The sequence below is a fragment of the Gordonia amicalis NBRC 100051 = JCM 11271 genome, assembly GCF_000332995.1.
GTDB classification, from domain to species: domain Bacteria; phylum Actinomycetota; class Actinomycetes; order Mycobacteriales; family Mycobacteriaceae; genus Gordonia; species Gordonia amicalis.
Map to the genome: position 1 here is coordinate 1 of NZ_BANS01000026.1, position 110,161 is coordinate 110,161.

Consider the following 110,161-nt stretch of genomic DNA (forward strand, 5'->3'; position numbering starts at 1 on the left):
CCTCGAAGGGTTAGTACAGGCTCGACCAGTACGACCAGAACCGCACCGCGATGAGCACGACGACCAGCGTCACGGCGAGCGCCAGGATGAGGGCGTGACTGCGCGCCACCGCGAGCGCGACACCCGACCGCGAGGTCAGTCCGCTCGCGTGGGCGTTGCGCACGCTGACGAAGACGAAGATCGGCAGCGTCACCGCCCACACCACCATGCAGTACGGGCACAGCGCGCCGATCGAGTACAGGCTCGAGTAGATCAGCCAGCAGATGAAGGCCATCGCCGCGGTCACGCCCACCTGCAGACCGGCCCAGTACCAGCCCGCCAGGCGTGCGCCCGCGAAGATCGCCACACCGGTGGTGATCACCACCGCGAACCCGGCGATACCGAGCAGCGGGTTCGGGAATCCGAACAGCGCGGCCTGCGGCTTGGCCATCACCGAACCGCAGCTCAGCACCGGATTGAAGTTGCACGTCGGCACGTAGTCGGGGTCGGCGGCGAGTTCGAAGCGCTCGACCGTCAGCACGAACGACGCCACGAACCCGATCACCCCGCCGATGCTGAGCACCCAGGCGGCGATCCGCGTCCACGAACGGACGGCCTCGGCCAGGAGTGCCTGGTCGTCGTCGGGATCGATCCCGGTGCTGGTGGTTGTCGTATCGACTGGGGCGCTCTCACTCACCCATCCAGGATGACACCGTCCGGGTGGTCCTCGGTTCCCGATGTGCACGGAATCGTGACGACTCCGCATACGGCGCAAACAGTGGAGGGTGATTCGCCCGCCGTGAGTGTGATGACGCGCGCGATCCACCAAATGTCGCCAGCGTCACTCGACGATGCGTGGTGCCGGATTCACCACCGGGGATGGGAACACAACCGTGCAATTGTGGGATTACATCGGCGACAATGCTCGCTCCCTCACGTTCTTGACCTATCAGCACGCGTCACTGTCGTTTCAGACCGTGCTGGTCGGCACCCTGGTCGCCATCGCAGTCGCCGCGCTGGTCTACCGGCTTCCGCTGGCGTCCGCACTCACTCTCACGTCTAGTCGTGTGGCACTGACGATTCCGTCGCTGGCCCTGCTCGCACTGTTGATCGTCCCGTTCGGACTCGGTGTGACACCGTCCTTCCTGATGCTCGCGTTCTTCGCGATGCTGCCGGTGATCGGCAACGCGGTGGTCGGCTTACGCTCGGTTCCGTCCTCGGTCGTCGAATCCGCCCGCGGCATCGGCCTTACGCGCTGGCGCATCCTGCTGACGGTCGAGTTGCCGATCGCGTGGCCGGTGATCCTGACCGGAATCCGCGTGTCCACGCAGATGATCGTCGGCGTCGCGGCGATCGTCGCCTACGTCCTCGGCCCGGGTCTCGAATCGCTCATCTTCAACGGTCTCGCCCGACTCGGCGGCGCCAACGCCCTCGAATCTGCGCTGGCCGGAACCATTCTCATCGTCATCATCGCGCTCGTCTTCGATGCTCTCCTGGTACTACTCGGCCGACTCACCATCTCCAAGGGACTCTCATGACCGACTCCACCACCGCCCCGTCGTCGAAATCCCCGGCCCGCCAACCGTCGTCCGGCGCGACGGACCGCGTCGTCACGGGCTTATCGATCCGGCTCGAAGGCGTCGTCAAGCGTTATCGGGGCCAGACCAAGCCCGCGGTCGCCCGACTCGACCTGGAGATCGAAGCCGGTGACATCGTCGCCTTCGTCGGCCCGTCGGGCTGCGGCAAGACCACGACCCTCAAGATGATCAACCGGCTCATCGAGCCCACCGAGGGACGTATCTACATCGGCGGCCGAGATGTGACCGCGGAGAACCCGGATCGGTTGCGGCAGTCCATCGGTTACGTGATCCAGTCCGGCGGACTCTTCCCGCACTGGTCGGTGAGCAAGAACATCGGCACCATCCCGCGAATCCTCAAGTGGGACAATAAGCGTATCGCCGAGCGGACCGAATACCTGATGGACCTGGTCGGACTCGACGCCGCGACGTTCGCCGACCGTCTGCCCAAGGACATGTCCGGTGGCCAGCAGCAGCGTGTCGGCGTGGCACGGGCCCTCGCCGCCGACCCGCCCGTCCTGCTGATGGACGAGCCGTTCGGCGCCGTCGACCCCATCACGCGAGCACGCCTGCAGGACAAGCTGATCGCCATCCAGCACGAACTCGGCAAGACGATCGTCATCGTCACCCACGACTTCGAAGAGGCCACCAAACTCGGCGACAAGGTCCTGATCCTCTCCGAGGGCGGGCACATCGAACAGTTCGCCCCGCCGGAAGAGATCCTCGCCAACCCCGCCAGCCCGTTCGTCGAGGAATTCGTCGGTTCGGGTGCGACACTGGCCCACCTGACCCTCACCCGCGTACGCGACGTCGAGATCAAACAGGTGGTCACCGCGCGTGTCGGCGAACCGTCCGGCGGTGTCGTCAACCGGGCCAGAGCGGCCGGTGAGGATTGGCTGGTCGTCGTCGACGAACACGGGCGCCCACGCGCCTGGCCCTCCGTCGACGAGGTCGCCGCCAAACCCGAGGTGTCCGATTATCTCGACCCGCGGCTGCCGGTCGTCGCACAGTCCTCGACGCTCAACGACGCACTCGACTCGATGCTCGCGACCAGCCAGGGCGGCGTCCTCGTCACCGACGGCCGGGGCGCGGTGATCGGCGCACTGAACATCGCGTCGGTGATGGAGGCGATCCGCGGGCAACTCGCGGATGTCCGCGACGACGACCACCTCGGCTACCTCGACCACACCGAGGGGTCCGCACCCGTCGAGACCCCGGTCGTCGCAGCCGACGACGAGTCGTCGCCCGCCGGCGCCGAGGCAGTCGCGGCACCCGAGCCGAGCGCCGAACGATGACCGCGGTCGCCGACGAATCCGCTAGGGTCACCGCTGCCGCCGAAGAGACTGTTCAGCCACCCCGGGGCGGTTTCCGACGACGGCTCGCGAAGGTCCCCGTCGACGTCTGGTTCGAACCGCTGGTCATCATCGTCATCGGCGTCGGATTCGTGATCTGGTATCAGCGCACGACATTCACCGAGACCGAGAGTGCATCGATGTCGTGGCCGGCATTGCGGTCGACGATCCTCGATCACATTGAGCTCACGCTCGTGGCGACCGTGATCGTCGTGTGTATCGCCATCCCGCTCGGGATCGCCCTGACTCGCCCATCTCTGAAGTGGCTCAACCCGATTGCGATCAACATCGCCAACATCGGGCAGGCGGTTCCGGCGATCGGCCTGCTCGTGCTGTTCACGTTCTGGCTCGGCACCGGATTAAACACGGCGGTCGTCGGTCTCGTCGTCTACGCGGTGCTGCCGATCCTGCAGAACACGATCGTCGGTCTGCGACAGGTCGATCAGCGGACGGTCGAGGCGGCACGCGGAATCGGATTGTCCGGAGTGCGCACACTCTTCCAGGTCGAGTTACCACTCGCGGTCCCCGTCATCTTGAACGGTGTGCGCACGGCGCTGGTCATCCTGGTCTGCACCGCGACGCTGAGTACGTTCATCGGCGCGACGAGCCTCGGCACGCTCATCACGACCGGTATCACCCTGTTCCTACCGAAACTGCTCGTCGCCGGCGCGGTCCTCGTCGCGCTGCTGGCGATGACGATCGACTGGCTCGGGCGACTCGTCGAACTGGCCGCGACACCGCGGGGGGTCTCATGAGAAAGACTGCCCTGGCCTCTGTCACGGCGATGCTCATGATCGTGGTCGCCGGTTGTGGTCTGGTCAGCTCGTCGGGCACCTTCCGCGAGGCGTTCCTGGCCGACGGGTCGACGCCCTTGGCGGGCACCGAGATCCGGGTGACGTCGAAGAACTTCAGCGAGTCCGTTCTGCTGGGCAAGATCACCGCGACCTACCTCGGGGCGGCGGGTGCTGCTGTCGAAGACCTGACGAACGCACCGGGTTCCATGTCGTCGCGCCAGGCACTCCTCAACGGCGACGCCGACATCCTGTGGGAGTACACGGGAACCGCCTGGCAGACCTACCTCGGCGAGACCGAGACCATCTCCGACCCGAACGAGCTGTGGCAACGCGTCCGCGACGCCGATCGCGCCAATGGAGCCGAATGGCTTCCGCCGGCCGCCTTCAACAACACCTACGCATTCGCGGCGTCGGCGCCGACGGCGAAACGTCTCGACGTGACGACGATGTCGGACATCGCGAAACTGCCGGTGTCGGAGCGGACGTTCTGCGTCAACGACGAGTTCCTGAGTCGTGCCGACGGTTTGATCCCGATGCTGAAGGCATATGACATCCCGCTGGGGCAGCCCGACGGTGTGCCGAAGGACAACGTCACGACCATGGACTCCGGTGTCGTGTACACCTCGACGGCACGCAGTACACCCTGCAACTTCGGCATGGTGTACTCCACCGATGGCCGGATCAAGAACCTCGATCTCACGGTACTCACCGACGACCGGAAGTTCTTCCTGCCGTACAGCGGTTGCGTGGTCTTGAGCACGAGACTCAACAAGGAAGCCCCCCAGATCGCCGAACTGATGGCACCGGTGTCGGCGAAGCTCACCGACGCGGTGATGCAGGAACTCAACGGCCGCATCGACGTCGACGGCGAGGACCCCGCCGACGTCGCCTACGACTGGCTGAAGGCGGAGGGGTTCATCGCCTAGAACACCCCCGCCCCCTGAGGTGCGAGGAACCCCCCTGCTCCCAGCGGTGCGACCCCTCTCCCCCGAGGTGCGAGGCCCCTTCGCTCCCTTTCAGGCGCTACGAACCCCTGCGCCCTGAGGTGCGAGGAGCGCAAGCGACGAGCCTCGAAGGGCTGGCGACCCGAACACCTAACCCGCCGACCACAACGGCGAGGGCTCAGTACCGCCGTAGGAAACCCTGGCGTTCCAACGGCATCGGGGTCAGCGGCGCCTCGGGATGCAGTGCGGCTGCGGCGGCGAAGTTCGTGCGATTGCAGGCGATGGTCGAAGTCGTGGGTGACGCTGGTGATGACGAGTTCGTCGGCCACGGTGACCCGGGCCAGGGGCCGTAGTCCGTCGACGAGACATCGTGCCCGGCGGACTCGACCGCTTCGTCGACGAAGTCGTGCCGGTGCTGCAGGACCGGGCGTGCACCGGACGGAGTATGAAGGGACGACGCTGCGGGACAACCTGGGACTGGAGCCGTTGCCCTGACACGCGTCGGGCCGACACCCGCTGCACTGACGTCGGGACGGTCGGCTTGTGTACGCTTCATCGACACATGTTGGGCGCGGTCTCACGAGCGACCAGGGGGAAACATGACGATGAAGGCAGATCTCGACATCCTGCACGGGTTGTCGAGCACCCTCGAGGGACTGTCGCAGGAGTCCGGTTCGCTGTCGGTGACGGGGGTTCCGTTGACGCAGCTGCTGCCCTTCGGGATCGGTCAGCAGGGTTCGCTGGCGTCGGTCGTCGAGGCAACCGGGATCGCGAGGGACGTGCATACCACGATGTGCGCTGCCGTCACCGAACGTCTGCACGAGGTGAGCAAGGCGATGAACGCCGTGGCCATCCAGTTCGCGCACTCCGATGACGACGCGGCCGTCGGCCTCGCGGACGCATACGAGCGAGCCACCGGCGACTGGAAGGCTCCGGCCCGTTGACTCCGACCCGAGGTCAGCTGGAATCCTTCGACCCGGAGCCCTTGCAGGCAATCGCCCGCGGTCTCTGTGACCTCGGAACCCAGCAACCGCCGACCGTCAAGTGCAACAGTCACTCTCGGATATCCGCGGATCGATGAAGATCGAGTTCGAAGGCATCGCGAACAGCACCACCAACCCGAGCGAGCGACGCTTCAACGAGATCCTGCGCTGGATGTACGAGGAGTTCATGCGCAACGCCCACTCCGACCGGGTCGCGGCGATGAAGCGCAACAACGACTATGCCGACGGCATGGCAGAACTGGCCGCGAACCCGAAGCACTGGTGGCACTGGTTCGCCGACTTCGGCTGCGGCACCGATGCCCGCAACACGGCCTTCGCGTCCTGGTTCGAACGCGTCGCCACGGGCAGACCCTGGGACCACAAGCCGTTCATCCGCAAGGAATGGGGTGTCGCCGAGGGCGATTACGACGGCGACCTCAACTTCGAGGAGCCCGGGACCGGCCGATCCGTCTACTACGACATGTGGTCGAACATGCACTACGGCTACGTCGGACGCGCAGCCGGCTTCGACGGGCAGACGCTCCTAGACGCGCAGAATCTCCCGGTCCCCGGGGTCGGCGGCACGAGCCGCGGCGACGACATCGCCACATCCTGGGGTGTCGAGATGTGGGAACGGTACGGCGACGACATGACCGAGGACGAGTTCGCGACCGGGGTCACCGAGATGATCGACCAGATGGCACGGGAGAAGTCCGTCGCCCCGGACACCACACCCGACATCAACCTGAAGTACGGCACCCCGTGACGTGGCTCCGGCGGCTCGGCCCCGTCTGGTGTCTCGCGCTGAGCGTCGCCGCAGCTTTCGCGGCGGTGTGGATCCAGGGCCGGCTGTACGCCGCTTGCGAACCCCAGACCGGCCCCGGCCCGGCCGACGGCCCATATGTGTGGTTCTTCGTCATCCCGGCGACCGCAGTGGTCGCACTCGCGGCGTCGAGCGCCGGTTACATCCTGACGATGCTTGCCCGAACCCCGGTCTCCTATCTCGCACCCGCCGTCGCACTCGTGGCGGCGTGCCTGGTCGTCTGGGGAGCGGTCGCGTGGAACTACGACCCCGACACCATGACCGAGATCTGGTGTAACGGAGGCAAGCCCGACTGGTGGCCGTCCTGGCTGCCGCTCTGAGGAACGGCAGATTTCGCTCCACCACCGAAACATGGGGTAGCTCCGCCACCGAAACATGGCGGTTTCTGCCCCTCAGGCATAGGCGGTATTCCTCCCCACGTTTTTCCACGCGGCATCGCGTCAGGCAACCGACCGTCCTGGGCTATCCCAGGAGGGTCTTATTCGTGCCGGCCAACGCGGCACAGCACGCCACGGCAACAAGAGGGATGAGGCAGAACGCGCTGAGCGCGTGCGGATGTCGGAGCCGCTGAAACCGGCTGCTACCAGCGAGTTTACCGTTGCTCCCCCACCAGGACTCGAACCTGGAATGCCTGAACCAAAATCAGAAGTGTTGCCGATTACACCATGGGGGAATACTGCGCTGACGATTGTGCCACAGCGCTCCGGCGACGACGTGACGCCACCGGTCGACTTCGTCTCGACTCCTGGACTTCGATCGAAGTCCAGGAGTCGAGACGAAGTCTGTCAGTCGAGTCAGTCCTTCGGGCCGCCGGCGACGTAGACGACCTGACCCGAGACGAAGCCCGCACCCTCGCTGATGAAGAACGACGCGGTGTGGGCGATGTCCTCGGGGACGCCGACGCGGTTCACCGGGATCTGGGCGGCCGAGGCCTTCTTGAAGTCCTCGAACGGGACACCGATGCGCTCGGCGGTGGCGGCGGTCATCTCGGTCTCGATGAAACCGGGGGCGATGGCGTTGGCGGTGACGCCGAACTTGCCGAGCTCGATGGCCAGGGTCTTGGTGAAGCCCTGCATGCCGGCCTTGGCGGCCGAGTAGTTGACCTGACCGCGGTTGCCGAGAGCCGAGGTGCTCGACAGGTTCACGACACGGCCCCAGCCGGCGTCGACCATGTACTTCTGCGCGGCCTTGGTGACGTTGAAAGCACCGCGCAGGTGGACGGCCATGACCGCGTCCCAGTCGTCGACGGTCATCTTGAACAGCAGGTTGTCGCGGGTGATGCCGGCGTTGTTGACGACGACGGTCGGCGCACCGAGCTCATTCGCGACCTTCTCGACGGCGGCCTGCACCGACGCCTCGTCGGCGACGTTCGCGCCGACGGCCAGCGCCTTGCCGCCCTTGTCGGTGATGGCCTTCACGGTGTCGGCGCAGGCATCGGCGTCGAGGTCCAGGACGGCGACGGCCAGGCCGTCGTCGGCGAGTCGCTTGGCCACGGCAGCACCGATGCCCCGTGCCGCGCCGGTGACGATCGCGGTCTTCTGCGTGCTCATTCATACCTCCGTTGGTCGGTGTGCGCACCGGGACGCCCGGCGCACGTATGTCGTCCGCTCCCCGCCTGCGCATCGACACCGAGCGCCGGGGGCGCCGGTCGATCGCTCGGGTGAGACGGTCCCTTGTGTTCTATCAGGTGCGGTCGGAGGACGTGTGGTGCATCACGTCGGAGCCCGTATCCACCGAAAATCGGTGCGGCGCGTTATTGCACGGTTCTACCGGTGCGTAGGATCGCACCCGACGTGAACACCGATGAAGGAAGAGGGTGGGCATTCGATGTCGGGAACGTCGTCATCTGTGGCCGTGATCGTGCTGGCCGCGGGTGCCGGTACCCGCATGAAGTCCAAGACCCCCAAAATCCTCCACACGATCGGCGGCCGATCCCTCCTCGGCCACGCCCTGCACGGCACATCGGACCTCGACCCCGATCATCTCGTCGTGGTGGTCAGCCATGAACGGGAACGGGTCTCCGCCGCCGTCGCCGACCTCGCCGGCCAACTGGGTCGTGAGATCGCGATCGCCGAGCAGGACCTGCCGCGCGGCACCGGCGACGCCGCCCGCGTCGGTTTGACCGGTCTTCCCGCCGACTTCGACGGCACGGTCGTCGTCACCGCCGCCGACGTCCCGCTCCTCGACGCTGACACCCTGCGCGGTCTCATCGCCACCCACACCGCCGACGGCGGTGCCGCGGTCACACTGACCAGCTTCATCGCCGACGACCCGACCGGTTACGGACGCATCATTCGCGCCGACGACGACTCGGTCCGCGCGATCGTCGAGCACAAGGACGCGACCGCCGAGCAGCGCGCGATCACCGAGGTCAACGCGGGTGTCTACGCGGTCGATGCCGCCGCGCTGCGGGACGCGCTCTCGAAGCTGTCCACCGACAACGTCCAGGGCGAGTTCTACCTCACCGACATCGTGGAGATCGCCCGCGACGCCGGTCAGGCGGTCCGCGGTTTCACCGTCGCCGATCCCGTCCTCGTCGCCGGCTGCAACGACCGCGCCCAGCTCGCCGACCTCGGGGCCGAGCTCAACCGCCGCATCGTCCGCCGCCACCAGATCGACGGTGTCACCGTCGTCGACCCGGCGACCACCTGGATCGACGTCGACGTGACGATCGAGGCGGATGCGCGGATCGAACCCGGCACACAGCTGTACGGCCGCACCCACATCGCCGCCGACGCGGTCGTCGGGCCCGACACCACACTGACCGACGTGACGGTCGGCGAAGGCGCGCACGTCATCCGCACCCATGGCAGCGACGCCGTCATCGGCGGCGACGCCTCCGTCGGTCCGTTCGCCTACCTGCGACCGGGCACCGTGCTCGGCGTCGCGGGCAAGATCGGCACCTTCGTCGAGACGAAGAACGCCACGATCGGCGACGGCTCGAAGGTCCCGCACCTCACCTATGTCGGCGACGCGACCATCGGCGAACACTCCAACATCGGGGCGTCGAGCGTCTTCGTCAACTACGACGGCGTGAACAAGCACCGCACCGTGATCGGCGACCACTGCCGCACCGGTTCGGACAACATGTTCGTCGCCCCGGTGACCATCGGCGACGGGGCATACACCGGCGCCGGAACCGTCGTGCGGCAAAATGTACCGCCGGGAGCCCTCGCGGTCTCGGCGGGAGCACAGCGTGTCATCGAGGACTGGGTCGTCACCAAGCGGCCCGACACCGCGGCGGCGCGCGCGGCCATCGAGGCGCACGACAAGGACCTCGGGTCCGCCTGAGGCGGTCCCGACCACGGTCTGCCGTACGCGGCAGGCAGCCCAGAAGATCGACATCGAAACGGACAGAAGAGTTTTCATGACCTGGACCACCGACAACCAGAAGAACCTGATGCTGTTCTCTGGTCGTGCCCATCCCGAACTGGCTGAAGCAGTCGCCACCGAACTGGGCATCAAGGTGACCCCACAGACTGCACGCGACTTCGCCAACGGCGAGCTGTTCGTCCGTTTCGAGGAGTCCGTGCGCGGCTCGGACGCCTTCGTGCTGCAGAGCTGCCCCTACCCCCTGAACCAGTGGGTCATGGAAGCGCTGATCATGATCGACGCGCTCAAGCGCGGTTCGGCCAAGCGCATCAGCGTGATCCTGCCGTTCTACCCCTACGCCCGCCAGGACAAGAAGCACCGCGGACGCGAGCCCATCTCGGCCCGCCTGATCGCCGATCTGCTCAAGACCGCGGGTGCCGACCGCATCATCACCGTCGACCTGCACACCGACCAGATCCAGGGATTCTTCGACGGCCCGGTCGACCACATGCACGCCCTCGGCCAGCTCGCCGGCTACGTCTGCGACAACTACGGGACCGACAACATCACCGTCGTGTCGCCGGACTCCGGTCGTGTGCGCGTCGCCGAGAAGTGGGCCGACGCCCTCAACGGCGCTCCCCTGGCGTTCATCCACAAGACCCGGGACCCGTTGGTCCCCAACCAGGTCAAGTCCAACCGCGTGGTCGGTGAGGTCGAGGGACGCACCTGCGTCCTGATCGACGACATGATCGACACCGGCGGCACCATCGCCGGGGCGGTCCGCGTCCTCAAGGACGCCGGTGCAGGCGACGTCATCATCGCCACCACCCACGGCGTCTTCTCCGATCCCGCTGCCGAGCGCCTGGCCGGATGCGGCGCCAAGGAGGTCATCGCGACCGACACGCTGCCCATCCCGGACGACAAGCGCTTCGAGAACCTCACCGTCCTGTCGATCGCCCCGCTGCTCGCACAGACGATCCGCGAGGTCTTCGAAAACGGTTCGGTCACAAGCCTCTTCGACGGCATCGCCTAGTCTTTTCAGTCCCTCTCAACGCCGCGCCCGGATGTTCTCACGAACATCCGGGCGCGGCGTTTTCGTCGGTCAGCGGAGGGCGGTGATGAGTTCGTCGACGGTGTGGGCGGATTCCAGCGGGTGGCGCAGGCGGCCGTGGCCGTGGACGGTGTAGGTGTTGCGGCGACCGTTCTTCTCGCGGGTGAGGTAGCCGTCGGCGACGAGGTCGGCGACCACGACCTGTACGGCACGTTCGGTGATGCCGACGGCAGTGGCGAGTTCACGCATGGTGAGGTCGCCGTCGCGGGACAGGCACAGCAGCACGTGGGCGTGGTTGGTCAAAAACGTCCAGTTCCGCGTTGTGGGGGTCCGCCGAGGTGTCGTGGCGTCGGGGGTGGGCATATTCGCACGATAGACCATGGTCATTTCCGGTATCCAGCTTCGTACGTTGTGGGTGGCACCGGACAGCCGTCAGCTGCGTGGCGCGGGGCACGACGCAGCTGACGATCCGGAGGGTGGCTTGTGTGCTTGCCAGGTCCGGCTCACCGGGCCCGGTCAGTGGTGGCGGGCGTGTCGGGGATCTCCTGACGGTCGATGTTGCCGGTCGCCGTCGAGGCGGTGCACGTAGCGGCGTCGACGGTGTGACCGGGGTCGTCGGCGGCGGCCGCGGAGGCGCGAGTGCGCACCCAGCTGGCGGTGACGGCGACAGCGAGGATGGCGATGACCACGGCCAGCGAGAACGTGGTGGGAATCTTGTAGATCTCGAGAAGCAGCATCTTGATGCCGACCCAGACCAGCACCACGGCCAGGCCGAGTTTGAGATAGATGAAGCGATGCATCAGGTCGGCGAGCATGAAGTACATCGCGCGCAAACCGAGGATGGCGAAAGCGTTTGAGGTGAACACGAGGAATGGTTCGCTGGTGACAGCGAAGATGGCAGGGATGGAGTCCACGGCGAACACGATGTCGGTGGTCTCCACCAGTACCAACACCGCCAGCAGCGGGGTGGCCAGGACGCGGCCGTGTTCTCTGACCCAGAACTTCTGGCCTCGGTAGCCGTCGGTGACCGGGACGAGGCGTCGGAATCCGCGGAGAACCAGGGAGCTGTCGGGGTCGATGGTCTCGTCGCGGTGCCGGGCCATTTTGATGCCGCTGGCGACGAGGAAGGCGCCGAACACATACAGGATCCAGGCAAAGCCGGCGATGAGAATGGAACCGGCGGCGATGAAGATGCCCCGGAAGACCAGCGCGCCGAGCACGCCGTAGAACAGCACCCGGTGCTGGTATTCCCGGGGCACGGCGAAGTAGGAAAAGATGACCGCGAAGACGAACACGTTGTCCACCGCGAGGGATTTCTCGATGACGTAGCCGGCGAAGTACTGGGCGGCGAACTCCGAGCCCCAGCCCCACCAGATCAGCCCGCCGAAGCCGACTGCGAGGGAGACCCATACCGCCGACCATGCCGCGGCCTCGCGCACGCCTACGACGTGGGCTTTGCGGTGGGCAAACAGGTCCACCGCCAGCATGACCACGATGACGGCCAGCACCACCGGCCACATCCACCACGGAACCGACATGATTGGTCCTTTCTCTTCGCTCGTGCACGGTGGCCGTGGCAACGCTGCCGAGCAGGATTTCCCGCGGAATCTGAGTCGAGGTCGCCCTGCGACACCTGAACCACGAGTACGTTCCCCCTAAATATTTCCTGAACTACAGTTCGCGTGTCAATATTGACGAATACTTTTTCGCCAGTTATTTTTCTGGTGTCGGCACGGCGCCGACGACCGACCCAGAAAAGTCGAGGAGAAGTTCGATGCGCGTACACGATGTGATGGTTCGCCCGGTGGTCACGGTCTCCACCGACACCCCGGTACGCAGGGCGGCGGTGACGCTGACCGAACGCGGATTTGCGGCGTTGCCGGTGCTCGATCATCAGCAGCGGCTGGCCGGGGTCCTCACCAGCGGTGACGGTGCTTCGTGCCGGCAAATCGGGACCCGATGTGACCGTGTCCGAGGTGGTGCGGATGCTGTTGGGTCACGGGGTGCGCTCGCTGCCGGTCCTCGACGCAGAAGGCCAGGTGCAGGGCATGTTCAGCCGAGGGGACGCGCTGCGGCTGATGCTGCGCCCCGACGAGACCATCTCCGCCGCCGCTCAGGTCCGCCTCGACGACTACTTCGGTCCGCGGCGCTGGTTCGCGCTCGCCCGCGACGGCGCGGTCACCGTCACCGGCACCACCGTCGGTGAGTCCGAACGCCGTATCGCCGTCGCCCTGGTCCGCACCGTGCCCGGCGTGCGCGAGGTCACCCTCGCCACCAGATCATCCTGCGGCTAAGTGCCGGTCATCCGCCGGGTCTCCGACGGCGCGACCCCGTACTTGCGCCGGTAGGCGGCGGCGAACCGGCCGGTGTGCATGACGCCCCAACGGGTCGCGATGTCGGTGACGGTCGAGGTTCCGCCGCAGGTCATCAGGTAATTGTGGATGCACTCGAGCCGGACGTCGAGCACGTACTCCATGGGACTCATCCCGACGCATTCGCGGAAGCTCTGCTGCAGGCGCCGCGCGCTGACCGTCCCGATCTCCGCCAGCTCACCCACGGTCCAGGGCCGGGCCGGGTCGGCGTGGATGGCGTCGATGACGCGCTTGACCATACGAGGACGGGTACCGGCCATCGGTTCGTCGGTGTCGGGTAGCGCCGCCAGCACCAGGGCGGTGGTGAGCATGCCGCCCAGCTGTTCGGCCATCCGCGGGTTGCGCAACAGGATTCCCTCGCACTGCGCGACCTGCTGACGCGCCGACCTCAGCAGCCCGAGCCATTCCGCGCCGGCGCCGGTGCGCAGATCGAGCTGGCGGGTCAGTGACCTGCCGGGGCGGCCGGCGATCCGGTCGATCTCACGCTGCAGGTAGTCGCGCTCGACCTTGAAGCCGATGATCTCGCAGCTCTTGCTCCAGTTGGTGATGACCGTCGGGGTGTCTGGCGGGTTCAGTGTCGCCTGACCGGGTTCGGAGACGATCTCCCGCCCATCGGAGACCGACGCGATGCTGCCGGACAGCGGAATGTTGATGGCCCAGGCCCCCGGATGGTCGGTGTCGATCGACACATCCGCGCCGAAACCAATCCGCGCGAGCACCGTCGCAGCGATCGGCGTCGACTCCAGGCGATAGCGGGAGGCATCGTCGCGGGACAGCGGCCGCAGCTCATGGGGGAAATAGGCATCCGCGACGACCTCGTGGACCTCGTCCCAGTCCGCGATACCCGAACCCACGACGCGACGTGGCGTAGGCGCTTCCTGCGACGCCGGCACCCCCGCGCGGTGTGCCCCCGAAAGGGGCGGCTCTGCCCTCACACGGTCCAGCGTAACTATGACTGCCATCACTTCCGGTGATCGGAAGCGATCCAGATCGCACGGTTGCGCACATCGGATCGACCCTTCGCAATGCGGATCGACGGGATGTGATCGCGGTCATACGTTGGGTCGCACCGCCAGACCAGACACTGTTCGAGCACGAAGGAGCCGATCCCCATGGACCAACGCACGATGCGCAACATCTTCGGCCAGTTCGCCACCGGCGTCACCGTCATCACCTGCGCGAACGACGAGGGCACGCCGCACGGCGCGACGGTCACCGCGTTCACCCCGATCTCGATCGAACCCCGCCTGTGCCAGGTGACTCTCACCCGCAAGTCCAAGGCGTGCGGCTTCCTCGACGACGCCCCGTTCGCGGTGAACATCCTGAAATCGGATCAGCTCGACACCGCCATGCACTTCGCCGGCAAGCCGCAGGACCCCGGTCCCGAATGGAACAACCAGTGGCTGGTTCCCGCCCTCGCCGACACGGCCGCCACCTTGATCTGCTCGCCCTGGGCGTCCTACGACGGGGGCGACCACATCATCTACATCGGCGAGATCGTCGACGCCCGCGTGGACACCGAGGCCGAACCGCTTCTCTTCTACCGCAGCAAGTTCCACGAGCTCGGCGACACCTCCGGGGCGGCCGCCTACTGCGGTAGTCTCGACGACCCGCACAGCCGGTGGTTCGACGCGACCGCCCGCTTCCACCCGACCTGCGTACCGGTCGGCGCACCCGCCTGACCCCACCCCATCCCGGCTGTCAACGACATCGACCGTCACACAACACAAGTGAGGACCATCATGACCGCAACCGACATCGCCCCCGACACCGAGACGACCAACAACGTGGACCGGTCGAAGGTGAACGTCGCCGCCGACTCCGAGGCCAACCGCACCGAGAACTTCGCCACTAGGCCCATGACCGGCGACGAGTACATCGAGTCACTGCGTGACGACCGCGAGATCTGGCTCAACGGCGAGCGGGTGAAGGACGTGACGACCCACGAGGCCTTCCGCAACCCCATCCGGATGACCGCGCGCCTCTACGACGCCATGCACGACCCGGCGACCAAGGACAAGGTCACCGCACCCACCGACACCGGCAACGGCGGCGTGACCATGCCGTTCTTCCGCGCACCGAAATCGGCCGACGACCTGCGCGCCGACCGCGACGCCATCGCCACCTGGGCGCGGATGACCTACGGCTGGATGGGCCGCAGCCCCGACTACAAGGCCAGCTTCCTCGGCACCCTGCACGCCAACTCCGAGCTGTACGCGCCGTTCCAGGCCAACGCCGAGCGCTGGTACAAGGAGTCGCAGGAGAAGGTCCTGTACTGGAACCACGCCATCATCAACCCGCCGGTCGACCGCCAGCTCCCGCCGGACGAGGTCGGTGACGTGTTCATGAAGGTGGAGAAGGAGACCGACGCCGGCCTCATCGTCTCCGGCGCCAAGGTCGTCGCGACCGGTTCGGCCATCACCAACTACAACTTCATCTCCCATTACGGTCTGCCGATCAAGAAGAAGCAGTTCGCCCTGATCTGCACCGTCCCGATGGACGCCCCGGGGGTGAAGCTGATCTGCCGCTCCTCCTATACCCAGCAGGCCGCGGTCATGGGCACCCCGTTCGACTACCCGCTGTCGAGCCGCATGGACGAGAACGACACCATCTTCGTCTTCGACAAGGTGCTCGTCCCGTGGGAGAACGTCTTCATGTACGGCGACGGCGACAAGATCAACGCCTTCTTCCCGCAGTCCGGCTTCCTGCCTCGCTTCACCCTCCAGGGTTGCACCCGTCTCGCGGTCAAGCTCGACTTCATCGCCGGCCTGCTCCTCAAGGCCCTCGACTGCACCGGCGCCGGCGGGTTCCGCGGCGTGCAGACCCGCGTCGGTGAGGTCATCGGATGGCGAAACCTGTTCTGGTCGTTGAGCGATGCCATGGTCAACAACCCCGAGCCGTGGATCGGTGACACCGTCATCCCGAAGCTCGAGTACGGCCTGACCTACCGCATGTTCGCCCAGCAGGGTTATCCCCGCGTGAAGGAGATCATCGAGCAGGACGTCGCCTCCGGTCTGATCTACCTGCCGTCGAGCTCGGCGGACTTCAAGAGCCCCGACGTCCGCCCGTACCTCGACAAGTACGTCCGCGGCTCCGACGGCATCCTCGCCGTCGATCGCGTGAAGGTCATGAAGGCGCTGTGGGATTCGATCGGCAGCGAGTTCGGCGGCCGCCACGAGCTCTACGAGCGCAACTACGCCGGGAACCACGAGGGCGTCAAGGCCGAACTCCTCATGTTCGCCGACGCACGCGGCACCGTCGGGGAGATGAAGGGTCTCGCCGAGCAGTGCATGTCCGAGTACGACCTCGACGGCTGGACCGTGCCGGACCTCATCGGCAACGACGACGTCAGCTACTTCGCCAACCGCTGAACCTCCCTCTCGCACAGCCCATACAAACGAGGAGACATCATGACCACCATCGAACGGCCGACTGCCGTCGACAACCCGGCCGCCGTCGAATCACCGACCGCGGCCGGCTCCGGAAGCGCCGCGACCGCGGCCTTCGCGGGCCATCGGTTCACCGCCGACACCTCACCGGAACGTCTGTCGGCCATCGCATCCGAGGCCTTCGCCGGTTTCAGCGCACTGATCGACAAATACGAGATCACCTACGACGAGTACCGGGTCCTCAAGCAGTGGCTCATCGACGTCGGCGAGGGCGGTGAGTGGCCGCTTCTGCTCGACGTGTTCGTCGAACACGACATCGAAGAAGTCAACTCGCGGAAGTTCAAGGGCACCAAGGGAAGTATCGAAGGCCCCTACTACCTCCCCGATTCCCCGCTGTTGCCCGCCCGTTGCACCCTTCCGATGCGCAGCAGTGACGCCCGCGAGACACCGCTGGTGATGCACGGTCAGGTCACCGACCTCGACGGCAACCCGATGGCGGGTGCCACGATCGAGATCTGGCACGCCGACGCCGAGGGCTACTACTCGGGATTCGCACCGCATATCCCGGACTGGAACCTGCGCGGCACGGTCGTGACCGATGGTCACGGTCGCTACGAGATCACCACGATCCAGCCCGCGCCGTATCAGATCCCGACCGACGGACCGACCGGCAAGTTCATCGAGGCCGCCGGATGGCACCCGTGGCGTCCGGCTCATCTGCATCTGCGGGTGTCGGCCAAGGGGCGGCATCCGATCGTCACCCAGCTGTACTTCGCGGGTGGTGACTGGCTCGACAGCGACGTCGCCTCGGCGACCAAGCCGGAGCTGCTCCTCGACCCGAAACCCGATGCGGACGGACGGAACGTCGTGCAGTATGACTTCGCACTCGATCCCGAGTAGCGAGCACGCCCGCAGAACGGGTTCGCGAGCGGTCCGGGTTCTCCCCCTCTGGAGCCCGGGCCGCTTTCGGCTGGGTACGGTGTATTTCGTGGACGCGACGATCTATCACAACCCGAAGTGCTCGACCTCGCGCAAAGCGCTGCAGGCCCTCCGCGACGCCGGCATCGAGCCGGCTGTCGTCAAGTACCTCGACGAGCCCTACACGCGCGAACAGCTCGTAGCGCTGTTCGCCGACGCCGGGGTCACCCCCGCGCAGGCCGTACGCAAACGCGAGACTCTCTACAAAGAGCTCGACCTCGCGTCGGCCACCGATGATCAGATCCTCGACGCGATGGTCGAACACCCCATCCTCGTCGAGCGGCCGATCGTCGTGACCGACAAGGGAACCCGCATCCCCCGGCCGATCGAGAAGCTCGACGAGATTCTCTGAAGGGGCGTCGGTCCCGAACGGATCGGGACTTTGGTCAGCGATTCGTACATCTTTGTGCCAGAACGCGATTCAGCTGTTCCAGGCACCCTCGATCGCGAGTAGCGTGGCTCACGACGCCGGCCGTCGACCGTTGATCCCTCTCCCTTTGGAGGTGCCGTGAGCGACCACGAAGCAAAGATGATCATCCTGTCCACCGAGAACCTGGACGAGTCGATCACCTTCTACACCGAGACCCTGGGCATGTCGCTGAAGTTCCGCGACGGCGCCCACTTCGCCGCACTCGACGCCGGCGCGGTCACGCTCGCCCTCGCCACCTCCGTCGACCACCCCATCCCGGGCAAGGTCGTCGTCGGAATCAAGACCGCCGACGTCGACGCCGCCGCGAAGGCGATCGAGGCCGGCGGCGGCGCCATCGTGAAGGGCCCCTACGACGACGCGCACGAACGCCGTGCCGTGGTGTACGACAACCAGGGCAACGGCCTGGTCTTCTACAGCCCGCTGGCCAGGTAGTCCCGGTTCGGCGCGGGTAACGGCTTCTGCACCGCGGGCAGGGCGAGCGCGGCAACGCCTCGCACCAGCCCCTTCGTCATGTCGAAGTAGTCGAAGTAGTCGCGCCACACCGCGATCCGGCCTTCGCGGATCTCGAAGCGGCCGCACACCCAGAACTGCAGATGCAGCCGCCCGAAACGCAGCTCGTCGACACGCTCGGTGAGCACGACACCCGCATCGTCGGAGCTCACGTTGACCATGCGGTAGTTGAAGCCGATCCACGATTTCTTCGCGACGCCGCCCAGCACCCCGGCGACCTTCCGCTTGCCGTGGATGGTCGGCAGCGACACGTTGGTGTAGGCGATGTCGTCGTCGACGCACGCCAGCGCACCTGCGGTGTCGTTACGGACGAACGCGTCGAGGAATGCCGTCACGATCTCGATCGGGGTTTGTGAGGTCATGGCAGCCAAGTATGCCCTGCCACCGGCCGCCGAGGCGCCGTGATGTGACATCCCGGCAGGTCATCGACTATCCTGACCGACGTTGTCTCGGCGAGGGTGATCCAGTCACCGTGATCGGCGCGACCATCGCAGTCTCCTCGGGTGCCCGCATGCGGCCCGGTGGGTGTCCGCGGTCGGAATCCGTGCCCGTTGCTCGTCGCGACGGACGAACGACCGCAACCACTGATCAGAGGAGATCATCATGGCAACTCAGGCCTCCAAGCTGTCCGTCAGCACCCGCACCGAAAAGGGCAAGGGCGCCGCTCGTCGCGCTCGTCGTGAGGGCAAGGTTCCCGCCGTGCTCTACGGCCACGGCACCGACCCGCAGCACCTGCACCTCCCGGCCCGCGACTTCGCCGCGATCCTGCGTAACAACGGCCTCAACGCCATCATCGATCTCGACATCGAGGGCTCCAGCCAGCTCGCGCTCACCAAGCAGGTCGACGTTCACCCGATCCGCAACTACATCGAGCACGCCGACCTGCTCATCGTTCGCCGCGGTGAGAAGGTGACCGTCGAGGTCGCCATCGTCGTCGAGGGTGACGCGGCGCCGGGCACCCTGGTCGTCCAGGACGCCAGCGTCGTCGAGGTCGAGGCCGACGCCCTGTCGATCCCCGAGCAGATCGTCGTCAACGTCGAGGATGCCGAGGCAGGCACCTCGATCCACGCCTCCGATCTGGACCTGCCGGAGGGCGTCACCCTGACCGCCGATCCGGAGACCCTGATCGTCGCCGTGAACGAGGCCCAGGCCGTCGCCACCGAGTCCGAGGCCACCGAAGGTGCCGAGGAAGAGGCTGCTGCCGAGGCTCCCGCGGAGTCGGAGTAATCCGACCCCGAGACTGCTCGACTCGAGTGGTGAAACTGCCCCAGTGGTGAAATTGATTGTCGGACTCGGTAATCCCGGGTCCAAGTACGAGAAGACGAGGCACAACGTCGGCGCGATGGTCGCCGACGCCCTCGTCGACTCGGCAGGCGAGCGCTGGAAGGTTCACAAGAAGTCCGGTGCTGAGGTCGCCGAGGTACGCCTCGGCGGCCAGTCTGTTCTCGTGGCCAAGTCACGCGTCTACATGAACGAGTCCGGCCGGCAGATCGGTCCGCTGGCCAAGTTCTATTCGGTCACGCCGGCCGACCTCATCGTCGTGCATGACGAACTCGACATCGATTTCGGCGCGGTGCGTCTCAAACGCGGCGGTGGCGAAGGCGGCCACAACGGGCTGCGTTCGATCAGCCAGGTGATGGGCACCCGCGACTACCTGCGCGTACGCATGGGCATCGGCCGTCCACCCGGCCGGCAGGACCCCGCCGACTTCGTGCTGAAGCCGTTCCCGTCCGCGGACCGGGCCGAGGTCGAGCTGATGATCCGCAACGGATGCGACGCCGTCGAACTGCTCGTCTCCCAGGATCTGGAGAGCGCACAGAACACCGTGCACGCCTGGTAGGCGTGCACGGTGTTCCCCTGCTCCCTGAGGAGGCCCGGAGCCTGCGAAGGGACAGTCCCCCTGCTCCCTGAGGAGGCCCGGAGCCTGCGAAGGGCCGTCTCGAAGGGTCACGCGTTCTCCTTGCGGAACACCGAAGTGCCCCACCAGGTTCCGAGGCCCGCCAGGATGAGCGCCGCGAAGACCCCCCATCCCACCTGAGCGCTTGCGAGGTCGCCGCCGAACGTGTCGCGCACGGCGTCGACGATCCAGCGGAACGGCATGAAATCGCTCAGTCCCTGCAACCATTCCGGTCCGAGCGTCATCGGCAGCAGGATTCCCGACAACAACAGCACCGGCATCATCACCATGTTGATGAGCGGGGCCATCACGTCCTCGCTCTTGGTGGTCAGTGCCAGGGCATTCGACGCCGCGGCGCACGCACCACCGATGAGCAGTGTGATGAGGATGCCGAGGATCACGCCGATCATCGATCCGCGCATGCCCATGGCGAATCCGAGAGTGACCAGGATCAGGGCCTGCACCAGCAACTGCAGCATGTCGCGCATCAGGCGACCGGTGAGCAGTGCGGTCCGGCTCGCCGGAGTCACCCGCTCTGCCTCGATGACCCCCTCGCGCCATTCCCCGATCAGGCTGAAGCCGGCGAACAGCGCCCCGAACAGTCCCAGCTGCACGAGCAGACCCGGCACCAGGAAGGTGTACGGATTGTCGGCGCCACCGGGGAACTGGGCGACCAGCGGTTTGAGCAACGGCCCGAACAACAGCAGATACAGGATCGGCTGCATGACACCGATCAGGACCAGGCGGGATTACGCAGGTTCATCCGGATCTGACGCCGGAACACGATGGTGCTGTCACGGACGAAACTGTTCATCGGGCGACCTCCTGCTCGGTGCGGCGGGTTGCGTCGTCGGAAACGGTTGCGGGAGAGACTGCATCGGGGTCGACCCCGGGCACGTCACCGACGGGATCGCCGGCGGTCTCCGCGTCGCGCAGGGACCTGCCCGTGAGGGTGAGGAAGACGTCGTCGAGGGTCGGGCGGATGACCTCGATGGAATCGAGCGAGATTCCCGACGCGTCGAGGTCACGGAGCAGTCCGGGCACGGCCCGGCCCGCGCGCGGCACCCGGCCGCGAACGTGGCGGCCGGCCACCTCGATCCTTCCGTCGCCGTCACCCCCGGTGACCGACGCGAGTTTCTCTGCGGCCGTGGTGACCGCCGCCGCGTCGGCGACCTCGAGCGACACCAGATCGCCGGAGACCTGGGCCTTGAGGTTGTCGGGGGTGTCGGCGGCGACGATCCGTCCGTTGTCGATGATGAGGATCCGGTCCGAGAGTTCGTCCGCCTCGTCGAGATAGTGCGTCGTGAGGAACACCGTCGCGCCGCGCTCGCTGCGCAGCCTGCGGATGTGCTCCCACAGGTTGGCCCGGGCCTGCGGGTCGAGGCCCGTCGTCGGCTCATCGAGGAAGACCAGCGACGGTTCGTGGACGAGGCCCATCACGATGTCGAGGCGCCGCTTCTGCCCCCCGGACATGTTCTTGGGCATCCGTTCCCACAGGCCGTCGAGCTGCAGTTCCGAGAACAACGCCTGGCCTCGCCGGGTCGCCTCGGCTCTCGACAACCCGTACAGCATCCCGTGGTCGACGATCTCGTCGCCCGCCTGCGCCTGGCTGAACGTGCCACCGGCCTGGGACACGTACCCGATACTGCGACGCACCGAAACCGGATCTTCGACGACGTCGTAGCCGTTGACCGTCGCGGTGCCCGCGGTGGGCCGCAGCAGTGTCGTCAGCATCCTCAGTGTGGTCGTCTTGCCCGCTCCGTTGGGCCCGAGGAAGCCGACCACCTCCCCCTCGGCCACGTCGAGGTCGACGCCGTCGACGGCTCGTACCTCGCGCTTCTTCTTTCCTTTCCCGGTATGGAACACCTGGACCAAACCGCGCGCATGAATCATGCGGACTCTCCTTCTCCCACTTGGCTGCCTGTCGTGCCGGACGCGCACCTCGTCGTGTGCTGATCGTCGTATCGAGCGGCCGATTTCCGACGCTGACGTGAGGTATCGACCGATCTGCGCCTCAGTTTTCATCGCAATGAGGACACATTCGGTCCTCTTCGGCGGTGGAGATCGGAATCGGCCGGTAACGATGTGCGAAGGGGAGGTGGTACTTCCCAGTAAGTGACCCGGTGAGTACCGTCGTATGGCGGGTCACATATTCGGAAGGAAGACCATGGCAGTCATCGCGGACACCTCAGGGATCAACAACATCGGCATGCTCGGTATCGGCGCCTATCGCCCCGAGCGTGTGGTCACCAACGACGAGATCTGCGAGCACATCGACTCCTCCGACGAGTGGATCTACACCCGTACCGGCATCAAGACCCGCCGCTTCGCCCGCCGCGACGAGAGCGTCATGGAGATGTCCGTCAACGCCGGACGCAAGGCGATCGCGAACGCCCTCCTGCACGGCTCCGACATCGACGCCGTCATCCTCGCCACCAACACGCATCTGCTCCTGACCCCGGCCGGGGCAACCAAGGTCGCCACCGAACTCGGCTGCAACGGCGTCCCCGCCTTCGACGTCACCGTCGGCTGTGCCGGCTTCGGCTACGGCATGGCCCTCGCGTCGGACATGATCCGCGGCGGCAGCGCCACCAACGTGCTGGTCATCGGCGCCGAGCAGCTGTCGATCGCCCTGGACATGACCGACCGCACCAACTGCTTCATCTTCGGCGACGGCGCCGGCGCCGTGGTCGTCGGCCCGACCGAGGAACAGGAACTCGGACCGGTCGTCTGGGGTTCGGACGGCTCGCAGTTCAACGCCATCCGCCAGGACTTCGACTGGGTGACCTTCCTCGACGGTGACCGCGTCCAGCGCCCCTACCTCCGCATGGAGGGCACCGCGGTGTTCCGCTGGGCCGCCTTCGAGATGGGCAAGGTCGCCGTCCGCGCCCTCGAGGCCGCGAAGATCGGCTCCGAGGACCTCGACGTCTTCGTCCCGCACCAGGCCAACGCACGCATCAACGAGCTGCTTGCCAAGAACCTCAAGCTGCGCGAGGACGCCGTCGTCGCCAACGACATCGAGTACACCGGCAACACCTCCGCCGCCTCGATCCCGCTCGCCATGGAAGACCTCCTCTCCACCGGCAAGGCGCAGCCGGGCCAGACCGCCCTCCTCCTCGGCTACGGTGCCGGACTCTCGTACGCCTCGCAGGTCGTCAAGCTTCCGCCGGTGCCGTTCGAGTAGGTCGCCCCTCTTCCAGATGCGGCAGTTGGTCCCGGATTCCGGAACCAACTGCCGCATCTGTTCTCAGGCAGCGAGCGCCTGACGTACGCGTTCGACGACGTACCCCGGACGTTCCGTGAGATCCGCCCAGGTGTAGTTGAGGACCGTCCAGCCCAGCGCGATGAGGTCGTTGCGACGACGCCGGTCGCGCTGGAAGGTCTCGGCATCGCGATGGAATGCCATGCCGTCGATCTCGACGGCGAGCATCCTGTCCGGGAACGCCACATCGACGAAGTAGCCGCCGACCGGGTGATTGCAGACCCAGCCCTCCACCCCGCCGTCGCGGAGAAGATCGACGGCCAGTCGTTCGGCCGCGGACCGGGCTCCTGTCTCGACCCCCGCCATCAACGGCGCGATCTCGGCAGAGTCCGCCTTCCCCCGCCGTCGCGCCGCTGCGGTCCGCAGCTGTTCCATCGACACGCGGCGGAGCAACAGCGCGGCGTCGAGGACACTGCTGTCGCTCTCGACGGAAGCCTCCAGCACAGACAGCGGCAACGAAGTGACGAGTAGATGGTCGCGGGTGACCGTCTCGGCGTCTACGAGCGGCCGGTACCGCACCCGCACCCCGTCGACCGGCGATCCGTGCCGGGATCGTGGCGCGGTCACCGTGAACTTCTTCGGCGGGTCGTCGACGATTCCGTGCCACCACGCAGCCCCGAGCCCGGACAGAGCGGCGTCGATGCCGACTGCAGCGACTGCGAGCCGGGCGCGGGTCCGCGGCGTCACCGGATGATCGGCCAGGGTGTACACCCCTCGCGATTGCGGCGTCCACAGACCGGACCCGACTCGCCTATGGACCCCCGACTTGGTCAGCCCGAACTCCACGGCGTCGGCGAATGTCACGACCCCGTCCCGAGCGAGCGCATGTTGACGAAGGCGGGATGGTGTCTGCACGCCTCTTGGACGCATCCAACCCGTCGCCGGGTTCCCAGCATATGAGATTGCGGCAACCAGTCCCGGATAGCGGCACCATCTGCCGCATCGTCATCGGAGGCGCCAGTTTGGTGGCCCCCGACCAGCCGAGTAGCCTCGAATCTCGTGAGTTCTGACGTCGCAACCGAGGTCAAGCGTCGACGTACCTTCGCGATCATCTCCCATCCGGACGCCGGCAAGTCGACGATGACCGAGGCGTTGGCCTTGCATGCGCGCATGATCAGCGAGGCGGGTGCGATCCACGGCAAGGCGGGACGCAAGTCCACCGTCTCCGACTGGATGGAGATGGAGAAGGCCCGTGGCATCTCGGTCAGCTCCACCGCGCTGCAGTTCAACTATGCCGCCGAGCACAGCGACGCGAACATTCCGAGCGTGATCAACCTGGTCGACACCCCCGGTCACGCCGACTTCTCCGAGGACACCTACCGCGTGCTGACGGCGGTCGATGCGGCGGTGATGCTCATCGACGCCGCCAAGGGCCTCGAACCGCAGACCCTGAAGCTCTTCCAGGTGTGTCGCCACCGCGGTATCCCGGTGATCACCGTCATCAACAAGTGGGACCGTCCCGGCCAGACCCCGCTGGAGCTGATCGACGAGATCACCGAGCGCATCGGCCTCACCCCGACCCCGCTGTTCTTCCCGGTCGGCATCGCCGGCGACTTCCGCGGTCTGCTCGACCGTCGCACCGGCGAGTATGTGCACTTCACGCGCACGGCCGGCGGGGCGAAGATCGCCCCCGAGGAGATCATGAGCGCCGACGACGCCGCGGCGCGCGAAGGCGACGAATGGACCGCCGCCGTCGAGGAGAGCGAACTGCTCTCCGAGATGGGTCAGGACCACGACCAGGAGCTGTTCCTCGCCGGCCAGACCTCGCCGATGATCTTCGCCTCGGCGATGCTGAACTTCGGGGTGCGGCAACTGCTCGAGGTGCTCGTCGAGCTCGCTCCGCCGCCGGCCGGTCGCCTCGACATCGAGGGCAACGAGCGCCCGGTGACCGACCCCTTCAGCGCCGTCGTCTTCAAGGTGCAGGCCGGCATGGACTCGAGCCACCGAGATCGGTTGGCGTACATGCGGATCGTGTCCGGCGAGTTCGAACGCGGCATGGTCGTCACGCACGCGCAGACCGGAAAACCGTTCGCCACCAAGTACGCCCAGGCCGTGTTCGGCCGGGATCGCTCCACGGTCGACACCGCATATCCGGGCGACGTGGTCGGACTGGTGAACGCGACCGCACTGGCCCCAGGCGACACCCTCTTCGACGGCCCGAGGGTCCAGTTCCCGCCGATCCCCTCGTTCGCACCCGAACACTTCTCGACGCTGCGCGCGACGACGGCCGACAAGTACAAGCAGTTCCGCAAGGCGATGGACCAACTCGACAGCGAGGGCGTCGTGCAGGTGCTGCGCAACGACACCCGCGGCGACATGTCGCCGGTCCTCGCCGCGGTGGGCCCCATGCAGTTCGAGGTCGTGACCGCGCGGATGAAGGCCGAGTTCAACGTCGACACCATCATCGAGCCGCTCGGGTACACGCTGGCCCGACGCACCGACGCCGAGAGTGCACCCGAGCTCGACCGCCAGCGCGGCGTCGAGGTGTTCACGCGCACCGACGGCGCGATCCTGGCGCTCTTCAGCGACAAGTGGCGCCTGCAGTACATCGAGAAGGAACATCCCGACCTGACGCTGCAACCCCTTGTCGCCGCGGTGGATTGACCCGATGAGGCGTCACCTCGTACGCACCCGTGGTGTCGGGGCGCTGATCGTGGTGTCCGCGACGGCGCTCCTGATCTCGGGCTGCGCCGGCGGTCTGCCGCCGGCCGCGACGTCGACGAGCGTCGCACCCACCCCGACCGCACGGCCGATCGATCCCGCGAAATGCGCCGAGAAACCGCTACAGGGCAATGTCGACCGCGGCGGCCACGGCCTCGACTTCCGTTCCGGCGACATCCGGATCGCGATCACCGAACAGGCAGCCACGACGGCCGGTCTCCCGGCAGCCGGCAACCGCGAGACCTCCGAGGAAGCGACCACCTGCTACGAGTTCGCGCGGTGGGGTCCGGCGCGGCCCGATGTCCCGCCGGATTCGCTGTTGTTCGTGTTCAAGGGAACCGGGACCGACGGCGCCCAGATCGAGTTCCCCGTCAGCGAATTGACCGGTGGCACCGTCCCGCCCGCCGGTGGCGGACCACGCCCCACCGCCGGCCCCCTGACCACACCGATCAATGCCCAGATCGGGGTCTCGGTCGACGGTGTCTACCACCAGTCCTCGGCGTGCCGGCTCAGCATCAGCGGGATGTCGGGCAAACTCGCCGCGGGTTCGTTCACGTGCCCGGAGGCCTCCCGCGTCGACGCCAATCCGTTCGCGCCCGACGACGACGTCGCCTACGACACCGACGAGTCGTCGACGAGCCGGAGACCCGACGCCGGCACCCCGTCGACAGTCGTCCTGTCCGGACGGTTCCAGGTCACTCCGTAGGGGTTTCGGCTCACGCACCCACGATCCGCGCGACCACCGCCGGGTCGACGTCGTCGATGGCGGCGGGGTCGAAAGACGGGTTGCGGTCCTTGTCCACCAGCACCGCGCGCACTCCCTCGAGGAAGTCGTTGGTCGCCGTGATCTGTTGCGCCGCATGCAGTTCCCGGTCGAAGCACTCGTCGATCCCCGACTGCGCGCCGGCGTTGATCATCGCGGCCGTCACCCACAGGCTGGTGGGTGAGGCCTTCTCCAGCAGGCCGATCATCTCCGCGGCCCAGTCGTCGCCGATCGCACCGCGCAGGCCGCCGACGATCGCGTTGACGTTGTCGTCGGCGAAGTACTCCCCGATCTTGCGCAGCGGGACGTCGCTGGTCTCGGTGGTCCCCGACGACGCCAGCGCATCGGCAAGGGGATCGCCGGAACGGATCGATTCGGCGACTCCGGCCAGATCGGCCGACGCGACGAAATGCGTTGCCAGGCCGACGGCCACCGCGTCGATCCCGCGGATACGGGCCCCGGTGAGGCCCAGCCACATGCCGACGCCCTCGGGCAACCGCGGGAGGAAGTAGGTGGAGCCGATGTCGGGGAAGAATCCGATCGCGGTCTCGGGCATCGCGATCATCGCCTTCTCGGTCACCACCCGGATCTCGCCGTGGACGCTGATGCCGAGGCCGCCGCCCATGGCCGCGCCGTCGATCAGGCTGACATAGGGCTTGGGGTAGTCGGCGACCATCTGGTCGAGGCGGTACTCGCTGTTGAAGTAGCGCGTGATCGCCGTGGTGTCCCCGTCGAGCGAATAATCGCGTATCGCACGGATGTCACCGCCCGCGCAGAACGCGCGGTCGCCGGCCGAGGTGACGAGCACCGTCTCGATCGAGTCGTCGTCACCCCACTCGCCGAGCGTGGCGTACATGTCGTCGATCATGGTCTGGTCCAGCGCGTTCAGGGCTTTCGGCCGGTCGAGGACGATCTCACCGACGCCGTTGGACACCGAGGTGCGAATGAAGGACATGCCCTCAACCGTAGCGGTGCCGGAGGTCCGGGTTCATCGCACCGGAATGAGACCGGGAGAAAACGCGTTGGCAGACCCGAGGACATCTACTACGGTGAATTCCGCAGTTGCCGGCGACACGAGGAGTGATCCCACCCGATGAAGAACTGAAGTGGCCCCCGCCGACGCGCGATGTCGATGAGACACCCGTCGGTGAATCCGAACCACTTCAGGAGTTCTCGTGTCCACTGCCCTGCCCTCTTCTGCGCAGTCCCCGTCTTCTCCGGGATCGTCGATCGTGTTGTCCGACGTCTCGTTCAGCTGGCCCGACGGCACCGTCGTCTTCGATCACCTCAACCTCACGCTGGGTGCGTCGACGTATTCGTTGATCGGCGCCAACGGTGCGGGTAAATCGACGTTGCTCGGCTTGATCGCGCAGCGCCTGCGCCCGGCATCGGGCAGTGTCAGCATCGCCGGCACCGGGCCCGCACCGGAGGTCGGGATCGTTCCGCAGGACCCGCAGTCGGACCCGGGATCGACCGTGTCCGCAGCGCTCGGGATCGACGGCATCCGCGACGCGATCCGTCGCATCGAGGGCGGGTCTGTCGACCCCGCCGACTTCGATGCCGTCGGCGACGACTGGGACGTCGACGAACGGGCGATCGGACTCCTCGAACAGATGCGTCTGCCCGCCGATCTCGATCGGCGGGTCGGCGCCCTGTCCGGTGGCGAGGCGACGCTGTTGTCGATCGTCGCCGCGCTCATGCGCCGACCGTCGGTACTGCTCCTCGACGAACCGACGAACAACCTCGACACCGGCTCGCGAACAAGGCTTTTCGATGCCATCGACACCTTCGCCGGCACGGTGGTCGTGGTGAGTCACGATCTCGAACTGCTCGAGCGCGTCGACGCGACACTCGAGTTGTACCGGGGGCGGGTCCGCGTGTTCGGTGGTCCGTACTCGCACCACCGCGACATCGTGGACGCCGAGCAGGAGGCCGCCGAGGCCGCGGTCGCCAACGCGGCCGGCGATCTGCGAAGACAGCGCCGTGAGCTGGTCGACGCCCGGATCAAGCTCGATCGCCGCGCCCGCACCGCGGCGACCGCCGAACGGGAGAAGCGGGTGCCGAAGATCATCGCGCACAAGCGCCGAAGCGAGGCCCAGGTGTCGGCCGGGAAGCTGCGCAACACCCATCGTGACGACGTCGCGGCGGCCGCTTCCCGTCTGGACGGGGCACGCGAGGAGATCCGGGACGATCGCACCGCCGGGATCGTGGTGCCGGAGGTCGAACTGGCGCCACGCACCCAGGTCGTCACCGATGATCGGTTGCGGATCGATGGTCCGGAACGGATCGCGCTCGTGGGGCCCAACGGATGCGGGAAGTCGACGCTGATCGCGGACCTCATCGCACGCGAGGCCATCGCGGTGCCGTATGCGTATGTGCCGCAGCAGATCGTCTTCGACGACCCGTCGCTGTCGGTCGCCGGCCTGGTGTCCGCGCATCACCCGGACAACGGCACTCAGGAGGTGCGTTCGCATCTGGCGCGGTTCCTGTTCCGCGGCGCCCGCGCCGACCGTGCGCTCGAGGAGCTCTCCGGCGGTGAGCGGTTGCGCGTCGGCCTCGCCGACGCGCTGCTCGGGGACCCGATCCCGAGGCTGCTGATCCTCGACGAACCGACCAACAACCTTGACCTCGACACGGTCACCCAGCTGGTCGGCGCGCTCGAGAGGTGGAATGGCGCGCTGCTCGTCGTCTCGCACGATGCCGGGTTCCTGGAGCGGGTCGGGATCGATCGTCGCGTCGCGGTGGGTGGGTCATCGTCAGCGCAAACCTTCGATCCATAGGTAGTTCCTCACGGCGCCTGAGCCGCCCCCACTTTGAGCGTCACCGGCCTCTCGTGATCGGATGACTGTTACGCACCGCAACAGCCATCGGGTGCGCCGCGACGATGACAGCCCAGGAGGTCGGATGACCACGATCGAGGTGACCGGTCGGCTCCAGCAGCAGGCCTGGGCCGACAAGGTGCTCCCGCCGGTCGAAGAAGTGCGGCCGGGGCTGTGGTCGATCCCGGTGCCGATGGGTCCCAACCCGTTGCGGTACGTCCTGGTCTACGCCCTCGCGCTGCCCGACGGCGGTCTCGCGCTCATCGACGTGGGCTGGCCGTCGGACGAGTCGTGGCAGGCGCTCGTCGACGGCATCCGGGGCACCGGCCACGACGTCACCGACGTGCGCTCGGCGGCCATCACGCACTTCCATCCCGACCACTTCGGCCTCGTCCCGAGGCTGCTCGAGCACACCGACGCCGAGCTGCTGATGCACCGCGACGATGCCTGCCACCTGCGCTATCACTCCGACGACGAGGTCGAACGTCAGCTCGACGAGGCCCGGTGGGAGTTGCGCGTGCTGGGTGCCCCGGCCGACGTCGCCGGACTCGGACTCGTCGACTTCGTCCGGCTACCCGACGGCCGGACCGTCGACCGAGAGCTGACCGCGGACGCCCCCCTCGACATCCCCGGCTGGAACCTGCGCGCCATCTGGACGCCCGGTCACACCCCGGGCCACCTCTGTTTCGCCGACGACGACGCGGGAGTCATCTTCACCGGCGACCACCTGCTGCCGCGGATCAGCCCCAACGTCTCGACCAGCCCGATGCAGACCCAGAGCCCACTCGCGGACTACCTCGTCTCCCTGGCGAACACCGAGCGGATGCGAGACCACGAGGCCCTGCCCTCCCACGAATACCGGTTCCGCGGTCTGGGTGCCCGGGTCACCGGGTTGCTGTCTCATCACGAGGAACGGCTCACCGAGATCACCGAGGCGGTCGCCGCGCGTCCCGAGTCCACCGCGTGGGAGATCACCCAGGCCGTCCGCTGGTCCCGGCCGTTCAGCGACCTCAACCTCACGATGAAACGCCTCGCGCTGCGCGAGACCGACGCTCACCTGCTGGTCCTGAGTGAGCGTGGAATCCTGTCATCGACGCCCGCCCCGACCGAGGCCGACCTCGCCGACGACGCGATCGAGCCCGTCCGGTGGTCGCTGGCGACGGTGTCCGAAGACCACACGAGCAGTTCGCCTTCCGCAATTCACTACACAGAGGAGAATCCCCAATGAGCGCCGTGCTCACCGAGTTCGCCGACGGCGTCGCCGTCATCACGATCAACCGTCCCGAGGCGAAGAACGCCGTCAACCTCGAGGTGTCCGAGGGCATCGCCGCGGCCATCGACGAACTCGAGTCGCGCGACGACCTCACCATCGGCATCCTCACCGGCGCCGGCGGTACGTTCTGCGCGGGCATGGACCTCAAGGCGTTCACGCGCGGCGAGCAGGTCTCGCTGAAGGGCCGCGGATTCGGTGGCCTCACCGAGGCCCCGCCGAGCAAGCCGCTGATCGCCGCGGTCGAGGGCTGGGCCCTCGCCGGTGGTTGCGAGCTCGCGCTGTCCGCCGACCTCGTCGTCGCCGCCGAGAACTCCAAGTTCGGCATCCCGGAGGTCAAGCGCGGTCTCGCCGCAGCCGCCGGCGGCCTCCTGCGCCTGCCCAAGATCCTCCCGTACCAGGTCGCGATGGAGCTCGCCCTGACCGGTGACCCGCTCACCGCCGAGCGCGCCCACCATTTCGGACTGGTCAACAAGGTCACCAAGCCCGGCGAGGCCCTCGACGGTGCGCGCGAACTCGCCGCGAAGATCGCCGCCAACGGACCGCTTGCGGTGCGTGCAACCAAGCAGGTCACCTCGATGGCCATCAAGTACACCGACACCGACCTGATCAAGAAGCAGTGGGAGTACCTCACCCCGGTCTTCACGTCCGAGGACGCACAGGAGGGTGCCAAGGCGTTCGCCGAGAAGCGCGCACCCCAGTGGCGGGGCCGCTGATCATCACAGTGGAAGGGCCGCTGATCGCGGGAAAGGCCGATCACTAGAGTGACTGAGGTGGACCTGCACCTCGTGACCTACTTCGTCGCAGTCGTCGACCACGGTGGGATCACGAAGGCCGCCCAGTCGCTCTACATCTCGCAGCCCTCGTTGTCGCAGGCCATCCGGACGCTCGAGAAGCGTCTGGGTGTGACCCTTTTCGACCGGACCGGACGGCGCCTCGAACTCACCGAGGCCGGACGCAAGCTCGACGACGCGGCGAGGCGCATCCTCGCCGACGTCGAGCGTGCGAAGCAGAAGGTCGACGCGGTGCGCGAACTGCAGGCCGGGCGTGTCGACGTGGTGACGTATGCGGCATTCAGCATCGATCCCCTCGTCGACGTCGTCCGCCTGTTCCGGGAGCGCTTCCCGAGTCTCGCGGTGCGAGTCCTCGCCGCCGACGGTCCGGCGGGTGTGCTCTCCGCATTGCGATCCGGCGCTGCCGAGATCGGCGTCATCGACTCATCCGCCGAACACGCGACGTTCTCCGCCATCCCGATGACGGAGCAGGAACTGGTGGTGGCCGCACCCGACGCGCTGGCCGCAGGACTCCCGGACACCGTGTCGCGCAGTGCCATCCGCTCGGTGCCGCTGGTCATCGACCACAGCGACCAGCACACCGCGACCCTGTTCGCCGACCTCATCGACGACGCCGCGCGCAACGTCGTCGTCGACTGTCCGCTGCCGGCGGCGATCTGGAATCTCGTCGAACGCGGCACGGCCGCAACGGTTGTGCCGCGCATCGTCGCCGACAAACAGCTCGCCGGTGTCCGGCAGCTCGCGCTCGATCCGCCGCTGACACGGCCGTGGGGACTCGTCCTGCGCTCGGGACTCCTCTCGCCGGCGGCCCTCGCCTTCATCTCCGCGGCCCGGGCCCACTCCGGCCTGAGCCCGGAGCCGACCGAGACCCGGGACTGGTAGGCCACCATGGAATTACGCCAGGTCGAATACTTCCTCGCCGTGGTCGAGAACCAGGGCATCGGCGGTGCCGCCACCGCGCTGGGCGTCGCGCAGCCGACGGTCTCGCAGGCATTGCGCGCCCTCGAACGCGAACTCGGCGTGCAGCTGTTCCACCGCATCGGTCGTGGCATGGTCCCGTCGGCGGCCGGCCGCACGATGGTCGGTCCGGCGCGCCAGATCATCCGCGACGTCGACGCCGTGGGCGATCTCCTCGCGGCCGAGGAGGATGAACTCACCGGTCATCTCGACCTGCTCGCCTCACCGGCGACGGCGGTCGGTCCGGTCGTCGACCTCATCGCCCGCTTCCGCGCCGCCTATCCGCGAGTGTCGGTGCGGCTCGGCGAATTACGCGATGAGACGCGGGCGGCGTCGTCCATCGAGGACGGTCACTGCGAATTCGCCGTCGCCCACCTGCCCATCGCCGGCGACGCGCTCGAGGTCATCGTTCTCGGTGAGCAGGAGTACGTCCTCGTCTATCCCGAGGACGCCGTGGTTCCCGACGGACCGATCCCACTGGGAAATCTCCCCGCGGTGCCGATGGTGTTCGTCCCGCGCGGGCACTCGGTGGCCGACGAACTCGAGGAGGCCATCCGCGTCGGCGGGGTCCGGCCACCACTCGCCGTGCTCTCCGAGCATCGGGAGGAACGACTCCCGATGGTGCTGGCCGGTATCGGCGGCACCCTGCTGGAACGTTCGATGGCCGAGACGGCCGCGGACCGCGTCGTCATCCGGGAGACCGAACCGCGTTTCGTCCGGCCGTTCGCGATCGCCTTCGACCCCGCGTCCCTGTCGCCCGTGGGTCAGGCCTTCGTCGAACTCGTTCGCGCGCAGGTCGATCCGCCGGCCGAGTAGCGCCGAGACCAACTCACCAGGCCCTTCGAGGCTCGTCGCTATCGCTCCTCACACCTCAGGGAGCAGTGGCGTGCCGTGCCCGTTCCTTCGGATCAGGGAGCGCGGCGCCCCACCCCGCCGGCCGAGTAGCCTCAACCGCAACGCAGCGCGGCGCCCCCACCCGCCGGCCGAGTAGCGTCGACCGAGCGGAGCGAGGACGCCGCGTATCGAGGTCGCTCAGGAGACCCGCTCGAAGATCGCGGCCAGTCCCTGACCGCCGCCGATACACATCGTCTCGAGACCGTAGCGGGCCTCCCGGCGCTGCAGTTCACGGGCCAGCGAGGCCAGCATGCGGCCACCGGTCGCGCCGACCGGGTGGCCCAGCGAGATGCCCGAACCGTGCACGTTGGTGCGGTCGAAGTCGCCTCCGGAACCGAAACGGCCGAAACCCCATTCACGGGTCACGGCGAGCGCCTGGGCGGCGAAGGCCTCGTTGAGTTCGATGAGGTCGATGTCGGCCAGGGTCAGACCGGTCTTGGCCAGTGCCTTCTCGGTGGCCGGCACCGGTCCGATGCCCATGGTGCGCGGCGGCACACCCGCGAGACCCCATGAGACGAGCTTGACGAGCGGACGCAGGCCGAGCTTCTCGGCGACCTCGCTGGTCGTCACGATCGCCATCGACGCCGCGTCGTTCTGGCCGCTGGCGTTGCCCGCGGTCACGGTGGCCTCGGGGTCGGACTTGCCCATGATCGGCTTCAGCTTGGCCAGGGACTCGACGGAGACGTCGGGGCGCGGATGCTCGTCGGTGTCGATGATCTGATCGCCGGCACGGCCCGGGACGGTGACCGGGATGATCTCCTCGGCCAGCACACCGTCCTTCTGTGCACGCACTGCGCGCGTGTGGGATTCGACCGCGAGCTCGTCTTGCTCGGCGCGCGAGATCTCGTACTCCTTGCGGAGATTCTCGGCGGTCTCGATCATCCCGCCGGGCACCGGGTAGTGCTTACCACCCGCGGTCGAGCGAGCGCGGACGAGGCTGTCGTGCATGGCGATTCCGGTACGCGCGCCGCCCCAGCGCATGTCGACGGAGTAGAACGAGGCGTTGCTCATCGACTCGGTGCCACCGGCGACGACGAGGTCGTTGTCGCCCGAGGACACCTGGTAGGCGGCCTGGATGACGGCCTGCAGGCCCGAGCCACATCGGCGATCGATGTGCATGCCGCCCACCGTGATCGGGAGCCCGGCGTCGAGGGCGACGACGCGGCCGATGGCCGGGGCCTCGCTGTTGCCGTTGCAGTGCCCGAGGATCACGTCCTCGACCTTCTCCGCGTCCAGGCCGGTGCGCTCGAGCAGACCCTTGAGCGCGGTCACGCCCAGGTCGACCGCCGTGAGGCTCTTGAACATCCCGCCGTACCGGCCGATCGGGGTACGTACCGGCTCACAGATGACGACGTCTCGCATGGTTGACCTTTCGCAGAATCTCGGGTGGAAGAGTGTGGGTGAGAACAGCTCTCACATGAAGCGGCCGCCGGTCACCTCGAGCACGGTGCCGGTCATGTACGACGACATGTCCGAGGCGAGGAACAGGGCGACGCTCGCGACCTCGCCGACCTCACCGGCACGGTGCATGGGGATCTCCGACATCTTCTGATCCCAGGCCTTCTGCGGCATCGCCTCGGTCATCGCCGAGCGGATCAGGCCGGGCTGGATCGCGTTGACCCGCACGCCGTGGTGCGCCATCTCCTTGGCGGCGGCCTTCGTCATGCCGACGATGCCGGCCTTCGCGGCGGAGTAGTTGGTCTGGCCGACCATGCCGACCTTGCCCGACAGCGAGGAGATGTTCACGATCGCACCGCGCTTGGCCTCGCGCATGATCGCGGCTGCCTTGCGGGTGCCGTTCCAGGTGCCCTTGAGGTGCACCGAGATCACCAGGTCGAAGTCCTCTTCGGTCATGGTGCGCATCGTGGCGTCGCGGGTGATTCCGGCGTTGTTGACCAGGACGTCGAGCGAACCGAAGCCGTCGACCGCCTCGGCGAGCAGAGCGTCGACCTCGTCGCCGTTCACCACGTTGCACTTCACCGCACGGGCGACGTCGCGACCACCGAGCTTCTCGGCGGCCGCCTGGGCGGCGTCGAGGTTGAGGTCACCCAGGACCACCTTGGCGCCCGCGTCCACGAAGGACCGGGCGATCTCGAAGCCGATGCCCTGGGCACCGCCGGTCACGACGGCGGTGCGCCCCTCGAGCAGCGGCTGGGCGGTGGTGGATGACATCTTCGGTCCTTCCCATGGGGTTCTGGTGCAAACGCCGACGGCGTGAGGCGCCGGGTTATGGCAGTAATCTAACCCGCATTTCCGGCGCCGAACGCCTCCGTTTCATACGCAACGGCTATCGGAGCGATCCCGCTTTCGTATTGGACCCCTCACCGTGGACGCGCAAGAGTGGCAGCATGACCGGAGTGATGCAACCAGCAACCGCGACCTCCCAGGTGAGCGCGGAAGACTTCGCCGACATCCTGGCGGCGACCCGAGAGTTCGTTCGGGAGGTCGTCGTACCGCGCGAGCAGGAGATCCTGGACACCGACGCGATTCCCGAGGACATCCGCCAAACCGCCAAGGACATGGGTCTTTTCGGATACGCGATCCCCCAGGAGTGGGGCGGACTCGGACTCGACCTGACCCAGGACGTCGAACTGGCGATGGAACTCGGTTACACCTCCCTCGCGCTGCGGTCGATGTTCGGCACCAACAACGGCATCGCCGGTCAGGTGCTGGTGAACTTCGGCACCGACGAGCAGAAGGCTGCCTGGCTGGAGAAGATCGCCTCCGGTGAGGTCGTCGCGTCGTTCGCGCTGACCGAACCGGGCGCCGGGTCGGATCCCGCCGGCCTGCGCACCAAGGCCGTCCGCGACGGCGACGACTGGGTCATCAGCGGCGAGAAGCGCTTCATCACCAATGCTCCGCTGGCCGACCTGTTCGTGGTGTTCGCGCGCACCCGCCCGGCCGACGAGAACGGCACCGGCATCGCGGTGTTCCTCGTCCCGGCCGACTCCGCCGGTCTGACCGTCGGTGCGAAGGACCGCAAGGTGGGTCAGGAGGGCGCCTGGACCGCCGATGTGCACTTCGACGGCGTTCGCGTCCCGAACTCGGCCCTCGTCGGCGGTAGCGAAGACGTCGGTTACAAGGCCGCGATGATGTCCCTCGCCCGCGGTCGCGTGCACATCGCCGCACTGTCGGTCGGTACCGCTCAGCGCGCACTCGACGAGTCGATCGCCTGGGCGGCCACCTCCACGCAGGGTGGTGAACCGATCGGTGAGTTCCAATTGGTGCAGGCCATGCTCGCCGATCAGCAGACGGGCGTGATGGCCGGACGCGCCCTGGTCCGCGACGCCGCCCGTGCCTGGGTCGACAACACCGACCGTCGTCTCGCGCCCTCGGCTGCGAAGCTCTACTGCACCGAGATGGTGGGCAAGGTCGCCGACCTCGCCGTCCAGATCCACGGCGGCAGCGGCTACATGCGCGACGTCCCGGTGGAACGCATCTACCGCGAGGTCCGTCTGCTCCGACTGTACGAGGGCACCAGCGAGATCCAGCGCCTCATCATCGGCCGCAACCTCTACAAGCAGGGCGCCAAGAACGCCCAGCGCTGAGCTCACGACGACAAGGGCCCGTCCTCACCTCGGTGGGGACGGGCCCTTCTTCGGAGCAGGTCAGGAGTGTGTCAGACGCTCCCGCAGGGCGACCTTCTGGATCTTCCCGGCCGCCGAGGTCGGCAACTCGTCGACGACGAAGACGTCGCGGATCTTCTTGTAGGGCAACACCTGTTCGGCGACGAACGCGGCGACCGCGTCCTCGTCGATGTCGTGACCGGCCTTGGCGACGAGGAACGCCACCGGCTCCTGGCCGACGGGCCCGGCCTCACGACCGACCACCGCGGCGGCCGCGACATCGGTGTGGGTCACCAGGATCTCCTCGAGCTCCCGCGGATACACGTTGTAGCCCTTGTAGATCAGCATGTCCTTGGCGCGGTCGCAGATGTAGATGTAGCCGTCGGCGTCGCGGTAGGCGATGTCGCCGGTGTCGAGCCACCCGTCGACGAACTGTTCCGCGGTCTGGTCGGGATGACCGAGGTAACCGTCGGTGACCTGCGGCCCGCGAACCCAGAGCTGTCCCCTCTCCCCCGCCGGCAGGACGACGGCCGGGTCACCGGCGGCGCGGATCTCGACCTCGGTGTCGAAGGCCGGCAGTCCGACGCTGCCGAGCCGGTACTGGCCCTCGGCCGTGAGCGGTGCCGAGGACACCAGGCAAGTCGCCTCGGTGAGTCCGTAGCCTTCGACGATCGCCGCTGCGGGGAAAGCCTTCTCGAGTTCTCCGAGCGTCACGAGATCGATCGGAGCGGCGCCCGACGAGACCACCCGCACCGACGTCAGGTCACGCGACTCGACGTCGGGGTGGACTGCCAGCGCATGCCACATCGCCGGGCTGCCGGTCACATACGACGCCCGGTACCGCTCGATCAGGGCGAGCATCCGTCCGGGTTCGAACCGTCCGGCGAACACATGGGTTGCGCCGCAGAGCAACAGGAACGACATGTTGATCAGCGCGTGCGCGTGGAACAGCGGCGACACGACGACGGTCGCGGCATCGCCCGGAACCACTCCACGGTCGGAACCCTCGCGCGGTGTCAACCGCAGCAGACCGTCGTCGCCGACCTCGACCGCGTGCCCCGCACGCCAACCGATCATCTGCGTGACGTTGCCCAGGACGTTGCGGTGCAGCACCCGAACGCCCTTCGAAACGCCCGTCGTCCCACCGGTGAACGCCACATGTGCGACGTCGTCGGAGGACACGGAGACGGCGGGGGCTTCCGAGTGCCCGGCGGTGAACTCCTCGAACGAGATCGCCCGCACGCCAACCGCATCCTCGACGGACCCGTCCACGACCACCACGGTGGTCAACGATGAATCGACGGCCGCCGACAGCAGTCGACCGGACTGCTCGACCTGCGTGAAGGCCGCCACCGCGCCGGTCTCGACGATCTGCCGGTGCAGGCCGGGCACCGGCTGCAACGGATTGACGAGCGTGACGGTGGCACCGGCTCGCAGCGAACCGTAGTAGGCGACAACGAATTCGATGCTGTTGGTGAGATAGATCAGCACCACGTCGCGTTCGGCGACGCCCGCCGACCGAAGGGCCGACGCCACCGCCGCCGAGCGCGCGTCGAGTTCGGCGTAGGTCAGCGTCGTGTCTCCGTCGACGACCGCCGCGCGGTCGCCGTACAGCGCTGCCATACTTGCCGGCAGCACCGCCATGCTCGTGTCCGGATAAGTGAGCGTCGTCGGCGACACGCCGCTCATCGCGGTGCCATGCGGATCGCACCGTCGAGGCGGATGGTCTCGCCGTTGAGGTAGGCGTTCTCCAGGATGTTCGCCGCGAGCTGTCCGAACTCGTCGGGACGACCGAGGCGCGACGGGTTGGGGATGCTGGCCGCGAGCGAGGCCCGCACGTCATCGCGCAGGCGAGCGAGCAGCGGGGTGTCCATGGTGCCGGGCGCGATGGTGTTGACGCGGATCAGCTTGCTGGCCAGGTCGCGTGCGGCCACGAGGGTCATGCCGACGATGCCCGCCTTGGAGGCCGAGTAGTTGATCTGGCCGATCTGCCCCTCGAAGGCCGCGACGGAGGCCGTCATGATGATGGCGCCACGCTCGCCGTCGATGGGTTCGAGGCGCGCGATGCGCTCGGCACCCAGCGACAATGCGTGGAACGACCCGACGAGGTTCAGCTTGATGACGAACTCGAAGTCCTCCGCCGACCCGGCCTTGCCGTCCTTGTCGAGGATCCGCATGCGCCGGCCCGCGCCGGCGCAGTGCACGAGTCCGCGCAGGCCGCCGCGCTCGTCGGCGACATCGAGAGCGGCCGCGAACTGTTCGGCATCGGTGATGTCGGCGGCGGCGAAGTTCGCCGCCGAACCCAGGCCGTCGGCGACGGCCTGTCCGTCGGAGGTGGGCAGATCGATCAGGGTGACCAGGCCGCCGGCGTCGATGACGCGCTTGGCGGTGGCGAGCCCCAGGCCGGAGGCGCCACCGGTGATCGCGACGGAGAGTCCCTTGAGTTCCATTGTGCTGATGTGCCTTTCAATGCTGTCTGGCGTCGGGTGAGGTCGGGATCAGAGGAGTTCCAGGATGGTGGTGTTGGCCATGCCGCCGGCCTCACACATCGACTGCAGGCCGTAGCGGATCCCGTTGTCGCGCATGTGGTGCACGAGGCGGGTCATCAGGATCGCGCCCGAACCGCCGAGCGGGTGGCCGACGGCGATCGCGCCGCCGAGCGGGTTGAGCCGTTCGATGTCCGCGCCGGTCTCGGCCTGCCAGGCCAGCGGCACGGGCGCGAAGGCCTCGTTGATCTCGAAGGCGCCGATGTCGTCGATCGACAGACCGGAACGCTTGAGCGCCTTGGCGGTCGACGGGATCGGGCCGGTCAGCATGACGACCGGGTCGTCGGCCGCGACCACCGCGGTGTGGATGCGCGCGATCGGGTTCAGGCCATGCGATTTCGCCGTTTCCGACGACATGATCAGGAGTGCACCCGAGCCGTCGGAGATCTGCGAGGAGTTGCCGGCGTGGATGACGCCGTCCTCGGCGAACGCGGGCTTGAGCTTGCCGAGCGACTCCAGGGTGCCCCCGCGGCGGATGCCCTCGTCACCTTCGAGCACACCGGAGATGGGAGCCAGCTGACCGTCGAACGCACCGCGGTCGACGGCGGCGGCCGCGAGTTCGTGTGAGCGCAGAGAATATTCGTCGACGCGCGTGCGGTCGAATCCCCACTTCGCGGCGATCGTCTCCGCGCCGAGACCCTGGCTGAACTTGTCGATGCCGTAGCGGTCGAGGACGGTGGCGGGCTGGTGTTCGCCGTTGGGGGCCGAGCTGCCCATCGCGACCCGGCTCATCGACTCCACACCACCGGCGATGACGACATCCTGCTGGCCCGAGATGACCGCGGCGGCAGCCATGCTGACGGCCTGCTGGCTCGACCCGCAGGCGCGGGTGACGGTGGTGCCGGGTACGGACTCCGGCCACCCGGCCGCGAGGATCGCGGTGCGGGCGATGTTGCCGGCCTGCTCCGACGACTGGCTGACACAACCCCACACGACGTCGTCGACGATCGCGGGATCGACGCCGGTCCGCTCGACGAGAGCCTCGAGGACGTGGGCGGACAGGTCGGCCGGATGTATTCCGGACAGGGCTCCGCGGCGGCGTCCGATCGGGGCGCGAACGGCGTCGACGATCACTGCATCGCGCATGAGGTCTCCTAAAGATGTCGGGCAGTGGATGAGGGAGTTTCAGTTGTGGAACCGAGGACGTCCGTGAGCGGAAATCACCCGTCCTGTCGAGCCGACCACGAAGGGGTCTGGCGGACAAGTCGATTCCCGCTCACGGACGATGAGGTGCTGCCTATGAAAGAAGCGTCGCCTCAGGCGGTGAGCACAGCATGCGGACGCAGGCGTGTGCGGTCGCGCGCCGGGTTGGCGAAGATCAGCGCCAGCACGGCGCAGACCGATGCGACCAGTCCGAGGACCTGGAACGCAAGCGGGAACACCGTGGCGGCGAAGCCATAGCCGACCGACAGGATCAGGACACACACCATCGGGGTGCTGACCGACGGCAGCAGGAACAGCAGGACACCGGAGATCAGGACGCCCACCGACGGGACGACGATGCGGAGCATCCGCGGCGACCCACCCTTGGTGATCATCCGGTCACTGGTGATCGAGATGAGCAGCATCAATACGAGACCGACGATCGACGGGAAGGCGAACATCGAACCGGACTGCAGCTGGCTGTAGCCCAGGCCGTCCTCGAAGTACGACGGCAGCCAGGTGAGCACCACCGAGACCAGGGCGTAGACGCTCATGACCAGCAATGCACCGGTGATGAAGGTCGGTGCGAGGAAGATCTTCACCCACGGGGTGGCCGGCTCGGCGTCGGCCGGCGAGGTCTCGCCCGTCGCCGTCTCGTCGACCTTCTTGGTCTTGCCGCCGGCGATGTAGGGGCCCGGGCGCCAGGTCGACAGCCACACGACGGCCCAGACCGCACCGGCGGCGGCGAGCACGAACAGCGCCCAGCGCCAGCCGAAGCTGACGGTGATGACCGTCAGGAGCGGGGCGATCGCGATCTTGGCGATCGATGCGGCACCGGCCAGCAGAGCGCCGGGCAGCGCCCGACGCGCCGGCGGATGCCATGCGTACGCGGCGGTGTGCAACAGCGCCGACGTGGGTCCTTCGGACAGGCCCAGCAGGAGCCGGCTGATGAGCAGGACCGCGAAACCGGCCACCGCGATCAGCGGCAGCATCGCCGCCGCCCAGCACAGGCCGAGGAGGACCAGCGACCAGCGCAACGTCATCCAGCGGTTGAGCAGGCCGGCGAAGAAGCCGCCGATGGTGAAGGTGAGGAAGAACAGGCTTCCGACGAGTCCGATCTGGGACGCGCTGAGACCCAGTTCTTCACGCAGCGGCTTGGCGATGATGCCCAGTACGGCCTTGTCGGCGTAGTTGATCACATACAGGCTGACCAGCAGGGATGTGAGTCCCCATGCGGTGAGCCGGGATTCGCCGAGCGGGCCGACGCCGCCGAATCGTCCTGGCGTCACCTCGAAATCGGTGGTGTCGGGCGCAGTGGGGGCTGCCGCGGGATCTTTGCCGGAGCCTGATCCGGAGGCGGTCGTGACCGTCATGGGGAAACCTCTTTCAGGCGAATGGTCTGAGAGTAGATGGACCGGGAATTCAGTGGGGCGGATCACATCTGCGTTCGATTGAAACTGTCGTCAATGTGAGGCACAACGTTCGCTCGGCGAACGGTCCGACTACAGCTGCCTATGTGTCGAGGGCCACAGCGCTGCGAACAGGCACCATTGGCTGGCCCTATCCGAGAGTTAGGCACGGAACAATCTGCCGCGGCCGTTCCATGACGACCATTGGCTCGCGCTATCGCACCCTTAGCGCATCGCGTCTACTTCCAGCGGTCACGGGACGGCATGCTTGGGTACGTTGCGTCTCACATCCGCCAGCCGGTGCGACCTGCACCGCTTACTCATGGGAGAGAACCCACCACCATGGCCCGCCTCGCGCAGACCCTGGGCCTCACCGAGATCCAGACGGAGATCGTCGCCAACGTGCGCTCCTTCGTCGACAAACAGATCATCCCCAATGCGCAGGAACTCGAGCATGCGGACGAATACCCGCAGGCCATCGTCGACGGCATGGGCGAGATGGGGCTGTTCGGCCTGATGATCCCCGAGGAGTACGGCGGCCTCGGTGAATCGCTGCTGACGTACGCCCTCTGCGTCGAGGAACTGGCACGTGGCTGGATGAGCGTCTCGGGCGTCATCAACACCCACTTCATCGTCGCCTACATGCTGCGTCAGCACGGCACCGACGAGCAGAAGCAGCGGTTCCTCCCGCGAATGGCCACCGGCGAGGTCCGGGGTGCGTTCTCCATGTCCGAACCCGAACTCGGCTCCGACGTCGCGGCGATCAAGACGACCGCCAAGCGCGACGGTGACGACAGCTACGTCATCAACGGACAGAAGATGTGGCTGACCAACGGCGGATCGTCGACTCTGGTTGCGGCACTTGTCCGTACCGAGGAGGGCGAGGAGCGCCCGCACAAGAACCTGACCACCTTCCTGGTCGAGAAGCCGGCCGGCTTCGGTGAGGTGGTCCCGGGCGTGACCATCCCCCGCAAGCTGGACAAGATGGGCTACAAGGGAATCGACACCACCGAGCTCGTCTTCGACGGCTACCGCGCACCGGCCACCGACATCCTGGGCGGGGTGCCGGGCAAGGGTTTCGCGCACATGATGGACGGCGTCGAGGTCGGTCGCGTCAACGTGTCCGCGCGTGCGTGCGGAATCGCCCAGCGCGCCTTCGAACTCGGCGTCAAGTACGCCCAGCAGCGCTCCACGTTCGGCAAGCCGATCGCCGAACATCAGGCGATCGCCTTCTCGCTGGCCGAGATGGCGACCAAGGTCGAGGCCGCGCACCTGATGATGGTCAACGCCGCCCGGCTGAAGGACTCCGGGGAACGCAACGACGTCGCCGCGGGTATGGCCAAATACCTGTGCAGCGAGTACTGCGCCGAGGTCACCCAGGCGTCCTTCCGCATCCACGGTGGCTACGGCTACTCCAAGGAGTTCGAGATCGAACGCCTGATGCGTGATGCGCCCTTCCTGCTCATCGGCGAGGGCACCAGCGAGATCCAGAAGCAGATCATCTCCAGGGGACTCCTGCGCGAGTACCGCGAGCAGTAACCAATCCTCCACTTCCCCAACACTTTAGGAATCACCATGCAGCGTCGCATCTTCACCGAGGACCACGAGGCCTTCCGCAAGACGATCCGGGACTTCATCACCAAGGAAGTCGTACCCGTCTACCACGACTGGGAGAAGCAGGGCCATCCGCCGCGCGAGTTCTACAATCGGCTCGGCGATCTCGGCGTCCTGGGCATCGAGGCCCCCGAGGAGTTCGGCGGCGGTGGCGTCACCGACTTCACCTACTCCCTGGTGATCGCGGAGGAGACCTCCGCGGCGGGCGTCACCTTCGGCAGCTACTCGGTGCACTCGAACCTGATCCTCCCCTACCTGATGGAGTACGGGACGCAGGAGCAGAAGGAGCGTTGGATCCCCGGATTCTGTTCCGGCGAGATCATGTTCGCGATCGCGATGACCGAACCCGGCACCGGCTCGGACCTCGCGAACATCGCGACCACCGCGAAGCTGTCCGAGGACGGCTCGCATTACGTGCTCGACGGCGCCAAGACCTTCATCACCGGTGGCGCGCTCGCCGACCGCATCCTCGTCGTCGCCCGTACCACCCCCTTCGATCCCGAGAACCGTCGTGCGGGACTGTCGATCCTGGTGGTCGACACCAAGTCCGAGGGATTCTCGGTCGGCCGCAAGATCGAGAAGATCGGACTGAAGGCCTCCGACACCGCCGAACTGTCCTTCGACTCGGTGAAGGTGCCGGTCGAGGACCTCCTCGGCGAAGAGGGCGCGGGCTTCAAGTACCTGAGCCACAACCTCGCCCAGGAACGCCTCACCATCGCGATCGGGGCGTCGGCCACCGCCGCCGCGGCCGTGCAGCACGCGATCGCCTACACGAAGGAACGCGACGTCTTCGGCAAACCGGTCGCGGCCTTCCAGAACACCAAGTTCGTGCTCGCCGAGTGCTCGGCCGAGGTCGAGGCGATCCGCGCGATCGTCGACCGCGCTCTCGAGCTGCACAACGCGGGCGAGCTGACCGTCCCCGACGCCGCCCGCGCCAAGCTGTTCGCCACCGAGACCGCCGGCCGGGTCATCGACAACTGCCTTCAGCTGCACGGCGGTTACGGCTACGTCCTCGAGTACCCGATCGCCCGCCTGTACGCCGACACCCGCGTCTCGCGCATCTACGGCGGCACCAGCGAGGTCATGAAGACGATCATCGCCAAGGATCTGGGGCTCTAGCAGGTCCGGCTTCCAGATCACGTTGCGTTTTGTCCCGCCAAACGGGACAGGACGCAACGTGATCCGGCGGGTGCCGTAACGCCGGACCCGCCGAGTGCGAAATCAGTGCCGAGAAGCAGCACCGAGAACGCACTCCGTGCACACGCGTGATCTGCTTGCCTTAATATTCGCTGAGCAAAGCAGCGGGGTCGGGACGTGGGAAAGTGCGGGATCAGTTGGTGCGGGAGTATCGGCGCGGGGTGCGCGCCCTGGCAGCGGTCTTGATCACCGCTTTTGTGACAGCACTGGTGGCCGCGACGGCATCCCCCGCGCAGGCTGCGCCCGTGCGCTACACCGGCGGCCCATACATCGCGATGGGCGATTCGCGGGCCTCGGGCGGATTCTTCACGCCGACACCCGAGTACTTCGACGGTTGTAAGCGGTCGGCGCTCAACTATCCGAAATACGTGGCGGCGATGACGCTGCCACGGCGTTTCGTCGACACCTCGTGCGCCGGGGCGCAGTCGGCGCACCTCTATCGCGCCGCACAGCACACCTCGCGCGGGGCGAAGGCGGTCCAGCTGAACCTGGTCCCCCGCGACGCCCAGCTCATCACCGTCAGCATCGGTGGCAACGACATGCAGTGGGCCGCGATCCTCGCGCAGTGCGCGATCCGCCAGCCCCTCACGGATCGACGCTGCCGGCACAACCCGCGGCACGAGAACGAGGTGCGGTGGCGCGTCCAGCTCATGGAGAACCGTGTCACCCCGGCGCTGCGGGCGATCCGCCAGAAGGCTCCCCGCGCGCAGATCATCGTCGTCGGACTCGGCGGATTCATCGGAAACAGCGGATGCTGGCCGCTGATCCCCCTCAGCGACCCCGACGCCCGGTGGATGCGTCAGGTGTTCCACCGCGCCAACGATGCGCTCCTGCGCGCGACGACCAAGGTCGGCGGCGCTTTCGTCGACGCCAACCGCGGGTCGCTCGGTCACGACCCGTGCAATCTGATCAATCCCTGGTACGAGAGCGCACTGTCGAATCGGATCGCGCTCCCCTACCACGTCAACCAGGCGGGAGCGCTCGCGATCGCCATGATGATCAACGGCGCGATCCGCCGGTAACCCTCCCGGACCCGGTCACTAACCTGGTCGGCGTGGCTCATCTTCTCGGCGCGGAAACCCTGGCTCTGGAATACCCGACGACCAAGGTCTTCGACTCGGTGTCCCTCGGCGTCAACGAGGGCGACCGTATCGGCATCGTCGGCCGCAACGGCGACGGCAAGTCGAGCCTGCTCGCCATGCTCGCCGGCCGCAAACAGCCCGATTCCGGTCGCGTCACGGTGCGTGGCGGAGTGCGTGTCGGTGTGCTCGACCAGGCCGACCGCTTCGACGACGACGAGACCGTCGGGCACGCCGTCGTCGGCGACCGGCCCGAACACGAATGGGCCGGGGACCCGCGCGTCCGGGATGTGATCGGCGGACTGCTCGGCGACGTGGAATGGACGGCCCCCACGGCTTCGCTGTCCGGTGGTCAGCGCCGCCGGGTGTCGCTGGCCCGGCTCCTCGCCGGCGAATACGACGTCCTCGCGCTCGACGAGCCGACCAACCACCTCGACGTCGAGGCCATCACCTGGCTCGCCGATCACCTCAAGCGCCGCTGGCCCGCCAACGCCGGCGGGCTGCTGGTCGTCACCCACGACCGGTGGTTCCTCGACGAGGTCTGCACCGTGACCTGGGAGGTCCACGATCGGATCGTGGAACCGTTCGAGGGCGGTTACGCCGCCTACATCCTGCAGCGCGTCGAGCGTGACCGGCAGGCCGCAACCATCGAGGCGCGCCGTCAGAACCTGGCCCGCAAGGAGCTCGCCTGGCTGCGCCGCGGTGCGCCCGCCCGCACCTCCAAACCCAAGTTCCGCATCGACGCGGCCAACGCCCTCATCGCCGACGTCCCGCCGGTCCGCGACACCGTCGCCCTGAAGTCGCTGGCCACCGCCCGCCTCGGCAAGGACGTCGTCGACCTGATCGACGTGTCGGTCTCCTACGGCGACCGCGACGTCCTCGACGGGGTCGAATGGCGCCTGGCCCCCGGCGAACGCACCGGCATCCTCGGTGTCAACGGCGCGGGCAAGTCGACCCTGCTCGGGCTCATCGCCGGCACCGTCGAGGCGACCGGCGGAAAGGTCAAGCGCGGCAAGACCGTCAAGGTCGCCACCCTCACCCAGCGGCTCGACGACCTCGACCGCTACCTCGACGACCCGGTGCGCGTGGTCATCTCACAACTGCAGACCACGTACACGTTCGGTGCGGGATCGAAGGCCCAGGAGCTCTCCCCGTCGCAGCTGCTCGAACGCCTCGGTTTCGACAGCGCCCAGCTCTCGACCCCGGTGCGCGACCTGTCCGGTGGTCAGAAGCGGCGTCTGCAACTACTGCTCATCCTGCTCGACGCCCCGAACGTGCTGATCCTCGACGAGCCGACCAACGACCTCGACACCGACATGCTCGCCGCCCTCGAGGATCTCCTGGACTCCTGGCCCGGCACCCTCATCGTCGTCTCACACGACCGGTATTTCCTCGAGCGCGTCACCGACCAGCAGTTCGCCGTGATGAACGGCAACCTCCGTCACCTGCCCGGCGGCGTGGACGAGTTCCTGAAACTTCGTGCGGCACAACAGAAGGCGACGGCTTCGGCGACCTCGTCGGGTTCCCGGGGGTCGTCGACCGCGACCACCGCCACGATCAGCGGCGCCGAACTGCGGGCGGCGAACAAGGAGCTGGCATCGCTGGAACGCCGGATCGACAAGCTGCACAGCAAGATCGACGATGCACGCACTTCTCTCGCCGACCACGACCAGGCCGACTACCAGGGCCTGACCGCCGAGACCGAACGGATCCGCGAGATGGAGTCCGAGCTCGCCGAACTCGAGGAACGCTGGATGGAGCTCGGCGAAACCATCGAGTGACTACCGCCCGAACGCCTCTCGGACGGCGGTCATGACGTCGGGCAGTGAGCCGTCGACGACGCTGCTGTGGTCGGCGCGCACGTAGGTCTTCAGGTCGACGTCAGTGCCGTCGCGGCTCATCGCCGACCGCAGTGAACGGCTCAGTGGATACGGCAGCACCGGGTCGAGGAGTCCGTGCGCGATGGTCACCTTCGCCGGGTAGCCGGAGGCCGGAACCTCGGCGTAGGCCCGCAGGGCGTCGCGGAACTTCTGGTCCTTCGTGAACGACGATGCGACAAGCGATCCCGGCGACACCGACCGCAGCGCGTCGACGACATCACCGTTGCAGCGGGCGCGCGACCGGTCCAGGAACCGCTTGCCGCTGTCGGTGAGGAAGTCCCCGACCCCGAGTTCGGGCTGCGAATGGTCCAGGCCTGCCAGGGTGTAGAGGAACGGGGCGCTCAGAACGTTGAGGGTGCCGAGTCCGGGTACGCGCGGTCCGAAGAGACCGAACAGGTTCTCCAGCGACGACACCGGAGCGATCGCGACCGCCCCCTTGACCGGCAATTCCGGAGCGTACGACGGTGCGCGGTGCGCCGCGTGCAGTGCCGCGTGTCCGCCCTGGGAGTGCCCGACCGACACCCAGGAGCCACCGAGGGCCGCGTCGACCGACCTGGCCGCGCGGATCATGTCGACGACCGAGTACGCCGCGGCCGCGCCGCCGAGATAGTCGGTCTCCCCAGCGGATCCGAGTCCGGCGTAGTCGGTGGCCGTCACCGCGTAGCCGGCTTCCAGCGCGGCCCGCACGGGTGCTTCGACCCCGTCACCCAACCGATGCTTCGTGGGTGCGCACTCGTCGGCGATGCCGACGGTCCCATGCGCCCAGGACACCACCGGCCATCCGCCGGGCGGCGGTGTGCCGCGCGGGACCCAGTAGACGCCGCTCGCCATCGCCGGGCGTCCACGCTGGTCCCGCGTGGCGTAGGTCAGCCGGGTACCGGCGGCCGCGGCCGACGGTAGCTGGTCGTCGGGAACGTCGCGGGTGGTGAACACGAATCCGTTGTCGGGGGCCGCGGCTGTCGACGGCGGCGTCGACGTGAGCGACCCGATGCCGACGAGCACGGCGACGGCGGATGTCAGCACGGCGGTCAGTGGTCTGCGGAGCACCCGCACAACTGTAGTGACCTCCGAGAAATGCGAGGTCAGCGCAACGCGATGGCCTCAGTCGGTGCCCAGGATGCGGGTTCCCGGTGCAGGACCGCTCGCGGTGCGGACCACGCGGGCGACACCGGCTCCCGACAGTTCGGCGGCCACGTTCACCGCGGACTGCTCGTCCGCGCACAGGAACGCACACGTCGGACCCGACCCCGACACGATCCCCTTGAGGGCTCCCGCATCCACCCCGGCCCGGAGGGTGCGGCGCAGCGTCGGCTGCAGGCTGAGGGCGGCGGGCTGGAGATCGTTGTGCAGCAACGGCGCCACCGCGCGGGGGCTACCCGACGCGAGCGCCTGCATGAGATCGTCGGGGCGACGCAGGAAGTCGCTGTCGTCATCGGTCTCGTCGGAACGACTCTCCCGCAGTCGGTCCAGTTCCCGGTACACCGCCGGCGTCGACAGGCCTTCTCGCGCAAGGGCGAGCACCCAGTGGAACTCGCCTCGGGAGAGCACCTGCATCAGCTGCTCACCGCGTCCGGTGCCCAGCGCGGTGTTGCCGTGGAGCGCGAACGGGACGTCGCTCCCGAGGTCGGCGGCGATCTCGGCGAGGTCGTCACGCGAGATGTCGAGCTTCCACAGATGCGCGAGCGCCACGAGCGCTCCGGCGGCGTCGGCGCTGCCGCCGGCCATGCCGCCGGCGACCGGGATCGTCTTCTCGATCTCGATGGCGACGTGTGCCGAACGGTCCGCCCACTCGGCCAGCGCTTGCGCCGCGCGGGCCGCGAGATTGGAGGCATCGGCGGGTACCGAACCGGCGCCCTCACCGCGCACGGCGACGGTCAGCTCGTGGGCGCGCGCGACCCGGACGTCGTCGTGCAGCGAGAGCGCCTGGAAGACGGTGACCAGATCGTGGTACCCGTCAGCCCGGCGCGGGCCCACACCCAGGTGGAGGTTCACCTTCGACGGGGCACGCGCGGTGACGGAATCGGTTACCACCGACAGCGACGTTCGCGACACAGTGATTCAGACTAGTCGGCCGCTTCGCAGATGCGCTCAGGGCCGCCACCCGCGGCGCGACAGTTCGCCCACGTGGTCGACGACGAGTACCGCCCCCGCGTCGCGTAACTCGGCTTCGGCGAAACCACCGGACCGGACCGCGACGCACTCGGCGGGGAGCCGATGCGCGGACGCGACGTCCCACACCGTGTCTCCGACGACGACCGCCCGGCCACCCCCCGCCTGCGTCAGGGCGACCTCCAGGATGTCGGGTGCCGGCTTCGAATCGTCCGCGTCGTCCGACGAGGTGACCGCGGCCAGATCGTCGTGACCGAACCCCAGCACTTTCAGTGCGGCGTCGGTGAATTCGGCCTTGCCCGACGATGCGAGCGCCACCCGGTATCCCGCGTCGAGCAGACCTCGGACGAAGTCGACGGCCCCGGGCAACGGCCGCAGGTCGGGCACCAGTTCGCGGTAGTGACCCTCCCAGTCGTCGCGGAGGGTGTCGCCCAGCGACTCCTCGACCTCGTCGCCGCAGATCTCGCCGACGAGCCGGTCGCCGCCCATTCCGATGGCACGGTGGACCTTCCACCACTGCGGGGTGAGGTCGTGCGCGGTGAAGGCCCGCATCCAGGCGAGTGCGTGGAGATAGGTCGAGTCGATCAGGGTCCCGTCGACGTCGAGCAAAACGGTGTCGACTGGAGCTCCGGCGTCTGCGTCGGGCATCTGCACCTTCTTTCCTGGTCGGTTGACGCGTGGTGAGGCGGTCCGTTTACCCGCACGGCTCGCGGGCTACACCGAAGCGACCGATCCCGGCCCACGAAAGACGTGCAGAGGAGTTCTGATGACACCCCGATTCGGGTACACCTTGATGACCGAGCAGGCCGGCCCCAAGGATCTGGTCCGCTACGCCATCGGCGCCGAGGGCGCCAGCTTCGACTTCGAGGTGTGCAGCGACCATTACTTCCCGTGGCTGTCCGCCCAGGGCCACGCCCCCTACGCGTGGTCGGTCCTGGGTGCGGTGGCACACGCGACCGAGCGCGTCGAGCTGATGACCTATGTGACCTGCCCGACGATCCGCTATCACCCGGCCGTCATTGCGCAGAAGGCCGCGACCCTGCAGATCCTCGCCGACGGTCGCTTCACCCTCGGACTGGGTTCGGGGGAGAACCTCAACGAGCACGTCGTCGGCATGGGCTGGCCTGCGGTCGCCGATCGCCAGGACATGCTCGCCGAGGCCATCGAGATCATCCGCACATTGCACACCGGCGAACTCGTCGACTTCCGCGGCGAGTTCTTCCAGGTCGACGCCGCGCGCGTCTGGGACCTCCCCGACCAGCCGGTGCCGATCGGCGTCGCCGTGGCCGGCGAGTCCGGTATCGACACGTTCGGCCCGCTGGCCGATCATCTGATCGCCGTGGAACCCGACCCGGACCTGATCTCGGCGTGGAACGCCCAGGCCGCCACCTCGACGATCGACGGCAAGGGCACCCGCGCCATCGGTCAGATCCCGATCAGCTGGGGCCCCGACCGCGATGCCGCCGTCGAACGTGCCCACGACCAGTTCCGCTGGTTCGCAGGCGGCTGGGATGTCAACGCCGATCTCCGGACCACCGCGGGCTTCGCCGCCGCGACCCAGTACGTCACCCCGGACGATGTCGCGGGCAACATCCCGTGCGGCCCCGACCTCGACCAGATCGTCGAGGCCGTGAAACCGTTCTGGAAGGCCGGATTCACCGACATCGCGCTCGTGCAGATCGGCGGCGAGACGCAGGACGAATTCCTGCGCGACGCCGCACCGGAGCTCCTGGAGAGACTACGGGCGGCGTCGAGCTGAGAATGTCGCACTGAAATCCCGGGCGGCCCAGCGGTTCCGATCAGACGGTGCGGGCCAGCCGCACGAAGTCGTCGACGTCGAGTTTCTCGCCACGGATACCCGGGTCGATGCCGGCGGCGCGCAACCGTCGTTCGGCCTCCGCCGGGGAACCCGCCCAGCCGGCCAGTGCCGACCGCATCGTCTTGCGGCGCTGGGCGAATGCTGCGTCGATCACCGCGAACACCGCCTGCCGGAACTCCGGGTCGGTGGGGTGGTCGTCGGTGCGCTCGATGCGCACGAGACCGGACTCGACCTTGGGTTCGGGCCAGAACACGTTGCGCCCCACCGCACCTGCGCGACTCACCCGGCCGTGATACCGGGCCTTCACACTCGGCACACCGTAGGTGCGGCTACCGGGCGGGGCGGCGAGCCGGTCGGCCACCTCTGCCTGGACCATCACCAGGGCGGTCGTGATCTCGGGGAACAGCCCGAGCAGATGCAGCAGTACCGGAACCGACACGTTGTACGGGAGATTGGCGACGAGCGCGGTCGGCACGACGGGCAGGTCGTCACGGGTGACCTGCAGTGCGTCGGCGAGTACGACGTCGAAGTTACTGCTCCGCGCCGGTGCGTACTCGGCGACCGTCTGCGGAATCCGTTGTGCAAGAACCGGATCGATCTCGATGGCAACGACCCGGCCGGCGGTCCCGAGCAGCGCGAGGGTCAGCGACCCCAGGCCGGGCCCGACCTCCAGGACCACGTCGTCGGCGCCGATCCCGGAAGCCGCGACGATGCGTCGGACGGTGTTGGCGTCGTGGACGAAGTTCTGTCCGAGCGTTTTGGTCGGCCGGACACCGACTTCGGCGGCGAGTTCGCGGATCTGCGCGGGTCCGAGGAGCCGCGGTGCGTCGCCTGGCGGGTCGTCGATCAGCGCAGGCCCAACTTGGACGTGCACGAGGGCCATGCGCCCCAGCCCTGGACGGCCTGGGTCTTCTTGGCGATCGCGATCTGCTCTTCGCGGGTGGCGAGGTCTGCGCGCGGCGCGTACTCGAGTCCGCCCCATCGTTCCCACGTGTTCTGGTCGAACTGCACGCCGCCGTAGAAACCGTTGCCGGTGTTGATGGCCCAGTTGCCGGTGGCCTCGCACTGGGCGAGGGCGTCCCACACCGAGCCCGGCGGCACGAACGGCGCGCCCGGCTTGGTGCCGATGCGGACGGTGGCGGCGACCGGCTCGGTGAGCACGTCACTCGTCAGCTTGTCGCGCTTGACCACCTTGCCGTTCACGGTGGTGACCTTATACGTCACGCGCGCCTCACCGGGAGTGCCCTTCTTCTCGACGACCTTGCGGTCACGGACGAGTGTCGGGTCTTCCTTCTTGATCTCCGGCGGGGCGACCGGCTCGTTGATGGTGACGTCCTCGGTCTTGATGCGCGTGACGATGACCTTCAGGTCGGGGGTCACCTCGGTGTCGGCAGCGGGGACGACCTTGTCCTCGGGCCCGAGGGGCGTTCCGAGGGCCTCGAGCAGTTCGCCGACGGTGTGGGCCGCGACCGTCGGCCGCTTCTTGGCCGGACCGTCGACGAGGTTCACCGGCTTGGGGAGCGCGACATCGATCTCGCCGCCGTCGACCGGCAGCTTGTCGGTGCCGAAGTCCGCCTGCTCGGCGGCATGGGTCAGTCCGCGTTCGGAGAGGAGCTGGTCCACGGTCGAGGCGTTGGTGATGACCGTCTCGCGCTTGCCCTCGACGTCGAGGGTCAGCTTCTTCAGACGGTTCACCGTGATGGTCTGTCGCTCGCCGAAACCGGAGTCGAGCGACGGGCTCACCTTGTCACCCCCGGCCGGTGCGAGGCCCTCGGATTCGAGCAGGCTCTCCACGGACATCGCCATCGTGGACACCTGACGGGTCTTGCCGTCGACATCGATGGTCACGGTCTTGTGCATCGCGACACCCATGACACCGCCGGCGGCGACGGTCGCGCAGACGGCTCCGACGGCCAGGCGGGCACGCAGGGAATCGGACCCGTTGATCTTCGAGAAGACCGACTTGGGTGACACTGAAGGAGGCAGAGAAGGCAAGGCACAACAATCTGGTCGGCAACAGGGCGCCGCCGCGACCAGAAGACCCATCCGCACTCCGGGATGCGTACGCACCTCGTCGTGAACCGCTGGTAGCCGGATGTAATCGCTCTGGCCGAGCGGGATCACAGTACGATAACGAACCGGCCAGATTATGGCAAAGGGATGTTGTAGGCGCGCCGCGCATTGGCGCCTAACAATCGCGCCATCTGCTCCTCGGACACCCCCCTGACCTCGGCGATCGCCCGTGCGGTGTACGGCAGGCAGTACGACTGATTCGGCTGGCCACGGTACGGATGCGGGGTCAGGAAAGGGGCGTCGGTCTCCACCAGGATCTGTTCGTCGGGCACCAGCTCCGCCGCGACCCGCAACTCCTCGGCATTGGCGAAGCTCACAGTTCCGGCAAAACTGAGGAAGTACCCACGGTCGACACACTCGCGGGCAACATTCCGGTCACCGGAGAAGCAATGCATGATCACGGTCTCCGGGGCGTCCTCGGCGGCCAGGATGTCGAGCAGATCCCGGTCGGCCTCGCGGTTGTGGATCATCAGCGGCTTGCCGACCCGCCTGGCGAGATCGATGTGCCAGCGGAACGTCTCGTGCTGCACCGCCGGCGACGCGCAGTCGTCGGACTTGCCGGGCCAGTAGTAGTCGAGGCCCGTCTCACCCACTGCGACGACCCGCGGATGACGGATCATCCGCTCGAGTTCGGCGGCCGTGTCGTCGTCGAGATCGCCCGCGTGCATCGGATGCAGCGCGACGGCCGCGTAGACCCGGTCGTCCCATTCAGCTGCCGCGACCGCCCAGCGGGCATCGACCATGTCGTCGGCGACGGTCACCACCTGATCGACCCCGACCGCCTGCGCACGGTCGAGGATGGCGTGTACCGACTCGGCGTCCCGTCCACCGCAGGCCGCCAGGTGGGTGTGGGCGTCCACGAGACCCGGCAGCGGAGCCGGATCGGGCGGCGGCTCGCGCCGACGACGCTTCTTGGCCGCCTTGTTGCTCAGGGTCTCCGACCCGGCGTTCCCGAGGGTCTCCGACCCGGCAGCGTCGCTCATGGCAAACACCCTGACACAGACCGGCGACACCACGCGCCCGGCTACAGCGCTACTGTGCCCTCGATCACGGTCGCGGTGTCGCCACCCACCCAGATGTCGTCACCGTCGTCGTGGATGTGGACGCGGCCGGCCCGTCCGATGGCCGCACCCTGCGCGGCGACATAACTCTCCGGCGCCTGTCCGGTCGCCCGGAGCCAGCTCGCGATCCCCGCGTTGAGGCTGCCGGTCACCGGATCCTCGGGTACACCGATACCCGGGACGAACGCCCGGACCTCGGCGAAGACATCTCCCGATCCGTAGAGCCCGAGCAGGCCGACCTTGTGGTCGCCGAGCGCGGGGATATCGGGACGGACCTCGAGCACCCGCTCCCCCGATCCCACCTGGATCACCATCCACTCCGGGCCGTTGTCGACCCACTCCGCGGCGCGAACCTCATCCCGGTCGACGCCGAGAGCAGCGATGACCTCTTCGACGACGCCGGGATCCACCGGACCCGACCGGCGCAACGGCGGTGCCGCGAAGGAGAGTCGCGGACCCGACCGCCGGATCCGGACCAGCCCGACGCCGCATTCCTGCACGACGTCCTCCCCCTTCGGTCGCCCGCCCGAGGTCAGCCACGCGTGCGCCGATCCCAGGGTCGGGTGGCCGGCGAACGGCAACTCCCCGTCGGGGGTGAAGATCCGCAGCTTGTAGTCGGTCGCCGGATCGGTGGGCGGCAGCACGAACGTGGTCTCCGACAGGTTGGTCCAGCGGGCGAAGGCGGCCATCCGATCCTCTGCGATGGGAGCGCCGGGACCACCCCCGTCGACGACGACCGCCACGGGGTTGCCCTCGGTACCGGTGGACGAGAACACATCGACCTGAGCGAAACGACGAGTCATCGCGCCATCTTCTCATCGCCGACCAGGAGAGACTGCCCGCCTCCCGGGGGCCGCTGCGCGACCTGGCCAACGAGGCCGGTCATACACTCGGGTTCGCGCTGCAGGCCATCGGAGCACTGGTGGTTGCGACGTTCCGCCGACGCCTGTCCATCGCCGAGACCCTGAACCAGACCGTCTTCATCGGCCGCGTCAGCACCGGACCGTCACTCCTGCTGATGATCCCGGTGGGCGTGTTCATCGCCGTCCCGGTCGGCGAACTCGCCGGACGCATCGGCGCCGGCGGTTACTCGGGCGCGGTCGTCGCGTTCATCATCGTCGGCCAGGCCTCCGCGCTCGTGTCGGCACTGATGATGGCCGGTGTCGCCGGCTCGGCCATCTGCACCGATCTCGGATCGCGCAAGATCCGTGAAGAGGTCGACGCCATGGAGGTCATGGGGCTCAACGTGATCGAGCGCCTCGTCGCACCCCGGCTCCTCGCCGCGATCATCGTCTCGCTGGTGCTGTGCTCGCTCATCACGGTCACCGGCGTCGGAGCCTGCTACCTGTACCACATCTACGTCCAGCACCTGCCCGCCGGCGCGTTCATGGCGACCTTCAGCCAGTACGGCCGGTTCTCGGACTTCGTGATGGCACTCGTGAAGGCGGCCACGTTCGCGTTGCTGTCCACGATCGTGGCCTGCTTCAAGGGATTACACGCACGCGGCGGCCCACGAGGAGTGGCCGACGCGGTGAACGAGGCGGTGACCTTCGGGTCGAAATCCCTTCTCTCCGGCGGAGGAACGCTCGGCATCGTGCTGGCCATGTCACTGGCGGCGGCGATGATGCTCGGCGTCGAGACCTACCGCGGACTGCAGCTGGTCGGCATGACCTCGCTGTCGGGCATGCTCTCGGCGATCGCCAACACCCGCGAACTCGCGCCCGTCGTCGTCGGAATCGCGTTGGCCGCCAAGGTCGGAACCGGATTCACCGCCCAGGTCGGCGCGATGCGCATCTCCGACGAGATCGCCGCGCTCGACTCGATGGCGATCCGGTCGATCCCCTTCCTCGCCACGACCCGCATGATCGCGGCGATGGTGTGCATCCTGCCGATCTACATGATCGGCCTGCTCGCGAGCTACATCGCCACGCGTCTCGTCGTGGTCTGGTTCAACGGCGAATCCTCGGGCGCCTTCGACTACTTCTTCCATCTCGCACTCACGCCGACCGACCTGCTCTACTCCGCGATCAAGGCGATCGTCTTCGCCGGTATCGTCGCGCTGGTCCACTGCTCCTACGGGTACTTCGCCTCCGGCGGACCCGAAGGCGTCGGCCAGGCGGCCGGACGCGCACTCCGCACGTCGATCCTGGCCATCGGGATCTTCGACGTGATCTTCACTTTCGGGTTGTGGGGCCTGGTCCCCGAGATCCCGGGAATGGGGATCTGACGTGTCGACCATGTTGCCGGGCAACCCCGTCTCCCGATTCGGTTACATCCTCCGCGCCCTGATCGCGGGCGCCCTCATCACCGCCTTCGCGGTGTGGATGGTGGCCCGCAGCGCCGGCACCCTCACCAGCGATCCCGAGGTGTTCGCCGAGGTGCCGGTCGAAGCCGGCCTCATCACCACCGGCGCGCCGGTCCGCTATCACGGCGTCACGGTCGGCGAGATCAGCGGCATCGACCCGGGCACCGTCTCGTCACAGGTGAAGATCTCCATCGACGGCGGCGCCATCGACGCGATCCCGTCCACCGTCACCATGCGTGTCCTGCCGCGAACCTTCTTCGGCGACATCTACGTTCAGCTGACCGAACCGGAATCCGCGGCGGGCGCCGCACCGCTCTCCGACGGTGACGAGATCCAGATCGACACGTCGGCCGAGGCCACCAACCTCTACAGCATCTACACCAAACTCGCCGACGTCCTCGCCGAGGTCCAGCCCGAGAAGATGAACATCGCGCTCTCCGCGGTGGCCACCGCGATCGGCGACCGTGGCGGCGACCTCGGCGTGATGATCGACGACTGGTGGCAGGCGTCGCGCACACTCGAGACGACCGTCAACCAGTTCATCGACGCCACACCGAAATTCCGTGCCGTGATGGAGAGTCTCAAACGCTCCACCCCGGCGATCACCGAGACGCTCGCCAACACGACCAGCATCTCCCGCGGCATCCTCGAGAACCAGGACGACCTCGCGTCGTTCTTCACCGCCGCCTCCGGTTTCGCCGGCGCGGTCGACCCGTTCCTCGCCGCCCAGCGCAACAACATCATCACCGTGCTCGACTCCACCGACACCATCCTCTCGACTGTCGCGGAGAACCCGTCGGGTGTCAGCAAGACGCTCGCCGAGGCCAAGAAGTTCGGTGCCGCCGGCGCGATGCTGTTCTCGAGCGGCCGTTTCGACATCACCGCGGTTCCGACGTTCTCGCAGCCGATGCCGTACACGGCCGCCGACTGCCCGACCTACGGTTCGCTGCGCGGCTCGCAGTGCTTCGGCAAGGGAACCGGCATGGGCACCGGACCGGTCCGACCACCGGGCGCGCCCAACCCGAAGGTGCTCTCCCCTCGTGAACCCACCTACACCCCTTCCGGTTTCGTCGGTCCCCCGGTCATCGACGGGACGCGTGAGGCCCCGACGCTGAGCCGCCTGGAGTCCGAACTCGGCGCGACCCCGGCGAAGAGCACGGGACCCAACCCCGCCACCACGCTGATGCTCGGCCCGATGGTTCGCGGCCACGAGGTGAAGATGTCATGACCACTCTCTCGCTGAAGACGATCCTGAAAGCCGGATCGTTCGTCCTCATCGGCATCATCGCCGCGGTGCTCGTGAGCAACACGCTGCGTGTCCCGGTGCACGGTTCCACGACGACCTACCACATCCAGTTCACCGACGCCGAGGGTCTGGTCGAGGGCAACCCGGTGACCATGTCCGGCGTGCGGGTGGGCCGCGTCGAGTCGGTGGCCTTCCAGCCGCAGGACGACGGTTCGGCCCTGGCCGACGTCGCCGTCTCGATCTCCGACGACCATCAGCTGCCGCTGCAGGTTCACGCGGCGATCCGTTACGGGGACATGCTCGGTGCCCGCTACATCGCGCTGACCGACAGCGGTGCGGACGGCACCGCGCGCGACGGCACGAGGATCCCCGTCGAGGGGACGTCACCGCCGGTGAACCTCACCGCCCTGATGAACGGTTTCGAGCCGCTGTTCTCCGCGCTCGACGCCAACCAGGTCAACGGTCTCGCACGTGGCTTCGTCGACACCTTCGAGGGGCGTTCGGGTTCGGTGCAGACGCTGCTCGGCCAGATCGCGTCGATGGGCAACAACCTCTCGGCGAACAGTGCGGTCTTCGCCCGGCTGGTGAGCAACCTCAACGTGCTGATGGGCACCGCGACCGGCACAACCCGCAGCTGAACGAACTCTTCCGCGGACTGTCCGTCCTCACCTCGGCGGTGGTCGGCGACAACGGCCAGCTCGCCACACTCCTCGACAGCGGGGACCGCGCCGTGTCGGCGCTCGCCGACATGATGACCGTCGCGGGCGACGACTTCCAGAAGTCGATGGTCGGACTCGAACAGGTCACGGCCAGTTGGGTTCCGAACACACCGGCCTTCACCGGGTTCCTGGACCGGCTTCCGGTGATGGCCGAGGAGATCAACAAGAGCGGACGATACGGGGGATTCATGATGCTCTACCTCTGCAACTTCACCTTGGGTGCCTTCGGCCTCGACGCCAACATCTTCGGCCCGCTTCATTCCCCGGTCTGCATGTGAGACAAGCCATGTCATCTCCCAGCAAGGTAGGAACCTAAGTCCGTGTTTCTGGTCAGGCTCATCGACGTCTTCGTCGGCATCTTGGAGTTCGTCTTCAAGTCCGACAAGCGCGCACAGGGTGCGTCACCCGCGGTCCTCGGCACGGCGGGCATCATCACCCTGGTCGCGCTGATGCTGATCGCGATCGGCATCCCCCAGCTGAGTTACTTCACCCGCACCAGCCCCTACACCGCAGAACTCGCCAACGCGTCGGGGCTGACGACGGCCGATCCGGTGCTGGTGGCGGGTGTCCCGGCCGGCCGGATCGAGTCGGTCGATCTCGCCGGAGACCGCGTACGCGTGGGTTTCCGGCTCGACAACGGTCAGCCGCTGGGCAACCAGACGCGCGCATCGGTCCGGCTCCGGACCGTGCTGGGCAAGCGTTACCTCGAGATCGTCCCGGCCGGATCGGGAAAGGTCGGTCCCGACAACACGATCCCGCTCGACCGCACCACGGTGCCCTACAGCCTCGACGACATCTCCGGCGCCGCGGTCACCGCCTCGCGTGACATCGACGAAGAGGCCGTGCGCGCGATGTTCGTGACCATGAAGGAGATCATGCCCCGCACCTCGACCCTGGACGCCTCGATGAAGGGCGCGACGGGCGCGATGGCCGCCATCACGGGAACGGGCACGCAGCTCGACCAGCTGCTCGCCATCTCCAAGCGGGTCGCCGAAGTGACCGTGCAGCAGAGTGATTCGATCTCGAGCGCGATGTCCAGCACGCAGGCGATCGTGCAGACCCTCGTCGTCCGGCGCGTCCTGCTGACCCGTCTGACCGACAACCTCCGCGCCGTGCTCGACCAGATGGCCACGACCTTCCCGAAGGTCCCGATGGGTCAGCTGGTCACCAACATCGAGTCGGTGACCAAGACACTGCGGGACAACGTGTCGTCGATCGACCGGATCCTGATGCAGCTGCCGCCGGCCATGCGCACGATCACCGATGCGACCGGCAACGGCAACTGGACCGACGTGGTGTCGCCGAGCGCGGTCATCCCCGACGGGATGCTCTGTGTCCTCGGCGTGATGCAGGGGTGCCGCTGATGACTTTCCGCCAGGTACGTGAGGTCCGCCTGCGCAAGCGCTACGGCGGCAAGATCTTCACCGCGCTGCTCCTCGTGGTCGCGATCATCGTCGGCACGTGGTACGTGTTCGGCCGCGATCCCCACATCCGCACCGTCCACGCCGATTTCGCGTTCGTCAACGGTCTGTACGAGGGATCCAAGGTCACCGTCCTGGGTGTTCCGGTCGGACGTATCGAGAACGTCGAGCCCGCCGGGGACCATGTCAAGGTCACCGTGACCATGCCGGGGGACATCGATCTCCCCGCCGACGTCTCGGCCTACGTGCTCAACCCGTCGGTGATCAGCGACCGTCACCTCGAACTCGGACCGGCCTACACCGGTGGGCCGCAGCTGCCCGACGGCGCGACCATCCCACTCGAGCGCACCCACTCCCCGATCAGCTTCGACCAGCTCCTCGACAGCATCAGCGTGCTGACGAAGATCATGGGTCTCGCCGACGCCGCGCCCGGTGCACCGGCGGACCCCAACGACATGGGTTCCCTCCTGGCCGCCACCGCCAAGTCGTGGGACGGCCGCGGCACCGGTTTCGGGACGACGATGTCCGGGCTCGCCTCGGCGTCGGGGATCTTCGGCGCCCGGACCGAGGACCTGCAGGATCTCATCGACAGTCTCAACACGCTGATGCAGACCTTCCACGCCAAGCAGGTCTCGCTCGACGGCCTCATCGAGTCGATGGGTCTGCTGAGCAGCCAGTGGGCGTCGTCCAACCAGGACATCGCCGGGCCCGTCAACGATCTCAAGGTCGTCTTCGACCAGATCAACGACTTCGTCCTCGCCCACGGCAACGACGTCGGCGTCGTCGCGGAGAACCTGAAGGTCCTCGGCGACACCCTGGTCGACAACAAGGCCGGGCTGGCCGAGTTCATGGACCTCGCGCCGCTGATGATGCAGAACCTGTCGAGCACGATCGGTCCCGACCGCCGTGGCCGCATCCGCCTGAACGTCTCGACCACACTGACCCAGTTCAAGACGCTCAAGCCGCTGTGCGATCAGTTCCCGATGCCGCTGTGCACCGGCGCCGGACTCACCAACCCGATCTCGTTCCCGATCAGCGCGTCCGACCCGCTGGGCATCGTCTCGGCGATCACCGGCGGCAAGCTCCCCCTGAAGGGAGGGAACTGATGACTGTGCGTGCCAAGAAGATCCGGGTCACCACCGCGGCGATCGCGGTGACCGTCGGCCTGTCGAGCTGCTCGGTCGGGCTGCAGGACCTGCCGCTCGGTGCCGGCGGCCGCAACTCCCTTCGACGTGACCGCCGAACTCATCACCGCCGACGGCCTGGTGTCGGGCGCCGACGTCCGGCACGGCCAGCAGATCGTCGGACGGGTCACCGACATGCGCCTGGAGGAACGGCATGCGGAGATCACCATGACGATCGCCGACGGCACCGACCTCCCGGCGAACACGACGCTCAACGTCGAACTGCCGTCGGCGCTCGGAACGCCGTTCGTCCGCCTGTCCGAGCCCGCGGACCCGCAGGGCCGGCTCACCGAGGGGTCGCATCTCAGCCTGTCCGACACCGGTGTCGGACCGCAGATCGAGAGCACACTCGCCGCGCTCGGCAACATCCTCGGCGGCAGTGGCGTCAGCCAGCTCCAGTCGGTGATGTCGAGCCTCAACACCGCCTTCGAGAACCGCTCCGACAAGGTCGGCGACCTGATCGACACGCTGAACCGACTGCTCGCCCGGTCGTCGAGGTACACCGACGACTTCAACGCGGCGATGGCGGCGGCCGCGGATGTCAGCGAGCTCCTCGTCGCGCAGCAGCAGACCGTCGACGACTTCCTCGGTCAGGTCCCGCAGGCGGTGACCGTGCTCGCCGCACAGCGGGATCAGATCGCGAAGCTGATGTCGCAGACCACGCGACTGGCGACCAACGTCGCGGCGATCACGCGCGGCCGTCAGGAGACGCTCGACCACCTCGTCGGCGACGCCGAACAGATGGTGAAGTCCTTGTCCGCGTTCAACACCGAGGTCGGCTCGACCCTGGACAACATGAACGCGTTCATGACGAACTTCGACCGCGCGATTCCGGGCGACTACCTGGTCTTCGACGGTTCGCTCGACATCCCGGGCGGCATCGACAAGATCCTCACCGGCGGTGTTCTGCTCGCCGGTCAGCCCCTCCCGACACCGGACGACCTCCGCAACGTGCTGTCCGGCGGTCTCGCGAACAAGAGGCCGGAGAAGAAGGCCGCGAAGAAGGCGGCGCCGGCGACGAAGACCCCACCCAAGACGACCCCTCAGACACCCAGCCCACGCCCAGGAGCCCCGCGATGACCACCAAGGCGAAGACCCGGCGCCTTCGGATGCCCCGCGTTCGGATGCCACAGGCGCGCACTGGGATGCTGCAGTTCCTGATCTTCCTCGCCCTCTCGGCGATCGTGATCCCCTACGGCATCAACTTCATCGCCGGGCCAGAGGGATTCGGCGACAAGATCGTCCTGACGGCCAGGATGGACGACGCGTTCGGGCTCAGCTCGGGCACGGGCGTCACGCTCCGCGGCGTCGACATCGGCACCGTGCGTTCCGTCGAACTCGATCCGGCCGGTGGCGCCGCGGACATCGAACTGGTCGTGCGCGGGGACACCCGCATCCCCGCCGACTCTTTCATGCAGGTCACGATGGCCTCGATGGCCGGCATCCAGAGCGTCGACATCATCCCGCCCGACAACAATCCCCCGTATCTCGAGTCCGGTGACACGATCGCCGCGCCGGCCGACAAACAGCCCAAGCAGATGGACGCCATCATCGGCGACGCCGCGTCGGTGCTCCGCAGCATCGGCAGCGGCAACCTCACCACGCTGGGCAACGAGTTCTACGCGGCCTTCGACCACGACGAGAAGGCCCTGGCCGGGATCGTGTCGAACGGAACCGCGCTCGCCGGGCTGGTCAACCGCAATGCACCGATCCTGCAGGGACTCTTCGACGAATGGCTACAGGTGCTGTCCGCGATGAACGACACCACCACGGCCTTCGAGGCCGGCATGCGCAGCGCCGCGACATTCACCGACCAGCTCGACGCCAACCAGCCGGTGTTCGTCTACCTGCTCGACAAGTCACCCGAATCGCTGACCCGCACACAGGCGCTGTTCGACAAGTACCGCGGCACCTTCGGCGGTGTGATGGCGAATCTCGCGGTGGTGGAACCGATCATCTCCGACCGCGACCAGTCACTCGCCGTCGGCCTGGAGACGATCCCCCAGGGTCTGCTGGACCTGCGTTCGATCGTGAAGAACGGGCGCGCCGACTTCGCGCTCATCGGCACCCAGGGACCCGTCTGTATGTTCTACGACCAGCCCCGCTACCCGGTCGGCGATCTCAACACCCCGGCACCGAATCTCGCGCGCTTCTGCCCGGCGGGCAACGGCTACGGACAACGCGGCGCGGTGAACGCCCCACGGCCGAACGACCTGGGCACGAGCACCTGGACATCCCCCGGCGGTGTCTCCGGACCACCGGCCGTCGCCGATCCACTACTCATCCCGAACGGCGTGGAGCTGCTGCAGTGGTGGCACGAACTTCTGGAAAGGGCACGAAATGGCAACTGACACAACGACTCGAACCGCAGCGGCGGGAACCGCCGCCGCGGATGCCGACGGGACCGCGGACGTCTCCTCGACCGGAACCGCATCCGCTGCGCGCACTGCTCCCCTGACCCGGAAGCCGGCCGGCCGGGGCACGATCGTCACCGGTGTACTCGCGTCGCTGCTGCTGGGTGCGACCGCCCTCGCCGGGTTCTTCGGTTACCAGTACGCGACAACCGATTCCTCGGCCACCTCGCCCGAGGCGAGCGCCGAGGCGATCGACACCGCCAAGGACTACGCGATCAAACTGTCCAGCTTCGACTACCGCGATCTGAACAAGAATCGGGACGCGATCACCGCGATGTCGACCGACGACTTCGCCGCCAAGTACAGCGAGATGGTCACCGCCCTCAGTCAGATCGTCACCGACGGCAAGGGTGAGTCCACCGCCGAGGTGTCGCACGCGGCCGTCGAGAAGATCGACGGCTCCTCCGCGACGGTGATCCTGTTCGCCGACCAGAAGGCACGCAACGTCGTCTCCCCGGACGGCAAGACCCAGCCGTACCGGATGGTGGTGACGCTCGATCGTTCCGGCGATCGCTGGCTGGTCGACAACGTCGAGACGAAGTGAACCCACACCGATCCGAGGAGTGACCACCATGGCCGCGAGCTACCTACCGTCGATCGAGGACACCGAGCCGGAACTGACGACCCGGCGCACCCGCATCCACATCACCACCCGCAAGCGGCGCGCGACCAGCCTGCGCAAACCAGCGCGCATCCAGGAGGCCATCGACTTCTGGTCGTTCGCCGGCGGTGCCGCGAACGTCGTCATGCAACTGGGCTGGCCCGAGGTCGCCTACGGCGTCATGGAGAGCAAGGTCGAATCCGGCGCGCTGACCAAGCATCCGTGGAAGCGGGCCCGCACCACCGGCCAGTACCTCGCGGTCGCGATCCTCGGCACCGACGAGGAGAAGGCCGCGTTCCGGGAAACGGTCAACTCGGCTCATCGCAACGTGAAGTCCGACGCGAACAGCCCGGTCAAGTACAACGCGTTCAACCGGGAACTCCAGATGTGGGTGGCCGCATGCCTGTTCGTGGGTATCGAGGACATGCACCTACTGCTCCACGGCCAGATGACCGAAGACGAGGCAGAGGAGTTCTACCAGTCGTCCAAGACCCTCGGCACGACGCTGCAGGTACCCGATGACATGTGGCCGGCGACGCGCAAGGACTTCGACCGGTACTGGAACCTCGCGTGCCAGCGCATCGTCATCGACGACACCACCTGCGACTTCCTCAACGATCTCGTCGACCTCAAGATGATCAACCCGCTGATCCGACTGCCGTTCGTGAGTCTCCTGCGCTTTCTCACCATCGGGTCGCTGCCGCCGATCTACCGCGACCAGCTCGGCCTGGAATGGACCGAGGACGACCGTCGGCGCTTCCAGCACCTGTTCACCTTCGTCTCGGTGGTCAACAAGTTCCTGCCCAAGTCGATCCGGTTCGGTGGCAGTCGCATGCTGATGCGGGACCTGCGACGCCGGATGAAACACGACAAGGCGATCATCTGATCTCGCGACGTTCACGTCCGGACCTCGCGCGGGTCCTCGACGAGCCGGTGATCTATCTGATGTGGCCCCGCGCGGCGCTGATGCAGCTGGCCCACGCGGGGGTGGCCCCGACCGAGGTCGAGAGCGGCGTGTACGGGGTCCGCGGCGCGGGCCGCTGGTCGGGAACCGTGAACTACCTGCGGACCGCGGTCGCCGGCGACGAGGACAGCGTGCGTGATCTCGTCCGCGAGGTGAACAAGGACCTCGACTTCGTCGAAGGGGACTACCCGGCGACCCTGCCGCGGTCGACGTCGGACGATCCGGAACACGTCACCGCAGGCGACGTCGCCGCGCAGGTGTTCGCAACCTATTCGATGCCCTGGCGGTACGTCCGACACCTCCCCCGCATCCGCCTGCTGACGTGGGGAATGGCCGGTGAACGGTTAAGGTCGATCTACGGAGTCGAATGGTCCGCCGGCCACGAGCATCGTTTCCGCCGGACGGTGCCCACGGTCCGCCTGCGGCAGGGTCTCTGCCCCGGACCGATCCGACGCCGACACGGCAGACGACAGCGCATACGCCGCGCCACCCGACTCAGGCGGACCGCGGTGACGGACCCCCACACCAACGGACGGAACGACCGATGACCCCCGGACCTCTCCACAGGACCCAGCTGGCCGTCGAGGTGGCCGACTACCTGCGCACGCGCATCATGACCGGTGTCCTGCGGCCGGGCGAGTTCGTCCGGCTCGACGAGACGGCGTCGGCCCTCGGTTGCAGCGTGACGCCTGTGCGCGAGGCACTCGCGACACTCCGCGGCGAGGGACTCGTGAAACAGGCCCTGCACCGGGGATTCATCGTGGAGACGCTGACCCGCGGTGACATCGTCGACATCTTCTGGATGCAGGCCGAACTCTCCGCACGTCTGGCCAGTCATGCCGCCGAGAACCCCGACCTGGCCGAACAGCTGGATGAGCTGGGCGCGATCGTCGACGATCTCGAGACCGCGGTCGAGTCGGGACGCGCCGACCGCGTGCTCTCCGCGGAGTTCGCCTTCCACCGCAAGGTGCACCTCATGGCCGAGAGCAAGAAGCTGGCCTGGTTCCAGTACTCGGCCAGCAAGTACAACCCGCTGCAGCTGTATTCGAACGACCCCGGGTGGGGCCGGGAGGCCGCGACCAGCCACCGGCGACTCATCGAGCTGTTGCGCAAGGGCGACACCGTGGGCATCAAGTCCGAGATCGTCGCGGCGTTCGACGACGCTCGTGACCGCCTGATCGACCAGCTGGAATCCATCGGTTTCTGGGACGACGAGCAGTCGCCCACCGAGGAAGCCCGCACGGCCAGCTCTGCGTGACGCGCGCTATCGCGCTTCGTCGCGCCTTCCCCGACTCGGACGGGTAGCGTTGCGCATCGTGTTGGGATTGCCAGAAGTGATCTCTGTCGCGCTCTTCGATCTCGACGGGGTCCTCACCGAGACCGCGGTGCTCCACCGCAAGGCATGGAAGAGAACCTTTGACGCCTTCCTCGCCGAACGCGCCGGCGGCGTCGATGCCCCCGGGTTCGTGGAGTTCACCGACCAGGACTACCTCGACTATGTCGACGGGCGTCCCCGTGAGGACGGCGTGCGGGCATTCCTCGCCTCGCGCGGGATCACCGATGTGGACCCGGCGACCGTGACCGCGATCGGCAGCCGCAAGAACGACATGTTCCTGGTCAGCCTCGCCGAGGAGGGTGGGCATGCCTATCCCGGCTCGGTGCGGTACCTCACCGCGGCACGTGAGGCGGGCCTCCGCATCGCAGTCGTCACGTCGTCGAAGAATGGAGGACCGGTGCTCGATGCAGCCGACCTGTCGGGATTCGTCGAGGTTCGCGTCGACGGTCTCGAGATCGCCGCGCGTGGACTCAACGGCAAACCGGCTCCCGACTCCTATCTCCTGGGAGCCGAGCTGATGGGCGTCGAGCCGGCCGCTGCCGCGGTTTTCGAGGACGCCATCTCGGGCGTACAGGCCGCTAGCGCAGGCGAGTTCGGCTACGTCGTCGGCATCGACCGCGTCGGCGGAGTCCAGGCCGAGGCGATGCGTGCCGCCGGCGCCGACATCGTCGTCAACGATCTCGACGAATTGCTGCCCGCATGAACCCGGATCAAGGACACGGGTTCGAGATCCACCCGTGGCAGCTGAAGTGGAGCGGCGGAGTCGATCTCGACATGCTCGGCCGCACCGAGACGTTGTTCGCGTTGTCCAACGGGCACATCGGCTTACGCGGAACCTTCGAGGAAGGTGAGCCGGTCGATCACCCGGGCACCTACCTCAACGGCTTCTACGAGTTGCGCGGCCTGCCCTACGCCGAGAGCGGCTACGGCTACCCGGAGTCCGGCCAGACGGTCGTGAACGTGACCGACGGCAAGATCATCCGTTTGCTCGTCGAGGACGAGCCGATGGATCTTCGGTACGGGCGTACCGAAGAGCACGAGCGGACGCTGGACTTCCGTACCGGCACGCTGCGCCGGCACACCCTGTGGACGTCGCCGACGGGCCGCACCGTGCGGATCAAGTCCGAGCGTTTCGTCTCGTTCACCAAGCGCACCATCGCAGCCATCCGCTATGAGGTGGAGCCCGTTGACGAGGACATGAAACTCGTTCTCCAGTCCGATCTGCTGGCCAACGAGCCGGTCCCGGCCCCGGGCAACGACCCGCGTCTCGCGGCCGCGCTCGACGCCCCGCTGGTGTCGGATCTCGCGACCTGCCGCAACTACTGGGGCATGCTGGTCCACCACACCAGGCAGTCGGGTCTGCACATCGCGGCCGGCATGGATCACGAGATCTACTTCCCGGACAAGGCCGACACCTTCATCCGCGCCGACGGCGACCTCGCCCGCCTGACCATCGCGGCGAATGTGCCGAAGGGCAAGAGCCTGACCCTCACCAAGTACATGGGGTACGGCTGGTCGGCCCGACGCTCGGTCCCGGCGTTGCGTGCGCAGGTCGACGCCGCGCTGGCGATGGCGATGGAGACCGGCTGGGACTCCCTCAAGGCCGACCAGGTCCGATACCTCGAGGACTTCTGGCGCGACGCGGACATCGAGCTCGACGGCGATCCCGAACTCCAGCAGGCGGTCCGGTTCGCGCTGTTCCACGTCCTGCAGGCCGGCGCCCGCGGACAGTCACGCGCGATCCCGGCCAAGGGACTCACCGGTCCCGGATACGACGGCCACACCTTCTGGGACACCGAGAGTTTCATCCTCCCGATGCTCACCTACACGGTGCCCGCGGCGGCCGGGGAGGAACTCCGCTGGCGCCATGCCACCATGGACAAGGCCAAGGCCCGCGCCGCGGAACTCGGGCAGCGCGGCGCCATGTTCCCGTGGCGCTCGATCAACGGCGACGAGTGCTCGGGCTACTGGCCCGCGGGCACGGCGGGCGTGCACGTGTCGGCCGACATCGCCAACGCCACCGCCCGGTACCTGCGCGCGACCGGCGACGAACAGTTCGAGACCGAGTGTGGCGTCGAACTTCTCGTCGAAACCGCCCGGCTGTTCGCCGGCCTCGGCCATCACGATGTCAACGGGAAGTTCCGCATCGACGGCGTGACCGGGCCCGACGAGTACACGGCCGTGGTCAACAACAACGTCTTCACCAACCTCGCGGCACAGCAGAACCTGCGCGACGCGGTGGCCGCGGTGCACCGTCGACCCGATCTCGCCGAGCAGTTCGGGGTGACCACAGCCGAAGCGGCGCACTGGGAGTCGTGCGCGGACGACATGTCGATCCCCTACGACGAGGCGCTGGGGGTGCACCAGCAGTGCGAGTCCTTCACGCTTCTCAGCGCGTGGGATTTCGAGTCCTCGGTCGGCCGCTACCCACTGTTGCTGAACTATCCGTACTACGACCTCTACCGCAAACAGGTCGTGAAGCAGGCCGATCTGGTGTACGCGACCTATCTGTTCGGCGACTCGTTCACCGCCGAACAGAAGCTCCGCAACTTCGACTACTACTACCCCATCACCGTGCGCGACTCGTCGCTGTCGGCATGCTGTGAGGCGGTCACCGCCGCCGAGGTCGGTTACCTCGACCTCGCCTACGACCTGCTCGCCGAGTCGGTGTTCACCGATCTGCACGACCTGCACAACAACGTCAACAGCGGCCTGCACATCGCTGCGCTCGCCGGGGCGTGGACGGACTGCGTGGCCGGTTTCGGCGGCATGCGCGACTTCGGCGGGCAGATCACCTTCGCGCCGCGACTGCCGAGGCGGTTGACCTACCTGTCGTTCCGCATGATCGTGCGGGAGTCGAAGATCGTGGTCGCGGTGGACAAGGAGAGCACCACCTACCGGTTGCTGTCGGGTCCGCCGATCGACCTGGCACACCACGGCGAGAAGTTCACGCTCACCTCGGCGCCGGTGACCATGAAGATCCCCGACTTCCACTACCGCGAGCCACCCAAGGCGCCTCCGGGCTGCGAGCCCTACCGACGCGAGATCTGATCGGGCCCGGCGCGTCCACCGCTTGACCTTCACACTGTGTCAAGGACTGCAATGCGGGGGTAGGAGGTGCCGACGATGACAACCGAGCACGCACTCAGCGACCCCACCCGTAGCGCCCTGTCCACCGCGCTGCACTCCCCCGAGGCCTCGACGCGGCTGCGGGCGGCGATGGCGGCGGGTACCGAACCCGACCCGCGCCTCGTCGACGACCTCGTCGCACGCTGCGGCACCGAACCGGATTTCTTCGTCCGGGACATGCTGACCTGGGCGCTGACCAGACTTCCGGCGGCGCTGACGGTACCGCGCCTGATCGGTGAGCTGGTCTCGGCGTTACCGCAGGCGCGTGCCCAGGCGCTGCACACGCTGTCGAAGATCGGCGATCGGACGGCGTGGCCGGCCATCACCGTCGAACTGCTGCACGACGCCGATCCCGACGTCGCACGGGCCGCGTGGCGCGCCGCGGTGGTCCTCGTCCCGGCGGACGAGGAGGTGGGACTCTCGGTCGAGTTGGCCGGTGAACTCGGTCGCCGCGGAATCGAGGTGCAGCGCAGCCTGAGTCGTGCGCTCGCCGCTCTGGGCGAGATATCGCTCGACGCACTCGCCTCGGCTCGTCGACATCGGGATCCACGGGTCCGCGCGCATGCCGCCGCCACCGCGCGGCTCCTCGACGATCCGGACAGCGACTTCGCGTATGAGCTCGAAATGGCCACACGGTTGGCGAACACCGGTGTACCGGTTCATGATTCGGGTCCGCCGTGCTGATCGGCGAGGTGGCGCGGCGTTCGGGTGTGAGCACCCGGATGCTGCGCCACTACGACACCCTCGGCCTCGTGCGGCCGACGGGCCGGACCACAGGTGGTTACCGCGAGTACTCCGACGCCGACATCGAACGCCTCCTCCATGTGGAGAGTCTCCGGTCGCTGGGATTGTCGTTACGCGACGTCGGCCGTGCACTCGACGATCCCGGCTTCGCGCCGGATGCGCTCCTGGAGCGGATGATCCAGGACACGGAGGACCGGATGGCCGCCGACGCCCGGCTACTGGATCGGCTGCGGCAGATCGAGGCCGCCGACGCCGACGACTGGTCGGCGGTACTCGATGTGGTCGGTCTGCTGCGCGCGGTGCATTCCGAGTACGCCGCCCACCGCCAGCGGGCGGCGTTGCGGGCGGGCGACGCCGGACTGTCCGCCGAGGCCCTGACGGACGCGCTGCTGGCCGAATCCGATCCCAACACGGCCGGCGCCCTCCGCTGGGCACTCGCGCAGACATCGGGTGCGCTCGACCAGCTCGCCGCGCGGGTGGCCGACCACGATCCGACGATCCGGCGCCGCGCAATCACCGCCCTCGCCTCGATCGAGGACGCCCGGGCGACCGCCGTGCTGGAGGGGGCGCTGACGGACCCCGATCCCGAGGTCCGGCGCACGGTCGCCCGGGCCCTCGGCCGTCGGGGGGTCGACGCCGCGGTGGACGTCCTCATCGAACTCGTCGCCGCCGGGGACCGCGACGTCGAGGCGGCCGAGACCCTTGCGACGTATGCGGACGACGACCGGATCGTCGGCCTGCTCGTCGATCGTCTCGGCGGCGACCCGGACCCGTCGGTCCGGCTGCGGCTGGTCCAGGCGTTGGCCGAGATCGCCGGCGACGCGGCGTCGAAGGCCTTGACCGACCTGGGGGACGACGCCGACGAGACGGTCGCGCGCACCGCGCGGGCCATCGGATCGTTACGATCCCCCTGAACGGCGCCGACCCGCGATTGGCTGTCACCGGCCGCCGGTCGGTACTCTGTGGAGCACTATGGCACCCGATCTGACCAGCCCTGATCTGTCCGGCACGGCCGAGGACGGCACCTCGTACGGTGCGGGGCGCCCGTACTACCTCACCACCGCGATCGCTTATCCCAACGGCGCACCGCACATCGGGCACGCCTACGAGTACATCTCCGCCGATGCCCTCGCACGGTTCAAGCGCCTCGACGGTTTCGACGTCCGGTTCCTCACCGGCACCGACGTCCACGGCCAGAAGATGCAGCAGACCGCGCTGGCCGAGGGCATCCCCACCGCCGAACTCGCCAACCGGAACTCCGACCGGTTCCAGTCGCTGCAGGAACGCCTCGGCTCCAGCTTCGACCGTTTCATCCGCACCTCCGACGCCGATCACAAGCGGGCGTCGGAAGAGCTGTGGAAGCGGATGAGCGACCGCGGCGACATCTATCTCGACAAGTACTCCGGCTGGTACGACGTCCGTGACGAGACGTTCTACGCCGAGGCCGACACCGAGGTCAACGACGCCGGCGAGCGCGTCGCCTCCGACACCGGTCACGTGGTGACCTGGACCGAGGAGGAGACGTACTTCTTCCGGCTGTCGGCCTACCAGGACAAGCTCCTCGAGCTGTACGAGGCACAGCCCGACTTCATCGGTCCCGACGCGCGGCGCAACGAGGTCATCAGCTTCGTCAAGGGCGGGCTCACCGACCTGTCGGTGTCGCGGACGACCTTCGACTGGGGCGTCCGGGTCCCCGGCCACCCCGAACACGTCATGTACGTGTGGGTCGACGCGCTGACCAACTACCTGACCGGAGTCGGGTTTCCCGACGATCCGGCGACCTTCGAGCGGTTCTGGCCCGCCGACCTGCACATCATCGGCAAGGACATCATCCGGTTCCACTGCGTGTACTGGCCCGCCTTCCTGATGAGCGCGGGCGTCGAGCTGCCCAAGCGGGTCTTCGCGCACGGCTTCCTGTTCAACAAGGGCGAGAAGATGTCCAAGTCGGTCGGCAACGTCGTCGACCCGGAGAACCTGATCGACGAGTTCGGTCTCGACCCGGTGCGCTACTTCTTCCTGCGCGAGGTGTCCTACGGCCAGGACGGGTCGTACTCCGCCGAGGCGATCGTGTCGCGCATCAACGCCGACCTCTCCAACGAGTTCGGCAACCTCGCCCAGCGCACCCTGTCGATGATCGGCAAGTACTTCGACGGTGTGGTGCCGGCGACCGGTGAACTCACCGACACCGACCGCGCGCTGCTCGACCGGGCCGACTCGCTGCTCGAGACCGTCCGCGAGCACTTCGACAACCAGGCCATCCACCTCGGACTCGAGGCGCTGTGGTCGACGCTGGCCGAGACCAATCGGTACATCTCGTCGCAGGAACCGTGGAAGCTCGCGAAGACCGACCTCGACCGCACCGGCACCGTGCTCTATGTGTGCGCCGAGGTGGTCCGCATCGTCGCGGTGCTGAGCCAGCCGGTGATGCCGGAGTCGTCGAACAAGATCCTCGATCTGCTCGCCGTCGGCGACGACCGCCAGTTCAGCGCCGTCACCACCCGGCTGGCACCGGGCGTCGCACTGCCCAAACCGTCGCCGGTGTTCCCGCGGTACGAGAACTGACCCGCCCTCGCCGCACATGGCCGCGTCCGCGCTCGATGCGCTCCGGGCTCTCCATGCCGAGACCCGCACCCGGGGACTCCCACCGCCCGCAGCGCTGATCGGCGACTGGCTGGACACCGACGCGGTGATCGCTCCGACAATCGAGGTCGTCCCGGGCTGCACCCCGCCCGACGACCCCGACCGCTTCTGGTTCGGCTACCTCGGATTCCCCGTGCGCGCCGAGGAGGCGTCGCTGCCGTCGACCGCCGGGGGTCTCACCGACGGCGTCCTCGTCCTGCGGAACGGCGTGTGGTCGACCCTCGGCACCGGCCTCCCCGACTGGGCGTACGCCGTACTCGACGCCCCGCATCCCGGTGAGGGGAAGCCGACGACGACCGACTGGACACCGCCGGCGCGCGAACCGCATCTGGCCGCGATCGATCGCTGTCTCGACGCGATCCGCGCCGGCGAGGTGTATCAGGCATGCGTGTGCACGCGGTTCACCGGCACGTTGTCGGGTCGGCCGGTGGACTTCTTCGCCGACCTCGCCGGTGCCACCACCCCCGCGAAAGCGGCTTTCCTCCAGGGTGATTGGGGTACGGTCGCCAGCCTGTCACCGGAGACCTTCCTGCGGCGCACCGGGAACATCATCAGTTCCTCGCCGATCAAGGGGACCCTGCCTGCGCACGCCGACCCCGACGCCCTGTCCGCCTCCGCGAAGGACATCGCGGAGAACATCATGATCGTCGACCTCGTCCGCAACGACCTGGGACGGATCGCCGTCACCGGCAGCGTCCGGGTGCCCGAACTGCTGTCGGTGGTGCCCGCGCCCGGCGTCTGGCACCTGGTCTCGCGTGTCGAGGCGATCGTGCGGCCCGGCACGGGCACCGCCGAGGTGCTCGACGCCACCTTCCCGCCCGCATCGGTCACCGGTACGCCCAAGCTGCGTGCGATGGAGCTGCTCGCCGACTGGGAGAGCAGCGCCCGGGGCGTCTACTGCGGCGCGATCGGCGTCGCCGGACCCGACCGCGCCCTCGATCTCAACGTCGCGATCCGCACGGTCGAGATCGCTCCGGACGGCGGCATCGCACTCGGTGTCGGTGGCGGAATCACCATTGATTCCGTCCCGGACGACGAGTGGCAGGAGTGTCTCGACAAGGCTGCCAGCATCGTTGCCGGCGACCGGACGCAGACGTTGCAGGATCGCAAATACCGGACTTGATTGGCGATTTGGGTAATATTTCTCCCATGACTTTGTCCATCCGGACGACCACCGATCTCACGGAGCTGGCCCGGGAGATCAATCGCGACCGCGAGGCGATCATGTCGGGTGCGACGCCGCCTCCCCGATTCGCGGATGAAGTGGCCGAGTCCTGGACCCGGGTGAAGGCCGCGGACAATCCCTCCACGCTCGACGACCACCACCGCGGACGGATCGACCGCGACGAGCTCGAAGCCCGCCGGTCCGCGCATCCGCTCCGCCACTCGGTGGACTCTCTCAAGCGGGTGTTCGCCCAGTCGGCCGACGACCCGCTGATGGCACTGGGCATCTTCGACACCGACGGGGTGATGCTGTGGCGTGGCGGCTCGCGCGCGGTGCTGCCCGAGGCGAACCGGCTCGGCCTCGTCGAGGGAAGCCGGTGGGATGAGGATTCCGCGGCGACGACGGCGGTGGGCCTGGCGATCCGCCACCGGCGACCCAGCCGCGTCTTCGGCGCGGAGCACTACAGCCGATCCCTGCACGGGCTGTACTGCACCGCGACGCCGGTCCACGATCCGCGCACGGGTGAGATGGTCGCGGTCGCCGGGCTGGCCGGACCGGCGATGCAGATGCAGCCCGCGGCTTCGGCGTTCACGAACGCCCTGGCGGCACTGAGCGAGCACGAGGTGACTCTCGCCCATCAGCGCACCCTCGCCGACCTCCGTTACCACGGCCGTGCCCAGCTCGCCGGCCTGCACGGGCCCGGTCTACTCATCGACGACGACGGCTGGGTGGCCGAGGGCCGCGGGTGCACGCCGCCGGTCCGGGTCGCCGCGCCGACGGTGGACATGCGTCAGTTCGTGCCCGGACTCGGGATGTGCGTCGTCGAACGACTCGGGATGGGCTGGCTCGTGCGTCCGGCAGGCCCCTCGGGTCCGGTCATCGCCGAACTCGACCTCGACGGCGAGCCGACGATCACGGTCACCGGTGACGACGACCCGTGGCGTACGGTGCTCACCCGGCGCCACGCGCAGATCCTGTTGCTGCTGGCCGACGCGGGCGACCATGGACTCACCTCACAGCAGTTGAGCCAGTTGCTGTTCGGCGACCAGAACCACACCGTGAGCGTGCGTGCCGAGTTGTCGCGCCTGCGCCGGGTGGTCGGCGCGCTCGTCTCGAGCCGGCCCTACCGGCTGGCGCCGCGCGTCGAGCTGCGGGTCAGCTCGGATCAGCTCGACGCCTATCGAGAACCGACTGGTAGACGTCGCGTCGCGAGGCACTCGAACCCTGCGTGACCTCCGCGCAGGCATCCTTGAGCCGCATCCCGCCCGCCACCAGTTTCTCGGCGCGGTCGGCCAGTTCGTCGATGTCGGGTTCGGCGGCCACCGCGCCGGCGATGACGACCGTGATCTCGCCCTTGACGCCGCCGGCCGCCCACCCGGCCAGTTCGGCCAGACCACCGCGGCGGACCTCCTCGTAGGTCTTCGTCATCTCCCGGCACACCGCGCCGCGCCGATCGGGTCCGAGGATCTCGGCCGCCGCGGCGAGCGTGTCCGCCAGCCGGTGCGGCGACTCGAAGAAGACGGCGGTGCGCGGCTGGGCGATCAGCTCGCGCAGCCATTCCGCACGGGCACCCGGCTTGCGTGGCGCGAAGCCCTCGAAACAGAACCGCTCCGACGGCAGCGCCGACACCGCGAGTGCCGTCGTCACCGCCGAGGGTCCCGGCAATGCCGTCACGGGCAGACCCGCCTCGGCGCAGGCCACCACGATCCGGTAGCCGGGGTCGCTGACCGAGGGCATCCCGGCATCGGTGACCAGCAGGACCGTCTCACCGCCGGCGATCGCCTCGACGAGGCCCGGTGTCCGGGCGGCCTCCACCTGGTCGTAGTAGCTGACGACGCGTCCGCCGATCTCGACGCCGAGCGCGGCGGCGAGCGACCGGGTGCGGCGGGTGTCCTCGGCGGCGACGATGTCGGCCGTCTGCAGCGCCGCCCTCAGCCGGGGCGACGCATCGTCCACCTGTCCCATCGGGGTGGCGGCCAGCACCAGCCGTCCGCTCGTCCCGGGCACGGCAGACCGGGGGTGGTCGGTGGACTGTGTGTCGGGCTGGGCGGCATTCATCGTCAGCCAGCTTACGAGGGCCCACTAGGATCGAGCGGGTGACCATGACCGCCGCGCGTGACACCGCCGTGCCCGTCGGTGTCCCGGTCCCCGCGGCGGTCCCGCCTCGTCGTCTGGGACCGGAGGTCCCGGCGGCGCTGTTCGGTGCCCCGGACCGTGGTCGCGGCCTGGTGGTGGGTGTCGTCATCGCTCTCATCGCCGCCCTCACCCGCTTCTGGAACCTGAGTCACCCCACCGACAAGGGCACGCCGGTCTTCGACGAGAAGCACTACGTGCCGCAGGGATGGCAGGTCCTCACCGGCGGCAACTCGATCGAGGACAATCCGGCATACGGGCTCGTGGTGCATCCTCCGGTCGGCAAGTGGATGCTCGCCGCCTCCGAGGCCGCCTTCGGGTACGGTCCGCTCGGCTGGCGGGTCGCGCCGGCGATCTCCGGTGTCCTCATCGTCGTCCTCGTCTACTGCGCGGTGCGCCGGCTCACGCGGTCGACTCTGGTCGGTGCCGTCGCCGGCGTGTTCGCGATCTGTGACGGGGTGCTGTTCGTGCAGTCCCGGATGGGGATGCTCGACATCTTCCAGACCCTGTTCATCGTCGCCGCCTTCGCCGCGCTCCTCGCCGACCGCGACCAGGTCCGCGAGCGGATGTACCGCGTCTACCTCGAGGGCCGGATGGACGACAGCCGGTTCGGTCCACGGCTCGGATTCCGCTGGTACCGCTTCACCGCCGGGGTGATGCTCGGACTCAGCTGCGGAACCAAGTGGTCGGGCGTCTACTACGTCATCTTCTTCACCGTCCTCGCGATCGGCTTCGACGTCGCGGCGCGGCGCGCGTACCACGTGCGGCGACCGTGGGTCGGCACGATCGTCCGTGACGTCGTGCCCGCCGGCGCGAGCCTCGCGGTGATGCCGGTCGTCATCTACTTCCTGACCTACATCCCGTGGTTCAACAGCGAGACCGCGGTCTACCGCTATTCCGAGGGCAATGCGATCGGCACCGGCGGCACCTTCGCCTGGGTGCCGGGGGCGTGGCGGTCGCTCTGGTACTACGAGGCCGGGATTCTCCAGTTCCATGCGGGACTGACCAACTCCGCGGGCAATCACCATCCATGGGAATCAAAGCCGTGGACCTGGCCGATGAGCCTGCGCCCCATGCTCTACGCACTCGAGAACGGCCCCGATCAGTGCGGCGGGGGCGAGTGCGTCCGCGCCCAGATGCTGATCGGACCGCCCGCCCTGTGGTGGCTCGCACTGCCCATGTTGCTGTGGGGTCTGTGGTCGTGGGTCGTCCGCCGCGACTGGCGCTACGCGGCGGTGCTCGTCGGCTACGGTGCGGGCATCCTGCCGTGGTTCCTGTCCCTCGACCGCCAGATGTACTTCTTCTACGCGACCGCCCTGGCCCCGTTCCTCGTCATGGGCCTCGCCTTGTGTTGCGGCGATCTGTTGCGCTCGACGGCGACCACGGCCCGCGCCCGACCCGAGCGCCGGGTGCTGTCGATCATCGTGGTCGCCGTCTACGTGGCACTCGTGGTCACCAACTTCGTGTGGCTGTGGCCGATCCTCACCGCCTCCCCGATCTCGCCGGGACTCTGGCGGCAGCAGATCTGGCTGCCGAGCTGGGGCTGAGCGCGACTACTTCTGGGGCTCGACGCCCTGCTCGGTGTCGGCGTGGTGCGCCTCGCCCAGCGGGTGGGCGACACCCGTACCGACCTGCTCGACGTAGCCCGGATCGATCTTCTCCAGGTGCTTGACGGCGTCGGCGTCGATCGACTCGAGTTCACCGGTGGCGATCGCCACGGCCTGTTCGTGGACGTGCTGATCGACCTGAGCCGACAAGACGTGACGAGACACGATCAGCGGGTCGCGCCGGAGGTCGAGGTAGAGCGACAGGCACATGCCGATCATCACCACGACGAACGGCAAGGCGGCGATGATGGCCATCGTCTTGATGCCGTCGAGTGCGTCGTCACCGCTGATCGCGAGGAGCAACGCCGCCACGACACCGGTGAGCACGCCCCAGAACACCGTCAGCGCGCGCGAGGGATGTTCGACGCCACGCTGGGACAGGGTGCCCATCACGAGCGAGGCCGAGTCGGCTCCGGAGACGAAGAAGATCCCGACGAGCACCATCACCAGTGCCGAGGCGACACCGGTCCACGGCAGGTGAGCCAGTACGTCGAAGAGGGTGTCCTCGCTCGCCGCCGTGGCCGGGTCGAAGTCGAGGACACCGTCGGTCTGCTGCCGGATCGCGGTGCCGCCGAACACGCAGAACCAGACCAGCGACACGGTCGTGGGCACCACCGTGACGCCGATCACGAACTCACGGATCGTCCGGCCCCGGCTGATCTTGGCCAGGAACATGCCGACGAACGGCGTCCACGACACCCACCATGCCCAGTAGAAGATGGTCCAGTCGGCCAGCCACTGCCGGCCCGCGTCGGAGGTCACCGTGGCGTCCGAACGGCCCGCGAAGGTGGTGAGGTCGGTGGCGTAGGCGCCCAGGGTCGTCGGCAGCAGATTGAGGATGAAGATCGTGGGTCCGACGACGAACACGAAGGCCGCGAGCACCACGGCGAGCACCATGTTGATGTTCGACAGCCACTGGATGCCGCGCGCGATACCCGACACCGCGGAGGCCACGAACGCTGCGGTGAGGATCGCGATGACCGCGACCAGCAGGAGCTTGGTCGGTTCGTTGACCCAGCCGACCTTGTCCAGACCGGAACCGATCTGCAAGGCGCCCAAGCCCAATGAGGCGACGGTGCCGAACAGGGTCGCGAAGATGGCCAGGATGTCGATGAGCTTGCCCGCGGGACCGTGCGAGACGCGTGGGCCGAGGAGACGCGTGAACACCGCGCTCATCAGCTGCGTCCGGCCGAGCCGGAAGGTGCTGTAGGCGAGGGCGAGTCCGACGACGGCGTACATCGCCCACGGATGGAAGCCCCAGTGGAACATGGTCGTCGCCATTGCCGTCCGGACATCGCCGGCATCGATCTCCGGTGGCGGACTTGCGAAGTGGTACAGCGGTTCGTAGGCACCGAAGAACATCAGGCCGATTCCCATTCCGGCGCTGAACATCATCGCGATCCAGCTGATGGTACGGAACTGAGGTTTCTCCCCGGTGAGCCCCAACGGGATTCGTCCGTACTTGGAAACCGCCAGATACACCGCGAAGATCACGAATCCGGTTGCGGAGAGGATGAACAGCCAGCCGAGGTTGGTGGTGATCCAGCTCAGGATCTCACCGGTGGTCGAGTTCAGACTGTCCTTGTCCCCGATGCCCCACACGACGAACGCGATGACGAGTGCAGCCGTGATCGAGAAGACCACCGGATCGATCCGTGGGCTCCCGGGCCGACTCCCCCGATCACGCCGGCGCTGGCCATCTCGCGCGCGACGAGTCGTCGCTGTCTGTTCACTTGTCATTACCCCACCAAAGCAACGTCGGCGCGTCTGTTCAAGTCGCGCGCAACGCCCGCTGGACCATCGAGACGATCGTGTCGTCGTCGAGTCCCAGCTCACGGGCGGTCCCGACGTACGTCGACGCGGCCGCGAAACCGGCGTCCTGCGCGTCGTGGCGCCCCGCCTTGACGAAGGAACCCGAGCGTCCGCGCGTCTCGATCACGCCGGCCGCCTCGAGTTCGCGATATGTCTTGGCCACGGTGTTGGGGGCGAGGTCCAGGTGCGCGGCGAGGGCCCGGACGGTCGGCAGGCGCTCACCGGTGAGCAGCGTGCCGTCGGCGATCAGCTCGACGATACGCAGCCGCACCTGCTCGAACGGTGGCCGGTCCGATGCCGGGTCGACGGTCAGATGGGCCAGCAGCGATGTGGTCATTGTCGTCCCCTCACAACAGATCACGCGCCAACGGGCACGACATGCACCGGGGCCCACCGCGACCCGAGCCGAGTTCGCGGCCTTCGATCTCGATCACCTCGATCCCCGAATCACGCAGGCGGCGATTGGTTTCCACGTTCCGGTTGTAGGACACGACGACTCCCGGGGACAACGCGAGCGTGTTGTTGCCGTCATCCCACTGCTCGCGCTCGGCGGTCACCGGGTCGAGACCGGTGTCGATGACGCGGAGTTTGCCGATCCCCATGGCCTCGGCCGCCGCCTCGACGAAAGGCCGTTCCCCCGTCACGTGAACGGCGTCGGTGGCCGCGTCGTGGGACAGGGTGAACGCCGACATGTGGTCGCGGATGTTGGGGTACATCACCACCGCATCGGTGTCGACCATGGTGCAGACGGTGTCGAGATGCATGAACGCCCGCGCCTGCTGGATGGGCACGGCGAGCACGGTGTGGGCGAGATGGTCGTCGAAGAGGCTGCGCGCCAGCGCTTCCGCCCCGGCCGGCGTGGTGCGCTCGCCGACCCCGACGGCGACGACACCCGGCGCGAGGAGCAACACGTCGCCGCCCTCGACCGGCGCGACCTGCGACTCGTAGGCGCGTCGGGCACCGGTGAAACGGGGGTGATGGGCGTAGATCAGATCGGTCAGAGACGTCTCTCGCGCTCGCGCGGGCAGCGCGAGGGAGGTGATCGCGAAGCGCGACCCGATCCAGAACGAACTGTCGCGGGTGAACAGCAGGTTCGGCAGCGGCTCGATGGCGAACTCGGGGCCGTGATGCATCCGGCGGACCAGCGACGACCGTTCCGCCGACGGCGTGATCGGCAGTTCGTCGAACGTCATTCCGGCCATCAGCACGTCGGCCAGTTCCGCGGGCGCGAGTCCCCGCAGGTGCCTCGCGAGATCCTCGGCGAGATGAGATCCCAGACGTCGCGCACTGACCGCGGCCGCGATTCCCTGGATGCGGGCGGCCCCGCTGTGTGCGATCGTCTCGGTCAGCAGGTCGCCGAGCAGGTAGACGTCGACACCGCGATCGCGCAGCACCTCGGCGAAGGCGTCGTGTTCCTCCTGCGCACGGTCGACCCAGGGCAGGCCGTCGAACAAGAGTTGATCGCTGTTGCGCGGGGTGAGGCGCCGCAGTTCGTCACCGGGGCGGTGCAGCATCACCGCGCGCAGGGTGCCGACCTCCGAGTTCGCCCCCAGAGCGTAATCCCACTCGCCCGCGGTGTCCTGCTGCCCCTCACGCGTCATCGCTCAACCGTAACGCCGGACCCTGACCGACGACCGCAGGCGCGGTCTCCCGGGCGAACAGCCACGCGACCAGGGCGATCGCCGCGACCACACCGGTCAGCACGAACGCGGGGCCGAAGCCGACCCGATCCGCCACGAATCCGACGATGACCGGCCCGGTCACCGCACCGAGGTCCGAGGACATGCCGTACGCCGCGAGCGCCGATCCGCCCTGCTGACGATTGCCGAGGACGTCGGCGAGGGCCGCCTGATGAGTCGGCGCGAACAGACCGGAACCGACACCGGCGAGCACCGACAGTGCGAGCGCGATGGGGACGTTGGGCGAGAATCCCAGTGCGATGGTGGCGACGACGGTGATCGTCAGACCCGGCAGCATGATCGGCCGACGGCCGAACCGATCGGACAGGCGACCGGCGATGAGGATCGCGAGGACGTTGCCCGCGGCATAGATCGCCAGCACGATCCCGGCCATACCGGCGCCTGCACCGAGCCCCTCGGTGATGAACAACGGAACCACCGCGACCCGCACACCCATCGACGCCCAGCCCTGCGTGAAGTTCGACGCGAGGATGGCCCGGTAGGCACTGTCGCGCAAGGCCGTCCGGAAGCCGATGAGTCCGGCCGTCGGGCCCTCGGCCTGGTCGGGGGCGATCACCTCGCGCAGCTGGGTGGCCACGACCGCGGACGCGACCAGAAGCGCGACCGCGTACACGACGAACGGCACGCGCAGGCCGAAACCCACCAGGGCCGCGCCGATCAGCGGTCCGGTGATGCTGCCGATCAGGAAACCCGCGGAGAAGAAGCCCGACACCCGCCCGCGAATGTCGCTGGGCGCCATCCGGATCAGCAGGGCCATCGCGGAGATGCTGAACATCGTCGATCCGATGCCGCCCAGGCCGCGGAACACCAGCAACTGCCAATATGTCTGCGCGAAGGCACAAGCCAGTGTGCTCGCGGCGACGATGAGGAGTCCGGTCAGATAGATGCGCCGTTCGCCGAACACCGACACGAGTCGTCCGCCCGTCGGCGCGAACAGCAGCCGCATGACGGCGAAGGCCGACACCACCGCGGTGGCCGCGGTGAACGAGACGTTGAAGGCGCGAGCGAAACTCGGGAGGGCGGGCGCGATGAACCCGTAGCCGAGTGCGATGACGACGTTGGCCGACAGCAGCACCCAGATGCCGCGAGGGATCTGCCTCATGGCATCTCGGGCAGGTCGTCGAGGGCCTTGGCGGTGAGTTCACGGCCGATGTCGATCATCTCGGCGGCCTTGTGGAAGTCCAGGGTCCGCACCGCACGACGGGGCACCCGGATCAGGACGTCGGGCGGATAACCGGCCACCTGATAGCGGGTCAACGCCTCCTGCATGATGTCGAGCGACCGGCTGAGCACCTCGACGCGACCCATCCGGCCGGGCTCGCCGGCGGCGTCCGGTGACAGTGCGCCGGTGTCGACCACGACAGCTCCCTCCTCGTCGGAGGTGGCAGCGGGGGCGATCTCGTCGGCCCCCTCGGTCCCCGCCACGTCACCGGCCTCCGAACCGAAGCGGTCACGGACCGAGCGCACGAACTCGTTGTCGAGGATCGGCGCGACGTTGCGTCGGAGCAGGCCTTTCGTTTTGGACTGCCGGCTGGCACCCGTCTCGGGCCCGCCGTCGGAGCCGATGATCACGCCGATCGTCACATCGCTGGGGACGCCCGAGGTCGGTGCGACGGGCACCGGGTCGAGGATGCCGCCGTCGGCGAGGAGCCGTCCCTTGTGCTCATGCGGGCTGATCACGCCGGGGATCGCGATCGATGCACGCAGGGCGTCGGCGAGATTGCCGCGCTGGAACCACACGGCGCGACCCGCGAACAGGTCGGTCGCGATGGCGGTGAACGGGATCGGCAGATCCTCGATCACGGTGTCGCCGAGGATCTCCCGCACACGGGTGAGAATGCGTTCGGCTCCGATGACGCCGGGTTTGGTGAGTGAGACGTCGAGCAGCCGTACCACGTCGAGCTGCGACAGTCCCGAGATCCAGTCGACGTAGTCGTCGAGTTTGCCCGCACAGTACAGGCCCCCGACCAGCGCGCCCATGGACGATCCGGCGACCGTGACGATCTCGAAGCCACGTGCCTCGAGTTCGGCGATCACCCCGATGTGCGCGTATCCGCGAGCGCCGCCACTTCCCAGAGCAAGCGCCACGCGCGACGGTCGAGCCATGCCGCAACCCTACCGCCGACGGTTTCTCGACTCCCGTTCACTCGGTCATGAGACGACGCGGTCCCGGACCGAGTTTGTTCAGTTCGTCTCCCGGGTTGAGCAGGTGACATTCCCCGAGTGACAAGCATCCGCACCCGACGCAGGAGCCGATCATGTCGCGCATGTTCTCCAGCAGGGAGATGCGATGGTTGATGTCGTCCATCCAGCGTTTCGACGCCGCCTCCCACATCGACTTCGACGGGGACTCGTGGTCACCGAGTTCGGCGAGCACCTCCCCGATCACCGACAACGGGATGCCGGCGACCTGTGAGGCACGGATGAACGCCACCCGCCGCAGCATCGCCCGGTGGTAGCGCCGCTGATTGCCGGCCGTCCGCCGGCTGAAGATCAGTCCCTGTTCCTCATAGAACCGGACCGCCGACGGCGCGATACCCGCGCGCTGCGCGAGCTCCCCGACCGAGAGCTCGAGTCTCTTCAGCGTCATGGGTCGATAGTAGGCAGCTCACCTGGTCAGCCGCGCACCACCAGCACGGGGCACTCGGCCTGGTGCATCACCTTCTGGCTGGTCGAGCCGAGCATCAGTCCGCGGAATCCGCCGCGTCCCCGGCTGCCGACGACGATGAGCTGGGCGTCGGTACCGGCCGCGTCCAGCAGCGCCTTCGCCGGCTCCTCCGGCAGCACGTGCCGCTCCACGCGGACGTCCGGGTAGTCCTGGGCGTATCCGGCCAGTCGCTCCGCGAGCACCTCGACCGCGTCCTGGGTCATCCGCTGGACCTCCTCGGGCCCGATCCCGTAGCCGTGCAGGGCGTCGGCGTCCAGCGGCGTCCAGGTGTGGACGGCCACCAGCGGCGCGTTGCGCAGCGACGCCTGCCGGAACGCCTCGGCGACCGCGACATCGCTGATCGGCGATCCGTCCACACCGACCACGACCGGCCCGGTGTCCGATCCCCCGGCGGCGACGATGGCCACCCGGCCGTGGGCGTGGGCCGCGACGCTGATGCTCACCGAACCGAGGAACAGTCCCTTCACGCTGCCGAGCCGGCGCGTGCCGACCACGATCATCGCAGCGTCCTTGCCCAACTCGAGCAGCACGCGGGCAGCGTCACCGTCGACGATCGAGGTCGCGACGCTGACGTTCGGCGCAACCTCTTTGGCGACGGCGGCGGCGGCATGCACTGCGTCCGACGCGTCTTGACGGATGGCGTCGATGACGTCCTGCGGAATGATCAGTCCGGGAGCGTAGTCGCTGGTGCTCGCGTCATAGGCACCGACGATCTTGAGATCGAGCCGCTCCGCCGCCGCGGCCTTCGCCGCCCACCGCACCGCGCCTTCGGCCGCCTCGGAACCGTCCACACCGACGAGTATCGCGTTCATGTCCCTCGCTCATCTCCTCTGGTCACGACCCCGGCCGGGGCCGGTCGTCAAACTCCGGCCGGGGGCCGGTCCTCACTTCATCCTGCTCCCGCGGACCGCGGGCAGCAATGAGCACTAAGTCCTTCTCACCGGGTATCGAGCGGCGTGTAGCGTGGGAGTCATCATGACCTCCCCGACGCCGAACTCCCCGACACCGAAGAACGGCAACAACGACTTTCGCGCGATCGTGATCCACATCGCCATCACCGTCGCGTTCGGTCTCGGTCTCCTCATCGTCGCACACGCCTCGTCGCAGTCTCTCCAGAACGCACTCTTCGTCGTCGCGCCGGTCGTGGTCCTGATCGGTGCGATCGCCATGCTGGTGCGGACGTACCGGGTCTGGAAAGCCGGTGGCCGATGGCAACTGTGGCAGGGCGGGTCCTGGTTCCTGCTGGTGTTCTTCATCGTGATGCTGTTCAATTCGGCACCCGTGCTGTTCGAGTCGAACACCGAATAGCGCCGGCCCCGGCCGGTACAATTCGAGCTCTCAGACCACCGGGAGCCAAGCGTGTCCTTCGATGCCAGTCACGGCGATTCGCCCGCGCGAGGCTCGGTTGTTCCCGGCTCGGTGGTCGCCGGTCACCGCATCGAACGGGTGCTCCACGAATCCGCGGTGAGCACGACCTGTCGCGCGGTCCCGGTGCAGTCGGGTCCCCCTTCCTCCGGCCCACCCGGACCCGAACCCGTAGTCCTCACCGTGGTCGACCCGGCGCGTTCGGCAGATCCACATTTTCGTGACTGGTTCGCACGTTCCAATGAATTGGCTTCCGGCGCCAGACATCCCGCGATCGCCCGAATCGCCGGCCACGGACTGACCGACGGCCGGCTGTGGGTCGCCACGGCGCCGATACCCGCCACCGACGCCGCCGAACTGATCCGACGCCATCCCGACGGCATCGACATCGACCTGGCGGTGCGCATCATCGGTGCCGTCGGAGACGCCCTCGACGCCGCACATCGCCGCGGGCTGGTCCACGGCGGCCTCACGACCGCCGACATCCTGATCTCGGCCCGCCCGGATTCGGCTTCGTCGGAGATCACCGCCTCCGACATCGCCGGCCCCGGTGCCGTCACCCTGCGCGGTTTCGGCCTGACGCCACCCGCCCACGATGAGGACACCCCGCACCCGGAAACCGATGTCGCCGCAGTCGGCCGAATTCTCGTCGAGCTGCTCACCGGCACCACTTCGGTTGCCAGACACCGTATTACGGGAGCGGTATCCCCCGCTTTCCACTCGGCGCTCGCCCGCGCTCTCGATCCGCAGCCCGATCACCGCTATCGGACCTGCGCGGAGTTCGTCCGGGCCGCCGACCTCGCCCTCCACCTGACTCACACGGACGGGGAGCCACCGACCGAGGTGATCAGCTCACCGCCGCGGGCCTTCCAGCCGGCGTGGAATCCCGATCGGCCGACCGAACTCGTCGCCGGCCACCATCCGACACGTCAGAACAGACCCGACACGCCACCGCGACGCCCGACACTCACGCCACTGGTGGTGGCGCTCGTGGTGGTCGCGATCTGCGTGGGCACGGTGATCGTCCTCGGCGCCCGCAACGCGCCACCACCGTGGCCGCCGGCGGTCGCGCCGATCGCCGACGCCTTTCCGCGACTGCTGCCCGATTCTCCCGACCAGCAGGGCTGGCGGGATGCGGCCTGCGAGGCCGTGTTCCGCGACGGCCTCGACGCCATCACGTGCTCCGACGCCGAGCAGGTGACCTACGTCGTCTGGCACACGGCCACACCCATCGCACGGGACACCGTCACCGCACCGCTCGAGGGGTTTCCGGGTGACGAGATCCAGTGGCGGGACGGTCCCGCGTCGTCGAGCCGGGACAGTCTCGCCGACGGCTGGGTCGTCACCAATTTCGTCGCGCCGGCGCGTGAGCCGTACACGGTGATCACCACATGGCCCGGTCATTCGGGACGTCAGATCCTCGACGCCTGGTGGCGCACCGCACCACTCGGCTGAGCGACAGTCCGCCTCACCGACCCCGGAGCGCGTCGACCCGCTCGGCGACCTGCAGCGCGGTCGACGGCCGGCTTCCGGCCAGGGCAAGACAATTGGCGATCAGCGTGCGCTCGTCCCGATTCAGGTTCTCCGACAGTGCGGGTGGCGTCGACAGTGCAGCTCGGATCGCCAGCAACGGCTGGGTGTCGGGCACCTGGCCGTACACCCCCTCGTCGGTGAGCGCTCGATGCAGACAGGCGCCGAGTGACCAGATGTCCGTCGCGCGGGACGGCACATCGCCCGCCAGGAGCGCCGGGTCCATGTACTGCACCGCACCCGGCTGAGCGAAGCTGGTGATCGGTTCGTCCGCCGCGAGAACCCGGGCGAGCCCGAGATCGGATATCTTCCCGCCGGTCTCGGTCACCATGATGCTCGACGGCGTGATGTTCGCGTGGGCGATGCCGGCTTCGTGCAGGGCGTCGACGCCTCGCGCCGCGTCGGCGACCGCGGCGAGCCGCTCGTCCCGGCTCAGGGGGCGCGCGGGTGTGCCGAGTGATCCGAGCGGGAAGTATTCCATCGCATACATGAACTGGCCCTGGAGAACTGCGTCGTACAGACCGGCCAGGTAGGGCGAGGCGACCGCGGCGAACGCACGCAGTTCGCGCACGCCGCGGCGGTAGGCGTCGTCGCTGCACACACCGCTGAAGACCTTGACCACCACGCGATCGGTCGACAGGCCCAGCCGTGCGGGGGGTACGGCGAGATAGAACGTTCCGTTGCCGCCGACTCCCAGCTTCTGGAGCACGGTGAAATCCGCCAGCTGTTGCGGGATCTCGACAGTGGCCATGTCAGTGCCTCTCTTTCGCGGCAGATCCGGCGTCGGTGGTCTGCGTGGTGTCGGTGGTTTGCGTGGTGTCGGTGGCGTTCGTGGTGGAATCGGCGGATGCCGGAGCCTCGGCGTACAGCGTGGCCATCCGGTCCCCCAGGGCTTCTTCGCTCGTCTCGGTGTTGTCGACGACGGTCACCGGGGTGTCCGAGCCACGCCCGCGGGCGTCGTCGTCGGCGGCGGAGACCGTGAAGGCGCCGTCCTCACCGCGGTGACGCTTCGGTTCGACGAGGGAGACCCGGACCCCGCGGTCGACGACGGGTCTCAGGTCGGCGAGCCACCGGCGACGGGAGCCCGCGGAGACGATCGTGAGAGATCGCGACCCGAACAATGCCAGACCCGCCCCCACCACGGCGGCGGTGCGACCGCTGCGGTTGTCGGCGACCACGCAGGTGATGACGCTGCGGCCGGGTCCCACACCCGCCGAGGCGTTCTCGTCGACGATCGCCACCGGCGCCGCCCGCAGCATCTCACCGAGCTCGCGATCGGCGGCGTCGATGACGATCACGTCGGCGTTGGCGTTTCGGGTCATCGCGTCGAGGTCGGTGGCCGGGTCGGCGCTGAACCGGCACAGAACCGACACCGACCCAGCGCCGGTCAGCGAGGCACCGAGCAGGTTCAGTTTCTCGACGACCGACGCCATGGCCGCGAAGTCGGGCACCACCGGCACACCGACCTCGAGGCGCTTCGCCGGGCTGTCCGTCGCGGTGAGCAGACCCGCCAGCACGACGTCGTAACCCGTTGTGCAATCGAGCAACCGGCGGTGCCGTGCACGCAGGTCGTCGACCGTGCCGCCGGGATCGCGCAGGACCACCAGCACCCGCGGTGCGGTCGCGGCGGCCAGCGCTCGACGCTCGGCCGCGGCGATGTCGTTCGCCACCACCACGTCCGGATACACCAGGCGGAGCAGCGGTTCGGTCAGCACCGTGGTCACCAGCGCCATCACCACGAGCATCGCGAAGAGGTCGTCGCTGAGGACGCCGAGGTCGCGTCCCGCCGAGAGGATCACGAGTTCGGTGAGACCCCGGGTGTTCATGAGTACGGCGATCGCCGCGCTCTGCCGCGTGGGTATCGCGCTGGCCCGCGCACCCGCGTAGGCGCCGAGGAACTTGCCGGCGATCGCGACGACCAGCACGAGACCCAACTGCCAGAGCCCCGACAGCCCGATGCCCGCGAGGTCCACGCTCAGGCCGGTGACGACGAAGAACATCGGCAGCAACAGCAGCACGCTGACCTGTTCGAGCCGTTCCAGGATCTCCCGGTGCAACTGCTCGGCACCGACTTTCGGCATCACCGCGCCGAACATGAACGCACCGAAGATCTGGTGGATGCCGATGACGTCGGTGACCGCCGAGGACAGGAACACCCCGATGAGGATGACCGCCAGGATGTCCGGGCTGAGACGTCCCGCCGAGTCCCGCCACTCGACCAGCTTGGCCAGCAGTGGGCGCACGATGCCGAACATGACCGCCGCGTACACCAGGGTCATCCCGACGATCTTGGCCACCTCCAGCGGATCACCGCCCTCGATGATCGCGATGATGAACGCGAGCAGGGTCCACGCGAGGATGTCGTCGACCGCAGCAGCGGCCAGACTGAAGACCCCGGGGACGGTCCGCATCATCCCGCGGTCGGCGAGGATGCGGGCGAGCACCGGGAAGGCGGTGATCGACATCGCGACGCCCATGAACAGGACCATGCCGAGCCGTTCGATCTCGACTCCGCCGACGGTGTCGTGCGACGGGTACAGCAGAAGTCCCAGCGCCGCACCGAGTCCGAACGGCAGCACGATCGAGCACGCCGAGATGCTCGCCGCCGCACGCTCACGACCTCGCGTCAGTCGCATGTCGAGTTCGAGGCCGACGATGAACATGAACAGCACGAGACCGATCTGCGCGAGCCCACCCAGGAGCGGACGCACCTCTTCGGGGAACAACCACTCGTCGGGGTTTCCCGGCAGGAGACCCAACAGACTCGGCCCCAACGCGATTCCGGCCGCGATCTCACCGACGACGGCCGGCTGGCGCACCGCACGGGCGATCATCCCACCGACGCGGGCGACCGCGATGATGACCGCGACATCCAGGAGAAGGAACGCGACCGTGTGCTTGTCCATGTCAGGTCCTGGCCGTCTCAGATTCGGGCATGGTGCGACTCGAAGATGAAGTGGCGTCCTCCGATACGCACATGCGACCCCGGAACCAGTACATGGGGACGATGCGGGAGCAGGCGCACCTCCCGGTTCCCGCTGCTCGGGTCGGCGACGAACGTGCCGTTCGCCGAACCGAGGTCGACGAGCTGGACAGTCCACTCGACCAGCCGGATCTCGACGTGGCGGCGCGACAGCTGTCCGGTCTCGTCCTGGACGCGAATCGGTTTCGGGCTCCCGGCCCGTCCACCGCCGGATGATCCGGGTTCGCGGCCGATGACCAGGTCCTCGTCGAGCAGGAAGGTGAAGCCGTTGTCGAGTAGGAGCCAGCCGAGCGGCGGGCGCTCACCTTCGACGAGGAAGGTCGTCAGCTGATCCATCCGGATGCCGCAGACCCCGCACAGCCACGACTGCGGGTGGTTGAGATGGCCTCGGGAGCATCGGATTCCGTGCACCTTGGCCCGCGAGGCCTCGATCTTCACGACCTCGGTCGCGGGCCGCTGATGCTCTTCCTTCGGCAACGGGGCCCGCGGTTCGAGATGTTCGGCGAACGGGTCGGGCTGGGCGAACGGCGACTGCTGGACCGCGGGCGCGGCCGGCATCGGCTCCGTGGGGAGTGGCTCACCGGCCCCCGGCTGCCCCACCGGGGTCCCGCCCAGCGGGGTCGAGGTGAACGGCAGGGGCTCCGCCACCGGCGCGGCATGCGCCGGTGGCGACAGTTCGTCGACATCCGGTCGCATCCGCTCGGTCGTCCCCATCTGGTCCGGTTCCTGTTCGGGCTGAGGCTCCGGCTCGGGCTGTGGTTCGGGCTCGGGCTGCGGTGCCGGCTCGGGCTGCGGTTCGGGCTCGGGCTGCGGCGCAGCCGCCTCGGGAGCCGGGATCCGCGACGAGGCGGGAAGCGGATGGAATTCGGTGCCGCGCAAACCCAGCGGCGTGTGCAGCAGAGCCCCGGAGGCGGGGACGACGCCGTCGACGAGGTCGAATCGTTCCTCGCCGACCTCGGCCGGGACGGTCCCCTCCAGGTACAGGCCGAGCCCCTCGAAGGGCCACGGGACGGCCTTGTCGTAGGTCTCGCCGGGAGCGGGCTCGATCCGTTTGCCGTCGGTCTCCCCGTAGACCCTGCCCGACAGGAAGATCGCGATCCCGACGTTGTCGGGTGCGGCGAAGGCGATGTCGATCTGCTCGTCGGCGGTCAGTACGAGTTGCGCGAGCGCGCGGACGAGATGACGGCCGCGCCGGGGCGCGGAATCCGGTACCGAAACCGCTGATTCGATGTCGAGGAGGTCGGTGATGAACGCGGCCGGCACCGTGTCCGCGATCAGACAGAGGAATGCGGGTTTGCGGATCACGATCCCGGCACCGGGGATCAGCGTCACCGTGGGGGTCACGCTCGGGATGTCGCCCGGAATGGTCACAGGAACCGTCCTCCTTGGAATCGCCAGTGCGGGAAGATCACTCGTAGCGGACCGTTGACCGCGACCCACACCAGCAGCCAGGTGGTGACGAACTGGACCGCGAACACGAACGGCGACGGCCGGAGCTCCTCGGGCAGCAGCCCGGTCACGTCGATGACCAGCCACACCACGATGCCCTCGTTGATCGCGGTGAGCAGCCCGAACAGGGTGGGCCAGTCCTTCTCCCAGCGGAACTGCTGCAGGAAGTGGTAGATGAACTCCCAGGCGACACCGAGCACGATGACCGTGAACAACACCGTGAAGGCGACGCGGTAGACGTCGAGGATCGTGGGATCACCCGAGGAGATCAGCCACAGGAACGGCACCAGGACGATGGTCCACAACCCGCCGAGGATGCCGAGCACCAGCACGCGGGTCTGGATCCGTCCCCACAGGGTGGGCAGCATCAGTCGACTCCCTTGTTGTTCATCCACCGCCACCACTGGGCGGTCGACCGCCACGGGGTGAGGCGCTTGCAGAATCCCTGCCGGGCGAGATCGTCGACGATCTCGAGCGCGGCGATCTGCAGACCGAGGAACGTGTCGACACCCGGGAAGTACCCGCCGAGGGTGGCACTGCCCGATGCGTACAGCTTCCCGTCGCCGTTGCGGGTGCCCTTCAGCTCGAAGTCGCGTTCGACGTCCATCCGGCCGACCGGGTTGATCCCTGCGCCCGTGTGGTCGAGAAGGTCTCGCAGCAACCGGTGTTCGCGCACGTCGGCCTCGAGCCCGGTGCAGTCGATGACGTAGTCGGCGTACAGCTCGACGGTGCCGTCCGGCCGGTGTTCCTGTCGGATCGGGGCGTGCGGGTCGACGCGCACGGTCGTCACCACACCCTGGCCGCCCGGTCCCGGCACCAGGCTCTCGGCCTTGCCGACCGCCACCCGGTACCACCCTTCCCGGCGTCCGCGCGCGAGCTGTTCCTGCCAGTCGTCGCGGACCGGGGTGTTGGTGCCACCCATCTGTTTGTAGGCCTCGGCGCGTTCGTGTCCCTCGAGTTTGCGCATGCGCGCCTTGAGCTGTCCACCCCACACCGACTTCGGATAGTTGAAGCCCTGGTAGGCCCACCCGTCTCTGCCCTTGCGCCGCATGAAGATGTGCGGTCCGTGGGGTTTGTCGTAGTAAGTGCGGAACAGATGCACGATCTGCGTCTGGAGGCCGAGCGCATCACGGTCGTCGATCAGGCGTTGCAGTACACGGGATGCGACGATCCCGGCGCCGCGGATGACGACGGTGCCCGGTTTGCGCTGCAGCGACTGGTAGACGTGTTCGTGCGATTCGTAGGCGTTGACGACCTTACTGGCGTCGCGATAGGTCTCGCGGAACGCCTGCAGGTCCGGCAGCAGCTTGATTCCCGGATAGCCGATCGCCACATGCACCCAGCGGCTGCGGAAGGCGACCCGCTTGGTCGGCGAACTCCCTTGCGGCGGTGTGAGGATCGTGAAGTAGCCGCCGCCCGCGCGGCGTCGGATCATGCGAACCTGCCCGCGATGCAGCGACTTCAGATAGCCGATGCGCCGGCACTCCTTCTCCATCGACTCGAACGCCTGCCCCGCCCTCGGGGTGTAGAAGTTCGCGAAGACGGGCTCCACCAGCACATTCCACAGCGGCTTGATCTTCTTGTCGGCCCACGCCTCGCGGACCGCATACGACGGGAACCCCCAGATGTTGTCGGGTGTCGACGCCGAATCCGACCGCAGCCGCTCGCCCCGCGGGATCTGCGACACCCGGGTGAGGTACTCGTAGCTGCGCCACGGCACGTCCTGCGGCCCGAGGACCGCGATCTGGTCGAGCGGAACGCCACAGATCCGCAGATAGTCGACGGTCACGAAGGAACCGATCCCCGAACCCACGGTGACGAACGGGACGTCGACGACCGGGATGCCCGCCGCCTGCACCATGGCGTCGGTCCACACATCGGTCTCGACGAGTTCGGGTGTGAGGTCCCCGAGGCCGCCGGGTCCCGGCCGTGGAGCGCGCGGCGGCGGACCGGGCGCGTACGGGACACGACGGGACATCGCTTTCCTCCGATGAGGTCGGGTGGCACGGATTGTGCGGTAACTCTAACGTGCGAAGCGGTCCGCAACGGCGTGAAACCAGCCGAACGAATTACGTCCGTCTCAGCTGGTCAGCGGGCAAACCGGACCGGGTCGGACCACGGAACGTGACATTGAGTGTTGACAAATAGCGGAGCGTCGAAATACGTTCGACTCATCCGCTGTGGCCATCCGCACATGGCCCGGCCCACCTCGAAGGACGCGACGATGACCAAAGCATTGACGAATCCGCACACCACCGGCGACGCCCCCTCGCGCTACGTTCCCGAACCCGATAAAACGGGCTCCGAGCACGACTACGGCCAGGTGCTCGACGACCTGTCCGCGGCCTCGGTGCACCGCAACTTCGACCCCTACGTCGACATCGACTGGGATGCGCCGCACATGGCGATCACCGCGGACGACCCGCGCTGGATCCTCTCCTACGAGGTCGACCCGATCGGTCGTCACCCCTGGTACCAGCAGCTGCCGGAGAGCAAGCAGATCGAGATCGGCATGTGGCGTCAGGCCAACGTCGCCAAGGTCGGCCTGCAGTTCGAGTCGGTGCTCATCCGTGGCCTGATGCAGTACAGCTTCTCCCTCCCCAACGGCGCACGCGAGTTCCGGTACACCACGCACGAATCCAAGGAGGAGTGCAATCACACCCTGATGTTCCAGGAGTTCGTGAACCGCGTGGGCATGGACGTTCCCGGCGCGAAGATCGGGTACCGGCTGATCTCGCCGCTCGTCCCGCTCGTGTCGACGGTCTTCCCGGTCGTGTTCTTCTTCGGCGTACTCGGCGGCGAGGAACCGATCGACCACATCCAGAAGGACTTCCTGCGGACCCGCGTCCGCCTGCACCCGACGATGGCCGCGGTGATGCAGCTGCACGTCGCCGAAGAGGCGCGCCACATCTCGTTCGCGCACCACTTCATCCGCGAGCAGGTCCCGCAGCGCAACCGCTTCCAGCGTTTCCTGCTGTCACTCATGCTGCCGCTGGCGATGCGCATCCTGTGCGGTGCAATCGTGGTGCCGCCGCGTTCCTTCGCCCGGGAGTTCGACGTCCCCCGTGAGGTCATGAAAGACATCTTCTGGCGGTCCGAGGAGTCGAAGCGCTTCCTGCGCAACGTTTTCGGAGACGTCCGGATGCTCGCCGACCAGAGCGGACTGATGAACCCGGTGTCGCGCCTGCTCTGGCGCGCACTCGGAATCAGCGGTCGCCCTTCGCGTTTCCGCAGCGAGCCGACCTACACGGCAGCCTGACCCTCACCGGCCTGATCCGCCCTCCTCCACACAGGTAGCGAACCGACCCTCATGCCTCACGTCGTCACCCAGGCGTGCTGCGGCGACGCGTCGTGCGTCTACGCATGCCCCGTCAACTGCATCCACCCCACCCCGGAAGAACCCGACTTCGGCATCGCCGAGATGCTCTACATCGACCCGGCGACCTGCGTCGACTGCGGGGCATGCGTCAGCGCCTGCCCGGTCGGTGCCATCGTGCCCGGCCATCGCCTGCCCGACGGCCAGGAACGGTTCGCCGAGGTCAACGCTCTGCAATACCGCGACACCGTCGACGGTGCGGCGCGTTTCCCCGTGGACCCCGCACGACGACTCCCTCTCGCCCCGATCGACCGTCCGCGGCAGCTCGCGGTCGAGCGCCGGGTGTCGATCGGCATCGTCGGCTCCGGACCGTCGGCGATGTACGCCGCCGACGAGCTGCTGCGCCATCCCCAGGTCTCGGTGACGATGTACGAACGCCTCGACCGGCCGTTCGGTCTCGCCCGCTTCGGTGTCGCCCCGGACCACCTGCACACCCGCAAGGTGATGCGCCTGTTCGACGACATCGCGCGCAACCCGAATCTGGAGATCCTGCTCGACACCGAGGTGGGACGCGACATCACGCTCGACGACCTCCGGGCACGTCACTCGGGCGTCATCTGGGCCGTCGGCGCCCCCACCGACAAGACGCTGGACCTGCCGGGGATCGAGCAGGCCGGCGTCACCAGCGCCACGTCGTTCGTCGGCTGGTACAACGGCCATCCGGACTTCACCGACCTCGACGTCGACCTGTCCACCGACCGGGTGGTGGTCATCGGCAACGGCAACGTCGCACTCGACGTCGCACGCATCCTCGTCGCCGACCCCGCCGCACTCGCCGACACGCCCATCTCGCCGGGCGCACTGGCCGCCCTGCGGCGGTCGTCGGTGCGCGAGGTCGTCGTTCTGGGACGGCGCGGACCCGTCCACGCCGCATTCACGTTGCCCGAGCTGATCGGGTTGGTGGATTCCGGTGTCGCGGTGACGGTCGATCCCGCCGATCTCGAGTCGCCTCCGGTGGACGGCGAACTCGACGCGACCACCCGCGCCAAACTCGACATCCTGGCCGAATGCGCCGCTGCCGGTGAACCCGAGGGGCGTCGGATCAGGCTGGCGTTCTTCGGTTCTCCGCTCGAGGTGCGCGGGCAGGACGGACGCGCGAACGGTGTCGTCGTGGGCCGCAACCGGGTGATCGTCGACGACGCGGGCGCGACCGTGATCGAACCCACCGGTGAAAGCGTCACTCTCGAGGCCGGACTCGTGCTGACCTCGGTCGGTTACCGCGGCGTCCCCGTACCGGGCCTGCCCTTCGACGAAGCAAAGGGCGTCATCCCGCATCGCGCCGGCCGGGTGTTCGACGGCGACGAACAGGTACCGGGCACGTACGTGACCGGCTGGATCAAGCGTGGACCGTCGGGCTTCATCGGCACCAACAAGACCGACTCGGCGGAGACCGTGTCCTCGCTGCTCGCAGATCTCGAAGAGGACGCGCTCTCGGATAGATTGATCGACCATGGGGCCCGCGTACCAGCGCACCACCGTGCGCGCCGATCTGTCCGCTCTTCCGGCTGACCTCGCGGCGGCGCTGCGTGACCATGCCGAGTCGCGGCAGCTGACCATCACCGATGACCTGCCCGCGTGGATCACCCGGAGCATCAATCCGCCGTCCACGTCGCTGACCGGCAAGCTTTTCGGGCGGCGCGCCAACCCTGCCGATCCCGACTCTGAGCACCAGACACTCGTCGCACTGCACCCGACGCACCTGCTGGTCGTCGTCTCCGGGGCGAATCGCGGGATCTCGGCGCTGTCGGTGCCGCTCGCCGTCGCGTCGGTCGAGACACCGGAGTCGGCGGACGGGTTCGCGGTGACCGGGTTCGCCGGTCAGGACGGCCGCCCGGGCAGTTATCACCTCGGCGTCGGCGAGCCACACGGCGCGGAGTGCCTTGAAGCGGTGCGTGCGGCGATCGTGGCCGCGAAGAACCGGTGACCGGTCGTTCTCTGCGGTGTCGGTTTCGTCCGATTGAGTGAGACACCCTGAAGCTGGACTCCAGACCTGGGATCGCGGCGAGAGAAGCCCGTATGACGTTGTGCGCGCGCCAGATAGCTGCTGTAGCTGCACACGATTCCGAACGAGGTGTCGCACGTCGCAGTGCGCACGAGTACTCTTGCGCCTCATGTGGGGGGACGAACCACGCGTGACGGGGATGTTCTCGAGGTTTGATTACACCGACGCCGCGCTGACCACCGGGGAACGTTTTCTGAAACTCGTCGAGGGGGTCGACGAGCCGGAGACGCGTCTGCCGGACATGCCGGGCTGGACGCTGGTCGACTGCCTGGGGCACGTTGCCCTAGCGCCGGCCCGGTTTCTCGCGCTCGCGCGCGGCGAGGGCGAATGGTGCCGACAGGCGATCGACGTCCCGGATTTCAACGCGAAACAGATCGCGAACCTGCCGACCCGTGACGTCTCGGTGCTGGCACGCCAGCTGAGAGAGGGTCTCGACATCCTGGTCGACACCGTCTCGCATTTCAATGCACAGGTACCGAAGATGCGGTTCGACGGCGACCGGCTCATCCGGGCCGACGCCGCGCTGGGCATCCTCATCGGCGAGTTCGTGGTGCACGGGCACGACATCGCGCGTGCGGTGGGCGCGCGGTGGTGGGTCGAGCCCGACGTGGTGCTGATGATCATCCGCGGCCGACAGCAGGTGCTGCCGAGCTGGGTGGACCCGACGGCAGCGGCGGGACACGACGGCACCTATGACATCCGATTGCGCGGGTGTTCGGAGCGCTACCTCTACGAGTTCACCGACGGTGAGCTGACCATCAACCCCGACGATCCCCGACGCGCCGAAGTCCACGTCAGCGTCGACCCCGCCGCGGCGCTGCTGATCGGTTACGGCCGGCTCTCCCCCACGTGGGCGGCGCTGACCGGCCGGGCATTCGCATGGGGAAGCAAGCCGTGGCTTGCGCCACGGCTTGCTCAGAAGTTCTTACCCGCCTGATTCAGCGGTTGGTTCGGTTCAGCGGTTGGTCGGCGAACCGGCCGGACGGCTGGCGCGACGTCCGCCCTGCGAACGTCCACCCGCACGATGCTGGTCGCCGGAACGGGGCTAAGCCGCCGAGCGACCCTGTCCTGCCGAACGGGACTGACCGGCGGAGCGGCCGTCGGAGGCACGCTGTCCACCCGACCGGCGCTCGCCCCCGCGGCTCTCGCCGCCCTGACCGCGTGCCCCGCCACGGCTCTCACCGCGGGCGGCGCCATTGCCGCGACCTTCGCCGCGAGCACGCCCCGGGTGTCCGCCGCGGCGACCACCCTGCGAACGACCGCCTTGCGAACGACCACCCTGCGAACGACCACCCTGGCCACCACCACGGGCTGCCTCGGCGGCCGCGCGCTCGGCAGCCGACACGCGGGGGGCCCGCTCGCCGACGAGCTCGTCGACGGCGCCGGCCTTGGCGTCGACCTGCTTCGGGGTGACCTTGATCTTGGCCTTGCGGAGCAGCTGCGAGACCTCCCGACGCTGCTCGGGCAGGCACACGGTGACGACGTCACCGGAGCTGCCGGCGCGCGCGGTGCGGCCCGAACGGTGCAGGTAGGCCTTGTGCTCGGCGGGCGGATCGACGTGGACGACCAGCTCGATGCCGTCGACGTGCACACCGCGGGCGGCGACGTCGGTGGCCACGAGGACGCGCACGTCTCCCTCACCGAAGGCGGCGAGGTTGCGATCGCGCTGGGCCTGACTGAGGTTGCCGTGCAGGTCGACGGCCGGGATGCCCTGTTCGCTCAGCTTCTTGGCGAGCTTCTTGGCCTGATGCTTGGTGCGCATGAACAGGATTCGGCGGCCGGCGCCGGAAGCGAGTTCGGCGACGAGGTCGGCCTTGCCCGCCGACGACACCTCGAACACGTGATGGGTCATGGCGGCGACCGGCGACTCGGCGGAGTCGACCGAATGCAGGACCGGGTTGTCGAGGAAGCGCTTGGCCAGCTTGTCGACGCCGTTGTCGAGGGTTGCCGAGAACAGCATCCGCTGACCCTCCGCCGGGGTGGCGGCGAGGAGCTTGGTGACGACCGGGAGGAAGCCCAGGTCGGCCATGTGATCGGCCTCGTCGATGACGGTGATCTCCACCTCGTCGAGCTTCACGATGCCCTGGCGCATGAGGTCTTCGAGGCGTCCCGGGCAAGCGACGACGATGTCGACGCCGCGGCGGAAGGCCTGTTCCTGGCGGGTCTGCTTGACGCCGCCGAAGACGGTGGTGACGGTGAGGCCGACGGCGGCCGCGAGCGGCTCGACGACAGCCGCGATCTGGGTGGCCAGTTCACGGGTCGGCGCCAGGATGAGGCCGGTGGGGGCACCGACGTAGCGCTTGACCTGCATCTCGGCGAGTCCGGCGACCAGCGGGATGGAGAAGGCGAGGGTCTTGCCCGAGCCGGTCTTGCCGCGGCCGAGGACGTCCTTGCCGTCGAGGGTGTCGGGCAGGGTGTCGGCCTGGATCGGGAAGGCGTCGGCCTTGCCCTGCGATGCCAGAACCTGGACCAGTTTTGTTGGTACGCCGAGGGATTCGAAGGAAACCTGGGGAGCGGTGGTGTCGGCGGGAGTGGTGTCGGCGACCTGGTTTGCAGGTGCCGAGGGGGTCTCGAGGACAGCAGTCATTATGTGAGCAGAGCTCTTCCTGTGCGTGGCACGCGAGCAGGACGACAGTTCACTGCCGATGGTCGGTGCCGATGGCGAACACGCGGGTACGCGGGCTCGTTCGCCGTATGAAGTCAATGGCAGGCGGTGGACATCTGAAGTCCGACCCGGCGACCACCTGAGTGGGCCCCGACCTGCGAGAGAAGCGTTCTACGACGCGTTGATGCAACCCGTCATGGGTGCAACACTGCGATCGACACTACGCGCCGGTAACGAAAGAAGCGAATCGTTGTGACCGAGGTCGCGGCTCAGAACGTCTCGCTCAGCATGACGGCGACGGTGCCGGGTTCCAGCGCGTCGAAGACATGCTCGACGTCACCGGGATAGGAGATGTAATCCCCGGGGCCGAGTTCTTCGGCGGCGTCACTCGGCCCCAGCCGTGCACGCCCGGCGCTGATGACCACGTGTTCAACGACGCCGCGCGCATGCGGCGCGGAAACCCGCGGCTTGCCGGGTTCTGCCCGGATGACATACATGTCGCGTCGGGAGCCGGGCGCGGCGGTCGACAGCAGGGTGGCCGAGTAATCGGCGTCTGCGGCGGGGATGAGGGGCCCCTCCCCGAACCGGATCACCTCGACGGTCGGCGCGGGTGAGTCCAGCAGCGCCGAGAACTGCACGCCGAGTGCCGTGGACAGCGACCACAGCGTCTCGACGCTGGGGTTCCCCTCGCCCGATTCGAGCTGGGACAGGGTCGACTTCCCGATACCCGCACGACGCGCCAGCTCGGTGAGCGACAGTCCGGCACGTGCACGTTCGCGCTTCAGCGACGCGGCGACCAGCGCTTTCGGGTTCACCTGCCGAGATTCGTTCATCAAACCGTCCGATCGTCCATCTTGACGAACACCTGTTGTGTGTTCACTATGATAGTCATGCGTTCGGCATGGAGAACAATCGATTCGGCGACCCTGCGCGCCGTCGTCGTGATGTGCCTGTCGGTACTCGTGATCGGCGCGTCGTACGGGGTCGCGGCCCACAGCGCCGGCCTCGCCCTCTGGCAGATCGTGCTCATCGCAACCGTCGTGCTCGCCGGGTCGTCAGAGTTCGTCTTCGTCGGCGTCCTGGCCGCCGGGGGCGTCCCTGTTGTCGCCGCCCTCGCCGGACTCCTGGTCGTCAACACCCGCAACTTCGGGTACGGGCTCGCGGTGGGCAAACACCTGCGCGGGCTCCCGGAGGCCTTCCTCGGAGCACACCTGATCAACGACGAGACGGCCGCGATGACCACCGCGGAATCCGAGCCGCGGCGCGCCCGTGCGGCATTCCTGCTGTGCGGCTTGGGAATACTCATCTGCTGGCCGGTCGGAGCCGGGCTGGGTGCCCTCCTCGGGAGCAGCGTCGCGAGTCCTGAAGCGCTGGGACTCGACGCCGCATTCCCCGCTCTGCTTGCCGCGCTTGCCATTCCGGCCTTGCGGACGCGCGCCACCTGGGCAGCGGTCGCCGTCGGGGGTGCCGTCGCGGTGGCCTCGACGCCGTTCCTGCCCGCCGGTTTGCCGATCCTGTGCGCACTGGCCGGATTCGCCGCCGTCGAAGCAGCCCGGCGGCTGCGGCCCCCGCCGCTCGAGCCGTGTCGAAACCACAGTGAGGCACCCCGATGATCTCCGAATTCTCCCTCGGCATCGGAATCGCCGTCCTCGCTGTCGGCACCTACCTGATCCGGCTGGCCGGGCCGCTCCTCCGCAACCGTCTCACGGTGTCGGCGACCGCGGAGAAGCTGATGGATCGGGCCCCCGTGGTGTTGCTCGTGGCGGTGGCGCTGACCGGGGCCGTATTCGCCGGTCACGACTTCGCCGGCTGGGCACGGCCCGCGGGCGTGGCCGTCGGCGTCCTCACGGCCGTCCTGCGCGCGCCGATCGCGGTCGTGGTCATCCTCGCCGCCGCGACCGCCGCTGGCCTCCGCGCGCTCGGCCTCCCCTGAGCCGACCTCGTCAGGCATGCGCCTGGGCCGCGTACTCGCGTGCGCGCCGATCGAGAACCACGGCGACCTGGGACGGCGCGTCCTCGCCGATCAGGAGTCTCAGACGGCCTGGTTCCGGGTCGGCGATATGCGCGACGAGACGCTCGGCGACCGCGGCGGGCGAGGTGCCTCCGCCGGTAGCCCCTGGATCATGGGGCCAGGGCACAGCGGCGGTGCCGAGGCGCTCGGCGCGGATGGCGTCGTACACGTTCTTCGGCTGACTGAATCGCATACTGCCCGTGGCCCATTCCGTATCCATGGACCCGATCTCGGCGATGGTGACTCGTACCCCGAACGCTGCCACCTCGTCGGCAAGGGCTTCACTGAAGCCTTCGAGTCCCCACTTGGCGGCGTTGTACAGCCCGAAGAACGGCATCGCGCCCACACCTCCCACCGAGGAGATCTGAACGATGTGCCCAGAACGCTGCTCTCGCATGACGGGCAACGCTGCCTGACTCATCCACAACGGACCGAGTAGGTCTGTGTCGATGATGGCTCGCGCCTCGCCTTCATCGACCTCCTCGATGGCCCCGACCAACCCGTAGCCCGCGTTGTTGACCAGGACATCCAGCCGGCCGCATTCGGCGACAGCCCGTTCCACGGCGACATGGCAGGCCTGCCTGTCGGTTACGTCGACCCGGAGAACAGTCAGTCGAGGGTCAGTGATGGGAAATTCGACCCGTCGCGTGGTGGCGACGACGTTGTGTCCTGCCTCGAGTGCTCGACGCACAAGTGCCAACCCAAGGCCCTGTCCGGCTCCGGTGATCATCCACGTCTGTGTTCTGGTCATGCGCCCATTCAAACACAAACGAGACGCTGCGTCTCGTTTTATAGTGGACCAGTGCCGCATCTACGAACCGTGAAGAAAGTCCATGCCGCAGTGTTGCGGCTTGCGCTGCGCGCCGGACCGACGGCGCTGACCATGGAGGGGATCGCGGCCGAAGCCGGCGTGGGCAAGCAGACCCTGTACCGCAACTGGCCCTCGGTCACGGCGATCGTGTTCGACGCGCTCGCCCACGACAGCACCCCTCCCCCGGAGAGACCCGCAGATACGTCGGTCACGGCTGCACTCAGCGCGGCCGTCGAGGAGATCTCGACCGAACCGCGGCGTTCTCTACTCCGGTCGCTGGCCGCCTCGATCCAGACCGACGATGCGGTGGCGCAAGAATTTCAGGAGCGGCTCCTTGCGCCTCAGCTTGCCCAGATGCGGGAACTCGTCCGTGGCGAGGGCGCGCGAGACCCTGTCCGGGTCACCGAAATGCTTCTCGCCCCGATCTTCTACCGCTGGTTCATGCAGCTGCCTCAGTTCGACGACGCGGCGCTTTCGGAACACGTCCGAGCCGTGATGGCATTCGACCGGCAGCGAGATTGAGGGAGGTGGGTCGGCGGCCGCGCTGAGCGGTCAGGCGGCGACAGCGGCTGCGTTGCGCTCCTTCCATTCCCACACCGCGTAGATCACCTCGGTCGCATACCCGAGCTCGAGCCTCCCGCCACCGACCGGCACCGTCGCATCCGAGGCGACATCAGCATTGGGCCTCCACTGTCCCGGTGCCCGCATCGACGGAGCCACATCGATCGGTGCCCCGTCCGGCCAGTGAAACGAAAACCGTTGCCCGCCATGCGCAGCGATACCAAACTCACCCCGATGCAACGCCCGATGACACGACCCACACAACAAAATAAGATTATCCGGATCCGTCGCCCCACCCGCCGACCACAACACCACATGATGAGCATGCAAATGCCGCGTCCGCTCACACCCCGGCATCTGACAACACCGATCCCGCACAAACAGCGCCTTCACCAGCGCCTTGTTCGGCGCCCGCTTCTTTCGACCCAACCCCAACAACGCCAACCTCCCCGGACGACCAGACACCCTCGCAGACAACACCTCACGCCTCGCCGCACCACACGACGCCTCCCCCACCTCCGCCGCCGACAACGCCGGACCATCATCGAGATGCGCACTCTCCACACCGTCGCCGGCATGGATCAGGATCTCCGCCCCCGGCGCAAGATCGGGCATCGCGATCCCCTCATGCACCATGTCCGCCATCGCCACCACCGCCGGCGCCACATTCGACGGCACATGCCGCCACAAATCCCGCCGATTCGCCGGCCGAACCTCCGAATCGGGCTCACCCGACACCGTCTCGAGCGCACCCGCAGCGTTCCGCGGAACACCCGCCGGCACCGGCAGATCGTCGTCGCTCACCGTGCGGGTGCGTTCATACTCCGCCCGCACCGCCCCCGCCAGAAACCGCGCACCGTCCAGCGGCGTGAACCGCAACGACACCGACAACGTCCCATCGGCATTCCACTTCCACCGCCCCGCCGACTCCCGCGGCGCCACCGGCTCATCCGTCCCGTTCGCCGCATCGATCTGACGCATCGCCCGCACCGCCCGCTCCACCTGCGACGCCGTGCACGACAACGCCAAATTCACCAACTCCTGCTCCCGCACGTCAGTCGCCACCCGCGTCAACGCCCGCACCTTCGAATACGACAGCCGCCCCTGCGCGAACGCCGCACGGATCACCGGCAACCCCCGCAACGCCCGCGCCACCCGCACCTGCTCATGCGCCGTGCGCTGAGTGATCCCCGCTTTCCACGACAACCACTGCGCCAACGATGAAATCCCCGGCCCCGACCACGACCGCCGTTCCTCCAACACCGCCACATGCGCAAAGAACTGGGCCGTCAACGCGGTGATCTGCGCCGCGTACCCGATCACCCGTGCCTCCAGCACCTCATCAGCCAACGACGACGGATCCGCACCATCGAACATCGACGCCACACCCTCACCACGCAACACCGAAACAGACACCCCAACCCCCCGCTGTTCGAACAGATATACGAACAACCTAGCCCCGCCCACCGACAACCCGCAGGTCACCGAGACCCGAGTGTTCCGCGGAACACTACTCAGCGGACGACAGCCGGGTCGGCGCAGCTGTCCGGAACGTCGACCAGTGAGCACGGCACCGGCATCCGCGTCGGCCGGTAATCGGCAGGCACTCCCCCGGCCCGCGTGATCTCCCGGTAAGCGGCGACGCCGTCGGTGGGACGCCGTGTCAGCGACGGGTCTCGCCGGACGTCGACGGTGAACAGACCGAAGCGCGAGTCGAAATCGCCCCACTCGTAGTTGTCGGTGAGACTCCAGTAGTTGTAGGACTTCACGGGGATGCCGTCCTGCTTGGCCCGCTGCAGCCAGTACACCGTGTCACGAAGGTGGTCCGAACGCCGATAACCGTCGGGGCGTCGGCCGGCCGGATCGGTGGCCAGCCCGTTCTCGATCACCCGGATCGGCTTGCCCGGGAACTGCCCCGCCACGTGGCGGAGCACGTAATAGATGCTCTCGGGCGCCTGTGAGCTCTTCCAGAACTCGCCGAGTGCACCGTAGGCCACCGACGCATCGGTAACCGAGAACGAGTAGTAGTGGTCGACGCCGACGAAGTCCAGGGTGTCGCGCATCCGTTGCGGGAAAATCGATTCCAGCCACGGCTGGAGTCCGGCGATCGGATAGTAGGCGAAGTTCGACGACACCTCCGCGCCCGGCTGGACCCGATGGATGTGCCGGTAGACGGCCCGATGCGCCGCGACGATCCCGTCGACCATCCGGCCCAGGTTCTGTGGCGAGACCCCGCCGTACTGGAGTTCGCGCCGAACGTACTCGGTCGGTTCGTTGAACGTGATCCACAGCGGGTCGGCCCAGGCATACCGGTCGACGACCCGGGAGGCGAACGCCACCATGTCGTCGGCCATTCCGGGGCGATTCCACCCGCCGAGATCCACCGCCCAGCCAGGATGTACCCAGTGGTTGAGCGTGATCATCGGTCGCATGCCGGCGTCGACGACTTTGCGGATCACCCTGTCGTAGAACGCCCAGCCCGCCGGATCATCGTGTCCGCGTGTCGGTTCCACCCGCGACCACTCGACCGACGTGCGGTAGATCCCGACACCGAGCGACGCGGCCCGGTCGATGTCCTCGGCGTGACGATGGTAGAAGTCGACGGCGTTGCCGACCGGATCCTCGACCTTGCCCTGCTTGCCGTACCGCAGCCAGTTCGAGTCCCGGTTGTATCCCTCGGACTGGAAGCCGGATTGGGCGACGCCGAAATCGAAGTCCGGACCGAGCGGCGGAACCGCGGCTCGCGCCGGCGAGGAGACACCGACGGGCAGCAACAGCACTGCGGCAAGCGCGATCACGAGCACGGCGGACACCCGCGGTAGACGCCGAACGCCGGGACGGAAGGGTTCGTGCACGACGGTCAGAACGGGCTACCCGTGAACGGTGCGACCCGCTCGCACGGCACGCGTCGAGGGTGCTCGGGATCGAGCGCGTTCAGCACGAAGTACGCCGTTCGCCGCGACCCCGCCATACCCGCATGCTCGGTGTAGTCGACCGACATCCCTCCTGCACAACGATGTTGCGGACATTCGATCCACCTGGCGGAAGTCCGTACCAGTACGGCACCACCAGTTCATCGTGGCGCGTGGCGATGTTGGTGTACTCGATGCCCGGCAGGTAGTAGCCACCCTCGGCGACCCTACGCAGGAACGCGGCACCGGGGTCGAGGTCGAAACACGCCTGGCACAGGGGAACCTGCTCGGGCCGGACACCGAGACCGCGTACGAACGGGCCGATGGCATCGGCGCCGGCGACGGTCGTCCCCCGCCACACGGGTGCCAGCGAGACGTACTTGTCGATGTTGTGTTGGCCACCGAGATACTTGGCGTAGTACGCCGGCACCACGGTCCCCTGGGAATGTCCGACGATGTCGACCTTCGACGCGCCGGTGGCGCGACGCACCTTGGTGACGAAGCCGCCCAGTTCGCGTGCACTCTCCGACATCAGGCCCATCCCGCCGATCGCACTGATCGGCCACGGGGCGCCCTTGAGCGCGCCGTAGGTGGGCGTGAAGACGCAGTATCCCTCGTTCTTCAGCAGCGGGACGTAGGTTCCCCAGTTGGTCTGCTGCGATCCGCCCGTCCCGTGTACGAGGATGACCGGGTGGGGGTGACGCGTCGACGGCTTGCAGTTCCAGTCGTTCGCGCCGGGCAGCGAACCACCCGGGTCGGTGAGTTCACCGGGGATTCCGGAGAGGAAGTTGTAGGTAACCGGCAATGTGTCTGCCCGCGCGGGCGTGGCGGTGGCGACCAACACCCCGGCCAGCGCCGCCACGACCAGCCCCAACAGCAGCTTCGAGGACCTCATCGCTGAGAAACTAACAAAGACCTGCGGACCTGGGTGGGCGTTTACCCAGACCGGTTGCCGGACTCCCCGTCAACAGGAACCGACCGGCCCGAACGCGCCGATCTCGAAGACCGCCCCCGCGCCCATTGGTCGGGTGAGGACGTCCACACCGTGGCACGATGAGAGGTCTACGGGAAGCCATGCGGTCATGCGCCTAGGACCAGATGAGGATCACGCAGACATGACGAGCACATACGACGGCCAGGTAGCACTGATCACCGGCGCGGCCCGCGGCCAGGGCCGCAGCCACGCGGTCGCCTTCGCCGAACGCGGGGCCGACGTCGTCCTCTGCGACCGCTGCGAGGACAGCCCCGCGGTCGGTTATCCGCTGGCCACCGAGCCCGATCTGGCCGAGACCGCGCGTCTGGTCGCCGCCACCGGCCGCAGATGCATCTCCGTCCGGGCCGACACCGCCGACCGCGCCGCGATGGATGCGCTGGTCGCACAGGCGCATTCGGAGTTCGGCCGCATCGACATCGCGGTCGCCAACGCGGGCGTGTCGGTCGCGGCACCTGTGCAGTCGATGAGCTCCGGCCAGTGGGCGGAGGTCATCTCCTCCAATCTGACCGGTGTCTTCAACACGGTCGGCGCGGTGGCGGGCGGGATGATCGAACGCGACTACGGACGGATCGTCACCATCTCGTCGATGCTCGGCCGGGCCGGTAACACCAACATGGCGGGGTATGCGGCATCCAAATGGGGTGTCATCGGTTTCACCAAGAGCGCGGCCCTCGACCTCGCCGGTCACGGCATCACCGTCAACGCCATTGCGCCCGGGAACATCTCGACGCCGATGATCCACAACGAGGCGCTGTACTCGATGATGCGCCCGGACCTGCAATCCCCCACGATCGACGACGTCGCGCCCGTCTTCGAATCTCTCCATGCACAACCGGTCCCCTGGCTGGAGGCCGCGGAGATCACCCGGGTCGTGCTGTTCCTGACCGAGCCGGACAACGCTCACATCAGCGGTGCCGTGATCCCGGTCGACGCCGGAAACGCCGCGCGCGTCACCGGCTGACGCGCATCTCCGGTCACGGTCGCCGAGGCATCACGCGTCCAGATGAGGTCACACGGTGTTTTCCTCGTCGCGATGGCGGAAGTCGCGCACGGTCGCGACGGCCGACGCGAGGACGAGAACGAAGCCGGTCACCAATAGTGTCACCGCGACGTAGTGCATGACGCTCTCGTAGTGGCCGAGGTCGAATTGCTCGGCCGCGATTCGGAATCCGACCACGACGAGCCAGGCGAGGAACGCCATCGTGAGCGTCCGACGCTGAAAGACCGCACTGCGACGCCGATGCTCGTGCTCGGCGAGATCGTCGATGGCGGCGAGGACGATTCCGCTCATCCGCGTGTGTGCCGGCGTCTCGGGCGACAGCTTGGCCAGGATGTCGACCTTCTGGGACAGCTTCTGGTGCCGGTCGTTGGCGTCGAGTCGCGCGATGACCGCTCCGATCATCGCGACCAGCAGCGTCCCGGCGAAGGTGAGCATCGCGGCGGTCATAGGCGGAAACCTACAGCGACCCGGGCTCGGAAGGCGGCCGAAACCGCAGCATCCCCGCCACGACGGACCGCTGCGTCCCGGGTGGCGGAGACCGGAAAGCGCCCTCCACGCGATGAACGACGACGATAGGTCGCTCGGATGTGCCCGAGTTCGAACCTCAGGGATCAGGACGTGGACAGCGACCGGCGAGCGAGCTCCAGAATCCGCTCCGCACGACGGTATTCCAGCGAATGCAGCTGACTGTCCGGGGACACGGTGTTGCTCGCCTGACGCAGCAGGATCGCTGCCAGGGACGACACGGTTCGCGGGGGGATGACCAGCAGGGTCACCTCGATCCCCTTCGCGGTCAGAGTCATCAACGGCGGCGTCGCGGGCGAGTCGGGCGAATCCAGGCCGGGGTATCGGCGGAAACTCTGCCAGTTGACGTCGATGCCGGTCACCTCGCCGATCTGTGGTCGCGCGGCGGCGAGGACGCCGGGCAACTCGTCGGCGAGCTGGACCGTGTACGGGTACCAGGCGCCGCCGATCGCCACTGACGGATCGACGCCGAACCGCACTCGAGGCGGACCCAGAAGCGGCGGGGCGCTCATCGACGGGCCCCCACGGCCGGGACGATGAAACCACGCGAGACGGGACTCACATTTGCCACCTGACATGCTCACCAGACGGAAAACGGTCTGTCTGACACCGGAGACGCCGACAGCGGCCTGTCGGATGTTCGATCCGGATGTCTTCGACATTACCCCGGCCGTGCTCCGAGCCGTCGACCGGCGCGGACATCCGATCGACGGCGCCCAAACGTCGGCTCCCAAACGACAGCGCCCAAACGACAGCGAGGGCCCCGGCGTGCGCCGGAGCCCTCGGACTCTGTGGAGCTAAGGGGAATCGAACCCCTGACCTACTCGATGCGAACGAGTCGCGCTACCAACTGCGCCATAGCCCCGGAGGGTCGCATTGCGACCAGCCGGGAGCCACTTTAGCAGCCCCACCGCGCGGGATCCCAAACGCCTGGACCCATGG

Annotated in this window: 103 protein-coding genes, 2 tRNA genes and 2 pseudogenes; 61 read left to right on the forward strand and 46 right to left on the reverse strand. The window is 67.7% G+C overall.

All coding sequences use genetic code 11. From position 1 onward, the window contains the following. Positions 1-10: 10 nt before the first annotated feature. A complete protein-coding gene (locus GOAMI_RS13105) occupies positions 11-676 on the reverse strand; it encodes a vitamin K epoxide reductase family protein (RefSeq protein ID WP_006437018.1) in 666 nt (221 codons plus the stop codon). Positions 677-872: 196 nt separating this feature from the next. On the opposite strand from GOAMI_RS13105, the gene GOAMI_RS13110 reads away from it, so the two are divergent. From GOAMI_RS13110 to GOAMI_RS13140, 7 genes are all read left to right on the forward strand, one after another. Further along, the gene (locus GOAMI_RS13110) at positions 873-1,517 is read left to right on the forward strand and encodes an ABC transporter permease (RefSeq protein ID WP_006437019.1); all 645 of its coding nucleotides are present in this window, start codon (positions 873-875) and stop codon (positions 1,515-1,517) included. Beyond that, the gene (locus GOAMI_RS13115) at positions 1,514-2,851 is read left to right on the forward strand and encodes an ATP-binding cassette domain-containing protein (protein WP_006437020.1); all 1,338 of its coding nucleotides are present in this window, start codon (positions 1,514-1,516) and stop codon (positions 2,849-2,851) included. Before GOAMI_RS13110 ends, GOAMI_RS13115 begins: the two co-directional genes overlap by 4 nt. Further along, complete coding sequence (locus tag GOAMI_RS13120) at positions 2,848-3,663, forward strand: ABC transporter permease (protein WP_006437021.1); 816 nt, start codon at positions 2,848-2,850, stop codon at positions 3,661-3,663. Before GOAMI_RS13115 ends, GOAMI_RS13120 begins: the two co-directional genes overlap by 4 nt. Further along, positions 3,660-4,628, forward strand: coding sequence for a glycine betaine ABC transporter substrate-binding protein (locus GOAMI_RS13125; RefSeq protein WP_006437022.1), 969 nt, complete (start codon positions 3,660-3,662; stop codon positions 4,626-4,628). The genes GOAMI_RS13120 and GOAMI_RS13125 overlap by 4 nt, the downstream gene beginning before the upstream one ends. Before the next feature lie 617 nt (positions 4,629-5,245). Continuing rightward, on the forward strand, positions 5,246-5,590 hold the full coding sequence (locus tag GOAMI_RS13130; protein ID WP_006437023.1) for a hypothetical protein: 345 nt from the start codon (positions 5,246-5,248) through the stop codon (positions 5,588-5,590). A gap of 133 nt (positions 5,591-5,723) precedes the next feature. After that, on the forward strand, positions 5,724-6,395 hold the full coding sequence (locus tag GOAMI_RS13135) for a polymorphic toxin type 44 domain-containing protein (RefSeq protein WP_006437024.1): 672 nt from the start codon (positions 5,724-5,726) through the stop codon (positions 6,393-6,395). After that, the gene (locus tag GOAMI_RS13140; protein ID WP_006437025.1) at positions 6,392-6,772 is read left to right on the forward strand and encodes a hypothetical protein; all 381 of its coding nucleotides are present in this window, start codon (positions 6,392-6,394) and stop codon (positions 6,770-6,772) included. The genes GOAMI_RS13135 and GOAMI_RS13140 overlap by 4 nt, the downstream gene beginning before the upstream one ends. A 281-nt stretch (positions 6,773-7,053) precedes the next feature. Here GOAMI_RS13140 and GOAMI_RS13145 read toward each other — a convergent pair. Further along, a tRNA-Gln gene (locus tag GOAMI_RS13145) sits at positions 7,054-7,125 on the reverse strand. Positions 7,126-7,246: 121 nt separating this feature from the next. Next, on the reverse strand, positions 7,247-8,002 hold the full coding sequence (locus tag GOAMI_RS13150; RefSeq protein ID WP_006437026.1) for an SDR family oxidoreductase: 756 nt from the start codon (positions 8,000-8,002) through the stop codon (positions 7,247-7,249). A 277-nt stretch (positions 8,003-8,279) separates the two neighbouring features. On the opposite strand from GOAMI_RS13150, the gene glmU reads away from it, so the two are divergent. Together glmU and GOAMI_RS13160 are read left to right on the forward strand one after the other, a co-directional pair. Then, positions 8,280-9,743, forward strand: coding sequence for a bifunctional UDP-N-acetylglucosamine diphosphorylase/glucosamine-1-phosphate N-acetyltransferase GlmU (gene glmU / locus GOAMI_RS13155; RefSeq protein ID WP_040004824.1), 1,464 nt, complete (start codon positions 8,280-8,282; stop codon positions 9,741-9,743). Positions 9,744-9,819: 76 nt separating this feature from the next. Then, complete coding sequence (locus GOAMI_RS13160) at positions 9,820-10,797, forward strand: ribose-phosphate diphosphokinase (protein ID WP_006437029.1); 978 nt, start codon at positions 9,820-9,822, stop codon at positions 10,795-10,797. 69 nt (positions 10,798-10,866) lie between these two features. Here the strand turns inward: GOAMI_RS13160 and GOAMI_RS13165 are convergent, their stop codons facing one another. After that, a complete protein-coding gene (locus GOAMI_RS13165; protein ID WP_051995414.1) occupies positions 10,867-11,178 on the reverse strand; it encodes a helix-turn-helix transcriptional regulator in 312 nt (103 codons plus the stop codon). 140 nt (positions 11,179-11,318) lie between these two features. Continuing rightward, the gene (locus GOAMI_RS13170; RefSeq protein ID WP_006437031.1) at positions 11,319-12,353 is read right to left on the reverse strand and encodes a TerC family protein; all 1,035 of its coding nucleotides are present in this window, start codon (positions 12,351-12,353) and stop codon (positions 11,319-11,321) included. 387 nt (positions 12,354-12,740) lie between these two features. Here GOAMI_RS13170 and GOAMI_RS13175 point away from each other — a divergent pair, with 387 nt between their 5' ends. Then, entirely contained in the window at positions 12,741-13,109 is a 369-nt protein-coding gene (locus GOAMI_RS13175) for a CBS domain-containing protein (protein WP_006437032.1), read from the forward strand. Here the strand turns inward: GOAMI_RS13175 and GOAMI_RS13180 are convergent. After that, positions 13,106-14,041, reverse strand: coding sequence for an AraC family transcriptional regulator (locus GOAMI_RS13180; RefSeq protein WP_040004818.1), 936 nt, complete (start codon positions 14,039-14,041; stop codon positions 13,106-13,108). The two genes, GOAMI_RS13175 and GOAMI_RS13180, sit on opposite strands and share 4 nt — an antisense overlap. 258 nt (positions 14,042-14,299) lie before the next feature. Here GOAMI_RS13180 and GOAMI_RS13185 point away from each other — a divergent pair, with 258 nt between their 5' ends. From GOAMI_RS13185 to GOAMI_RS13205, 5 genes are all read left to right on the forward strand, one after another. Continuing rightward, positions 14,300-14,869: a flavin reductase family protein gene (locus GOAMI_RS13185; RefSeq protein ID WP_006437034.1), complete on the forward strand. Its 570-nt coding sequence runs from the start codon at positions 14,300-14,302 to the stop codon at positions 14,867-14,869. Positions 14,870-14,929: 60 nt separating this feature from the next. After that, positions 14,930-16,558: a 4-hydroxyphenylacetate 3-hydroxylase family protein gene (locus GOAMI_RS13190; protein ID WP_006437035.1), complete on the forward strand. Its 1,629-nt coding sequence runs from the start codon at positions 14,930-14,932 to the stop codon at positions 16,556-16,558. Between the two features lie 39 nt (positions 16,559-16,597). After that, positions 16,598-17,476 (forward strand): catechol 1,2-dioxygenase, encoded by an 879-nt coding sequence (catA, locus tag GOAMI_RS13195; RefSeq protein WP_006437036.1) that lies wholly within the window; start codon positions 16,598-16,600, stop codon positions 17,474-17,476. A gap of 88 nt (positions 17,477-17,564) precedes the next feature. Then, positions 17,565-17,906 carry an arsenate reductase (glutaredoxin) gene (gene arsC / locus GOAMI_RS13200; RefSeq protein ID WP_006437037.1) on the forward strand — a complete coding sequence of 114 codons (342 nt, stop codon included), beginning with the start codon at positions 17,565-17,567 and terminating at the stop codon, positions 17,904-17,906. Positions 17,907-18,062: 156 nt separating this feature from the next. Further along, on the forward strand, positions 18,063-18,416 hold the full coding sequence (locus GOAMI_RS13205) for a VOC family protein (protein ID WP_006437038.1): 354 nt from the start codon (positions 18,063-18,065) through the stop codon (positions 18,414-18,416). Here GOAMI_RS13205 and GOAMI_RS13210 read toward each other — a convergent pair. Beyond that, a complete protein-coding gene (locus tag GOAMI_RS13210) occupies positions 18,395-18,856 on the reverse strand; it encodes a limonene-1,2-epoxide hydrolase family protein (RefSeq protein ID WP_006437039.1) in 462 nt (153 codons plus the stop codon). The two genes, GOAMI_RS13205 and GOAMI_RS13210, sit on opposite strands and share 22 nt — an antisense overlap. A 241-nt stretch (positions 18,857-19,097) precedes the next feature. On the opposite strand from GOAMI_RS13210, the gene GOAMI_RS13215 reads away from it, so the two are divergent. Both GOAMI_RS13215 and pth read left to right on the forward strand, forming a co-directional pair. Then, positions 19,098-19,721: a 50S ribosomal protein L25/general stress protein Ctc gene (locus GOAMI_RS13215; protein ID WP_006437040.1), complete on the forward strand. Its 624-nt coding sequence runs from the start codon at positions 19,098-19,100 to the stop codon at positions 19,719-19,721. A gap of 46 nt (positions 19,722-19,767) precedes the next feature. After that, on the forward strand, positions 19,768-20,334 hold the full coding sequence (gene pth, locus GOAMI_RS13220; RefSeq protein ID WP_040004825.1) for an aminoacyl-tRNA hydrolase: 567 nt from the start codon (positions 19,768-19,770) through the stop codon (positions 20,332-20,334). A gap of 107 nt (positions 20,335-20,441) precedes the next feature. On the opposite strand, the pseudogene GOAMI_RS13225 reads toward pth, so the two are convergent. Both GOAMI_RS13225 and GOAMI_RS13230 read right to left on the reverse strand, forming a co-directional pair. Beyond that, positions 20,442-21,205: pseudogene (locus GOAMI_RS13225) on the reverse strand (ABC transporter permease). Beyond that, positions 21,202-22,284, reverse strand: a complete 1,083-nt coding sequence (locus GOAMI_RS13230; RefSeq protein WP_006437043.1) for a daunorubicin resistance protein DrrA family ABC transporter ATP-binding protein — start codon at positions 22,282-22,284, stop codon at positions 21,202-21,204. The pseudogene GOAMI_RS13225 and the gene GOAMI_RS13230 overlap by 4 nt, the downstream one beginning before the upstream one ends. Before the next feature lie 274 nt (positions 22,285-22,558). Here GOAMI_RS13230 and GOAMI_RS13235 point away from each other — a divergent pair, with 274 nt between their 5' ends. Continuing rightward, positions 22,559-23,575, forward strand: a complete 1,017-nt coding sequence (locus tag GOAMI_RS13235; protein WP_006437044.1) for a beta-ketoacyl-ACP synthase III — start codon at positions 22,559-22,561, stop codon at positions 23,573-23,575. A gap of 63 nt (positions 23,576-23,638) precedes the next feature. On the opposite strand, the gene GOAMI_RS13240 is transcribed toward GOAMI_RS13235, so the two are convergent. Continuing rightward, on the reverse strand, positions 23,639-24,508 hold the full coding sequence (locus GOAMI_RS13240) for a type IV toxin-antitoxin system AbiEi family antitoxin domain-containing protein (protein ID WP_040004819.1): 870 nt from the start codon (positions 24,506-24,508) through the stop codon (positions 23,639-23,641). Positions 24,509-24,652: 144 nt separating this feature from the next. On the opposite strand from GOAMI_RS13240, the gene GOAMI_RS13245 reads away from it, so the two are divergent. Beyond that, positions 24,653-26,257 carry a peptide chain release factor 3 gene (locus GOAMI_RS13245; protein ID WP_006437046.1) on the forward strand — a complete coding sequence of 535 codons (1,605 nt, stop codon included), beginning with the start codon at positions 24,653-24,655 and terminating at the stop codon, positions 26,255-26,257. Positions 26,258-26,261: 4 nt separating this feature from the next. Continuing rightward, positions 26,262-27,020 (forward strand): hypothetical protein, encoded by a 759-nt coding sequence (locus tag GOAMI_RS13250; protein WP_006437047.1) that lies wholly within the window; start codon positions 26,262-26,264, stop codon positions 27,018-27,020. A 10-nt stretch (positions 27,021-27,030) separates the two neighbouring features. Here GOAMI_RS13250 and GOAMI_RS13255 read toward each other — a convergent pair whose 3' ends face one another. Next, on the reverse strand, positions 27,031-28,032 hold the full coding sequence (locus GOAMI_RS13255) for an enoyl-CoA hydratase/isomerase family protein (protein WP_006437048.1): 1,002 nt from the start codon (positions 28,030-28,032) through the stop codon (positions 27,031-27,033). A gap of 220 nt (positions 28,033-28,252) precedes the next feature. On the opposite strand from GOAMI_RS13255, the gene GOAMI_RS13260 reads away from it, so the two are divergent. From GOAMI_RS13260 to GOAMI_RS13280, 5 genes are all read left to right on the forward strand, one after another. Continuing rightward, positions 28,253-29,857, forward strand: a complete 1,605-nt coding sequence (locus tag GOAMI_RS13260; RefSeq protein WP_006437049.1) for an ABC-F family ATP-binding cassette domain-containing protein — start codon at positions 28,253-28,255, stop codon at positions 29,855-29,857. Positions 29,858-29,981: 124 nt separating this feature from the next. Further along, positions 29,982-31,124, forward strand: a complete 1,143-nt coding sequence (locus tag GOAMI_RS13265) for an MBL fold metallo-hydrolase (RefSeq protein WP_006437050.1) — start codon at positions 29,982-29,984, stop codon at positions 31,122-31,124. Then, positions 31,121-31,882 carry a crotonase/enoyl-CoA hydratase family protein gene (locus GOAMI_RS13270; protein WP_006437051.1) on the forward strand — a complete coding sequence of 254 codons (762 nt, stop codon included), beginning with the start codon at positions 31,121-31,123 and terminating at the stop codon, positions 31,880-31,882. The genes GOAMI_RS13265 and GOAMI_RS13270 overlap by 4 nt, the downstream gene beginning before the upstream one ends. A 57-nt stretch (positions 31,883-31,939) precedes the next feature. Further along, on the forward strand, positions 31,940-32,842 hold the full coding sequence (locus GOAMI_RS13275; RefSeq protein WP_040004820.1) for a LysR family transcriptional regulator: 903 nt from the start codon (positions 31,940-31,942) through the stop codon (positions 32,840-32,842). A gap of 6 nt (positions 32,843-32,848) precedes the next feature. Continuing rightward, positions 32,849-33,733, forward strand: a complete 885-nt coding sequence (locus tag GOAMI_RS13280) for a LysR family transcriptional regulator (RefSeq protein ID WP_006437053.1) — start codon at positions 32,849-32,851, stop codon at positions 33,731-33,733. A gap of 216 nt (positions 33,734-33,949) precedes the next feature. Here the strand turns inward: GOAMI_RS13280 and GOAMI_RS13285 are convergent, their stop codons facing one another. Together GOAMI_RS13285 and fabG are read right to left on the reverse strand one after the other, a co-directional pair. Next, the gene (locus GOAMI_RS13285; protein ID WP_006437054.1) at positions 33,950-35,173 is read right to left on the reverse strand and encodes an acetyl-CoA C-acetyltransferase; all 1,224 of its coding nucleotides are present in this window, start codon (positions 35,171-35,173) and stop codon (positions 33,950-33,952) included. Positions 35,174-35,224: 51 nt separating this feature from the next. Next, positions 35,225-35,983 carry a 3-oxoacyl-ACP reductase FabG gene (gene fabG, locus GOAMI_RS13290; protein ID WP_006437055.1) on the reverse strand — a complete coding sequence of 253 codons (759 nt, stop codon included), beginning with the start codon at positions 35,981-35,983 and terminating at the stop codon, positions 35,225-35,227. A gap of 176 nt (positions 35,984-36,159) precedes the next feature. On the opposite strand from fabG, the gene GOAMI_RS13295 reads away from it, so the two are divergent. Beyond that, entirely contained in the window at positions 36,160-37,359 is a 1,200-nt protein-coding gene (locus GOAMI_RS13295; protein WP_006437056.1) for an acyl-CoA dehydrogenase family protein, read from the forward strand. 60 nt (positions 37,360-37,419) lie between these two features. On the opposite strand, the gene GOAMI_RS13300 is transcribed toward GOAMI_RS13295, so the two are convergent. The 4 genes from GOAMI_RS13300 to GOAMI_RS13315 all read right to left on the reverse strand — a co-directional run bounded on the left by GOAMI_RS13300 (position 37,420) and on the right by GOAMI_RS13315 (position 42,439). Continuing rightward, entirely contained in the window at positions 37,420-39,066 is a 1,647-nt protein-coding gene (locus tag GOAMI_RS13300; protein ID WP_006437057.1) for a class I adenylate-forming enzyme family protein, read from the reverse strand. Then, complete coding sequence (locus GOAMI_RS13305; RefSeq protein ID WP_006437058.1) at positions 39,063-39,827, reverse strand: SDR family NAD(P)-dependent oxidoreductase; 765 nt, start codon at positions 39,825-39,827, stop codon at positions 39,063-39,065. The genes GOAMI_RS13300 and GOAMI_RS13305 overlap by 4 nt, the downstream gene beginning before the upstream one ends. Before the next feature lie 48 nt (positions 39,828-39,875). Continuing rightward, a complete protein-coding gene (locus GOAMI_RS13310; RefSeq protein ID WP_006437059.1) occupies positions 39,876-41,009 on the reverse strand; it encodes a thiolase family protein in 1,134 nt (377 codons plus the stop codon). A 170-nt stretch (positions 41,010-41,179) separates the two neighbouring features. After that, entirely contained in the window at positions 41,180-42,439 is a 1,260-nt protein-coding gene (locus GOAMI_RS13315; RefSeq protein WP_006437060.1) for an MFS transporter, read from the reverse strand. 378 nt (positions 42,440-42,817) lie between these two features. Here GOAMI_RS13315 and GOAMI_RS13320 point away from each other — a divergent pair, with 378 nt between their 5' ends. From GOAMI_RS13320 to GOAMI_RS13335, 4 genes are all read left to right on the forward strand, one after another. Further along, positions 42,818-44,014, forward strand: coding sequence for an acyl-CoA dehydrogenase family protein (locus GOAMI_RS13320; protein ID WP_006437061.1), 1,197 nt, complete (start codon positions 42,818-42,820; stop codon positions 44,012-44,014). A 36-nt stretch (positions 44,015-44,050) separates the two neighbouring features. Continuing rightward, a complete protein-coding gene (locus GOAMI_RS13325) occupies positions 44,051-45,208 on the forward strand; it encodes an acyl-CoA dehydrogenase family protein (protein ID WP_006437062.1) in 1,158 nt (385 codons plus the stop codon). A 203-nt stretch (positions 45,209-45,411) separates the two neighbouring features. Further along, complete coding sequence (locus tag GOAMI_RS13330) at positions 45,412-46,308, forward strand: SGNH/GDSL hydrolase family protein (protein WP_006437063.1); 897 nt, start codon at positions 45,412-45,414, stop codon at positions 46,306-46,308. A 32-nt stretch (positions 46,309-46,340) separates the two neighbouring features. Next, complete coding sequence (locus GOAMI_RS13335; RefSeq protein WP_006437064.1) at positions 46,341-48,146, forward strand: ABC-F family ATP-binding cassette domain-containing protein; 1,806 nt, start codon at positions 46,341-46,343, stop codon at positions 48,144-48,146. Here the strand turns inward: GOAMI_RS13335 and GOAMI_RS13340 are convergent, their stop codons facing one another. Genes GOAMI_RS13340 through GOAMI_RS13350 form a run of 3 tightly spaced genes read right to left on the reverse strand, consistent with a single transcriptional unit; the run spans position 48,147 to position 51,002 of the window. Then, the gene (locus GOAMI_RS13340) at positions 48,147-49,292 is read right to left on the reverse strand and encodes an alpha/beta fold hydrolase (protein WP_416486767.1); all 1,146 of its coding nucleotides are present in this window, start codon (positions 49,290-49,292) and stop codon (positions 48,147-48,149) included. A gap of 54 nt (positions 49,293-49,346) precedes the next feature. Continuing rightward, the gene (locus GOAMI_RS13345) at positions 49,347-50,297 is read right to left on the reverse strand and encodes a 4-(cytidine 5'-diphospho)-2-C-methyl-D-erythritol kinase (protein ID WP_006437066.1); all 951 of its coding nucleotides are present in this window, start codon (positions 50,295-50,297) and stop codon (positions 49,347-49,349) included. A gap of 36 nt (positions 50,298-50,333) precedes the next feature. Further along, positions 50,334-51,002 (reverse strand): HAD family hydrolase, encoded by a 669-nt coding sequence (locus GOAMI_RS13350; protein WP_040004828.1) that lies wholly within the window; start codon positions 51,000-51,002, stop codon positions 50,334-50,336. Positions 51,003-51,120: 118 nt separating this feature from the next. On the opposite strand from GOAMI_RS13350, the gene GOAMI_RS13355 reads away from it, so the two are divergent. Beyond that, on the forward strand, positions 51,121-52,113 hold the full coding sequence (locus tag GOAMI_RS13355; RefSeq protein WP_006437068.1) for an LLM class F420-dependent oxidoreductase: 993 nt from the start codon (positions 51,121-51,123) through the stop codon (positions 52,111-52,113). A gap of 40 nt (positions 52,114-52,153) precedes the next feature. On the opposite strand, the gene rsmA is transcribed toward GOAMI_RS13355, so the two are convergent. From rsmA to GOAMI_RS13375, 4 genes are all read right to left on the reverse strand, one after another. Further along, on the reverse strand, positions 52,154-53,056 hold the full coding sequence (gene rsmA, locus GOAMI_RS13360; protein WP_006437069.1) for a 16S rRNA (adenine(1518)-N(6)/adenine(1519)-N(6))-dimethyltransferase RsmA: 903 nt from the start codon (positions 53,054-53,056) through the stop codon (positions 52,154-52,156). After that, positions 53,020-54,147: a resuscitation-promoting factor gene (locus GOAMI_RS13365; RefSeq protein ID WP_006437070.1), complete on the reverse strand. Its 1,128-nt coding sequence runs from the start codon at positions 54,145-54,147 to the stop codon at positions 53,020-53,022. The genes rsmA and GOAMI_RS13365 overlap by 37 nt, the downstream gene beginning before the upstream one ends. A gap of 173 nt (positions 54,148-54,320) precedes the next feature. Beyond that, a complete protein-coding gene (locus tag GOAMI_RS13370) occupies positions 54,321-55,229 on the reverse strand; it encodes a TatD family hydrolase (protein WP_006437071.1) in 909 nt (302 codons plus the stop codon). A 41-nt stretch (positions 55,230-55,270) separates the two neighbouring features. Then, positions 55,271-56,110 carry a PhzF family phenazine biosynthesis protein gene (locus GOAMI_RS13375; protein ID WP_006437072.1) on the reverse strand — a complete coding sequence of 280 codons (840 nt, stop codon included), beginning with the start codon at positions 56,108-56,110 and terminating at the stop codon, positions 55,271-55,273. 119 nt (positions 56,111-56,229) lie between these two features. On the opposite strand from GOAMI_RS13375, the gene GOAMI_RS22635 reads away from it, so the two are divergent. The 19 genes from GOAMI_RS22635 (at position 56,230) to GOAMI_RS13465 (ending at position 76,407) form a co-directional block, all read left to right on the forward strand. After that, on the forward strand, positions 56,230-57,534 hold the full coding sequence (locus tag GOAMI_RS22635) for an ABC transporter permease (protein WP_006437073.1): 1,305 nt from the start codon (positions 56,230-56,232) through the stop codon (positions 57,532-57,534). Between the two features lies 1 nt (position 57,535). Then, the gene (locus GOAMI_RS13385) at positions 57,536-58,840 is read left to right on the forward strand and encodes an MCE family protein (protein WP_006437074.1); all 1,305 of its coding nucleotides are present in this window, start codon (positions 57,536-57,538) and stop codon (positions 58,838-58,840) included. Next, complete coding sequence (locus GOAMI_RS23805) at positions 58,837-59,496, forward strand: MlaD family protein (RefSeq protein ID WP_006437075.1); 660 nt, start codon at positions 58,837-58,839, stop codon at positions 59,494-59,496. Before GOAMI_RS13385 ends, GOAMI_RS23805 begins: the two co-directional genes overlap by 4 nt. 38 nt (positions 59,497-59,534) lie before the next feature. Further along, the gene (locus tag GOAMI_RS23810) at positions 59,535-59,855 is read left to right on the forward strand and encodes a hypothetical protein (RefSeq protein WP_006437076.1); all 321 of its coding nucleotides are present in this window, start codon (positions 59,535-59,537) and stop codon (positions 59,853-59,855) included. 42 nt (positions 59,856-59,897) lie between these two features. Next, positions 59,898-60,941: an MlaD family protein gene (locus GOAMI_RS13395; protein WP_006437077.1), complete on the forward strand. Its 1,044-nt coding sequence runs from the start codon at positions 59,898-59,900 to the stop codon at positions 60,939-60,941. Further along, positions 60,941-62,104, forward strand: coding sequence for an MCE family protein (locus tag GOAMI_RS13400; RefSeq protein ID WP_006437078.1), 1,164 nt, complete (start codon positions 60,941-60,943; stop codon positions 62,102-62,104). The genes GOAMI_RS13395 and GOAMI_RS13400 overlap by 1 nt, the downstream gene beginning before the upstream one ends. 99 nt (positions 62,105-62,203) lie before the next feature. Then, positions 62,204-63,262 carry an MCE family protein gene (locus GOAMI_RS13405; RefSeq protein WP_006437079.1) on the forward strand — a complete coding sequence of 353 codons (1,059 nt, stop codon included), beginning with the start codon at positions 62,204-62,206 and terminating at the stop codon, positions 63,260-63,262. A 29-nt stretch (positions 63,263-63,291) separates the two neighbouring features. After that, positions 63,292-64,533 (forward strand): MlaD family protein, encoded by a 1,242-nt coding sequence (locus tag GOAMI_RS13410; protein WP_157228319.1) that lies wholly within the window; start codon positions 63,292-63,294, stop codon positions 64,531-64,533. Beyond that, positions 64,523-65,140: an Rv1363c family protein gene (locus GOAMI_RS13415; protein WP_006437081.1), complete on the forward strand. Its 618-nt coding sequence runs from the start codon at positions 64,523-64,525 to the stop codon at positions 65,138-65,140. The genes GOAMI_RS13410 and GOAMI_RS13415 overlap by 11 nt, the downstream gene beginning before the upstream one ends. 28 nt (positions 65,141-65,168) lie before the next feature. Further along, entirely contained in the window at positions 65,169-66,083 is a 915-nt protein-coding gene (locus tag GOAMI_RS13420) for an oxygenase MpaB family protein (RefSeq protein WP_006437082.1), read from the forward strand. After that, a complete protein-coding gene (locus GOAMI_RS13425; RefSeq protein ID WP_328721460.1) occupies positions 66,083-66,709 on the forward strand; it encodes an oxygenase MpaB family protein in 627 nt (208 codons plus the stop codon). Before GOAMI_RS13420 ends, GOAMI_RS13425 begins: the two co-directional genes overlap by 1 nt. Then, positions 66,706-67,419 carry a GntR family transcriptional regulator gene (locus GOAMI_RS13430; protein WP_006437084.1) on the forward strand — a complete coding sequence of 238 codons (714 nt, stop codon included), beginning with the start codon at positions 66,706-66,708 and terminating at the stop codon, positions 67,417-67,419. Before GOAMI_RS13425 ends, GOAMI_RS13430 begins: the two co-directional genes overlap by 4 nt. 58 nt (positions 67,420-67,477) lie before the next feature. Continuing rightward, on the forward strand, positions 67,478-68,200 hold the full coding sequence (locus GOAMI_RS13435) for an HAD family hydrolase (protein ID WP_040004831.1): 723 nt from the start codon (positions 67,478-67,480) through the stop codon (positions 68,198-68,200). Then, positions 68,197-70,548, forward strand: coding sequence for a glycoside hydrolase family 65 protein (locus GOAMI_RS13440; protein WP_006437086.1), 2,352 nt, complete (start codon positions 68,197-68,199; stop codon positions 70,546-70,548). Before GOAMI_RS13435 ends, GOAMI_RS13440 begins: the two co-directional genes overlap by 4 nt. A 75-nt stretch (positions 70,549-70,623) precedes the next feature. After that, positions 70,624-71,310, forward strand: a complete 687-nt coding sequence (locus tag GOAMI_RS13445; protein ID WP_006437087.1) for a HEAT repeat domain-containing protein — start codon at positions 70,624-70,626, stop codon at positions 71,308-71,310. Beyond that, positions 71,304-72,284: a HEAT repeat domain-containing protein gene (locus GOAMI_RS13450; protein ID WP_006437088.1), complete on the forward strand. Its 981-nt coding sequence runs from the start codon at positions 71,304-71,306 to the stop codon at positions 72,282-72,284. Before GOAMI_RS13445 ends, GOAMI_RS13450 begins: the two co-directional genes overlap by 7 nt. Positions 72,285-72,342: 58 nt before the next feature. Then, complete coding sequence (gene metG / locus GOAMI_RS13455; protein WP_006437089.1) at positions 72,343-73,932, forward strand: methionine--tRNA ligase; 1,590 nt, start codon at positions 72,343-72,345, stop codon at positions 73,930-73,932. A 16-nt stretch (positions 73,933-73,948) separates the two neighbouring features. Next, positions 73,949-75,133 (forward strand): aminodeoxychorismate synthase component I, encoded by a 1,185-nt coding sequence (locus GOAMI_RS13460; protein ID WP_006437090.1) that lies wholly within the window; start codon positions 73,949-73,951, stop codon positions 75,131-75,133. Between the two features lie 26 nt (positions 75,134-75,159). Further along, the gene (locus GOAMI_RS13465; RefSeq protein ID WP_006437091.1) at positions 75,160-76,407 is read left to right on the forward strand and encodes a helix-turn-helix domain-containing protein; all 1,248 of its coding nucleotides are present in this window, start codon (positions 75,160-75,162) and stop codon (positions 76,405-76,407) included. Here the strand turns inward: GOAMI_RS13465 and rsmI are convergent. Continuing rightward, complete coding sequence (rsmI, locus tag GOAMI_RS13470; protein ID WP_006437092.1) at positions 76,331-77,233, reverse strand: 16S rRNA (cytidine(1402)-2'-O)-methyltransferase; 903 nt, start codon at positions 77,231-77,233, stop codon at positions 76,331-76,333. The genes GOAMI_RS13465 and rsmI overlap by 77 nt on opposite strands. 38 nt (positions 77,234-77,271) lie before the next feature. Here rsmI and GOAMI_RS13475 point away from each other — a divergent pair, with 38 nt between their 5' ends. Then, positions 77,272-78,855, forward strand: coding sequence for a dolichyl-phosphate-mannose--protein mannosyltransferase (locus tag GOAMI_RS13475; protein ID WP_006437093.1), 1,584 nt, complete (start codon positions 77,272-77,274; stop codon positions 78,853-78,855). A 6-nt stretch (positions 78,856-78,861) separates the two neighbouring features. On the opposite strand, the gene GOAMI_RS13480 is transcribed toward GOAMI_RS13475, so the two are convergent. From GOAMI_RS13480 to GOAMI_RS13510, 7 genes are read right to left on the reverse strand one after another with little or no spacing between them, the layout of a single operon-like run. Beyond that, positions 78,862-80,655, reverse strand: a complete 1,794-nt coding sequence (locus GOAMI_RS13480) for a BCCT family transporter (RefSeq protein ID WP_006437094.1) — start codon at positions 80,653-80,655, stop codon at positions 78,862-78,864. Positions 80,656-80,686: 31 nt separating this feature from the next. Further along, positions 80,687-81,064 carry a GntR family transcriptional regulator gene (locus tag GOAMI_RS13485; protein ID WP_006437095.1) on the reverse strand — a complete coding sequence of 126 codons (378 nt, stop codon included), beginning with the start codon at positions 81,062-81,064 and terminating at the stop codon, positions 80,687-80,689. A 10-nt stretch (positions 81,065-81,074) separates the two neighbouring features. Further along, on the reverse strand, positions 81,075-82,328 hold the full coding sequence (arcA, locus tag GOAMI_RS13490; RefSeq protein ID WP_006437096.1) for an arginine deiminase: 1,254 nt from the start codon (positions 82,326-82,328) through the stop codon (positions 81,075-81,077). Then, on the reverse strand, positions 82,318-83,529 hold the full coding sequence (locus tag GOAMI_RS13495) for an MFS transporter (RefSeq protein ID WP_006437097.1): 1,212 nt from the start codon (positions 83,527-83,529) through the stop codon (positions 82,318-82,320). Before GOAMI_RS13495 ends, arcA begins: the two co-directional genes overlap by 11 nt. Beyond that, positions 83,526-84,533, reverse strand: a complete 1,008-nt coding sequence (locus tag GOAMI_RS13500) for a patatin-like phospholipase family protein (protein WP_006437098.1) — start codon at positions 84,531-84,533, stop codon at positions 83,526-83,528. Before GOAMI_RS13500 ends, GOAMI_RS13495 begins: the two co-directional genes overlap by 4 nt. 37 nt (positions 84,534-84,570) lie before the next feature. Beyond that, a complete protein-coding gene (gene soxR / locus GOAMI_RS13505; protein WP_006437099.1) occupies positions 84,571-85,017 on the reverse strand; it encodes a redox-sensitive transcriptional activator SoxR in 447 nt (148 codons plus the stop codon). A gap of 26 nt (positions 85,018-85,043) precedes the next feature. Further along, positions 85,044-85,907 carry a universal stress protein gene (locus GOAMI_RS13510; RefSeq protein WP_006437100.1) on the reverse strand — a complete coding sequence of 288 codons (864 nt, stop codon included), beginning with the start codon at positions 85,905-85,907 and terminating at the stop codon, positions 85,044-85,046. Positions 85,908-86,070: 163 nt separating this feature from the next. Between GOAMI_RS13510 and GOAMI_RS13515 the strand changes: the two genes are divergently transcribed. Continuing rightward, complete coding sequence (locus tag GOAMI_RS13515) at positions 86,071-86,403, forward strand: hypothetical protein (RefSeq protein ID WP_006437101.1); 333 nt, start codon at positions 86,071-86,073, stop codon at positions 86,401-86,403. A 51-nt stretch (positions 86,404-86,454) separates the two neighbouring features. Next, positions 86,455-87,915, forward strand: coding sequence for a serine/threonine-protein kinase (locus GOAMI_RS13520; protein ID WP_006437102.1), 1,461 nt, complete (start codon positions 86,455-86,457; stop codon positions 87,913-87,915). A gap of 13 nt (positions 87,916-87,928) precedes the next feature. Here the strand turns inward: GOAMI_RS13520 and GOAMI_RS13525 are convergent, their stop codons facing one another. Genes GOAMI_RS13525 through GOAMI_RS13545 form a run of 5 tightly spaced genes read right to left on the reverse strand, consistent with a single transcriptional unit; the run spans position 87,929 to position 94,400 of the window. After that, positions 87,929-88,741, reverse strand: coding sequence for a protein kinase domain-containing protein (locus tag GOAMI_RS13525; protein WP_006437103.1), 813 nt, complete (start codon positions 88,739-88,741; stop codon positions 87,929-87,931). 1 nt (position 88,742) lies between these two features. Continuing rightward, the gene (locus GOAMI_RS13530; protein ID WP_006437104.1) at positions 88,743-90,896 is read right to left on the reverse strand and encodes a cation:proton antiporter; all 2,154 of its coding nucleotides are present in this window, start codon (positions 90,894-90,896) and stop codon (positions 88,743-88,745) included. 17 nt (positions 90,897-90,913) lie between these two features. Beyond that, positions 90,914-92,344: an FHA domain-containing protein gene (locus GOAMI_RS13535; protein WP_006437105.1), complete on the reverse strand. Its 1,431-nt coding sequence runs from the start codon at positions 92,342-92,344 to the stop codon at positions 90,914-90,916. Continuing rightward, positions 92,341-92,790 (reverse strand): hypothetical protein, encoded by a 450-nt coding sequence (locus tag GOAMI_RS13540; RefSeq protein WP_006437106.1) that lies wholly within the window; start codon positions 92,788-92,790, stop codon positions 92,341-92,343. Before GOAMI_RS13540 ends, GOAMI_RS13535 begins: the two co-directional genes overlap by 4 nt. Further along, complete coding sequence (locus tag GOAMI_RS13545; RefSeq protein ID WP_006437107.1) at positions 92,790-94,400, reverse strand: FAD/NAD(P)-binding protein; 1,611 nt, start codon at positions 94,398-94,400, stop codon at positions 92,790-92,792. Before GOAMI_RS13545 ends, GOAMI_RS13540 begins: the two co-directional genes overlap by 1 nt. 246 nt (positions 94,401-94,646) lie before the next feature. Here GOAMI_RS13545 and GOAMI_RS13550 point away from each other — a divergent pair, with 246 nt between their 5' ends. The 4 genes from GOAMI_RS13550 to GOAMI_RS13565 all read left to right on the forward strand — a co-directional run bounded on the left by GOAMI_RS13550 (position 94,647) and on the right by GOAMI_RS13565 (position 98,737). Beyond that, the gene (locus tag GOAMI_RS13550; protein ID WP_006437108.1) at positions 94,647-95,681 is read left to right on the forward strand and encodes an AurF N-oxygenase family protein; all 1,035 of its coding nucleotides are present in this window, start codon (positions 94,647-94,649) and stop codon (positions 95,679-95,681) included. Positions 95,682-95,732: 51 nt separating this feature from the next. Beyond that, positions 95,733-97,307 carry a 4Fe-4S binding protein gene (locus tag GOAMI_RS13555; protein WP_006437109.1) on the forward strand — a complete coding sequence of 525 codons (1,575 nt, stop codon included), beginning with the start codon at positions 95,733-95,735 and terminating at the stop codon, positions 97,305-97,307. After that, positions 97,249-97,722 (forward strand): hypothetical protein, encoded by a 474-nt coding sequence (locus GOAMI_RS13560; RefSeq protein ID WP_006437110.1) that lies wholly within the window; start codon positions 97,249-97,251, stop codon positions 97,720-97,722. Before GOAMI_RS13555 ends, GOAMI_RS13560 begins: the two co-directional genes overlap by 59 nt. A gap of 208 nt (positions 97,723-97,930) precedes the next feature. Then, complete coding sequence (locus tag GOAMI_RS13565) at positions 97,931-98,737, forward strand: maleylpyruvate isomerase family mycothiol-dependent enzyme (protein ID WP_024497883.1); 807 nt, start codon at positions 97,931-97,933, stop codon at positions 98,735-98,737. Between the two features lie 108 nt (positions 98,738-98,845). Here GOAMI_RS13565 and GOAMI_RS13570 read toward each other — a convergent pair whose 3' ends face one another. Together GOAMI_RS13570 and GOAMI_RS13575 are read right to left on the reverse strand one after the other, a co-directional pair. Beyond that, on the reverse strand, positions 98,846-100,387 hold the full coding sequence (locus GOAMI_RS13570) for a DEAD/DEAH box helicase (protein ID WP_006437112.1): 1,542 nt from the start codon (positions 100,385-100,387) through the stop codon (positions 98,846-98,848). 287 nt (positions 100,388-100,674) lie between these two features. Next, positions 100,675-101,238, reverse strand: a complete 564-nt coding sequence (locus GOAMI_RS13575) for a helix-turn-helix domain-containing protein (RefSeq protein WP_006437113.1) — start codon at positions 101,236-101,238, stop codon at positions 100,675-100,677. A 57-nt stretch (positions 101,239-101,295) separates the two neighbouring features. Here GOAMI_RS13575 and GOAMI_RS13580 point away from each other — a divergent pair, with 57 nt between their 5' ends. Then, positions 101,296-102,018, forward strand: a complete 723-nt coding sequence (locus tag GOAMI_RS13580) for an AzlC family ABC transporter permease (protein WP_006437114.1) — start codon at positions 101,296-101,298, stop codon at positions 102,016-102,018. Beyond that, the gene (locus GOAMI_RS13585) at positions 102,015-102,338 is read left to right on the forward strand and encodes an AzlD domain-containing protein (protein ID WP_006437115.1); all 324 of its coding nucleotides are present in this window, start codon (positions 102,015-102,017) and stop codon (positions 102,336-102,338) included. The genes GOAMI_RS13580 and GOAMI_RS13585 overlap by 4 nt, the downstream gene beginning before the upstream one ends. A gap of 10 nt (positions 102,339-102,348) precedes the next feature. Here GOAMI_RS13585 and GOAMI_RS13590 read toward each other — a convergent pair whose 3' ends face one another. Further along, a complete protein-coding gene (locus GOAMI_RS13590; protein WP_236577645.1) occupies positions 102,349-103,107 on the reverse strand; it encodes an SDR family NAD(P)-dependent oxidoreductase in 759 nt (252 codons plus the stop codon). Here GOAMI_RS13590 and GOAMI_RS23485 point away from each other — a divergent pair. Continuing rightward, on the forward strand, positions 102,994-103,749 hold the full coding sequence (locus tag GOAMI_RS23485; RefSeq protein WP_236577649.1) for a TetR/AcrR family transcriptional regulator: 756 nt from the start codon (positions 102,994-102,996) through the stop codon (positions 103,747-103,749). The two genes, GOAMI_RS13590 and GOAMI_RS23485, sit on opposite strands and share 114 nt — an antisense overlap. A 30-nt stretch (positions 103,750-103,779) precedes the next feature. Here GOAMI_RS23485 and GOAMI_RS13600 read toward each other — a convergent pair whose 3' ends face one another. From GOAMI_RS13600 to GOAMI_RS13610, 3 genes and pseudogenes are all read right to left on the reverse strand, one after another. Further along, complete coding sequence (locus GOAMI_RS13600; RefSeq protein WP_051995417.1) at positions 103,780-105,165, reverse strand: HNH endonuclease signature motif containing protein; 1,386 nt, start codon at positions 105,163-105,165, stop codon at positions 103,780-103,782. Positions 105,166-105,302: 137 nt separating this feature from the next. Then, positions 105,303-106,592, reverse strand: a complete 1,290-nt coding sequence (locus GOAMI_RS13605) for a family 1 glycosylhydrolase (RefSeq protein ID WP_006437119.1) — start codon at positions 106,590-106,592, stop codon at positions 105,303-105,305. 56 nt (positions 106,593-106,648) lie between these two features. Continuing rightward, positions 106,649-107,595, reverse strand: a pseudogene (locus GOAMI_RS13610) (esterase/lipase family protein). Between the two features lie 220 nt (positions 107,596-107,815). Between GOAMI_RS13610 and GOAMI_RS13615 the strand changes: the two are divergent. Beyond that, positions 107,816-108,655 (forward strand): mycofactocin-coupled SDR family oxidoreductase, encoded by an 840-nt coding sequence (locus tag GOAMI_RS13615; protein WP_006437121.1) that lies wholly within the window; start codon positions 107,816-107,818, stop codon positions 108,653-108,655. A gap of 48 nt (positions 108,656-108,703) precedes the next feature. Here the strand turns inward: GOAMI_RS13615 and GOAMI_RS13620 are convergent, their stop codons facing one another. The 3 genes from GOAMI_RS13620 to GOAMI_RS13630 all read right to left on the reverse strand — a co-directional run bounded on the left by GOAMI_RS13620 (position 108,704) and on the right by GOAMI_RS13630 (position 110,084). Beyond that, complete coding sequence (locus GOAMI_RS13620; RefSeq protein WP_006437122.1) at positions 108,704-109,141, reverse strand: hypothetical protein; 438 nt, start codon at positions 109,139-109,141, stop codon at positions 108,704-108,706. 164 nt (positions 109,142-109,305) lie between these two features. Next, complete coding sequence (locus GOAMI_RS13625; protein WP_024500018.1) at positions 109,306-109,731, reverse strand: DUF5994 family protein; 426 nt, start codon at positions 109,729-109,731, stop codon at positions 109,306-109,308. 280 nt (positions 109,732-110,011) lie between these two features. Continuing rightward, positions 110,012-110,084 (reverse strand) — tRNA-Ala (locus tag GOAMI_RS13630). Positions 110,085-110,161: the final 77 nt, after the last annotated feature.

Coding starts and splice junctions, on each gene's coding strand:
- GOAMI_RS13615 (WP_006437121.1), top strand. CDS start 107,816: ATGACGAGCACATACGACGGCCAGGTAGCACTGATCACCGGCGCGGCC.
- GOAMI_RS13280 (WP_006437053.1), top strand. CDS start 32,849: ATGGAATTACGCCAGGTCGAATACTTCCTCGCCGTGGTCGAGAACCAG.
- GOAMI_RS13550 (WP_006437108.1), top strand. CDS start 94,647: ATGACCAAAGCATTGACGAATCCGCACACCACCGGCGACGCCCCCTCG.
- fabG (WP_006437055.1), bottom strand. CDS start 35,983: ATGTCATCCACCACCGCCCAGCCGCTGCTCGAGGGGCGCACCGCCGTC.
- catA (WP_006437036.1), top strand. CDS start 16,598: ATGACCACCATCGAACGGCCGACTGCCGTCGACAACCCGGCCGCCGTC.
- rsmI (WP_006437092.1), bottom strand. CDS start 77,233: ATGAATGCCGCCCAGCCCGACACACAGTCCACCGACCACCCCCGGTCT.
- GOAMI_RS13420 (WP_006437082.1), top strand. CDS start 65,169: ATGGCCGCGAGCTACCTACCGTCGATCGAGGACACCGAGCCGGAACTG.
- GOAMI_RS13115 (WP_006437020.1), top strand. CDS start 1,514: ATGACCGACTCCACCACCGCCCCGTCGTCGAAATCCCCGGCCCGCCAA.
- GOAMI_RS13120 (WP_006437021.1), top strand. CDS start 2,848: ATGACCGCGGTCGCCGACGAATCCGCTAGGGTCACCGCTGCCGCCGAA.
- GOAMI_RS13135 (WP_006437024.1), top strand. CDS start 5,724: ATGAAGATCGAGTTCGAAGGCATCGCGAACAGCACCACCAACCCGAGC.
- GOAMI_RS13190 (WP_006437035.1), top strand. CDS start 14,930: ATGACCGCAACCGACATCGCCCCCGACACCGAGACGACCAACAACGTG.
- GOAMI_RS13400 (WP_006437078.1), top strand. CDS start 60,941: ATGACTTTCCGCCAGGTACGTGAGGTCCGCCTGCGCAAGCGCTACGGC.
- GOAMI_RS13230 (WP_006437043.1), bottom strand. CDS start 22,284: ATGATTCATGCGCGCGGTTTGGTCCAGGTGTTCCATACCGGGAAAGGA.
- GOAMI_RS13325 (WP_006437062.1), top strand. CDS start 44,051: ATGCAGCGTCGCATCTTCACCGAGGACCACGAGGCCTTCCGCAAGACG.
- GOAMI_RS13350 (WP_040004828.1), bottom strand. CDS start 51,002: ATGCCCGACGCAGACGCCGGAGCTCCAGTCGACACCGTTTTGCTCGAC.
- GOAMI_RS13600 (WP_051995417.1), bottom strand. CDS start 105,165: ATGTTCGATGGTGCGGATCCGTCGTCGTTGGCTGATGAGGTGCTGGAG.
- GOAMI_RS13150 (WP_006437026.1), bottom strand. CDS start 8,002: ATGAGCACGCAGAAGACCGCGATCGTCACCGGCGCGGCACGGGGCATC.
- GOAMI_RS13585 (WP_006437115.1), top strand. CDS start 102,015: ATGATCTCCGAATTCTCCCTCGGCATCGGAATCGCCGTCCTCGCTGTC.
- GOAMI_RS13270 (WP_006437051.1), top strand. CDS start 31,121: ATGAGCGCCGTGCTCACCGAGTTCGCCGACGGCGTCGCCGTCATCACG.
- GOAMI_RS13440 (WP_006437086.1), top strand. CDS start 68,197: ATGAACCCGGATCAAGGACACGGGTTCGAGATCCACCCGTGGCAGCTG.
- GOAMI_RS13555 (WP_006437109.1), top strand. CDS start 95,733: ATGCCTCACGTCGTCACCCAGGCGTGCTGCGGCGACGCGTCGTGCGTC.
- GOAMI_RS13375 (WP_006437072.1), bottom strand. CDS start 56,110: ATGACTCGTCGTTTCGCTCAGGTCGATGTGTTCTCGTCCACCGGTACC.
- GOAMI_RS13530 (WP_006437104.1), bottom strand. CDS start 90,896: ATGGACAAGCACACGGTCGCGTTCCTTCTCCTGGATGTCGCGGTCATC.
- GOAMI_RS13480 (WP_006437094.1), bottom strand. CDS start 80,655: ATGACAAGTGAACAGACAGCGACGACTCGTCGCGCGCGAGATGGCCAG.
- GOAMI_RS13515 (WP_006437101.1), top strand. CDS start 86,071: ATGACCTCCCCGACGCCGAACTCCCCGACACCGAAGAACGGCAACAAC.
- GOAMI_RS13300 (WP_006437057.1), bottom strand. CDS start 39,066: ATGAGCGGCGTGTCGCCGACGACGCTCACTTATCCGGACACGAGCATG.
- GOAMI_RS13560 (WP_006437110.1), top strand. CDS start 97,249: ATGGGGCCCGCGTACCAGCGCACCACCGTGCGCGCCGATCTGTCCGCT.
- GOAMI_RS13570 (WP_006437112.1), bottom strand. CDS start 100,387: ATGACTGCTGTCCTCGAGACCCCCTCGGCACCTGCAAACCAGGTCGCC.
- GOAMI_RS13170 (WP_006437031.1), bottom strand. CDS start 12,353: ATGTCGGTTCCGTGGTGGATGTGGCCGGTGGTGCTGGCCGTCATCGTG.
- GOAMI_RS13315 (WP_006437060.1), bottom strand. CDS start 42,439: ATGACGGTCACGACCGCCTCCGGATCAGGCTCCGGCAAAGATCCCGCG.
- metG (WP_006437089.1), top strand. CDS start 72,343: ATGGCACCCGATCTGACCAGCCCTGATCTGTCCGGCACGGCCGAGGAC.
- GOAMI_RS13130 (WP_006437023.1), top strand. CDS start 5,246: ATGACGATGAAGGCAGATCTCGACATCCTGCACGGGTTGTCGAGCACC.
- GOAMI_RS13210 (WP_006437039.1), bottom strand. CDS start 18,856: ATGACCTCACAAACCCCGATCGAGATCGTGACGGCATTCCTCGACGCG.
- GOAMI_RS13430 (WP_006437084.1), top strand. CDS start 66,706: ATGACCCCCGGACCTCTCCACAGGACCCAGCTGGCCGTCGAGGTGGCC.
- GOAMI_RS13305 (WP_006437058.1), bottom strand. CDS start 39,827: ATGGAACTCAAGGGACTCTCCGTCGCGATCACCGGTGGCGCCTCCGGC.
- GOAMI_RS13165 (WP_051995414.1), bottom strand. CDS start 11,178: ATGCCCACCCCCGACGCCACGACACCTCGGCGGACCCCCACAACGCGG.
- GOAMI_RS13370 (WP_006437071.1), bottom strand. CDS start 55,229: ATGAGCGACGCTGCCGGGTCGGAGACCCTCGGGAACGCCGGGTCGGAG.
- GOAMI_RS13525 (WP_006437103.1), bottom strand. CDS start 88,741: ATGGCCACTGTCGAGATCCCGCAACAGCTGGCGGATTTCACCGTGCTC.
- GOAMI_RS13510 (WP_006437100.1), bottom strand. CDS start 85,907: ATGAACGCGATACTCGTCGGTGTGGACGGTTCCGAGGCGGCCGAAGGC.
- GOAMI_RS13620 (WP_006437122.1), bottom strand. CDS start 109,141: ATGACCGCCGCGATGCTCACCTTCGCCGGGACGCTGCTGGTCGCGATG.
- rsmA (WP_006437069.1), bottom strand. CDS start 53,056: ATGGCCCTCGTGCACGTCCAAGTTGGGCCTGCGCTGATCGACGACCCG.
- GOAMI_RS13465 (WP_006437091.1), top strand. CDS start 75,160: ATGACTTTGTCCATCCGGACGACCACCGATCTCACGGAGCTGGCCCGG.
- GOAMI_RS13215 (WP_006437040.1), top strand. CDS start 19,098: ATGGCAACTCAGGCCTCCAAGCTGTCCGTCAGCACCCGCACCGAAAAG.
- GOAMI_RS13410 (WP_157228319.1), top strand. CDS start 63,292: ATGCCCCGCGTTCGGATGCCACAGGCGCGCACTGGGATGCTGCAGTTC.
- GOAMI_RS13575 (WP_006437113.1), bottom strand. CDS start 101,238: ATGAACGAATCTCGGCAGGTGAACCCGAAAGCGCTGGTCGCCGCGTCG.
- GOAMI_RS13625 (WP_024500018.1), bottom strand. CDS start 109,731: ATGAGCGCCCCGCCGCTTCTGGGTCCGCCTCGAGTGCGGTTCGGCGTC.
- GOAMI_RS13540 (WP_006437106.1), bottom strand. CDS start 92,790: ATGCTGCCCACCCTGTGGGGACGGATCCAGACCCGCGTGCTGGTGCTC.
- GOAMI_RS13355 (WP_006437068.1), top strand. CDS start 51,121: ATGACACCCCGATTCGGGTACACCTTGATGACCGAGCAGGCCGGCCCC.
- soxR (WP_006437099.1), bottom strand. CDS start 85,017: ATGACGCTGAAGAGACTCGAGCTCTCGGTCGGGGAGCTCGCGCAGCGC.
- arcA (WP_006437096.1), bottom strand. CDS start 82,328: ATGACGCGTGAGGGGCAGCAGGACACCGCGGGCGAGTGGGATTACGCT.
- GOAMI_RS13125 (WP_006437022.1), top strand. CDS start 3,660: ATGAGAAAGACTGCCCTGGCCTCTGTCACGGCGATGCTCATGATCGTG.
- GOAMI_RS13545 (WP_006437107.1), bottom strand. CDS start 94,400: ATGTCCCGTCGTGTCCCGTACGCGCCCGGTCCGCCGCCGCGCGCTCCA.
- GOAMI_RS13495 (WP_006437097.1), bottom strand. CDS start 83,529: ATGAGGCAGATCCCTCGCGGCATCTGGGTGCTGCTGTCGGCCAACGTC.
- GOAMI_RS13310 (WP_006437059.1), bottom strand. CDS start 41,009: ATGCGCGATGCAGTGATCGTCGACGCCGTTCGCGCCCCGATCGGACGC.
- GOAMI_RS13295 (WP_006437056.1), top strand. CDS start 36,160: ATGACCGGAGTGATGCAACCAGCAACCGCGACCTCCCAGGTGAGCGCG.
- GOAMI_RS13250 (WP_006437047.1), top strand. CDS start 26,262: ATGAGGCGTCACCTCGTACGCACCCGTGGTGTCGGGGCGCTGATCGTG.
- GOAMI_RS13485 (WP_006437095.1), bottom strand. CDS start 81,064: ATGACCACATCGCTGCTGGCCCATCTGACCGTCGACCCGGCATCGGAC.
- GOAMI_RS13445 (WP_006437087.1), top strand. CDS start 70,624: ATGACAACCGAGCACGCACTCAGCGACCCCACCCGTAGCGCCCTGTCC.
- GOAMI_RS13285 (WP_006437054.1), bottom strand. CDS start 35,173: ATGCGAGACGTCGTCATCTGTGAGCCGGTACGTACCCCGATCGGCCGG.
- glmU (WP_040004824.1), top strand. CDS start 8,280: ATGTCGGGAACGTCGTCATCTGTGGCCGTGATCGTGCTGGCCGCGGGT.
- GOAMI_RS13320 (WP_006437061.1), top strand. CDS start 42,818: ATGGCCCGCCTCGCGCAGACCCTGGGCCTCACCGAGATCCAGACGGAG.
- GOAMI_RS13235 (WP_006437044.1), top strand. CDS start 22,559: ATGGCAGTCATCGCGGACACCTCAGGGATCAACAACATCGGCATGCTC.
- GOAMI_RS13265 (WP_006437050.1), top strand. CDS start 29,982: ATGACCACGATCGAGGTGACCGGTCGGCTCCAGCAGCAGGCCTGGGCC.
- GOAMI_RS13255 (WP_006437048.1), bottom strand. CDS start 28,032: ATGTCCTTCATTCGCACCTCGGTGTCCAACGGCGTCGGTGAGATCGTC.
- GOAMI_RS13460 (WP_006437090.1), top strand. CDS start 73,949: ATGGCCGCGTCCGCGCTCGATGCGCTCCGGGCTCTCCATGCCGAGACC.
- GOAMI_RS13500 (WP_006437098.1), bottom strand. CDS start 84,533: ATGGCTCGACCGTCGCGCGTGGCGCTTGCTCTGGGAAGTGGCGGCGCT.
- GOAMI_RS13580 (WP_006437114.1), top strand. CDS start 101,296: ATGCGTTCGGCATGGAGAACAATCGATTCGGCGACCCTGCGCGCCGTC.
- GOAMI_RS23805 (WP_006437075.1), top strand. CDS start 58,837: ATGACCACTCTCTCGCTGAAGACGATCCTGAAAGCCGGATCGTTCGTC.
- GOAMI_RS13415 (WP_006437081.1), top strand. CDS start 64,523: ATGGCAACTGACACAACGACTCGAACCGCAGCGGCGGGAACCGCCGCC.
- GOAMI_RS13185 (WP_006437034.1), top strand. CDS start 14,300: ATGGACCAACGCACGATGCGCAACATCTTCGGCCAGTTCGCCACCGGC.
- GOAMI_RS13160 (WP_006437029.1), top strand. CDS start 9,820: ATGACCTGGACCACCGACAACCAGAAGAACCTGATGCTGTTCTCTGGT.